General features: G+C 68.4%; 115 protein-coding genes and 1 riboswitch (2 of these 116 running past the window's edge). Of the genes, 55 read left to right on the plus strand and 60 right to left on the minus strand.

Annotated elements, in window-relative coordinates; all coding sequences use genetic code 11:
- Positions 1-427, plus strand: the 3' portion of a protein-coding gene (locus ACIBG5_RS11355; protein ID WP_396391434.1) for a TAXI family TRAP transporter solute-binding subunit. 608 nt of this gene lie to the left of the window's left edge; the window shows 427 of its 1,035 coding nt (coding positions 609-1,035); its start codon lies beyond the left edge, outside the window; it ends in the stop codon at positions 425-427.
- Between the two features lie 24 nt (positions 428-451).
- On the opposite strand, the gene ACIBG5_RS11360 is transcribed toward ACIBG5_RS11355, so the two are convergent.
- Positions 452-1,792 carry a sensor histidine kinase gene (locus ACIBG5_RS11360; protein ID WP_396391435.1) on the minus strand — a complete coding sequence of 447 codons (1,341 nt, stop codon included), beginning with the start codon at positions 1,790-1,792 and terminating at the stop codon, positions 452-454.
- 36 nt (positions 1,793-1,828) lie between these two features.
- Positions 1,829-2,494 (minus strand): response regulator transcription factor, encoded by a 666-nt coding sequence (locus tag ACIBG5_RS11365; RefSeq protein ID WP_012918592.1) that lies wholly within the window; start codon positions 2,492-2,494, stop codon positions 1,829-1,831.
- Between the two features lie 118 nt (positions 2,495-2,612).
- Here ACIBG5_RS11365 and ACIBG5_RS11370 point away from each other — a divergent pair, with 118 nt between their 5' ends.
- Both ACIBG5_RS11370 and ACIBG5_RS11375 read left to right on the plus strand, forming a co-directional pair.
- The gene (locus ACIBG5_RS11370; protein WP_396391436.1) at positions 2,613-4,643 is read left to right on the plus strand and encodes a TRAP transporter permease; all 2,031 of its coding nucleotides are present in this window, start codon (positions 2,613-2,615) and stop codon (positions 4,641-4,643) included.
- A complete protein-coding gene (locus ACIBG5_RS11375; RefSeq protein WP_396391437.1) occupies positions 4,640-5,617 on the plus strand; it encodes a TAXI family TRAP transporter solute-binding subunit in 978 nt (325 codons plus the stop codon). The genes ACIBG5_RS11370 and ACIBG5_RS11375 overlap by 4 nt, the downstream gene beginning before the upstream one ends.
- Positions 5,618-5,798: 181 nt before the next feature.
- On the opposite strand, the gene ACIBG5_RS11380 is transcribed toward ACIBG5_RS11375, so the two are convergent.
- The 3 genes from ACIBG5_RS11380 to ACIBG5_RS11390 form a co-directional block, all read right to left on the minus strand.
- Complete coding sequence (locus tag ACIBG5_RS11380) at positions 5,799-6,455, minus strand: hypothetical protein (protein WP_396391438.1); 657 nt, start codon at positions 6,453-6,455, stop codon at positions 5,799-5,801.
- A gap of 93 nt (positions 6,456-6,548) precedes the next feature.
- Positions 6,549-7,583, minus strand: coding sequence for an L-glyceraldehyde 3-phosphate reductase (mgrA, locus tag ACIBG5_RS11385; protein WP_396391439.1), 1,035 nt, complete (start codon positions 7,581-7,583; stop codon positions 6,549-6,551).
- Between the two features lie 93 nt (positions 7,584-7,676).
- Positions 7,677-8,621: a phosphotransferase family protein gene (locus ACIBG5_RS11390; RefSeq protein WP_396391440.1), complete on the minus strand. Its 945-nt coding sequence runs from the start codon at positions 8,619-8,621 to the stop codon at positions 7,677-7,679.
- A 21-nt stretch (positions 8,622-8,642) separates the two neighbouring features.
- Here ACIBG5_RS11390 and ACIBG5_RS11395 point away from each other — a divergent pair, with 21 nt between their 5' ends.
- A complete protein-coding gene (locus tag ACIBG5_RS11395; RefSeq protein ID WP_396391441.1) occupies positions 8,643-9,266 on the plus strand; it encodes a flavin reductase family protein in 624 nt (207 codons plus the stop codon).
- Positions 9,267-9,282: 16 nt separating this feature from the next.
- Here ACIBG5_RS11395 and ACIBG5_RS11400 read toward each other — a convergent pair whose 3' ends face one another.
- Entirely contained in the window at positions 9,283-9,900 is a 618-nt protein-coding gene (locus tag ACIBG5_RS11400; protein ID WP_396391442.1) for a hypothetical protein, read from the minus strand.
- 48 nt (positions 9,901-9,948) lie between these two features.
- Positions 9,949-10,905 (minus strand): hypothetical protein, encoded by a 957-nt coding sequence (locus tag ACIBG5_RS11405; protein ID WP_396391443.1) that lies wholly within the window; start codon positions 10,903-10,905, stop codon positions 9,949-9,951.
- 133 nt (positions 10,906-11,038) lie between these two features.
- Between ACIBG5_RS11405 and ACIBG5_RS11410 the strand changes: the two genes are divergently transcribed.
- A complete protein-coding gene (locus ACIBG5_RS11410; RefSeq protein ID WP_396391444.1) occupies positions 11,039-11,557 on the plus strand; it encodes an acyl-CoA thioesterase in 519 nt (172 codons plus the stop codon).
- Positions 11,554-12,216, plus strand: coding sequence for a potassium channel family protein (locus ACIBG5_RS11415; RefSeq protein ID WP_396391445.1), 663 nt, complete (start codon positions 11,554-11,556; stop codon positions 12,214-12,216). Before ACIBG5_RS11410 ends, ACIBG5_RS11415 begins: the two co-directional genes overlap by 4 nt.
- Here the strand turns inward: ACIBG5_RS11415 and ACIBG5_RS11420 are convergent.
- A complete protein-coding gene (locus ACIBG5_RS11420; protein WP_396391446.1) occupies positions 12,213-12,833 on the minus strand; it encodes a TetR/AcrR family transcriptional regulator in 621 nt (206 codons plus the stop codon). The genes ACIBG5_RS11415 and ACIBG5_RS11420 overlap by 4 nt on opposite strands.
- A gap of 38 nt (positions 12,834-12,871) precedes the next feature.
- Between ACIBG5_RS11420 and ACIBG5_RS11425 the strand changes: the two genes are divergently transcribed.
- The 7 genes from ACIBG5_RS11425 (at position 12,872) to ACIBG5_RS11455 (ending at position 17,937) form a co-directional block, all read left to right on the plus strand.
- Entirely contained in the window at positions 12,872-13,810 is a 939-nt protein-coding gene (locus ACIBG5_RS11425; protein ID WP_396391447.1) for a DMT family transporter, read from the plus strand.
- The gene (locus ACIBG5_RS11430) at positions 13,789-14,274 is read left to right on the plus strand and encodes a MarR family winged helix-turn-helix transcriptional regulator (protein ID WP_131353177.1); all 486 of its coding nucleotides are present in this window, start codon (positions 13,789-13,791) and stop codon (positions 14,272-14,274) included. Before ACIBG5_RS11425 ends, ACIBG5_RS11430 begins: the two co-directional genes overlap by 22 nt.
- Before the next feature lie 2 nt (positions 14,275-14,276).
- Complete coding sequence (locus tag ACIBG5_RS11435) at positions 14,277-15,518, plus strand: glycoside hydrolase family 3 N-terminal domain-containing protein (RefSeq protein WP_396391449.1); 1,242 nt, start codon at positions 14,277-14,279, stop codon at positions 15,516-15,518.
- Positions 15,515-15,859 carry a YidH family protein gene (locus tag ACIBG5_RS11440; RefSeq protein ID WP_396391450.1) on the plus strand — a complete coding sequence of 115 codons (345 nt, stop codon included), beginning with the start codon at positions 15,515-15,517 and terminating at the stop codon, positions 15,857-15,859. Before ACIBG5_RS11435 ends, ACIBG5_RS11440 begins: the two co-directional genes overlap by 4 nt.
- Entirely contained in the window at positions 15,856-16,164 is a 309-nt protein-coding gene (locus ACIBG5_RS11445) for a DUF202 domain-containing protein (protein ID WP_165554306.1), read from the plus strand. The genes ACIBG5_RS11440 and ACIBG5_RS11445 overlap by 4 nt, the downstream gene beginning before the upstream one ends.
- A 139-nt stretch (positions 16,165-16,303) precedes the next feature.
- A complete protein-coding gene (locus ACIBG5_RS11450) occupies positions 16,304-16,936 on the plus strand; it encodes a DUF47 domain-containing protein (RefSeq protein ID WP_396391451.1) in 633 nt (210 codons plus the stop codon).
- Positions 16,937-16,938: 2 nt separating this feature from the next.
- Positions 16,939-17,937, plus strand: coding sequence for an anion permease (locus tag ACIBG5_RS11455; RefSeq protein ID WP_396391452.1), 999 nt, complete (start codon positions 16,939-16,941; stop codon positions 17,935-17,937).
- Between the two features lie 211 nt (positions 17,938-18,148).
- Here the strand turns inward: ACIBG5_RS11455 and ACIBG5_RS11460 are convergent, their stop codons facing one another.
- Positions 18,149-18,673: a hypothetical protein gene (locus ACIBG5_RS11460; protein ID WP_396391453.1), complete on the minus strand. Its 525-nt coding sequence runs from the start codon at positions 18,671-18,673 to the stop codon at positions 18,149-18,151.
- Between the two features lie 145 nt (positions 18,674-18,818).
- Positions 18,819-19,565 carry a lysophospholipid acyltransferase family protein gene (locus tag ACIBG5_RS11465; protein WP_396391454.1) on the minus strand — a complete coding sequence of 249 codons (747 nt, stop codon included), beginning with the start codon at positions 19,563-19,565 and terminating at the stop codon, positions 18,819-18,821.
- Positions 19,566-19,616: 51 nt separating this feature from the next.
- Positions 19,617-19,739: riboswitch (TPP riboswitch) on the plus strand.
- Between ACIBG5_RS11465 and thiC the strand changes: the two genes are divergently transcribed.
- The 3 genes from thiC (at position 19,730) to ACIBG5_RS11480 (ending at position 22,704) form a co-directional block, all read left to right on the plus strand.
- Complete coding sequence (gene thiC, locus ACIBG5_RS11470; protein ID WP_396391455.1) at positions 19,730-21,349, plus strand: phosphomethylpyrimidine synthase ThiC; 1,620 nt, start codon at positions 19,730-19,732, stop codon at positions 21,347-21,349. It overlaps the preceding riboswitch by 10 nt.
- A 246-nt stretch (positions 21,350-21,595) precedes the next feature.
- A complete protein-coding gene (locus ACIBG5_RS11475) occupies positions 21,596-22,153 on the plus strand; it encodes a transposase (RefSeq protein WP_396391456.1) in 558 nt (185 codons plus the stop codon).
- Positions 22,150-22,704, plus strand: a complete 555-nt coding sequence (locus ACIBG5_RS11480) for a hypothetical protein (RefSeq protein ID WP_396391457.1) — start codon at positions 22,150-22,152, stop codon at positions 22,702-22,704. The genes ACIBG5_RS11475 and ACIBG5_RS11480 overlap by 4 nt, the downstream gene beginning before the upstream one ends.
- Before the next feature lie 3 nt (positions 22,705-22,707).
- Here ACIBG5_RS11480 and ACIBG5_RS11485 read toward each other — a convergent pair whose 3' ends face one another.
- Complete coding sequence (locus ACIBG5_RS11485) at positions 22,708-23,322, minus strand: RDD family protein (RefSeq protein ID WP_396391458.1); 615 nt, start codon at positions 23,320-23,322, stop codon at positions 22,708-22,710.
- A gap of 82 nt (positions 23,323-23,404) precedes the next feature.
- Positions 23,405-24,109, minus strand: a complete 705-nt coding sequence (locus tag ACIBG5_RS11490; RefSeq protein ID WP_396391459.1) for an RDD family protein — start codon at positions 24,107-24,109, stop codon at positions 23,405-23,407.
- 105 nt (positions 24,110-24,214) lie between these two features.
- On the opposite strand from ACIBG5_RS11490, the gene ACIBG5_RS11495 reads away from it, so the two are divergent.
- Positions 24,215-24,655: a DUF2752 domain-containing protein gene (locus ACIBG5_RS11495; protein ID WP_396391460.1), complete on the plus strand. Its 441-nt coding sequence runs from the start codon at positions 24,215-24,217 to the stop codon at positions 24,653-24,655.
- Positions 24,656-24,696: 41 nt separating this feature from the next.
- Here ACIBG5_RS11495 and ACIBG5_RS11500 read toward each other — a convergent pair whose 3' ends face one another.
- Positions 24,697-25,305: a DUF4190 domain-containing protein gene (locus ACIBG5_RS11500; RefSeq protein WP_396391461.1), complete on the minus strand. Its 609-nt coding sequence runs from the start codon at positions 25,303-25,305 to the stop codon at positions 24,697-24,699.
- A 101-nt stretch (positions 25,306-25,406) separates the two neighbouring features.
- Between ACIBG5_RS11500 and ACIBG5_RS11505 the strand changes: the two genes are divergently transcribed.
- Positions 25,407-25,820 carry a hypothetical protein gene (locus tag ACIBG5_RS11505; protein WP_396391462.1) on the plus strand — a complete coding sequence of 138 codons (414 nt, stop codon included), beginning with the start codon at positions 25,407-25,409 and terminating at the stop codon, positions 25,818-25,820.
- Positions 25,821-25,880: 60 nt separating this feature from the next.
- Here ACIBG5_RS11505 and pstB read toward each other — a convergent pair whose 3' ends face one another.
- The 7 genes from pstB to ACIBG5_RS11540 form a co-directional block, all read right to left on the minus strand.
- Complete coding sequence (gene pstB / locus ACIBG5_RS11510) at positions 25,881-26,657, minus strand: phosphate ABC transporter ATP-binding protein PstB (RefSeq protein WP_360443397.1); 777 nt, start codon at positions 26,655-26,657, stop codon at positions 25,881-25,883.
- A 22-nt stretch (positions 26,658-26,679) separates the two neighbouring features.
- Positions 26,680-27,600 carry a phosphate ABC transporter permease PstA gene (gene pstA, locus ACIBG5_RS11515; protein ID WP_360443400.1) on the minus strand — a complete coding sequence of 307 codons (921 nt, stop codon included), beginning with the start codon at positions 27,598-27,600 and terminating at the stop codon, positions 26,680-26,682.
- Entirely contained in the window at positions 27,597-28,682 is a 1,086-nt protein-coding gene (pstC, locus tag ACIBG5_RS11520) for a phosphate ABC transporter permease subunit PstC (protein WP_396391463.1), read from the minus strand. The genes pstA and pstC overlap by 4 nt, the downstream gene beginning before the upstream one ends.
- 162 nt (positions 28,683-28,844) lie before the next feature.
- On the minus strand, positions 28,845-29,957 hold the full coding sequence (gene pstS / locus ACIBG5_RS11525; protein WP_396391464.1) for a phosphate ABC transporter substrate-binding protein PstS: 1,113 nt from the start codon (positions 29,955-29,957) through the stop codon (positions 28,845-28,847).
- A 255-nt stretch (positions 29,958-30,212) separates the two neighbouring features.
- Positions 30,213-30,677 (minus strand): bifunctional nuclease family protein, encoded by a 465-nt coding sequence (locus ACIBG5_RS11530; protein WP_165555556.1) that lies wholly within the window; start codon positions 30,675-30,677, stop codon positions 30,213-30,215.
- A 160-nt stretch (positions 30,678-30,837) separates the two neighbouring features.
- Positions 30,838-31,716, minus strand: coding sequence for an NUDIX domain-containing protein (locus tag ACIBG5_RS11535; protein WP_396391465.1), 879 nt, complete (start codon positions 31,714-31,716; stop codon positions 30,838-30,840).
- A 9-nt stretch (positions 31,717-31,725) separates the two neighbouring features.
- A complete protein-coding gene (locus ACIBG5_RS11540) occupies positions 31,726-33,885 on the minus strand; it encodes an RNA degradosome polyphosphate kinase (RefSeq protein WP_396391466.1) in 2,160 nt (719 codons plus the stop codon).
- A 93-nt stretch (positions 33,886-33,978) separates the two neighbouring features.
- Between ACIBG5_RS11540 and ACIBG5_RS11545 the strand changes: the two genes are divergently transcribed.
- Positions 33,979-35,034, plus strand: a complete 1,056-nt coding sequence (locus ACIBG5_RS11545) for an alpha/beta hydrolase (RefSeq protein WP_396391467.1) — start codon at positions 33,979-33,981, stop codon at positions 35,032-35,034.
- A 128-nt stretch (positions 35,035-35,162) separates the two neighbouring features.
- Here the strand turns inward: ACIBG5_RS11545 and mshD are convergent, their stop codons facing one another.
- Positions 35,163-36,080, minus strand: a complete 918-nt coding sequence (gene mshD / locus ACIBG5_RS11550; protein ID WP_396391468.1) for a mycothiol synthase — start codon at positions 36,078-36,080, stop codon at positions 35,163-35,165.
- 117 nt (positions 36,081-36,197) lie between these two features.
- On the opposite strand from mshD, the gene ACIBG5_RS11555 reads away from it, so the two are divergent.
- Complete coding sequence (locus ACIBG5_RS11555; protein WP_396391469.1) at positions 36,198-37,982, plus strand: bifunctional metallophosphatase/5'-nucleotidase; 1,785 nt, start codon at positions 36,198-36,200, stop codon at positions 37,980-37,982.
- Between the two features lie 2 nt (positions 37,983-37,984).
- On the opposite strand, the gene ACIBG5_RS11560 is transcribed toward ACIBG5_RS11555, so the two are convergent.
- Together ACIBG5_RS11560 and ACIBG5_RS11565 are read right to left on the minus strand one after the other, a co-directional pair.
- The gene (locus ACIBG5_RS11560; protein ID WP_396391470.1) at positions 37,985-38,293 is read right to left on the minus strand and encodes a hypothetical protein; all 309 of its coding nucleotides are present in this window, start codon (positions 38,291-38,293) and stop codon (positions 37,985-37,987) included.
- Between the two features lie 743 nt (positions 38,294-39,036).
- Positions 39,037-39,276 carry a MoaD/ThiS family protein gene (locus ACIBG5_RS11565; protein WP_396391471.1) on the minus strand — a complete coding sequence of 80 codons (240 nt, stop codon included), beginning with the start codon at positions 39,274-39,276 and terminating at the stop codon, positions 39,037-39,039.
- Positions 39,277-39,403: 127 nt separating this feature from the next.
- Here ACIBG5_RS11565 and ACIBG5_RS11570 point away from each other — a divergent pair, with 127 nt between their 5' ends.
- Positions 39,404-40,114: a winged helix-turn-helix domain-containing protein gene (locus ACIBG5_RS11570; RefSeq protein ID WP_396391472.1), complete on the plus strand. Its 711-nt coding sequence runs from the start codon at positions 39,404-39,406 to the stop codon at positions 40,112-40,114.
- 14 nt (positions 40,115-40,128) lie between these two features.
- On the opposite strand, the gene arfB is transcribed toward ACIBG5_RS11570, so the two are convergent.
- Complete coding sequence (gene arfB, locus ACIBG5_RS11575; RefSeq protein WP_396391473.1) at positions 40,129-40,554, minus strand: alternative ribosome rescue aminoacyl-tRNA hydrolase ArfB; 426 nt, start codon at positions 40,552-40,554, stop codon at positions 40,129-40,131.
- 72 nt (positions 40,555-40,626) lie between these two features.
- On the opposite strand from arfB, the gene ACIBG5_RS11580 reads away from it, so the two are divergent.
- From ACIBG5_RS11580 to ACIBG5_RS11605, 6 genes are all read left to right on the plus strand, one after another.
- Positions 40,627-41,067, plus strand: coding sequence for a TlpA family protein disulfide reductase (locus tag ACIBG5_RS11580; protein WP_396391474.1), 441 nt, complete (start codon positions 40,627-40,629; stop codon positions 41,065-41,067).
- Between the two features lie 62 nt (positions 41,068-41,129).
- On the plus strand, positions 41,130-42,056 hold the full coding sequence (locus ACIBG5_RS11585) for an RDD family protein (RefSeq protein ID WP_396391475.1): 927 nt from the start codon (positions 41,130-41,132) through the stop codon (positions 42,054-42,056).
- 275 nt (positions 42,057-42,331) lie between these two features.
- Positions 42,332-42,808: a DUF4395 domain-containing protein gene (locus tag ACIBG5_RS11590; RefSeq protein WP_396391476.1), complete on the plus strand. Its 477-nt coding sequence runs from the start codon at positions 42,332-42,334 to the stop codon at positions 42,806-42,808.
- Positions 42,809-42,823: 15 nt separating this feature from the next.
- The gene (locus ACIBG5_RS11595; RefSeq protein WP_396391477.1) at positions 42,824-43,672 is read left to right on the plus strand and encodes a sulfurtransferase; all 849 of its coding nucleotides are present in this window, start codon (positions 42,824-42,826) and stop codon (positions 43,670-43,672) included.
- A 3-nt stretch (positions 43,673-43,675) separates the two neighbouring features.
- A complete protein-coding gene (locus ACIBG5_RS11600; protein ID WP_131518391.1) occupies positions 43,676-43,972 on the plus strand; it encodes a DUF1416 domain-containing protein in 297 nt (98 codons plus the stop codon).
- A gap of 301 nt (positions 43,973-44,273) precedes the next feature.
- Positions 44,274-45,500 (plus strand): choice-of-anchor P family protein, encoded by a 1,227-nt coding sequence (locus ACIBG5_RS11605; protein WP_396391478.1) that lies wholly within the window; start codon positions 44,274-44,276, stop codon positions 45,498-45,500.
- A gap of 99 nt (positions 45,501-45,599) precedes the next feature.
- Here ACIBG5_RS11605 and ACIBG5_RS11610 read toward each other — a convergent pair whose 3' ends face one another.
- Together ACIBG5_RS11610 and dtd are read right to left on the minus strand one after the other, a co-directional pair.
- Positions 45,600-46,505, minus strand: coding sequence for a GIY-YIG nuclease family protein (locus ACIBG5_RS11610; protein ID WP_396391479.1), 906 nt, complete (start codon positions 46,503-46,505; stop codon positions 45,600-45,602).
- 5 nt (positions 46,506-46,510) lie between these two features.
- On the minus strand, positions 46,511-46,936 hold the full coding sequence (gene dtd / locus ACIBG5_RS11615; protein ID WP_396391480.1) for a D-aminoacyl-tRNA deacylase: 426 nt from the start codon (positions 46,934-46,936) through the stop codon (positions 46,511-46,513).
- A 34-nt stretch (positions 46,937-46,970) separates the two neighbouring features.
- Here dtd and ACIBG5_RS11620 point away from each other — a divergent pair, with 34 nt between their 5' ends.
- Complete coding sequence (locus tag ACIBG5_RS11620) at positions 46,971-47,801, plus strand: 3-keto-5-aminohexanoate cleavage protein (RefSeq protein WP_396391481.1); 831 nt, start codon at positions 46,971-46,973, stop codon at positions 47,799-47,801.
- Here the strand turns inward: ACIBG5_RS11620 and ACIBG5_RS11625 are convergent.
- From ACIBG5_RS11625 to ACIBG5_RS11635, 3 genes are all read right to left on the minus strand, one after another.
- The gene (locus ACIBG5_RS11625; RefSeq protein WP_396391482.1) at positions 47,738-48,193 is read right to left on the minus strand and encodes a hypothetical protein; all 456 of its coding nucleotides are present in this window, start codon (positions 48,191-48,193) and stop codon (positions 47,738-47,740) included. The two genes, ACIBG5_RS11620 and ACIBG5_RS11625, sit on opposite strands and share 64 nt — an antisense overlap.
- Entirely contained in the window at positions 48,190-49,341 is a 1,152-nt protein-coding gene (locus ACIBG5_RS11630) for a molybdopterin-dependent oxidoreductase (protein ID WP_396391483.1), read from the minus strand. The genes ACIBG5_RS11625 and ACIBG5_RS11630 overlap by 4 nt, the downstream gene beginning before the upstream one ends.
- Before the next feature lie 71 nt (positions 49,342-49,412).
- Entirely contained in the window at positions 49,413-49,775 is a 363-nt protein-coding gene (locus ACIBG5_RS11635) for a DsrE family protein (RefSeq protein WP_360443465.1), read from the minus strand.
- A 167-nt stretch (positions 49,776-49,942) separates the two neighbouring features.
- Here ACIBG5_RS11635 and ACIBG5_RS11640 point away from each other — a divergent pair, with 167 nt between their 5' ends.
- Positions 49,943-50,437, plus strand: coding sequence for an FABP family protein (locus tag ACIBG5_RS11640; protein WP_360443467.1), 495 nt, complete (start codon positions 49,943-49,945; stop codon positions 50,435-50,437).
- Between the two features lie 174 nt (positions 50,438-50,611).
- Here the strand turns inward: ACIBG5_RS11640 and ACIBG5_RS11645 are convergent, their stop codons facing one another.
- Together ACIBG5_RS11645 and ACIBG5_RS11650 are read right to left on the minus strand one after the other, a co-directional pair.
- Positions 50,612-51,289 (minus strand): response regulator, encoded by a 678-nt coding sequence (locus ACIBG5_RS11645; RefSeq protein ID WP_396391484.1) that lies wholly within the window; start codon positions 51,287-51,289, stop codon positions 50,612-50,614.
- Positions 51,282-52,538 carry a sensor histidine kinase gene (locus tag ACIBG5_RS11650; RefSeq protein ID WP_396391485.1) on the minus strand — a complete coding sequence of 419 codons (1,257 nt, stop codon included), beginning with the start codon at positions 52,536-52,538 and terminating at the stop codon, positions 51,282-51,284. Before ACIBG5_RS11650 ends, ACIBG5_RS11645 begins: the two co-directional genes overlap by 8 nt.
- Before the next feature lie 126 nt (positions 52,539-52,664).
- On the opposite strand from ACIBG5_RS11650, the gene ACIBG5_RS11655 reads away from it, so the two are divergent.
- A complete protein-coding gene (locus tag ACIBG5_RS11655) occupies positions 52,665-54,047 on the plus strand; it encodes a cation:dicarboxylate symporter family transporter (protein WP_396391486.1) in 1,383 nt (460 codons plus the stop codon).
- A 65-nt stretch (positions 54,048-54,112) separates the two neighbouring features.
- Here ACIBG5_RS11655 and ACIBG5_RS11660 read toward each other — a convergent pair whose 3' ends face one another.
- Positions 54,113-54,934, minus strand: a complete 822-nt coding sequence (locus ACIBG5_RS11660) for an LLM class flavin-dependent oxidoreductase (protein ID WP_396391487.1) — start codon at positions 54,932-54,934, stop codon at positions 54,113-54,115.
- 111 nt (positions 54,935-55,045) lie between these two features.
- Here ACIBG5_RS11660 and ACIBG5_RS11665 point away from each other — a divergent pair, with 111 nt between their 5' ends.
- Together ACIBG5_RS11665 and ACIBG5_RS11670 are read left to right on the plus strand one after the other, a co-directional pair.
- Entirely contained in the window at positions 55,046-56,041 is a 996-nt protein-coding gene (locus ACIBG5_RS11665; protein ID WP_396391488.1) for a YgfZ/GcvT domain-containing protein, read from the plus strand.
- Positions 56,042-56,087: 46 nt separating this feature from the next.
- Positions 56,088-57,044, plus strand: coding sequence for an asparaginase (locus ACIBG5_RS11670; protein WP_396391490.1), 957 nt, complete (start codon positions 56,088-56,090; stop codon positions 57,042-57,044).
- On the opposite strand, the gene ACIBG5_RS11675 is transcribed toward ACIBG5_RS11670, so the two are convergent.
- Complete coding sequence (locus ACIBG5_RS11675; protein ID WP_396391491.1) at positions 57,037-58,308, minus strand: erythromycin esterase family protein; 1,272 nt, start codon at positions 58,306-58,308, stop codon at positions 57,037-57,039. The two genes, ACIBG5_RS11670 and ACIBG5_RS11675, sit on opposite strands and share 8 nt — an antisense overlap.
- 96 nt (positions 58,309-58,404) lie before the next feature.
- Complete coding sequence (locus ACIBG5_RS11680) at positions 58,405-59,040, minus strand: TetR/AcrR family transcriptional regulator (protein WP_396391492.1); 636 nt, start codon at positions 59,038-59,040, stop codon at positions 58,405-58,407.
- Positions 59,041-59,325: 285 nt separating this feature from the next.
- Here ACIBG5_RS11680 and typA point away from each other — a divergent pair, with 285 nt between their 5' ends.
- Both typA and ACIBG5_RS11690 read left to right on the plus strand, forming a co-directional pair.
- Positions 59,326-61,191, plus strand: a complete 1,866-nt coding sequence (gene typA / locus ACIBG5_RS11685; RefSeq protein ID WP_396391493.1) for a translational GTPase TypA — start codon at positions 59,326-59,328, stop codon at positions 61,189-61,191.
- 138 nt (positions 61,192-61,329) lie between these two features.
- Positions 61,330-61,893, plus strand: coding sequence for a L,D-transpeptidase (locus tag ACIBG5_RS11690; RefSeq protein WP_396391494.1), 564 nt, complete (start codon positions 61,330-61,332; stop codon positions 61,891-61,893).
- On the opposite strand, the gene ACIBG5_RS11695 is transcribed toward ACIBG5_RS11690, so the two are convergent.
- Positions 61,881-62,390, minus strand: a complete 510-nt coding sequence (locus tag ACIBG5_RS11695; RefSeq protein WP_396391495.1) for a macro domain-containing protein — start codon at positions 62,388-62,390, stop codon at positions 61,881-61,883. The two genes, ACIBG5_RS11690 and ACIBG5_RS11695, sit on opposite strands and share 13 nt — an antisense overlap.
- Positions 62,391-62,522: 132 nt before the next feature.
- Between ACIBG5_RS11695 and ACIBG5_RS11700 the strand changes: the two genes are divergently transcribed.
- Complete coding sequence (locus ACIBG5_RS11700; RefSeq protein ID WP_396391496.1) at positions 62,523-63,323, plus strand: L,D-transpeptidase family protein; 801 nt, start codon at positions 62,523-62,525, stop codon at positions 63,321-63,323.
- Positions 63,324-63,327: 4 nt separating this feature from the next.
- Here ACIBG5_RS11700 and ACIBG5_RS11705 read toward each other — a convergent pair whose 3' ends face one another.
- The 4 genes from ACIBG5_RS11705 to ACIBG5_RS11720 all read right to left on the minus strand — a co-directional run bounded on the left by ACIBG5_RS11705 (position 63,328) and on the right by ACIBG5_RS11720 (position 65,593).
- Positions 63,328-63,678, minus strand: coding sequence for a DUF2516 family protein (locus ACIBG5_RS11705; RefSeq protein WP_131353121.1), 351 nt, complete (start codon positions 63,676-63,678; stop codon positions 63,328-63,330).
- Positions 63,679-63,759: 81 nt separating this feature from the next.
- On the minus strand, positions 63,760-64,281 hold the full coding sequence (locus ACIBG5_RS11710; protein WP_396391498.1) for a hypothetical protein: 522 nt from the start codon (positions 64,279-64,281) through the stop codon (positions 63,760-63,762).
- A gap of 34 nt (positions 64,282-64,315) precedes the next feature.
- A complete protein-coding gene (locus tag ACIBG5_RS11715) occupies positions 64,316-64,759 on the minus strand; it encodes a helix-turn-helix domain-containing protein (protein WP_396391499.1) in 444 nt (147 codons plus the stop codon).
- A gap of 81 nt (positions 64,760-64,840) precedes the next feature.
- A complete protein-coding gene (locus tag ACIBG5_RS11720) occupies positions 64,841-65,593 on the minus strand; it encodes an SDR family NAD(P)-dependent oxidoreductase (protein WP_396391500.1) in 753 nt (250 codons plus the stop codon).
- Between the two features lie 83 nt (positions 65,594-65,676).
- On the opposite strand from ACIBG5_RS11720, the gene mshA reads away from it, so the two are divergent.
- From mshA to ACIBG5_RS11735, 3 genes are read left to right on the plus strand one after another with little or no spacing between them, the layout of a single operon-like run.
- The gene (gene mshA / locus ACIBG5_RS11725) at positions 65,677-66,927 is read left to right on the plus strand and encodes a D-inositol-3-phosphate glycosyltransferase (RefSeq protein WP_396392036.1); all 1,251 of its coding nucleotides are present in this window, start codon (positions 65,677-65,679) and stop codon (positions 66,925-66,927) included.
- Complete coding sequence (locus tag ACIBG5_RS11730) at positions 66,924-67,412, plus strand: YbjN domain-containing protein (RefSeq protein WP_131353116.1); 489 nt, start codon at positions 66,924-66,926, stop codon at positions 67,410-67,412. Before mshA ends, ACIBG5_RS11730 begins: the two co-directional genes overlap by 4 nt.
- A 10-nt stretch (positions 67,413-67,422) precedes the next feature.
- The gene (locus ACIBG5_RS11735; protein WP_360458520.1) at positions 67,423-68,169 is read left to right on the plus strand and encodes a phosphoglyceromutase; all 747 of its coding nucleotides are present in this window, start codon (positions 67,423-67,425) and stop codon (positions 68,167-68,169) included.
- Here the strand turns inward: ACIBG5_RS11735 and ACIBG5_RS11740 are convergent.
- Both ACIBG5_RS11740 and phoU read right to left on the minus strand, forming a co-directional pair.
- Entirely contained in the window at positions 68,150-68,371 is a 222-nt protein-coding gene (locus ACIBG5_RS11740; protein ID WP_396391501.1) for a hypothetical protein, read from the minus strand. The genes ACIBG5_RS11735 and ACIBG5_RS11740 overlap by 20 nt on opposite strands.
- 84 nt (positions 68,372-68,455) lie before the next feature.
- On the minus strand, positions 68,456-69,166 hold the full coding sequence (gene phoU, locus ACIBG5_RS11745; protein WP_396391502.1) for a phosphate signaling complex protein PhoU: 711 nt from the start codon (positions 69,164-69,166) through the stop codon (positions 68,456-68,458).
- A 209-nt stretch (positions 69,167-69,375) separates the two neighbouring features.
- Between phoU and ACIBG5_RS11750 the strand changes: the two genes are divergently transcribed.
- From ACIBG5_RS11750 to ACIBG5_RS11760, 3 genes are all read left to right on the plus strand, one after another.
- Positions 69,376-70,590, plus strand: a complete 1,215-nt coding sequence (locus ACIBG5_RS11750; protein ID WP_360458512.1) for an ATP-binding protein — start codon at positions 69,376-69,378, stop codon at positions 70,588-70,590.
- Positions 70,587-71,264 (plus strand): response regulator transcription factor, encoded by a 678-nt coding sequence (locus ACIBG5_RS11755; RefSeq protein WP_131353111.1) that lies wholly within the window; start codon positions 70,587-70,589, stop codon positions 71,262-71,264. The genes ACIBG5_RS11750 and ACIBG5_RS11755 overlap by 4 nt, the downstream gene beginning before the upstream one ends.
- Before the next feature lie 83 nt (positions 71,265-71,347).
- Positions 71,348-72,364, plus strand: a complete 1,017-nt coding sequence (locus ACIBG5_RS11760; protein ID WP_396391503.1) for an iron-siderophore ABC transporter substrate-binding protein — start codon at positions 71,348-71,350, stop codon at positions 72,362-72,364.
- 35 nt (positions 72,365-72,399) lie between these two features.
- On the opposite strand, the gene ACIBG5_RS11765 is transcribed toward ACIBG5_RS11760, so the two are convergent.
- Positions 72,400-73,008: a hypothetical protein gene (locus ACIBG5_RS11765; RefSeq protein WP_396391504.1), complete on the minus strand. Its 609-nt coding sequence runs from the start codon at positions 73,006-73,008 to the stop codon at positions 72,400-72,402.
- Positions 73,009-73,272: 264 nt separating this feature from the next.
- Here ACIBG5_RS11765 and ACIBG5_RS11770 point away from each other — a divergent pair, with 264 nt between their 5' ends.
- From ACIBG5_RS11770 to ispF, 3 genes are read left to right on the plus strand one after another with little or no spacing between them, the layout of a single operon-like run.
- Positions 73,273-73,758 (plus strand): CarD family transcriptional regulator, encoded by a 486-nt coding sequence (locus ACIBG5_RS11770; RefSeq protein ID WP_012918679.1) that lies wholly within the window; start codon positions 73,273-73,275, stop codon positions 73,756-73,758.
- Positions 73,759-73,778: 20 nt separating this feature from the next.
- The gene (gene ispD, locus ACIBG5_RS11775; RefSeq protein ID WP_396391505.1) at positions 73,779-74,474 is read left to right on the plus strand and encodes a 2-C-methyl-D-erythritol 4-phosphate cytidylyltransferase; all 696 of its coding nucleotides are present in this window, start codon (positions 73,779-73,781) and stop codon (positions 74,472-74,474) included.
- Between the two features lie 56 nt (positions 74,475-74,530).
- The gene (gene ispF, locus ACIBG5_RS11780; RefSeq protein ID WP_396392037.1) at positions 74,531-74,941 is read left to right on the plus strand and encodes a 2-C-methyl-D-erythritol 2,4-cyclodiphosphate synthase; all 411 of its coding nucleotides are present in this window, start codon (positions 74,531-74,533) and stop codon (positions 74,939-74,941) included.
- Here ispF and ACIBG5_RS11785 read toward each other — a convergent pair.
- On the minus strand, positions 74,931-75,950 hold the full coding sequence (locus ACIBG5_RS11785; protein WP_396391506.1) for a nitrilase family protein: 1,020 nt from the start codon (positions 75,948-75,950) through the stop codon (positions 74,931-74,933). The genes ispF and ACIBG5_RS11785 overlap by 11 nt on opposite strands.
- A 16-nt stretch (positions 75,951-75,966) precedes the next feature.
- Here ACIBG5_RS11785 and ACIBG5_RS11790 point away from each other — a divergent pair, with 16 nt between their 5' ends.
- Positions 75,967-76,830, plus strand: coding sequence for a LysR substrate-binding domain-containing protein (locus ACIBG5_RS11790; protein WP_396391507.1), 864 nt, complete (start codon positions 75,967-75,969; stop codon positions 76,828-76,830).
- A gap of 18 nt (positions 76,831-76,848) precedes the next feature.
- Here ACIBG5_RS11790 and ACIBG5_RS11795 read toward each other — a convergent pair whose 3' ends face one another.
- From ACIBG5_RS11795 to ACIBG5_RS11805, 3 genes are all read right to left on the minus strand, one after another.
- Positions 76,849-78,183: a M1 family metallopeptidase gene (locus ACIBG5_RS11795; protein ID WP_396391508.1), complete on the minus strand. Its 1,335-nt coding sequence runs from the start codon at positions 78,181-78,183 to the stop codon at positions 76,849-76,851.
- Complete coding sequence (locus tag ACIBG5_RS11800; RefSeq protein ID WP_396391510.1) at positions 78,183-82,118, minus strand: Pls/PosA family non-ribosomal peptide synthetase; 3,936 nt, start codon at positions 82,116-82,118, stop codon at positions 78,183-78,185. Before ACIBG5_RS11800 ends, ACIBG5_RS11795 begins: the two co-directional genes overlap by 1 nt.
- Before the next feature lie 158 nt (positions 82,119-82,276).
- Entirely contained in the window at positions 82,277-84,109 is a 1,833-nt protein-coding gene (locus tag ACIBG5_RS11805; RefSeq protein WP_396391511.1) for a DUF222 domain-containing protein, read from the minus strand.
- 142 nt (positions 84,110-84,251) lie between these two features.
- Here ACIBG5_RS11805 and ACIBG5_RS11810 point away from each other — a divergent pair, with 142 nt between their 5' ends.
- The gene (locus ACIBG5_RS11810) at positions 84,252-84,800 is read left to right on the plus strand and encodes an NUDIX hydrolase (protein WP_396391512.1); all 549 of its coding nucleotides are present in this window, start codon (positions 84,252-84,254) and stop codon (positions 84,798-84,800) included.
- Between the two features lie 9 nt (positions 84,801-84,809).
- On the plus strand, positions 84,810-85,826 hold the full coding sequence (locus tag ACIBG5_RS11815; RefSeq protein WP_396391514.1) for a serine hydrolase domain-containing protein: 1,017 nt from the start codon (positions 84,810-84,812) through the stop codon (positions 85,824-85,826).
- 182 nt (positions 85,827-86,008) lie between these two features.
- Here the strand turns inward: ACIBG5_RS11815 and ACIBG5_RS11820 are convergent, their stop codons facing one another.
- From ACIBG5_RS11820 to ACIBG5_RS11830, 3 genes are all read right to left on the minus strand, one after another.
- The gene (locus tag ACIBG5_RS11820) at positions 86,009-86,293 is read right to left on the minus strand and encodes a hypothetical protein (protein ID WP_396391515.1); all 285 of its coding nucleotides are present in this window, start codon (positions 86,291-86,293) and stop codon (positions 86,009-86,011) included.
- Between the two features lie 209 nt (positions 86,294-86,502).
- Positions 86,503-88,431: a protein kinase gene (locus ACIBG5_RS11825; protein ID WP_396391516.1), complete on the minus strand. Its 1,929-nt coding sequence runs from the start codon at positions 88,429-88,431 to the stop codon at positions 86,503-86,505.
- Entirely contained in the window at positions 88,428-89,516 is a 1,089-nt protein-coding gene (locus tag ACIBG5_RS11830; RefSeq protein WP_396391518.1) for a neutral zinc metallopeptidase, read from the minus strand. The genes ACIBG5_RS11825 and ACIBG5_RS11830 overlap by 4 nt, the downstream gene beginning before the upstream one ends.
- Positions 89,517-89,573: 57 nt before the next feature.
- Here ACIBG5_RS11830 and ACIBG5_RS11835 point away from each other — a divergent pair, with 57 nt between their 5' ends.
- Entirely contained in the window at positions 89,574-91,259 is a 1,686-nt protein-coding gene (locus ACIBG5_RS11835; RefSeq protein ID WP_396391519.1) for a DUF2207 domain-containing protein, read from the plus strand.
- Here the strand turns inward: ACIBG5_RS11835 and ACIBG5_RS11840 are convergent.
- Positions 91,256-92,269: a neutral zinc metallopeptidase gene (locus ACIBG5_RS11840; RefSeq protein WP_396391520.1), complete on the minus strand. Its 1,014-nt coding sequence runs from the start codon at positions 92,267-92,269 to the stop codon at positions 91,256-91,258. The two genes, ACIBG5_RS11835 and ACIBG5_RS11840, sit on opposite strands and share 4 nt — an antisense overlap.
- A gap of 183 nt (positions 92,270-92,452) precedes the next feature.
- Between ACIBG5_RS11840 and ACIBG5_RS11845 the strand changes: the two genes are divergently transcribed.
- Positions 92,453-92,710 carry a pentapeptide repeat-containing protein gene (locus ACIBG5_RS11845; RefSeq protein ID WP_396391522.1) on the plus strand — a complete coding sequence of 86 codons (258 nt, stop codon included), beginning with the start codon at positions 92,453-92,455 and terminating at the stop codon, positions 92,708-92,710.
- A 688-nt stretch (positions 92,711-93,398) separates the two neighbouring features.
- Here ACIBG5_RS11845 and ACIBG5_RS11850 read toward each other — a convergent pair.
- Positions 93,399-94,418, minus strand: coding sequence for a neutral zinc metallopeptidase (locus ACIBG5_RS11850; RefSeq protein ID WP_396391523.1), 1,020 nt, complete (start codon positions 94,416-94,418; stop codon positions 93,399-93,401).
- A gap of 158 nt (positions 94,419-94,576) precedes the next feature.
- Positions 94,577-95,644 carry a neutral zinc metallopeptidase gene (locus ACIBG5_RS11855; RefSeq protein WP_396391524.1) on the minus strand — a complete coding sequence of 356 codons (1,068 nt, stop codon included), beginning with the start codon at positions 95,642-95,644 and terminating at the stop codon, positions 94,577-94,579.
- 102 nt (positions 95,645-95,746) lie between these two features.
- On the opposite strand from ACIBG5_RS11855, the gene ACIBG5_RS11860 reads away from it, so the two are divergent.
- A complete protein-coding gene (locus ACIBG5_RS11860; RefSeq protein WP_396391525.1) occupies positions 95,747-97,426 on the plus strand; it encodes a DUF2207 domain-containing protein in 1,680 nt (559 codons plus the stop codon).
- A 3-nt stretch (positions 97,427-97,429) separates the two neighbouring features.
- On the opposite strand, the gene ACIBG5_RS11865 is transcribed toward ACIBG5_RS11860, so the two are convergent.
- The 4 genes from ACIBG5_RS11865 to ACIBG5_RS11880 form a co-directional block, all read right to left on the minus strand.
- On the minus strand, positions 97,430-98,719 hold the full coding sequence (locus ACIBG5_RS11865) for a peptidase C39 family protein (protein ID WP_396391526.1): 1,290 nt from the start codon (positions 98,717-98,719) through the stop codon (positions 97,430-97,432).
- Positions 98,720-98,782: 63 nt separating this feature from the next.
- Complete coding sequence (locus ACIBG5_RS11870) at positions 98,783-99,340, minus strand: GNAT family N-acetyltransferase (protein ID WP_396391527.1); 558 nt, start codon at positions 99,338-99,340, stop codon at positions 98,783-98,785.
- 41 nt (positions 99,341-99,381) lie between these two features.
- The gene (locus tag ACIBG5_RS11875) at positions 99,382-100,218 is read right to left on the minus strand and encodes a lysozyme (protein ID WP_396391528.1); all 837 of its coding nucleotides are present in this window, start codon (positions 100,216-100,218) and stop codon (positions 99,382-99,384) included.
- A gap of 113 nt (positions 100,219-100,331) precedes the next feature.
- On the minus strand, positions 100,332-101,507 hold the full coding sequence (locus ACIBG5_RS11880; protein ID WP_396391529.1) for a neutral zinc metallopeptidase: 1,176 nt from the start codon (positions 101,505-101,507) through the stop codon (positions 100,332-100,334).
- A gap of 73 nt (positions 101,508-101,580) precedes the next feature.
- On the opposite strand from ACIBG5_RS11880, the gene cysS reads away from it, so the two are divergent.
- The 4 genes from cysS to ACIBG5_RS11900 are packed head-to-tail and all read left to right on the plus strand — an operon-like array spanning position 101,581 to position 104,692.
- Positions 101,581-103,017 (plus strand): cysteine--tRNA ligase, encoded by a 1,437-nt coding sequence (cysS, locus tag ACIBG5_RS11885; RefSeq protein WP_396391530.1) that lies wholly within the window; start codon positions 101,581-101,583, stop codon positions 103,015-103,017.
- 1 nt (position 103,018) lies between these two features.
- Entirely contained in the window at positions 103,019-103,978 is a 960-nt protein-coding gene (gene rlmB / locus ACIBG5_RS11890) for a 23S rRNA (guanosine(2251)-2'-O)-methyltransferase RlmB (RefSeq protein ID WP_396391531.1), read from the plus strand.
- 31 nt (positions 103,979-104,009) lie between these two features.
- Entirely contained in the window at positions 104,010-104,291 is a 282-nt protein-coding gene (locus tag ACIBG5_RS11895; RefSeq protein ID WP_396391532.1) for a type II toxin-antitoxin system Phd/YefM family antitoxin, read from the plus strand.
- Entirely contained in the window at positions 104,288-104,692 is a 405-nt protein-coding gene (locus ACIBG5_RS11900) for a type II toxin-antitoxin system VapC family toxin (protein ID WP_396391533.1), read from the plus strand. Before ACIBG5_RS11895 ends, ACIBG5_RS11900 begins: the two co-directional genes overlap by 4 nt.
- Before the next feature lie 51 nt (positions 104,693-104,743).
- Here the strand turns inward: ACIBG5_RS11900 and ACIBG5_RS11905 are convergent, their stop codons facing one another.
- The 4 genes from ACIBG5_RS11905 to ACIBG5_RS11920 form a co-directional block, all read right to left on the minus strand.
- A complete protein-coding gene (locus tag ACIBG5_RS11905) occupies positions 104,744-105,628 on the minus strand; it encodes a S1 family peptidase (RefSeq protein ID WP_396391534.1) in 885 nt (294 codons plus the stop codon).
- Between the two features lie 129 nt (positions 105,629-105,757).
- On the minus strand, positions 105,758-106,639 hold the full coding sequence (locus ACIBG5_RS11910) for a S1 family peptidase (protein ID WP_396391535.1): 882 nt from the start codon (positions 106,637-106,639) through the stop codon (positions 105,758-105,760).
- Between the two features lie 43 nt (positions 106,640-106,682).
- A complete protein-coding gene (locus tag ACIBG5_RS11915; protein WP_396391536.1) occupies positions 106,683-108,338 on the minus strand; it encodes an alkaline phosphatase D family protein in 1,656 nt (551 codons plus the stop codon).
- Positions 108,339-108,355: 17 nt separating this feature from the next.
- Entirely contained in the window at positions 108,356-108,940 is a 585-nt protein-coding gene (locus ACIBG5_RS11920; RefSeq protein ID WP_360452677.1) for a TetR/AcrR family transcriptional regulator, read from the minus strand.
- Between the two features lie 85 nt (positions 108,941-109,025).
- On the opposite strand from ACIBG5_RS11920, the gene ACIBG5_RS11925 reads away from it, so the two are divergent.
- Positions 109,026-109,729: the 5' portion of an acyl-CoA dehydrogenase family protein gene (locus ACIBG5_RS11925; RefSeq protein ID WP_396391537.1), read on the plus strand. Its footprint extends 448 nt past the window's final position; 704 of the gene's 1,152 nt are visible here — the first part of the coding sequence; it begins with the start codon at positions 109,026-109,028; its stop codon lies beyond the right edge, outside the window.

The following is a 109,729-nucleotide window of genomic DNA, read 5'->3' on the forward strand; positions in this document are numbered from 1 at the left end:
GGCCAAGGCCAACAACCCCAAGGCGAGGGGCGGCATCGACGCGCTGATCTGGAGCGGCGGCGTGCCGACCGAGCCGATCGGCAAGCTGCAGGACTCGATCGGCTTCCGCCTGCTCGACATCGGCAACGTCGCCCAGACGATCGCGCTCAAGGAGTTCGGCGGCTACGTGGTGTCCGCGATCCCGCCGTCGGCGTACAAGCTGGCCAGCTCGGTTCCGACGCTGGCGATCCCGAACTACATCGTGGCCAAGCCGAACCTGTCGGACTCGTGGGCCTGGTGGACGGTGAACACCTTGTTCCGCCGCCAGAACGACCTGATGGCGGCACATCCGGAGGCCGGCGCACTCGACCCGCGCTCGGCGATCGCGACGATGCCGATCCCGCTGCACCCGGCCGCCGAGCGCTGGTACCGCGAGAACCACATCTGAGCAGGGCGTACGCCGTACGACCTCTTAGGCGTCGTAGTCGTCGATCAGCGGGACGCGTACCTCGATCACCAGACCGCCGCCGATCGGCGGACGGGCGACGACGCGGCCGCCGACCCGGGCCGCTTCGGAGCGGACGATCGCCAGCCCCAGGCCGGTGCCCGGCATCTCCCGGTGGTGCGCACTGCGCCAGAACCGCTCGCCGACCTTCTTCAGGTCCCGCGAACCGAGGCCGAGCCCGTGGTCGCGGACCGACAGCACCACTTCGGTGCCGTCCCGCGTCACCGACACCTCGACCGGCGGAGCGCCGTACTTGGAGGCGTTGTCGAGCAGTACGTCGAGGATGTCGTCGACCTCGAGCTCCGGGCCCACACCGCCCGGCACCATCTCGCCGATGATCAGTTCCATGTCGTCGGCGGCGTACACGGCCTTCCAGCCGACCAGCCGCTCCTTCACCGACTGGGCCAGGTCCAGCGGCTCTTCGTTGCCCTCGGCATCGGCTCCGGGGCGGTCCGAGCCGGCCAGCCGGGACAGCCGCTGGACGATCCGGCCGAGCCGGTCGATGTCGCTGAGCGCGAACCGCGCGGTCGGCGACAGCCGGGACAGGCCCTCGATGTGGATCCGCGCCGAGGTCAGCGGCGTCCGGAGCTGGTGCGAGGCGTCGGCGACGAACTCTCGCTCACGCTGGCGGGCCTGGTGCAGGCTGAGCGCCATCGAGTTGAAGCTGTCGCCGAGGCGGCGCAGCTCCGGTGCGCGTCCGTCGGTGGACACCCGGGTGTCCAGGGCGCCGCGGGTGATCTGGTGGGTGGCGTTGTCCAGGTCGCCGAGCGGCCGCAGCACCCAGCGGGTGATCGGCCGGACGATGCCGATGATGATCGCGCCGATGCTGATCAGCAGCCCGCCGAGGAGCAGCAGCAGACCGCGCTGCACCTGGTCGCGGGCCTCCTCGGTCGGGACCCGCAGGACCGCTGCGCCGAGCACGCTGCCGTTGTTGACGACCGGACGGGCCACCACCATCTCGCCGGACCGCCACGGCCACAGGGCCGGAGGCTCGGGTGGCAGGCGGCCGGCCAGGGTGCTGTGCAGAGCGGCCTCGAGGTCAGGCTCGTCCACGTCGACGCCGGACACCGAGGTCGCCACGACGCGTGAGTCGACGTCGACGACGAACACCGGGGTGTTGTAGAGCTCCTGGTAGCGGACCGCCATCTCACGCAGGTTGGCGATGTCCCCGGACTGCAGCGGCGCCTCGGCCATGGCGGCGAACCAGTCCGCGTCGTTGCTCCGGGACAGGAAGAGAGTGCGCGACGTACTCGTGGCGATGTAGTTGGCCAGCGGTACGACGGCGACGATCGCCAGTGCGACGACCATCGGAACGAGGGACTGCAGCAGTCGACGGCGCAACGGTCAGTCCGAACCCAGGCGGTAGCCGACGCCGCGGATGGTCTGCACGAGCTCGGGCCGGCCGAGCTTGGCGCGCAGGCTCGCCACGTGCACGTCCATCGTGCGCGACGAGGCCTCGAAGACGGACTGCCACGCGTACAGGGCGACCTGTTCGCGCGGCACCACCCGGCCGTGGTGGGCGGCCAGCACAGCTAGCACGTCGAACTCCTTGCGGGTCAGGCTGATCGGCTTGTCCGCGACCTGCACCGTCCGGGCCTCGATGTCCACGGTCAGGTCGCCGACGGTCACCCGGGGGCGGGGCTGCAAAAGGCCGGTACGACGAAGTACAGCATCGATGCGGGCCAGCAGCTCGGATATCGCGAACGGTTTGACCACATAGTCGTCCGCGCCGCTGCGCAAGCCGCGAACGCGGTCGGCCGCCTCACCGCGCGCGGTGACCGCGATCACCGGTACGTCGGACACCGTCCGGATCTGCCGGCACACGTTGATGCCGTCCCCGTCGGGCAACCCGAGGTCCAGCAGGACCAGGTCGCCGGGGTCCGCCGCGAGGGCGTCCGCGGCCGTCCGGACGTGCGTCACCATCAGGCCGTAACGCCGCAACGCGGGTATCAGGGCATTGGCGATATCGAGATCGTCCTCGACCAGCAGAATCCGTACCGCGCCACTCATGCGGTGATCGTAGGCCAGGAGACGCTCATATGTGTCAGATCTTGGTAAAGACGTAATCACGCGACTGCGTGCTGTGTTCGGCAACATTAGCCTTCCGAACACAGGAGGAAACCGGTAGATGACTGTCGGTATCGGTACGGGGGCCGGCTTGACCGCGCCCTCCGACGAAGAACTGGCCGAGTACGAGCAGGAACGCCCGGCTCGGCGGCTCAGATCTGCCCTCGACCTGGTGATTTCGGTCTGGTGCGCGATCGTCAGCGTCGGCGTGCTCTGGCAGGTGTTCTTCCCCTTACCACAGGGAACGCAGTTTTACCTGGTGATCTTTCTCGCAGCCGTTCTGCCGATCACGCTGCTCTGCTACCGGGGCTGGAAGGTCCCGGCGTTCCTCAACCCGTTCAGGAACCGGGCCACCGACGACCCCGGGATCACCGACTGGATCCTGGCGGTGGTCGCGCTGGTGGTCTGCGTCTACCCGCTCATCGACTTCGACGGTTATCTGGAACGGCGTCAGGCTCCGACGACTCTCGACATCCTGGCCGGCACCGTACTGCTCGTCCTGTTGCTCGAGGCCTGCCGTCGTACCACCGGTTGGGTGCTGCCGGTGTTCAGCCTGGTCTTCATCGCCTATGCGTACTACGGCGGCTACCTGCCGTACACGTGGTCGCTGGCGCACCAGGGCTTCAACTTCGACGCGATCATCGCGCAGTTCACGATGGGCACGGCCGGGTTCTACGGCACACCGTTGGGCGTCGCGGCCAGCTACATCGTGCTGTTCACCATCTACGGCGCGGTGCTCGACTACTCCGGGGCCGGCAAGTTCTTCATCGACTTGTCCTTCGCCGCCTTCAAGCGCAGCCGGACCGCGCCTGGCCGCACGGTCACCTTGGCCGGCTTCCTGCTGGGCAGTGTGTCCGGCTCCGGTACCGCGACCGCGGTGTCGCTCGGCACGGTGTCCTGGCCGATCCTGCGTCGGGCCGGCTACCCGCCCGAACCGGCAGGTGGAATGCTCGCCGCTGCCGGCATCGGCGCGATCCTGTCGCCGCCGACCCTGGGCGCGGCCGCGTTCATCATCGCCGAGTTCCTGCGGGTCTCCTACCTGACCGTGCTCGGGTACGCCGTCATCCCCACGATCCTGTACTACCTGGGCATCCTGCTCGCGATCGAGATCGACGCCCGCCGGCACGGCACCACGTCGGCCGAGATCTCGCAGCAGTCGGCGCTGCGGCTGCTGCTGCGGTTCGGGTACCACTTCCTCTCGCTGTTCGTGATCATCGGCTTCATGGCGGTCGACGTACCGCCGTTCAAGGCCGTGGTCTACGCCGTGATCATCCAGTTCGGGTTGTCGTTCCTGGACCGCGAGCACCGGCTGACGGCCGGGCCTTTCGTCAAAGCGCTTGCCCAGGGCACCCGTTCGGTGCTGCCGGTGGCGGCGACCTGTGCGACCGCCGGCATCATCGTCGCGGTCACCACGCAGACCGGACTCGGGCTGAACCTGGCCGAGATCATCGTCAGCGCGGCGCACGGCCTGACCGAGAACCACACCGTCGTACTGTCCCTCACCGTGCTGCTGTCGGCGATCGCCGTGCTGATCCTGGGCCTGGCGGTGCCGGTGACGGCGTCGTTCATCATCGCCGCGGTGATCATCGCGCCGGCGTTGACGCAGCTCGGGGTGACGCAGCCCGAGGCGTACATGTTCATCTTCTACTACGCCGTACTGTCCGAGGTGTCGCCGCCGACCGCACTGGCCGCGGTCGCGACGTCCGCCATCACCGGCGGCAGGGTGATCCCGACGATGTGGCAGGCGTGGAAGTACACGCTGCCGGCCTTCCTGGTGCCGTTCGCGTTCGTGCTGACCGACAACGGCGCACACCTGCTCGGTCAGGGATCGTTCGTCGGCATGCTGTGGACGCTGGCCGTGTCGATGCTCGCCGTCGCCGCGCTCGCGGTGGTGACCGGTGGCTGGATCGTGGTGGCCACGAGTTGGGCCGAGCGGTTGCTGTGTGTTCCGGCGGCCGTGCTGCTGCTTTACCTCGCGCCCGTAACCATCACGGCCGGAATCGGTTTGCTACTTGTTGCCGTCGTCATCAATCTGGTCCGGCGGCAACGCCAGGCCGCCGCCGCCCCGAAGGAAGGACCCGTCCCCTCATGAGACTCCGTCGACTGCCCACCGCCGCGGTGGCGTTCGCTGCTGTCGTCTCGCTGGTTGCCTGTGGCGGGCAGCGTGAACCGACCGGCTCCGGTACGGCGGCCGGAGGCCGGCTGACGATCGCCACCGGCAACACGACCGGCGTGTACTACCAGTTGGGCGGCGCGCTGGCCTCGGTGATCTCGCAGAAGATGTCCGGCTACCGGGCGACCGCCAGTGAGACCGGCGCCTCGGTGCAGAACGTGCAGGGCCTGGTGGCCGGCAACTACGACATCGCGTTCTCGCTCGGCGACACCGCGGCTGACGCGGTGAAGGGCGAGAACAGCTTCAAGTCCAAGCAGGACGTGGTCGCCCTGACCCGGCTCTACAACAACTACACGCAGGTCGCGGTCCGTACGTCGGCCGGGATCAACTCGATCGCGGACCTGAAGGGCAAGCGGGTCTCCACCGGTTCGCCGAACTCCGGCACCGAGGTGATCGCCCGCCGGCTGCTCGAGGCGGCCGGCCTGGACCCGGCCAAGGACGTCACCGCGCAACGGCTCGGCTTGCCGGAGTCGGTGGACGCGATGAAGTCCGGCACGATCGACGCACTGGTCTGGTCCGGTGGCCTGCCGACCGGCGGTATCACCGACCTGACCACGAGCATGGGCAAGGGCGTGAAGCTGATCCCGATCGTCGACCTGCTGCCGAAGATGCAGGACAAGTACGGTCCGGTCTACAGTCAGGCGCCGATCCCGGCGGCGACGTACAAGCAGCCGGCCGACGTGGCGACGATCATCGTGCCGAACGTGCTGCTGGTCCGCACAGACATGAAGGACGAGCTGGCCGAGCAGGTGACCAAGGTGCTGTACGACAACAAGGACGCCCTGGTCGCGGTGAACGCGGCGGCCAAGGACATCACGCTCGACAACGCCGAGAAGACCGACCCGGTGCCGCTGCACCCCGGCGCGAAGAAGGCGATCGACGGACTGAAGTAATCCCCTGACCGCCCTCCCCCGCACACCAGGCGCAGCGGGGGAGGGTGTTGGGACCCATCTCCACACACCAGGCGCAGTGGAGGCGGGACCCGCCGGCTCCCACCACCAGGCGCAGTGAGAGCAGGCAGACCGGGCCCGGCCCTCGGAGGCATCCGAGGGCCCGGGCCCGGTCACTTTGCTTCTAGTGCTGCTCTTCCCGGTCCTCCGGCATCGCGGTGCCGTAGAGGTAGTGGGACAGGGCGGAATCGCGTTTCGGATGCACGTGGTACTTGGTCGGGACGACGCGTCCTTCGGCGCTGTCCCAGGCGTTGTCGGCCAATCGCCACATGCGGTGCACCATCCGGCCCGCCATGCCGGTGTGCGGCGAGTACGGATGCGCCCGCGTCGGCGCGACCTCCTCGGCTTCCAGGAGCTCTTCGGTCAGCGTGTTCACGTGCGAGTCGTCCAGTTGCTCACTGATCTGCTGGGTGCACGACGTCTCCAGCCGCTCGTGTTCGGCGAGCAGCCGGTCGACGGCCGTCCACACCTCCAGGTCGGTCAGGTTCTGCACCCGGCTGTCGCCGTACTGGCGTCCTTTCAGGAAGCGCAGTGACCGCTCCAGCTCCTTCGCGTTGCCGACGTACCTGGTGACCAGGCTGCTCCCGTCGGGGAGTCGGCGTACGTGCGGGAGGAGGACGTCTTCGGCGGCGGCCAGGTGCTGCGCGGCAATGGCGTAGAACCAGTCGGTCTGATGTCTGCGCTCGGGGTGCGCGGCGGCCGGGTGGTGAGCCTGCTGAGCCAGCTCACGGATCCGGGCATGTTCGTAGGTCAGGGCCAGTTCGAGCGTCGAAGCGGTCATGACAACCACCTCCAGGAGGGTTCTCCTCCAGCCTGTGCCCAACCCCGGGCCGCCGCAACCACCCGACCCCGTTCCGTAACCTCCCGGCGGGGCTTAGCTGTCCGAGCTCTTCTTCCACAGGTTGATGCCAGCCTCGACGGCGTCGGCGTCGATGGCCTCGAGCTCCTCCGGGCTGAACTTCAGATTCCGGACGGTCGCCAGGTTGTCCTCGAGCTGGGCGACGCTGGAGGCGCCGATCAGCGCGCTGGTGACGCGGTCGTCGCGCAGCGTCCAGGCCAACGCCAGCTGGGCGACGGACTGGCCGCGCTCCTTGGCGATCTCGTTCAGCGCGCGGACGTGCTTCAGGGTGTCCTCGGTGAGCGAGTCCGGGTTCAGCGACTTGCCCTGCGCGGCGCGGGAGTCGGCCGGGACGCCGTCCAGGTAGCGGTCGGTGAGCACGCCCTGCGCCAGCGGCGAGAACGCGATCACGCCGACGCCCAGCTCACCGACGGCGTCGAGCAGGTCCTCCTCGATCCAGCGGTTCAGCATCGAGTACGACGGCTGGTGGATCAGCAGCGGCGTGCCCAGCTCCTGCAGGATCCGCGCCGCCTCCCGGGTCCGGTCCGCCGAGTACGACGAGATGCCGGCGTACAGCGCCTTGCCCGAACGCACCGCGGCGTCCAGCGCACCCATCGTCTCCTCGAGCGGGGTGTCCGGGTCGAACCGGTGCGAGTAGAAGATGTCGACGTAGTCCACGCCCATCCGGGCCAGCGACTGGTCCAGCGAGGCGAGCAGGTACTTCCGCGAGCCGCCACCCTGACCGTAAGGACCCGGCCACATGTCGTAACCGGCCTTGGTCGACAGGATCAGCTCGTCGCGGTACTTGGCGAAGTCCCGGGCGAAGTGCGTACCGAAGTTGGTCTCGGCCGAGCCGTAGGGCGGGCCGTAGTTGTTCGCCAGGTCGAAGTGCGTGACGCCGAGGTCGAACGCCCGGCGCAGGATGTCACGCTGGGTGGTGAACGGCTTGTCGTCGCCGAAGTTGTGCCACAGCCCCAGCGAGATCGCGGGCAGCTGTAAGCCGCTGCGTCCCGTCCGGCGGTAGGCCATCTGGTCGTCGTACCGGTCCTGGGCGGCTACGTAGTCAGTCACGAGAACCCAGTCTGCCGCATGTCGTGACAAGTGCAAACCCCTTGTTTTACAGCAGAAACCCCAGCACTGAGAGCCAGAACCCCGCCTTCTTGATCAGGTCAGGTCACGCCACGGCCCGGGCGGTCCGGCGGCGAAGAACCTCAGCAGCCCGAGCACCCGGCTGCCGGGCGGAGCGGTCCAGTGCCGCTGCCCGGGCCACGGGTCGGCGGTCAGCTTCCCCAGCCCCCAGTCCAGGTGAAACCACAGCGCAGCCGCAGCCACCTCCTCCTCCCGTACGTCGGACCGCGTGTGGCGGACGTACTCCGGCAGGATCGCGGCGACCTGCTCGAGCGGCAGCTTGGCGAAGTCCATGCCACGCGGGGCCCGGGCGGCATCACCCCAGTCGATCAGCGCCCGCAGCTCACCGTCCGGACCGGCCAGAAGGTTGTGTGAGGCAACATCTCCGTGGATCAGCACCTTGGTCTCGTTCCGGTCGAACCGGCCGGACAACCGGGTGAACCAGTCGCTCAGCCACTTCGCCGTCCCGAGGTCGATGGTCCCGCGCTCCGACAGCCGGTCGACCGTCTGCCACGGATCGTCCCGGTCGTCCTGCGGCAGCCCGGGGATCTCGGTCTGCTCGTGCTCGTGCAGCCGGGCCAACTGCTCCGCCAATCCAGCCGGCGGTCCATTGGTCGGCTCGACTCCGTGCACCCGCTGCATCACGACGTACGGCGCATCGACGACCGACCGGCTCTCGTCGTACTCGACGATCGCCGGCGTCAACACGCCCGCAGCCCGGGCGACCGGCACGACCGCGGCCTCCTTGCGCAGATCGCCCTCGAACCCCGGCCGCGACATCCGCAGGAACAACTCCTCGCCGAGCACGAACCCGCGGTTGGCCACCCCGCCCGCGACCTCGACGATCTGCCCCGGGGCAATCCCGTGCCGTCGCCCGACCTCGGCGATCCCAGGCTCATCGTGGTGATCTCCCACACGTACCTCCGTCGTGGTCTGGCGTCCGTCGTCTCGATCCTTCAGCCGGTGCGCCACGGCGTCCACCGGATTTGATGTACTGCGAGCGTGCGAGTCGACCTGGATCCGGAAACCGTCGGACGGCGTGAGTTCTACGCGATGCTGAACTCGATCGTCGTACCGCGCCCGATCGCCTGGGTCTCGACCAGGTCCGCCGACGGTGTCCTCAACCTGGCGCCGCACTCGTTCTTCACCGTGGCGTGTGTGCAGCCGCCAATGGTCCAGTTCACCTCGGTCGGCCGCAAGGACAGCCTGAACAACGTCGAGGCGACCCGCGAGTTCGTGGTCAACTTCGCTGCCGAACCCCTGTTCGAGCAGGTCAACGCCACCGGCACCAACTTCCCGCCGGAGATCAACGAGTTCGAAGCCGTCGGCCTGACCACCGAACCCGCCCGCACAGTCGCTGTCCCCCGCGTCGCGGAGTCACCGGTCGCCATCGAGTGCACGCTGCACACCACCCTCGAACTGGGTGACTCCACCGTGGTGATCGGTCAGGTCCGCCATCTCGCCATCGACGAGGCCGTGATGGTCGACGACCGCCCCGACATCCACCTCCTTCGTCCGTTGGCCCGCCTCGGCAAGGACGAATGGTCAACCCTCGGCGAGGTCCGCTCCATCACCCGCATCCGCCACTCCGACTGGCCCGGCCACTTCAAGTCCCCCACTGCCTGATAACGGGGTGGAAGTGCTATCGGGGTGGCGGTGTGATCGGGGTAATGGGGCGCTTGAGCGGAGTGGCCGGGACGGTCATCGGGGCCACGATGACCGGTTGGCCCTGGGTCACGAGGATGGCATCGGTTCGGTAGTGGGCTCTCAGCTTCTTCTGGTCCGATGAGTTGCCCGACGTCGTCATCACCTCGACGCCTGAGCCGTCCGGTTTCGGCCCCGCACTGTTGACCGACACGCCACGCTCGCCCCAGTAGCCGATGTCACCGATCACCCGATCCCTCAGGTCCGCCATCTCGCGCTGGCTCATCCGTGCATCGCGCAGTTCCACGGTGACGCCCTTCACCTTCTCGCGCACCCGGACGTCGAGAGCGGCATCAGGCTTCCGGTACACGATCACGACGCGCTTGTCGTGATCGAGCACCAGGCCGGCGAACGATGCGGCGAAGTCCTGGAGCAGCAACGGATTCAGCAGATCCGCGGCAGCCGTCACGGCAGGGTCGTTACCGGACGGCACCGGCGACCCATACGGAATCCCCGGCAAGCCGCCTGCAGCCTCATCCCCGCAGCCGGCCACGACGCCGGCACCAACGACAGCCGCAACGACCACGGCGACCGATCCCAGCCGAACACTGCGCATCCACCTCACCTCACCCTGAGGACGCCCGGACCGGTCCCGGCGTGGCAGTTAGGGCGGAGGTTCTCGAGTGGCCAGAAGCTGCGTGAGCGACTGGAGCTGCGACGAGAGCCGGAGAGGGGTGTGGTCGGGGGAGGGAGCGGTGGCGGGATGCCAGGTCCACGGGGTGCCGGTGGTCCGGGTGACCAAATGGACGTCGGGCGACAGCGGGCCCGGGTCGTGGCTGTGGGAGCGGGCGGTCAGGTTCAGCATCAGGCCCAGGGCGGGGATGACCGAGAGGTCATCGATGACATGGATCAGCAGGAGGTCCCGCGAGGGGAGCGCGGCCAGTACGCCGTAGGAAGGGGTCTCGGTGTGGAGGGATTCTCGGAGCACCGTGTCGAGGACCAGGGCCCGGGAGGCGGCGTACGGGGAACCGGTGACGGCGGCGATCCGGAGGTCGTCCTGGGTCAGGTACTCGACGTGGTCGGTGATGCGACGCAGGTTGGTCAGGCCGTGTCGTTCGGCCTCGGACCAGGTGAGACCGAAGTCGGTGGGGTCCAGGTACATGGTGACCACGCCGTCCTCCGTGGTCGACGGAACGGACAGCACCCCGGGAAGGAAGTCGGGGCGTCCGGAGGTCCATTCGGTGGGCAGTGCGTCGCGGGGGACGAGACGCTGGATCAGATCCCGCTGGGGATCGGTCGGTGGGAGTGGCGGGCCTTCGCGGAGCCGCTCCTGGAGTTGGACGAAGTGCTCCTCGACCAGGGCCGGCCAGCGGTCCTCGTCGTACCGGGCGATGATGCGGGCCAGGTTGCTCAGGCCGAGAACCGGGCTGGATGCGGACGGCTCGACCGGTACGAGGGCGGCGCCGCCCTCGTGCGCGACGTCGAGACCGAGTCGGGCCGCGGTGGACAGGCCGAGGCTGATCAGCCGCGCGGCCTGGCCGCGGGTCAGGGGAGTCAGGACCGGATCCGGCCGGTCGGAGTGGTTGCCTTGGGCATGGTCGGTACACGTGTCGATGGTCATCGGGACCACCTCCTCGCCCAGAGAAAGTACGAGGATCGGCGCCCGTCGCGGCCGGTGATTTCGAACCTGTGGACAACCCGCCCGGGATAGTCTGCGCAGACCCGCCAGAAGGACCCACCCAGAAGGAGTCGGCATGTCCAGCACCCCGTCGTCCCGGCCGACGTCGGTGACGCGGTTGTCGTTGTCGCACATCACGGCGCAGAACGACACCAACCTGCTGGGGACAGTGCACGGTGGCGTGATCATGACCCTGGTCGACTCGGTCGCCGGCGTGGTCGCGGCCCGGCACTCCGGCGGCCCCGCGGTCACCGCGTCGATGGACGAGATGGTGTTCCTGGTCCCGGTCCGGGTCGGTGACGTCATCCACCTGAGCGGCCAGGTCAACTGGACCGGCCGGAGCTCGATGGAGGTCGGCGTCCGGATCACCGCGGACCGGTGGGACGCCGTCGGACCGGAGGTGCACGTCGCCTCGGCGTACCTGGTGTTCGTCGCGGTCGACGAGCACGGGAAGCCTCGCGAGGTCCCACAGGTGATCGCCGAGACCGACGAGGAGCGGCGGCGGCTCCGGGAGGCGGAGATCCGGCGGCACCACCGGCTGGCGCGCCGCGCGGCGATCATCGAGTCCCGCAAGGTGGGGGAGACCGGGACATGACCGTGGTCGGGAGTGCCCGGCGGCACCCGTCCGCCGTTCTGCTCGTGGTGCAGTTGCTCGGCGTGCTGGTCTACCCGGCGATGGAGGGATCCCGGGGCGGACGGGTCGCGTTCGAGATCCTCGGGATCGTCGTACTGGCACTGGCGGTGTTCTCGGTGCGGGCCACGCCGGGGCTGACCTGGGTCAGCATCTGTCTGGGCATCCCAGCCGTCGCCCTGTCACTGGTCGACGCAGCCAATCCGACCGAGCCGGTGATCGCGATCTCCGGCGTACTGCACGCCGCCTTCTACTTCTACGCGGCGTACAGCCTGCTCCGCTACATGCTGTCCGACCATGACGTGAGCGCCGACGAGCTGTACGCCACCGGTGCCACGTTCACCTTGGTGGCTTGGGGTTTCGCCTACCTGTACGTGTTCGTGCAGGCTCTCGTGCCCGGTAGCTTCACCGCAGCCGTTGACCCGGCCAGTGATCGCACCTGGATGGAGCTGCTGTTCCTCAGCTTCACCACCCTGTCCAGCACCGGGCTGAGCGACATCCTCCCGATCACGTCCTGGGGCAGGTCGGTGGTGATGCTCGAGCAGCTCGCCGGACTCGGGTACGTCGCCATGGTGGTGTCCCGCCTGGTCGGTCTGACCATCATGAGACGCGGCAACAACTAGATCCGCGACCAGGTGGCCAGCATGTCGGCGGCCGCGCGGCTCGCCACCTCGGTCGCGTTGTCCATCGCCGCCACCCGGTAGCTCACCAGCGCGCCCTCGTGCAGCAGGAGCAGACGATCCGCGAGCTCACCCGCGTCCGCAAGCCCTGCCAGCTCCGCCTGTGCCTTGAACTCGGACCGCATCCACTGCTTCTGCCCGACGATCACCGGCATCGCGGGATGGTCCGGCGCGGCCAGCTCGACGCTCGCGTTGATGAACCCGCACCCGTTCCGCGACCCCGCCACCCAGTCGGTCAGAGCCCCGAACAGCGCCAGGATGACCTCCTCCGGCGTACCGGGCTCGCGCGCTTCCAGCTGCTCGTCGAGGAACGCGTGCCAGACCCGGTTCCGTCGGTCCAGGTACGCCGCGATCAGCCGATCCTTCGACCCGAACCGGTCGTACAACGTCTTCTTGGTCACGTCGGCGGCCGCGGCGATCGTGTCCACGCCGACCGTCCGGATCCCCTGCTCGTAGAACAGCGTCGACGCCGCGGCCAGGATCCGCTCCCCGGCCGGCGTCAGCCGGGCCTCCTCGGACAGCCCGCGATCCACCCGCAGTCTCATCTGCTGAGCTAGCACACTGACAGTATACCGACCTGTATGTTTACCGTGTCCCCATGACCACACAGGCCCTTCCGGTACGGCGTCTGCCCGCGGTGACTGTGATCGCGGGTGCCGGGTTCGTCGTGTTCTGGAGTTCGGGGTTCATCGGCGCCCGGTGGGGGACGCAGTACACGACCGCCTTCGACCTGCTTGCCTGGCGCTACGTGGTCGCGGGCGCGTTGGCTGTGGTGATCCTCGCCGTCCGCCGCCCGCGAGTGACCAAGCGGGACCTGGTGACCCAGGTGTGGATGGCTGTACTCACCCAGTTCGTCTATCTGGGCCTCATCTTCACCGGGATCGACCATGGCCTCAGTGCGGGCGTCACTGCCCTCATCGGGTCGCTGCAACCGATCCTGATCGCCACAGTCGCCGGACCGTTGCTGAGCGAACCCGTCAATCGACGTCAGTGGATCGGTCTGGCCCTCGGCCTCGCCGGAGTGGCTCTCGTCGTCGCGGATGACCTCCACGCCGGCCACCTCTCACCGCTGCTCTTCCTGGTGCCACTCGGGGGCGTGTTCGGCATGGTTGTCGGCACGTGTCTGGAACGCCGCCGCAAGCCCAGCACCAGTTCACTCGACGCACTGTGCATCCAGAGCCTCGTTTCCACCGTGCTGTTCGTCGCGCTGGCCGCGACCACCGACCAGCTGACGGTGCCGACCGAGCCGGGCTTCTACGGTGCCGTCTTCTGGTTGGTGCTGCTGGCAACGGGTGGCGGCTGGGGTCTGTACCTGGTGAACCTGAAGCTGTCCGGTGCCACTCGTATCAGCAGTCTGCTGTACCTCGTGCCGCCGACCACGATGGTGTTCGCCTTCCTGATGTTCGACGAGACGATCGGTGCGCTGGCGGTGATCGGCATGCTGGTCTGTACGGCCGCCGTACTGCTGATCAGGCTGAACGAGCGTGAGGGAGCCGTACTGGCTACGCTGCGGGGATGGCGGAACCCCGGTGGCTGAACCAGACAGAGCAGCAGGCATGGCGAGCGTTCATCGCGGCCCAGCGCGTGGTGAACACCCGGATCGAGCAGCAACTGCAACGCGATGCCGGAATCCCGCACACCTACTACGAGATCCTGGTCCGGTTGTCCGACGCACCTGACGGCCGGTTGCGGATGAGTGAGCTCGCGGTCGCCACCCTTGGTTCACGCAGCCGCCTGTCTCATGCGGTCAACCGGCTGGAGCAGACCGGATGGGTACGGCGGGAGGCGATCGAGTCCGACCGTCGCGGTCAGGTGGCGATCATCACCGACCTCGGCCGGCAGAAGCTGGTCGAGACGGCACCCGGTCATGTGGAGGAAGTCCGCAAGTCGATCTTCGACGCGCTCAGCGAGGAGCAGGTCGAGCACCTCTACGACCTCTGCGCGACGCTCGCCCGGCACTCCGGCGACACGGTCGACCGCGCCGCCTGGGAGCGACGCTGACAATGAGGCATCCAGCCGCTCTGGTCCTGCTGACGGCTCTCCTGCTCGCAGGCTGCGGCGACACGGACTCTCCACCCACGGCGGGTCCGAGTACGGCGCCCTCGTCCTCGGTGCCGCTGCCGACAACGCAGCCGACGACCACCGAGTCACCCACCACGCCGACGCCGTCAGCAGCCCCGACCCCCACGCCGACCGCAACACCGACTAGTTGCGTCGACCAGAAGCTCAAAGCCCTCACGCTCAGCGAGAAGGCGGCCCAGCTGATCCTCACCGGCATCAGCGCCAACGGCATGACCTCGAGCCAGCGCTCCATCGTCCAGCAGGAGAAGCCCGGCGGCGTACTCCTGCTCGGTACCGGTGGCAGCCTCTCCCACACCCGTACGGCGATGGCTGCCGTCAGGACAGCCGCCACGGTCAAGGGCGTCCGGCCGCTGATCGCTGCGGACCAGGAGGGTGGACAGATCCAGCGCCTCAAGGGCCCCGGCTTCGACCGCATCCCGTCGGCAACCGTGCAGGGCACCTGGTCCAGCTCCAAGCTCACCAGCAACGCGGACCACTGGGGCGACCAGCTCAAGCAGGCCGGTGTGAACCTCAACCTCGCACCGGTGGCAGACGTCGTACCGAGCTCTCTCAAGAGTCAGAACGCGCCGATCGGCAGTCTGGACCGTGAGTACGGCAGCACCCCGGCCGAGGTCGGGCCGCCGGTCCAGGCGTTCGTACGCGGCATGGGGTCGGCCGGGGTGATGACGTCGGTCAAACACTTCCCGGGACTCGGCCGGGTGCGCGGCAACACGGACTTCTCGTCCGGAGTGGTCGACAACGTGACCGTCCGCGGGGACGCCGACCTCAAGCCGTTCGCGGACGGCGTCCGGGCGGGGAGCGACATGGTGATGATCGCCACCGTCACCTACGCCAAGATCGATCCGGAGAACCGTGCTGTGTTCTCGAGGACCGTGATCCAGGGGATGGTGCGCGGGGACCTCGGGTTCGGCGGAGTGGTGATCACCGACGACGTCGGAGCGGCCGCCGAGGTCAAGTCGGTGCCGGTGGGGCAGCGCGCCACGCGGTTCGTGGCGGCCGGCGGGGACATCGTGATCAACGCCACGGCGTCGCAGACCGCCACCATGGTGAACGCGCTGGTCACCAAGGCCGAGCAGGACAAGGCCTTCGCCGCGCAGGTGAGCAGTAGCGTGAGGCGTGTGCTGACACTGAAGCAGAAGTACGGCCTGGTGACCTGCGGATGACGGAGGAGTACGAAGACCGCGAACCCGACTACCGCTTCACCCTGGCGAACGAACGCACATATCTGGCCTACCTGCGGACCTCATTGGCCTGCTACGCCGGCGGTCTGTCCGCGGTGCAGTTCCTCGACCTCGGTCCGGATCGCTGGCCCGCCCGCATCATCGGTGTCGTTCTGGTCACTGTCGGTATCATCACCACGGCCGGCGCCTTCCGCCGCTGGCAGCAGAACCTGGCTGCGATCCGCCGCGGTGGGCCGCTCCCGTTGACCCGCCTGCCGCTGATGCTGGGGGCAACGATCGCCGTGGTCGGCCTGATCGCCCTGATCTTCTCGCTGTGGCGATGAGCACACCCGACCCCGGGCTGCAGCCCGAGCGCACCCTCCTCGCCTGGCGCCGGACCGCCCTCGGCCTGATCGCGAACGGCGTCCTGTTGCTTGCTTCCGGCCACGGTACGTCGGACGTCCGCACTGGCCTCGGCATCGTCGTACTGGTGCTGTCCCTGTCCTGCTGGGCAGCGGTGAGCGCCGTCTACCGGCGGACCGGAGGTGCTGCGGTCCATGCCCTCGGCCACGATCGGGTGCTCCGGATCGCGGCCGGACTGGTGCTCGTGGTGGGTCTCTTCGACCTGTACGCCGTGATCACTCGTTGAAACGATTCGGTTACTCTCCGGTCAGGTCCCCTTGGGGCAGTTCATTCCGACGCGCTACCTTGACCGGGCGGATGCCGCGTCAACCGCAGGTTCCCCCTAGCATGTTCACGGTTTGTCCCTCGTTCATCCGGAGCTTGAAGTGCCGTTACGTCTGCGTCCGAACGACCCGACGTTCTACGACCTTTTCACCGAGTCCGCCAACCACCTCGTGGACGGATCCCGGATCCTGGCCGAATTGCTCGGCAGCACCGCCGGAACCGGGCTGTCGTCGAGCCACCAGATCGCCGCCCAGATGAAGGACGCCGAGCACGCGGCCGACGAGACCACGCACTCGATCATCCGCCGGGTGAACTCGACCTTCGTCACCCCGTTCGACCGCGAGGACATCTACCGGCTGGCCTCCGATCTCGACGACGTGATGGATTTCATGGAGGAGGCCGTCGACTCGGTCCACCTGTTCAACCTGGACAAGTTGCCGGAGGAGGTCGCCGAGCAGATCGAGGTACTCCAGCGGATGGCGCAGCTGACCGCCGAGACGATGCCCCGGCTGCGGACGATGAAGGACCTGGCCGAGTACTGGATCGAGATCAACCGGCTGGAGAACACCGGTGACGCGGTGCACCGCCGGATCATCGCCAAACTGTTCAGCGGCGAGTACGACGCGCTGACCGTGATGAAGTTCAAGACCGTGGTGGACTTGCTGGAGGCCGGGATCGACGCCTTCGAACACGTCGCCAACACCGTCGAGCAGATCGCCGTCAAGGAGAGCTGAGCGTGGAGCTCACGCTCGTCATCATCCTCGTCGTCATCGCGCTGGCCTTCGACTACACCAACGGCTTCCACGACGCCTCCAACGCGATCGCGACCTCGGTCTCCACCCGCGCGCTCACCCCGCGGGTGGCGCTGGCGATGGCCGCGGCGTGCAACTTCCTCGGCGCGCTGGCCGGCACCGAGGTGGCCGAGACGATCGGCAAGGGCATCATCAGCACGCCGAGCGGCACACACGGCCTGGTGGTCGTCATCGCCGCACTCATCGGCGCCATCATCTGGAACCTGATCACCTGGTACTTCGGCCTGCCGAGTTCCTCGTCGCACGCGCTGATCGGCGGACTGATCGGCGCCGGGGTCGCCTCGTCGAGCATCGTGCTGTGGACGGGCATCCTCGACAAGGTCGTCATTCCGATGGTGCTGTCGCCCGGGATCGGCTTCTTCGGCGCGTTCGCGCTGATGACGGCGATCCTCTGGATATTCCGGCACAGCAATCCCGGCAAGGTCACCCGGGGCTTCCGGATGTCGCAGTCGCTGTCGGCAGCGGCGGTGGCGCTCGGACACGGCCTGCAGGACGCGCAGAAGACGATGGGCGTCATCTTCCTGGCCCTGCTCACCACCGGTCACGTCAACGAGAACGACGGCATCCCGCTGTGGGTCAAGATCTCCGCCGCGACGGCGATCTCGCTCGGTACCTACTCCGGTGGCTGGCGGATCATGCGCACTCTGGGCCGCCGGATCATCCACCTGGATCCGGCCCGCGGCTTCGCCGCCGAGTCGGTCGCCGCGACCGTGCTGTACGTGATGGCGATCGGCCTGCACGCGCCGGTCTCCACCACGCACACGATCACGTCGGCGGTGATCGGCGCCGGTGCGACCAAGCGGCTGTCAGCGGTCCGCTGGGGAGTCGCGCAGAACATCGTCACAGCGTGGGTGCTGACCATTCCCGCGGCCGGCATCATCGCGGCGCTCTGTTACGGGTTGGCCCATCTGATCTTGGAGTAAGTACTCCGGCTGTCCGGCTGTCCGGCTGTCCGGCTGTCCGGCCGGGTGGCCGACTCCGGCCACCACGGCCGCGGCGGGCTGAGAGGAGTACGGCGATGCACATCGACTGGAGTGCTCTCGGTGAGGTGGCCCTGGTCAGCCTGATCTTCGGGGTCGGGGTGGCGGCCGTGTTCTACGGGCTGTACCTGATCATCCCGCAGTTCCACTGACGTCAGCGGTTCCAGCGCCGTACCGACTTCGCCACGTCCTTCGAGCGGATCGAGCCGAGGTTGTACTCCCACGCGGCGGCCAGCCGGTCGCCGAGCAGCGCTGCGTCCAGGTAGGTCTGCGGGCGGACCGCGACGGCCCAGGTCGCCGCGGCCGCGTGACCCTGCTGGTAGAGCAGGTGGTTCACGGTCGCCTCGATCCGGCTCTGGTCGTCGCCGGTGAGCCCGTCGGTCGACCACTCCTGCAGGATCGTCGTGTCGTCGGCCGTCATCCGGGCCAGGTAGGTGAGCGGACCACGCCAGTACCCGCGGCTGCCGATGCTGTCCAGGCTCTCCAGCGGGAACCAGCCGTTCTGGCAGCGCCTGCCGTTCACCGCGGACTCGACCTCGCGGGCGCGGTCCGCCGGCAGGTCCTGGATAGCCCAGTCGACGAAGTAGACGCCGGCGTCCGGGATGTGCTCTGCGACATGCGGCGCCACCGCGAGCATCCCCGGTTCGAAGAGATGCAGCTCTTCCGGTGAATCGAACACAACCCTTCCCCGCCTACCCGAGTACCGCCGCCGACCGGCCGGCGTCACAGGGACCCCCCAGGTTTCCTGCACTGTCAACAAGAGCCTTTCGTACCCTCGGGGTCACCCGGGGGTCAAGGTCTTGTCCGCGTTACTGACGGTGTGCTTACTTGCGGCGGGCCGCCCGCCGGGCGAGCTCCTCCTGGTCCAGGCGTTCCGCTTCCGCGGGCGAGGGCGCACCACCGCCGTACGACGCGGGCAGCCACCAGGCGCCGGCCGGCTGCTCCGGGTAGTCGCGGATGGTCCGGTCCAGCATCCCGGCCATCGTCGTCCGCAGGTGCGCCGTCGCCTCGGCCGCGTCGTCGTCGGTGCCGACCGTCATCGGCTCGCCGACGGTGATCGCGATCGCGCGATGCCGGGAGAAGTCGCGCGGATGGTCCTTCGTCAGCATCCGCTGCGTCCCCCACAGGATCAGCGGGACGACCGGTACGCCGGCCTCCGCGGCCATCCGGACCGTGCCGGACTTGAACTCCTTCAGCTCGAAGGACCGGCTGATCGTTGCCTCGGGGAACACCCCGACGATCTCGCCGTCGGTCAGATAGCGGATCGCCTCCCGGTACGACGCCGTACCTGCCGACCGGTCCACCGCGATGTGGTGCATGCCGCGCATCAACGGACCGGAGTACCGGTTGCGGAACAGCACGTCCTTGGCCATGAAGCGGACCAGCCGCTTGCTCGGCACCGCGCCGAACCCGCCCAGGATGAAGTCGACATAGCTGATGTGATTCAGCGCGATCACCGCGCCGCCGGTTCGCGGCACGTTCTCTGTCCCGGTCAGCCGGATCTTCAGATCGAGCACCTTGAACGCGGTCTTCGCGAAGCCGATCACGGGCGGGTACACGAGGTCTCGCATCCCCCGACGCTACCGGCCCGGTCAAGACGAGAGGTTAGAGTGACCGTGACAATTGGAGATCGCGGGAGCTCGCACCGTAGCGGGCTGAGAGGGCGGCTGGACACATGTCCGGCGCCGCCGACCGCCGAACCTGTCCGGGTAATTCCGGCGTAGGGAGCAGCACAGTGACTGTCAGCACGATTCGGCCCACTGTCACCACCGGCCCCATCTCGGGCTCGGAGAAGATCTATCGCGGCGAGCTGGAGGTCCCGGCCCGCCGCGTCCACCTCACGAACGGCGAACACCTCGACCTGTACGACACCTCCGGTCCGTACACGGACGCGTCGGCGCGGATCGACGTACAAGCCGGTCTGCCCGCGCTGCGGCGGGACTGGATCGCCGGGCGCGCGCCACTGACCCAGCTGGCGCACGCGCGAGCCGGCACCGTCACCGAGGAGATGAGGTACGTCGCCCTGCGGGAGGGCATGGACCCGGAGTTCGTCCGGTCCGAGGTCGCGCGCGGCCGGGCCGTGATCCCGGCGAACCGGCGGCACCCGGAGAGCGAGCCGATGATCATCGGGAAGAAGTTCCTGGTGAAGGTGAACGCGAACATCGGCAACTCGGCGGTGACCAGCTCGGTCGAGGAGGAAGTGGAGAAGCTGGTCTGGGCCACCCGGTGGGGTGCGGACACGGTGATGGACCTGTCCACCGGCAAGAACATCCACGAGACGCGGGAGTGGATCCTGCGCAACTCGCCGGTGCCGATCGGGACCGTGCCGCTGTACCAGGCGCTGGAGAAGGTGAAGGGCGATCCGGCCGAGCTGTCGTGGGAGGTGTACCGCGACACAGTGATCGAGCAGTGCGAGCAGGGCGTCGACTACATGACCGTGCACGCCGGCGTCCTGCTGCGGTACGTCCCGCTGACCGCGCGCCGGATCACCGGGATCGTGTCGCGAGGTGGGTCGATCATGGCAGCCTGGTGCCTCGCGCATCACCAGGAGTCCTTCCTGTACACGCATTTCGCCGAGCTGTGCGAGATCCTGCGCGAGTACGACGTGACGTTCTCACTCGGCGACGGCCTGCGACCGGGATGTATCGCCGACGCCAACGACGCGGCCCAGTTCGCCGAGCTGCGGACCCTGGGCGAGCTCACCAAGATCGCCTGGGAGCACGACGTCCAGGTGATGATCGAGGGGCCGGGGCACGTGCCGATGGACAAGATCGCCGAGAACGTCCGGCTCGAGGAGGAGCTGTGCGGCGAGGCGCCGTTCTACACATTGGGGCCGTTGGCAACTGATGTCGCACCGGCGTACGACCACATCACCAGCGCGATCGGTGCGGCCCAGATCGGCTGGCTGGGTACGGCGATGCTCTGCTACGTCACGCCGAAGGAACACCTCGGCCTGCCGGATCGCGACGACGTGAAGACCGGTGTGATCACGTACAAGATCGCTGCCCACGCGGCGGATCTGGCCAAGGGGCACCCGGGTGCGCAGGCCTGGGACGACACGTTGTCGAAGGCAAGGTTCGAGTTCCGCTGGGAGGACCAGTTCAACCTCTCGCTGGATCCTGACACCGCGCGGTCCTTCCACGACGAGACCCTGCCGGCCGAGCCTGCCAAGACCGCGCACTTCTGCTCGATGTGCGGCCCGAAGTTCTGCTCGATGCGGATCACCGCCGACATCCGCGCGTACGCCGAGGAACACGGCCTGACCTCCACCGAGGCGATCGAGGCCGGCTTCGCCGAAATGTCGGAGACCTTCAAAGCCCACGACAAGCAGCTGTACCTGCCGCTGGCGGAGTGAGGGTCCTGGTTCCTGCTGACGCTCGGTGAGATCCGGGGGGCGAGTCGAGATGCCTCGCCCCCCGGATCCAGCGGAGAATTAGGGGATCGTCGGTTCCGCGGGGCGATCACGAGGAGTGATCGGATGAACCGATTCAGGTTTTTTCCTTCACTCTACGTGAATAAGACTGTAGCCTTAACGGCGTCGGGAAGGAGGTGCAGCACAGTGGTCTTCGTTCTCACGGTAGATCAGCGGGGCAGCCGAAGCATGACCGATCTCGTACCCGAGCTACTGAACATCCTGAACCGCCGGCCGAGGCGGACCGGTTTGCTCCGCAAGTTCGAGCGGACGGCCGGCGACGAGGTGCAGGGCGTGCTGTCCGAGGCGCGCGCCACGATCGACGTGATCGTCGAGCTGCTGCGCGCCGACACCTGGTACGTCGGGCTCGGAGCCGGTGAGGTCACGCAGCCGCTGCCGCGCAGCACGCGGGCCGGCAGCGGGGACGCGTTCGTGTTCGCGCGGGAGGCGGTGAACCGGGCCAAGTCGAGCCCGCACCACGTCAACGTGGTCGGCTCCGACGCGCGCTGCGCCGAGCAGGTCGAGACGGTGTTGTGGCTGATGGCGTCGGTGCTGCGGCGGCGAAGCGACCGCGGGTGGGCTGTCGCCGACCTGCTGGCCGAAGGGCTCACCCGGCGCGAGATCGGCGTGAAGCTCGGCATCAGTCAGTCCGCGGTGACCCAGCGGGCCCAGGCCGCCGGAGTCGCCGAGGAACAACGTGGACGAGTGCTGGCGGCCGAGCTACTCGACGCTGGGGCCACCGCGTGACGGCACTTATCCTGTCGTTCACCGCCGCCGGCCTGATCCTCGCCGTTCTGGCGTGGGTTCCCAAGGCCGGGTCGACCCTGGAGATCGTGCTCAGTGGCGTGATGCTGGCCTGCCTGATCACCGTCGGCGTCCTGCTGCTGGCCGGCGACGGTGTCGAGGGCTGGCGTGAGCGCTGGTGGAACGTGCTGCTCCTGCTGGCCGGCGGGCTGGCAGTGACCGGTGGCGGCCCACTGACGACATCTGTGCTGGCTCTCGTCGACCGGGGCAACACGAGAGCGCAGTCGACGCAGAAGGCCGGTGAGGTGCTGCGCGGCGGCGCTCTGATCGGTTCGCTCGAGCGCCTGGCCATCTACGCGGCGCTGGTTGCCGGCTGGCCCGAGGGACTGGCGATCGTGTTGGCCATCAAGGGCCTGGCTCGCTATCCGGAGCTGCGCAGTCCCGATCAGCCGGCGTCGGTCACGCCCCAGGCTGTCGCCGAGCGGTTCATCATCGGCAGCTTCACCAGTGTGCTGTGGGCAGTGACCTGCGCCGGCTTCCTGCTGTCGCGCTGACCCTCAGTCCTTGAGGACGTACGTCGACATGACCTTGTCGTGCCAGGTCTGCTTCTGGTCGTCCCACAGCGGCCACAGCAGGTTCAGGAAGCAGGCGTTGTTGAACAGCCCGCTGAGGAACTCGCGCAGGAACGACTTGCCGGCGCCCACCGGCTGGAAGTACGCAGAGTCGACCAGCCGCAGGTTCAGCGCGCTCTTGCCGACGCTGCGCCCGGTTCTGCCCTGGCGGAAGACCCGGTTCCACAGGGTCAGACCGATGCTCGCGACGATCCCGAGCACGAAGAGGATGATCGCGTAGGCCTGCGGGCCGTCATCGGGGTAGGTGTTGTTCTCGCGGGTCGCGATGTTCGCGATGAGCACGCCGTACCCGATCAGGATCGGCACCGAGCTGATCAGGGAGTCGATGAGGAAGGCGCCGGCCCGCGACCCCCAGTCGGCCAGCGGGACCTGAGGTCCGTAGCCGTAGCCGTACTGCGGCTGCCCGTACGGCGGTGGCATCTGCCCATACCCGTAGGGCGGCGGCTGGCCGTACGGCTGCTGACCGTACGGCCCGTAGCCCTGCTGATGGTGACCACCCTGGTGGGCCTGCCCGTACGGCGGTGGCATCGGTGTACTCACCGCGGCATCGTATTGCCCGGCGCCGGGAACGCCGAACGCCGCGGCCTGAGCAGGCCACGGCGTCCGGATGACCGCTACGACGTCAGAGCTTGATGACGTAGGTGTTGTTGATCTTGTCCGCGAACGTCTGCCGCTTCTCGTCCCACAGCGGCCACAGGTAGCCGATGTAGCAGGCCATGCCGTCCAGGATGTGGGTGATCTGGCGCAGGAACGCCTTGCCCGGCCCGACCGGCTGGCCGCTGATCCCGTCGATCAGCTTGAGGCCCAGCGCCGACTTGCCGAGGGTCTGTCCGGTGGTGCCCTGGCGGAACACGATGTTCCAGATCCCGACGCCGATGCCGACCAGGTAGAACAGCAGCGCCAGGATGGCCATCGCCGAGCTGTTGCCGCTCGCAAGCGCCGCCCCGATGCCGTACGGCACCCCGATGATCAGGACGTCGACCAGCCAGCCGCCGACCCGGTTCGGCCAGGCCGCCAGGTTGCTGGGTACGCCGTACGCGCCCGGCTGACCGTACTGCTGTGGGTAGCCCGGCTGACCGCCGTACTGCGGGTACCCCGGCTGCTGCCCGTACTGCTGGGGCTGCTGCTGCCCATACTGGCCAGGCTGCTGACCGTACTGGCCGGGCTGTTGCCCGTAGCCCGGCTGCTGGCCGCCATAGCTGGGCTGTTGCTGCCCGTACTGGCCCGGCTGCTGCCCGGGCTGCCCGTACTGGCCTGGCTGGCCGTACTGACCCGGCTGCTGGGGGTCCTGCGGGCCGTAACCCGGCGGTGGCGTCGGATTGCTCACGACGATCCCTTCTAGTGAATACAGATGAGGAGTGAGTTGCAGGCTAACGGTCCGACGGCTCAGCTCCGGCTACGGATCCCACGAGATGAGAGTTACCGTTGTCCGGTGAGTCTTTCGCTGAGCGTCGTACTCCGGCCGACCGGTCCGGTCCGCCCGCTGGACCGCCGAGTGCTCGGCGCGGCGGCCGTCGGAGTGGGTGGATTCGCGCTCGCGGCCGTGTACCAGTTGTCCGGCCAGCAGATCGGCATACCCTGCATCCTGCATGCGACCACGGGGCTGAACTGCCCGTTCTGCGGCGCGACCCGGATGGCAGCCGCCTTGCTGCGTGGGGATCTGGACGCGGCCTGGCACTTCAACCCGGTGGTGCTGGTGATCGGCCCGCTCATCGGCGTTGCCATCGGCTACCAAATGCTTGCCTGGGCACTCGAATCGCTGCGGCTGATCCGCTTGCCCCGGCTGACGGTCAGCCCGCGCACACTCGGCTGGCTGACCAAGGCGCTGGCCGTGATCCTGATCGTGTACGGCGTCGCCCGCAACCTCAACTGAGACGTCGCGGGCGGACCACCGCCGCCGCCCGCGACGAGCCGTCAGCTGTACTGCGTGATGGTGTAGATCGTCGAGAGCACGATCGAGACGATGCCGCCGATCCAGGCGACCTTCGCCAGCGTGTCCGGCTTGCCCTGCTCACGGAATTTGCCCTGGGCAACCAGACCGAGGACGACCGAGGCGATACCACAGCAGAACCAGCAGACGATGCCGATGATCGAGAGCACCTGCGGGGTGTTGTTCTGCGGCGCGGCCGGAGCGCCGTAGCCGTAGGCCCCGCCCGGGTACTGCCCGTACTGGCCCGGCTGGCCGGGCTGCCCGTACTGGCCAGGCTGCTGCTGTCCGTATTGGCCTGGCTGTTGGCCGTACTGGCCCGGCTGCTGTTGCCCGTATTGACCAGGTTGCTGGCCGTACGGCCCGGGCTGGCCGGGCGGTCCGTATTGGCCTGGCTGTTGGCCGAACTGCCCCGGCTGCTGCTGTCCGTATTGACCAGGTTGCTGGCCGTACGGCCCGGGCTGGCCGGGCTGCCCGTACTGGCCCGGCTGTTGGCCGTACTGCCCAGGCTCGTCGGTCCCGCTCTCGTCGGGGGTGTCCTGCGGCCTGTTCTGGTCGTTCTGATCATCGCCGGGGGGAGGCGTCGGAGTACTCACCGCAGTCCCTTCTGAGACGTCTAGGAATCCTCGCAGGCTATCTTTTCCACAGGTTCCCGGTCACGCCCCCGCGCCGCTCCCCGGCCCCCTACGCTGAGTGGGTGACCGAGAGCCCGATGCCATTCCCACTGCCTGTCCCGAATCAGCAGTCCTGGCAGCGGCTGCCCGGCGGACCGGTCCTCGTGACCATCGGCGACATCTCCGTCGAGCAGTTCCGGATCGTCAGCCCGGCTGGGGTGTTGCGCACGCACGGGGCGAACTGGTGGGCGATGGACATGTCGCGGACGGAGGAGCGGATCCCGGGCTGGGCGATCGCGTTGGCGATCGTCTTCGCGTTGGCCTGTCTGCTCGGGCTGTTGTTCCTGTTGTGCAAGGAGCGTAGGACGACCGGGTTCGTGCAGGTCAGCGTGCAGAGTGGCGGCCGCACGCACACGACCCACGTCCGGGTGAGCTCTGCGCACCAGGCCGCCGATGTGCTTGCTCGCGTGAACTACGCGCGGACCGTCTGCCTGTGAGACGGCGAACGGCCGTCGCGAGGAAACCCTCGCCACGGCCGTGCCATCGGGTCGAACGGATCAGCCGAAGCGGCCGGTGATGTAGTCCTCGGTGGCCTTCTCGGTCGGGTTGGAGAAGATCTGCTTGGTCGCGCCCATCTCGATCAGCCGGCCGGGCTTGCCGGTCGCGGCCAGGTTGAAGAACGCGGTCTGGTCCGAGACCCGGGCCGCCTGCTGCATGTTGTGCGTGACGATGACCACGGTGTACCGGTCCTTCAGCTGCTCGATCAGGTCCTCGATCGCGAGCGTGGAGATCGGGTCGAGCGCCGAGCACGGCTCGTCCATCAGGATCACTTCGGGCTCGACCGCGATCGCCCGGGCGATGCACAGCCGCTGCTGCTGGCCACCGGACAGACCCGCGCCCGGCTTGTCCAGGCGGTCCTTGACCTCGTTCCACAGGTTCGCGCCGTGCAATGACTTCTCCACCGTCTCGGTGAGCCGCTTGCGGTCCTTGACGCCGTTCAGCTTCAGCCCGGACGCGACGTTGTCGAAGATCGACATGGTCGGGAACGGGTTCGGCCGCTGGAACACCATGCCGACCACCCGGCGGACGGCGACGGGGTCGATGCCGGAGCCGTACAGGTCCTGCTGGTCCAGCAGCACCTTGCCCTCGACCCGGGCGCCGGGGATCACCTCGTGCATCCGGTTCAGGGTCCGCAGGTAGGTGGACTTGCCGCAGCCCGACGGGCCGATGAACGCGGTGACCGAGCGGGGCTCGATCGTCATCGACACGTCCTCGACGGCCTTGAAATCGCCGTAGTAGACGTTGAGGCCACTGACCTCGATGCGCTTGGCCATATCGACTCAGAACCTCTCGTGACTATTTCGACTTGACGGCGCTGAACCGGGCAACCAGCCGGGCCAGCAGATTGAGTGCCAGGACAAGGAGGATCAGTGTGAGCGCCGCCGCCCAGACCCGGTCCGCGGCCGGCTGCAACGCCAGCTCGGTCCGGTCCTGGTTGATCATCGTCGGCAGCGCGCCCATGAACCCGTTGAACGGGTTCAGGTTGATGTTCTTGGAGTAGCCGACCAGGATCAGCAGCGGAGCGGTCTCACCCATCACCCGGGCCAGGCCGAGCATGACGCCGGTGATGATGCCGCCGAACGCGGTCGGCACGACGACCTTGAGGATGGTTTTCCACTTCGGCACGCCGAGTGCGTACGACGCCTCCCGTAACTCGTCCGGGACGAGTTTCAGCATCTCCTCGGTCGAACGCAGTACGACGGGCAACATCAGCAGCACCAGCGACAGCGACACCGCGAAACCGACCCGGTTGAAGCCGAAGATCGTGATCCAGACCGCGTAGACGAACAGCGCGGCGACGATCGACGGGACACCGGTGAGGATGTCGATCATGAAGCTGACCGCCCGGGCCAGCCGGGTGCCCTTGCCGTACTCGACCAGGTAGATCGCGCCGAGGATGGCGATCGGGACCGCGATCAGGGCCGTGATCAGGCCCATGATCAGAGTGCCCATGATCGCGTGGTAGGCGCCGCCTCCCTCGCGCCGGACGGTGATCCCGCGCTGCGACTCGCTCCACCAGCTGGCGTCGAACAGCAGGTGGTAGCCCTTGCTGATGACGGTCCACAGAATCCACACCAGCGGGATCATGGCGAGCACGAAGGCGAGCGTGATCAGCACGGTGGCGAGAGTGTTCTTGAAGGCCCGCGCGCCCGACTTCCCGGTCAGGTCCAGAGCCTGCCCGTCGTACGCCGGTTTGTTGGCAGCAATCGTGGTCACGCTACGGCTCCTTCCTTCGCGGCGGTTCCGCCGGCGCTCTTGTTGCGCCGTGTCCGCTTCCCGCCCGGTCCGCTGCGGGCGACGATGATCCGGGCCGCGGAGTTGACCAGGAAGGTCACCACGAACAGCACCAGGCCGGCCGCGATGTAGGCACCGGTCTTCTCCGGCGAGTCGAACTCGGCGGCGTTGTTGGCGATCTTCGACGCGAACGTCTCGCCGCCGGCGAAGATCGAGGGGTCCCACGGGTCGTTGCCGTTCGGCACCGACAGGATGATCAGTACGGCGACGGTCTCACCGAGCGCCCGGCCGAGGCCGAGCATCGAGGCACTCACCACGCCGGACCGGCCGTAGGGCAGCACGGCCATCCGGATCATCTCCCACTTGGTCGCGCCGAGGGCGAGTGCGCCCTCGCGGTGCGCCACCGGTGTCTGGATGAAGATCTCCCGGCTGATCGCGGTGACGACCGGCAGGATCATGATGGCCAGCACGACGGACGCGGTGAACACCACGCCGACGTTGTCGCCCGGGGGTTTCTCGAACAGCGGCAGCCAGCCGAGCGCGGTGGCCAGGCCGTCGATCACCGGCCGCAGGATCGGCGCGAAGAACAGGATGCCCCACAGGCCGTAGATGATCGACGGGACGGCGGCGAGCAGATCGACCGCGTGCGCGACCGGCGTGGCCAGCCGCTTCGGCGCGTAGTACGTGACGAACAGCGCGACGCCGACCGCGATCGGGACCGCGATGATCATCGCGATGATCGAGCTGATCACGGTGGTGTAGAACATCGCCGCGATGCCGAACCGGGGCTGGTCGCCGCCGGGCTCCCAGATCCGGGAGAAGAGGAAGCTGCTCTGGTCGTCGGCCAAGGCCGGGATCGCCAGCGCCAGCAGGAAGATGCCGACGAACGAGACGATGGCGATCACCAGGCCACCGGAGCCGTGCGCCAGGCCGCTGAACAGCCGGTCGCCGAGGTGGCCGACCGGGCCGAGGTCCAGCTTCGGTCCCGCCTGGTCGTCGGTTGCTGCCACGGCGGCGGGTTCCGCCGGCCGGTCGGGCGGTTCCGTGCCGTCTGGACTACTCATCGATGGTGCTCCAAGCGCCTTGGTCGTGGGGTCAGGTCCGGACTGAGGATCACGCCGTACCCGCTCTGCCGGGTCCGACGAGGCGAAGCCCCGGCCGCTTCCGATGACTCGGACCGGCCGGGGCTCGCATCAGTGCTGCTCGTCGTCAGCTGATCGACCGACTCAGCTGATCGACTGGATCGCCGCGTCGACCTTGGTCCGGATCTCCTCCGGCAGCGGCGCGTAGTTCAGGTCGGTCAGCGACGCCTGGCCGTCCTTGCTCGCGAAGTAGGTCAGGAAGCTCTTCACCAGCGCGGTCTTCTCGGCCGGCAGACCCTTGGTGCAGGCGATCTCGTAGGTCACCAGGATGATCGGGTAGGCGCCCGCCTCCTTGGTCGCGTAGTCCAGCTTCAGCGCCAGGTCGGAGCCGGTACCGGCCGGCTTCGCGGCGGCCAGCGCCTTGCCCGCGGACTCGGCCGACAGTTCGATCGGGGTGCCCGAGCCGTTGTCGATCTGGGCGATGCCGAGCTTGTTGTCGACGGCGTACGACCACTCGACGTAGGTGATCGAGTTCTTGGTGCTCTTCACACCCTCGGCGACACCCGCGGACTTCTCCTTGCCGGCACCCGTGCCGGTCCACTTCTTGGCCGGTTCACCGGTCCAGGCACCGGCGCCGGAGGCGGCCAGGTACTTGGCGAAGTTCTCGGTGGTGCCGGACTCGTCGGAGCGGAAGAACACCGAGATCGGGGCCGACGGCAGGGTGACGCCGGAGTTCAGCTTGGCGATCGCCGGGTCGTTCCAGGTCTTGATGGTGCCCTGGAAGATCTTGGCGGCGGTCGGGCCGTCCAGGACCAGCTTGTCCACGCCCTCGACGTTGTAGGCGATCGCGACCGGGCCGATGACCATCGGCAGGTCGACGGCCGCGTTGTTCGCGCAGCGCTTCGTGGCCGCGGTCATCTCGTCGGGCTTGAGGGCCGAGTCGGAGCCGGCGAAGTCGACCTGCGACGCGTTGAACTGCTTGATGCCCGCACCGGAACCGGTCGGGTTGTAGTTCACCGTGACGTCGGCGCACTTCTCGTTGTACTTGCTGATGACCTCGTCGATGGCGTTCTTCTGCGCCGAGGAACCCTCGGCGTTCAGGGTGCCCTGCGGGCAGTCGGCGGCGGCCGAGGAATCCGAGCTGCTCGGGTTCGAGGAGCCGGACGGCTCCGGGTCACTGCCACAGGCGCTCAGAGCGAGCACACCGAGGGATGCCACGGCGACGGAGCCGACGCGGAGCAGGCGATTGACGGACACGAGAGTGTTGCCCTTCTGCGGGAATCAGACTTCTGAACTTCCACAGACGGTAGGGAGACCAGATGACCGACCGGTCCGTCGCCGGTGAACGACCGGTGAACGATTCCCATAGCGTGTGCGACGGTTGGCATGCCGTCAGGCGGCCAGCAGGTGAACTGCGTTAAGAGCCGTGACTCTGTGTAGATCCGAACGCTGTGCGGCGCACACTTCGGTGACGCTGAGCACATTCTCTTCGGTGAACAACCGGCGTCGGATTCAGCTCGAGAAATCCTCCGGGGCCACGCCGTCGAGGAACTGTCGGAAGCGTTCGAGCTCGGCCTGCTCCTCCTCGGGCGTCGCCACGCCGGCCTCGCGGAGCACCTGTTCGGTACAACGGATCGGCGTACCGAGCCGGACCGCGAGGGCGACCGAGTCGCTCGGCCGCGCGGACACCCGGGCACCGTTGCCGAGGACAAGTTCGGCGTAGAAGACCGCGTCGCGCAACTCGACGATCTCGACCGCCTCGATGTGGACGCCGAAGGCCTCGATCAGGTCGCGCATCAGGTCGTGGGTGAGCGGACGCGACGGGCGCAGGCCCTGCTCCTCGTAGGCGATCGCGGTCGCCTCGACCGAGCCGATCGAGATCGGCAGGTAGCGGTAGCCCTCGGTCTCGCGCAGCATCATCACCGGGGCCCGGTTGGGCGATTCCATCCGGATCCCGATCAGTGTCAGTTCTCGCATCATCGTCATGGTGCGCCCGAACCTCTCCTCAGGCCGGCACCCGGTGGGGCGCCGGTTCCTCGGTAGGAACATACCCGTCACTACCAGTGTCACCCCGGTGCCCCAGCGGCTGTGCCTGGATCGTCACCGAGCCGTGCCCGGGGTGTGTCAACGATCACCTTCAGGGGGCGCTGAAGCGTTCGTGCACCAGCCGCCCGTCGGCCAGCTGGTGCGCCACCACGAAGGCGCCGGGGGAGAACTTGCCCACCCTCAGCCCCAGCTCCCGGGCCAACGCCGGCAGCACCGGCCGGTGCGAACAGATGGCGGTCACCTTGCCCTCTCTCCAGGCCCGATCGGCCAATCCGCGGATCGCTCCCGGGTCGGCGTCGTACCCACGCTCGGAGATCTCCGGCCACAGGTGCATGTGCCGGTCGATCGAGGCGGCGTACGGCGTGAGGGTCGCGGCGCACCGCTCCGCGTCGCTGCTGATCACCCGGTCCACTCCCACGGCAGCCAGTACGTCGACCAGTCGCTCGGCAACCGCCGTACCGGTGTCGTTGAGCGGTCTGTTGGTGTCCTTGCCGTCCCATTCCTTGCGCTTCACCGCAGAGGCGTGGCGCACCAGGACGACGGTGGCGACGACCGGGATCACCCGGTCGAGGTTGTCCAGGATGTCCACGTCCCGCGGGTAGCTGAGCTTGGTGCGGGCCTTGTCCACCGGGAGCCAGGCGATCTCGTCCACCTCGTCGTTGGGGCGGAAGTCGCCGTCGTCGACGGGTGTGGCGGACCAGTAGTGCACCAGCTTCGGCACGGTCCCGCCGTTCTTGCGGACCGGGTAGCGCTGCACGCCGACCGGTGGGCCCAGCACGACCCGGAGTCCGGTCTCCTCCTCGATCTCGCGGCGGGCCGCACTCAGTACGTGCTCGTGCTCGTTCAGTTTTCCCTTGGGCAGGGACCAGTCGTCGTACCGGGGACGGTGCACCAGCAGCACCTGCCGGGTGTCGCGGCGCTCACGCCACACGACACCACCCGCGGCGATGACGGTCGCCGGGTTGCTCATGATTCCAGCCTAGGTAATCGGGTCAGCGGTTCTGCGTCGGCCACGCGTGGCGATGAGTCTTTCCTGCAGGTCGCGCAACGGTTCTCCGTCCGGTCCGGTCAGTTTCGCCTGCCAGGTGTCGTCGGCCTGCAGCCACCACGACTGGGTGCCCTCGTCGAGCGCGAGGTCGAAGAGCTCGTCGAGCTCGGTGATGTGGTCCGGCTGCTTCAGCTGGACCAGCACCTCGACCCGTCGATCCAGGTTTCGGTGCATCAGGTCGGCCGAGCCGATCCACACCTCCGGTTCACCACCGTTCTCGAAGTAGAAGACCCGGCTGTGCTCGAGGAACCGGCCCAGGATGCTGCGCACCTGGATGTTCTCGGACAGGCCGGGGATGCCGGGCCTGAGTGTGCAGATGCCACGGATCCACAACTCCACGGGTACGCCGGCCTGCGACGCCCGGTACAGCGCGTCGCAGAGAGCTTCGTCGACCAGGCTGTTCACCTTGATCCGGACCTTCGCCGGCCGCCCGGCCAGGTGGTGCTGCACCTCTCGCTCGATCCGCTCCATCAGGCCCCGCCGCACCGATTGGGGTGCGACCAGGATCCGCCGGTAGCCCGAGCTGCGGCCGAAGCCGGACAGGTGGTTGAACAGGTGGGCGATGTCCTCGGTGACCACCCGGTCGCTGGTGAGCAGGCCGAGGTCCTCGTACAGCCTGGCGGTCTTGGGGTGGTAGTTGCCCGTGCCGATGTGCGCGTAGCGGCGCAGGCCGTCCGGCTCGTCGCGCACCACCATCGACAGCTTGCAGTGGGTCTTGAGGCCGATCACGCCGTACACCACGTGGCAGCCGGCATGCTCGAGCTGGCGGGCCCATTTGATGTTGGCCTGCTCGTCGAAGCGGGCCTGGATCTCCACCAGCACCAGCACCTGCTTGCCCGCCTCGGCCGCGTCGATCAGCGCGTCCACGATCGGGGAGTCACCCGACGTCCGGTAGAGCGTTTGCTTGATCGCCAGCACGTGCGGATCGGTGGCGGCCTGCTCGATGAACCGCTGGACGCTGGTCGAGAACGAGTCGTACGGGTGGTGCACCAGTACGTCGCGCTGCTTCAGGGCAGCGAACATGTCCGCGGGATTGGACGTCTCCACCTCCGCCAGGTGCGGGTGGGTGGACGGTACGAAGCCGGGGTACTTCAGCTCGGCCCGGTCCAGACCGGCGATGTTGAACAGGCCACGCAGGTCCAGCGGGCCGGGCAGTTCGAACACCTCGGCAGCGGTGACGCCGAGCTCCGACAGCAGCAGCGCCTTCACCTGCGGATCGATCGACTCCTCCACCTCGAGCCGGACCGGCGGCCCGAACCGGCGGCGCAGCAGCTCCTTCTCGAGCGCGGCCAGCAGGTTCTCGGCGTCGTCCTCCTCGACCTCCAGGTCCTCGTTGCGGGTGACCCGGAAGGTGTGGTGCTGGGTGACCTCCATCCCCGGGAACAGCTGCCCCAGGTGGGTCGCGATGATGTCCTCGAGCGGGACGAACCGGCCCTCGGCGACCTGCACGAACCGTGGCAGCAGCGGCGGCACCTTGACCCGGGCGAAGTGGTCGCCGCCGGTGTCGGGGTTGCGGACCACGACCGCCAGGTTCAGCGACAGGCCGGAGATGTACGGGAACGGGTGCGACGGGTCGACCGCCAGCGGCGTCAGCACGGGGAAGACGCGGTCCCGGAAGAACCGGGTCATCTCCTCCCGCTCGCTGTGCTCGAGCTCGTCCCAGCGGAGGATGTCGATGCCCTGCTCGGTCAGCGCCGGCTGGACCGCCTTCTGCCAGGTCTCCGCGTGCCGGTCCATCAGCTCGCGGCTGCGGGCCAGGCTGCGGTCGAGCACCTCGCGCGGGAGCAGGCCGCTGGCCGCACGGACCGCGACACCGGCGGCGATGCGGCGCTTCAGACCGGCGATCCGGACCATGTAGAACTCGTCCAGGTTGTTGGCGAAGATGGCCAGGAACTTGGCCCGCTCGAGCAGCGGGATCCGGTCGTTCTCGGCCAGCTCGAGAACGCGCTGGTTGAACGCGAGCCAGCTCAGCTCGCGATCGGAAAAGCGGTCCTCCGGGAGGTCGCCGGCCGCCGTGATGTCGTACGGCGGCTCGACGTCGTACTCCCGGTTGTGGGACGCCAGCAAGTCTCCTGCCACGTTGTCCAGCATCCCACCCTTTGGTGAACGGGAGGTAGCCATGGGCATGTTCGATTCCCAGCCGGTACCGCCGCGGACCGGCTGCTGTTGCTAGCGTCTCGCCTTGTGAACCCACGACTGGACTCGCTGCTCGGCAACGCGGTGTCCGCCGTTCAGGCGAACGCGGTGAAACCGCTGTACGCGCTGCCCACGGCTGTCCGGAGGCGGCTGGCCGGTGCGCCGATCCAGATCGACGGCAACATCCTCGACCCCGAGGTGCAGCTGCTCCTGCGCGCCGACAGCTTGTTGCCAAGCACAACGAAATCGAACGTGGCCACGGCGCGTGCGCATCTGCGCACGGCGTGCAAGCTGGTCGCCGGGAATCCGCGAGAACTACACCGTGTGACCGAACTCACCGTCCGCGGTGCCGACGGCCAGCTCGGCGCCCGCCTGTACGTGCCCCGGGACGCCGGTCGTGGGCTACTCGTGTTCCTCCACGGTGGCGGCTGGGTCGTCGGCGACCTCGACACCCACGACTGCCTGTGCCGGGCGCTGGCCGACGACGCCGGTATCCGGATCCTCTCGGTCGACTACCGGCTGGCGCCGGAGGCGCCCGCGCCCACGGCCGCCGAGGACGCCATCGCGGCCTTCACCTGGGCGGTCGACCACGCCGAGGATCTCGGGGTCGATCCCGCTCTGGTCGCTGTCGGCGGCGACAGCGCCGGCGGCAACCTGGCCGCAGTGGTCGCCCAGCAGTGCGTCAGCCGCGACCTCTCGCGTCCGGCGCTCCAGGTCCTCCTGTATCCAGGGCTCGACCTCGTCCATCGTCGCCCCAGCCGGGACCTGTTCCCGGAGGGCTTCATCATCACCGAGCACGACATCATCTGGTACCGGGACCACTACACCCCTGACCCCGGGGTCAGACCCGACCCACTGGTCTCGCCCATCCTGGCCCCCGACCTCACCGGACTGGCCCCCACCTACATCGCCACCGGCGGCTTCGATCCCCTCCGTGACGACGGCAACGAGTACGCCGACGCCCTGAAGGCCGCCGGCGTCGCGGTCACCCACATCTGCCACACGTCGCTGACCCATGGCTTCTTGAATCTTCTCGCCGTCCCCGGCGCGGTCCAGGAGGCGCGCGCTCACCTCACCGATCACCTCAGAGCCACGCTCCGCTGATCGGTGTTGGGGGCCAGGAGCCGCCCGGCTGGGGGGTAAGAGGCACGGACGGCTCCTGGTTGATGGTGTGACGTGTCCGGCCGCGGTTCATGACGCGAAGTGAGCTGGTGGCTTCGCTGTGACGTCATTCACAGGGTGGCGGACGGTGCGTACTGGACGTCCAGCGCGGCAGTGGTGAAGCCCAGGGACGTGTAGAGCCGACGGGCTGCCGTGTTGGTGCCGTCGACGTATAGGACGACCGCATCGAGGCCGCGGTCCTCCTGGAGATGGTGGAGACCCTGGAGCGTCAGCGCCTTACCCAAGCCTCCGCCCTGGTAGTCGGGGGAGACGCCGACCACGTAGACCTCTCCGACCCCGCCCTCGACCTTCGTCCAGTGGAAACCGGCCAGATCGCCGCTCTTCGCATCCACCGCCAGGAAGAACCCGGCCGCATCGAACCACGGCTGCTGCAGCCGCTCGGCCAGATCCTCTGCCGTCCAGCTGCCCTGCTCCGGGTGGTCCGCGAACGCCCGCGCGTTCACCTGCAGCCAGGCCGCGTCGTCCTGTCCCTCCACAAACGTCCGTACGTCGATGCCCTCGGCCCACACTGGGTCGGGCAGTGCCGCCCGGGTACGCCGGAGGAAGTAGAGCTCCCGGGTGACCTCCAGACCCAGCCGGGTGGCGAGCTCGTCGGAGCCGGGCAGCCGTCCGTGGGCCCAGACCCGGATCCGGTCGCCACCGTGGTCGAGCAGCATCCGGAGCAGCGCCGTACCAGTGCCTCGGCGTCGTGCCGATGGGGTGACGACCAGCTCGGCGGATCCGTCGGCGGCCAAGGCGCCGTACCCGATGAGGTTCCGGGCGCTCTGCAGGCCGGAGACCTCGATGGTGCCGGGTTCGCCCTCGTACGCGAGGACGTGGACGTCGCCGGAGTGCTCGCCGTCGAGATGGAGCAGCGTGCGCTCCGACAACGGATTCACTCCGTCGCTCTGTGCCGCCGCATGGGCGAGCTCTGTGACGGCGGCGGCAGTGGCCGGGGGCAACGGTGAGGGTACGGCTTCGAGAGTCACCCGAATACCGTAAAAGGTCCGGACGAGTTCATGCTCAAGTCCTTTCAGAGGCCCGGCGAGTCGGGTAATTTCGCGGCACCGCGCATCAAAGGTGATCGCAACGACGACGGAGAAGACATGGCCTTGACAGGACGAGACAAGACGTGGCCGAGGAAGCGATGGGCCCTCGGGCTGGTCGCCGCCGGGACGGCCGCTGTGCTCGGCTTGGCCACGGGGGGAACCGTGACCCAGGCGGCGACGGCGAAACCGGAGCCGACGCACACCCAGATCCAGCTGCTCGCCATCAACGACTTCCACGGCAACCTGGAGCCGGCGACCGGCTCGAGCGGCAACATCAACGGCACGCCGGCCGGCGGGGCGGCGTACCTCGCCACGCACCTGAAGCAGATGCGCGCGGCCGCGGAGGCCAAGGGCCAGGATTCGGTCACGGTCGCCGCGGGTGACCTGATCGGTGCCTCGCCGCTGTTGTCGGCCGCGTTCCACGACGAGCCCACGATCGAGGCTCTGAGCGGGATGGGCCTGGAGGCGGCCTCGGTCGGCAACCACGAGTTCGACGAGGGCTGGCACGAGCTGCTCCGGATGCAGACCGGCGGCTGCCTGCCGGACGGCGACGGGCAGAACAACCAGAACTCCTGCCCGGACCCCAAGCACCCGTTCAAGGGCGCGAAGTTCAAGTACCTGTCGGCGAACGTGTTCTTCGAGAACACGCAGAAGACGCTGTTCGCGCCGTACACGATCAAGAGCTTCGAGGACGGCCGCAAGGTCGGGTTCATCGGCATGACGCTGGAGAACACACCGAACATCGTCACCAAGTCCGGTGTCGAGGGCCTGACCTTCAAGGACGAGATCGAGACGGCGAACGCGCTGGTCCCGGTGCTGAAGAAGCAAGGCGTCGAGTCGATCGTCGTGCTGCTGCACGAGGGCGGCTTCCCGGCCGACCCGCGGGCCTACAACAGCTGCCCGGGCATCTCCGGCCCCGTCGTCGACATCAACGCCGGACTGGACCCGGAGATCGACGCGATCATCTCCGGCCACACCCACCAGGCGTACAACTGCACGCTGATGGACAGCGCCCCGAAGCCGCAGCCGCGGCTCGTCACCAGCGCCTCGTCGTTCGGTCGGCTCGTGACCGAGGTCCGGCTGAGCATCGACAACAAGACCGGTGACGTCGACCGGCTGAACACGATGGCCAACAACCAGATCGTCACCCAGGACGTCCCGCAGGACCGCAAGACCAGCGAGCTGATCGCGAAGTACAAGACGCTCGTCGACCCGATCGCGAACAAGGTGATCGGCCACCTCACCACCCCGTCGGTGGTGCGCACGAACGACGACTCGCTCGAATCACCGCTAGGCAACCTGATCGCGGACGCGCAGCTGGCCGATCCGTCGGTGGTGACCGACGGGAAGACGCCGGTGGTGGCGTTCATGAACCCGGGCGGCATCCGGGCCGACCTGGCCTCGACCGGTGGTCAGGTCACCTTCGGACAGGCGTTCACGGTGCAGCCGTTCAACAACTTCCTGGTGTCGATGGACATGACGGGCGCCCAGATCAAGGCCCTGCTGGAGCAGCAGTTCTCCGGGGTCAACGGTCCGGAGCCGGCCAAGTTCAAGGTGCTCCAGGTCGCCGGCATCACCTACACCTGGAACCCGGCCGCCGCGGCGGGCTCGAAGGTGGTGGCCGGATCGATCCAGATCGCCGGTCAGCCGCTGGTGGACGCGACGTCGTACCGGATCGTCACGAACAACTTCCTCTCCGACGGCGGTGACGGCTTCCCGGCCTTCACCACCGCGACGAGCAAGTTCTTCGGCGGCCTCGACATCGACGCCTTCGCGAACTACCTGACCGCGCACGACCCGTACACGCCGGTGGCGACGGACCGGATCTCGATCGGTTCCTGACGTCAGACGAAGAACTTCACCAACACGATGGCCAGGGAGGCGGCGGTGGTCAACGCCGCCTTCCCTGAGCCGAAGCCGCGCTTGAACGCGGTGCCGAACACGGCGACCGTCAGCGGCACCAGCATGACCAGCAGCGTGATCCCGGCCGCATGCACTCCGACATGCGACCGCCCGGTCAGCACCAGGCCAACGACGAATGCGAACGTCAGCCCGAGCCAGGTCGTGATCTGGATCGGGCCGTCGTCACTGCGATGCCCGCGATGCGACGCTCGGGTCGCACGGCGATGCGAAGTCGGAGCAACGTGCGCCATCGGTCACCTTCCGAAAAGAACCGAGTACGCAAGGTAGCAGCATCTTCCCCAGAAGGTAAAAGCCCCAGCCACCCGCGAACAGTTCCCGGCCACCGCCGAATGAAGGAGCCTCGCGGCTACGACCGGGCGTGCGGCACCAACGCTCGGGACCGCAGACACCATCTGGGGTCTGAGGACAGGATCTGGGGACCTCGGACACGTTATGACCTGTCCGAGCCCCCCGGTTCTTGTCCGACGTCCCCGGTTCTTGTCGAGGTCTGCGGTTCCTGTCCGCGGTCCCCGGTTCTTGTCCGCGGTCCTCGGTTCCTGTTCGCCCTCGTCCATGGGCGCGGGCTGGCGTCAGCCCGTTGTGCGGCATCAACGCTCGGGCCGCGGACACCATCTGGGGTCTGCGGACAGGATCTGGGGGCCTCGGACACGTTATGACCTGTCCGAGGCCCCCGGTTCCTGTCCGAGGTCCCTGGTTCCTGTTCGCCCTCGTCCACGGCGCGGGCTGACGCCAGCCCGTTGTCCGGCGCCAACGCTCGGGACCGCGGACAGGATCTGGGGACCTCGGACACGTTCTGACCTGTCCCAAGTCCCCGGTTCGTGTCCGCGGTTCCAGTCCAAGGTCCGCCGTTCCTGTCCGAGGTCCTCGGTTTCCGGTTCGTGTCCGCGGGTTCGGGTGCCTGGGGTTGGCGAGGAGTGCCGGCGGGGGCGGGCTCAGCTGTCTGCGAAAGGGTGCTCAGCCCGGCGGGCGGTGGTCAGCCGCCGGCGAAGGGTGGGAGGGCATCGACCTGGGCGCCGGCGTGCAGTGGCGTGCCGGGGTCGGCGCGCTGGCCGTCCAGTAGGAACGTGCAGATGCCGAGCACCCGGGCCAGCTCGGGCCGGTCGGTGGAGACGGTGCCGATCAGGTCGCGGATCGAGGTGGCGTCGGCCGTCGCGGAGGACTCGCCGGCGGCGCTGCGTGCGGCGGCGAAGTACCTGATGGTCACTTCCGGCATCTGGGAGTACGCCTCACTGGTCGATAGCTCTTCCGCTATTATGTCAGCTTGCTGTTGCTACCCAGTGTGTCTCAGGTCCGCGGCAACGACGCCGCCGGGGCCTGACGACCGGGCACAAGGAGACAGCGTGAGTACGTTGCTTCTGCTGACGAACGCACTGCAGGCCTCCACGGAGGTGCTGCCGTCGCTCGCGCTGCTTCCGCATCAGATCCGGATCCTCCCCGCCGAGGTCGCCGCGCTGGTCGATGCTCCCGACGCGGATGCCGTCCTGCTCGACGCCCGCCGTGACCTGGTCGCGGTCCGGGGCGTCTCCCGCCTGATCCGGACCACCGGGATCGAGGTGCCGCTGATCCTCGTCGTCACCGAGGGCGGTCTGACCGCGGTGAACGCCGACTGGGGCGCGGACGACGTACTGCTCGACACTGCCGGTCCCGCCGAGATCGAGGCGCGGCTGCGGCTGGTGATCGGCCGCCTCGCCGCGGCCCGCGACGAGGACCCCGACTCCAGCCTCATCCGTACTGGCGATGTCGTGATCGACGAGGCGTCGTACACGGCGAAGCTGAACGGGCGGGCGCTCGACCTCACCTACAAGGAGTTCGAGCTGTTCAAGTTCCTCGCGCAGCACCCGGGCCGGGTGTTCACCCGCGAGCAACTGCTGCAGGAGGTCTGGGGCTACGACTACTTCGGTGGCACCCGGACGGTCGATGTGCACGTACGACGGTTGCGCGCGAAGCTCGGCCCGGAGCACGAGTCCCTGATCGGCACCGTGCGCAACGTCGGCTACCGCTTCGTCGTCCCACCGGTCAGTACCCGCGAAACGGCTGACGCGTCGGCCTGAACCAGGCGGCCGTCTCAGTCCTCCGGGCGGCCGCGGAGGCGCTTGGTCTGGCCTCGCCGTTTCTTGTCGTCGAGCCTGCGCCGGACGGATCCCTTGCTCGGCTTGGTCGGCCGCCGCTTTCTCGGCGGTGGCGCGATGGCCTCCCGGATCAGCGCCACGAGCCGCTCGCGAGCCGCCTCCCGGTTCCGCCACTGCGACTTGTACTCCGACGCCGCGATCGTCACCACACCGTCGACCAGACGCGACCCTAGCCGTTCCAGCGCACGCGCCTTCAGTACGTCGCTCAGTGCCGTGGTCGCCGCTACGTTGAAGCTCAGCTCCACCCGGCTGTCCGTCGTGTTCACCGACTGCCCACCCGGCCCACTGGACCGCGAGAACCTCCACCCCAACTCGCTGTCCGGAATGACCACCCCCGCCCGCACCACCAGTCCGTTCTCCACCCGCCCATTGTCCAGTCCGAGGAGTGAAACGGCTGGTTGAAGCGTAAACACTGCGACGTACTGTGGATTGCTATGAGCCTGGGGACGTGGGTACTGGTAGCGGCGGTAGCCGCTGGTGTCCTGTTCAGCCTGGCCAAGGTGTGGTGGGACGGGCGGTTCCGGAAGGTCGTGACGCGGGAAGTGGACGGCGTGGAGCGGGTTTCCGCGGCAGAGGTCGGTGCGGAACTGGGAGAGCGGGCGACGCTGTTGCAGTTCTCGTCGGCGTTCTGTGCACCGTGCCGGGCGACCCGGCGGACGCTGGCCGAGGTCGAGGGCATGGTCGACGGCGTGCGCCATGTCGAGCTCGACGCGGAGTCGCACCTGGACCTGGTCCGGCGGCTCGACATCCTGCGGACCCCGACGACGCTGGTGCTCGACCGCAGCGGAGTGGTCGTCAAGCGCGCCAGTGGTGCGCCGCGCAAACCCGACGTGATCGCAGCGCTGGCGACCGCGCTCGACCGCCAGCCGCACTAGACGGCGTCCGTTAGCTGCCAACCCGATGGCGGATGCACCGCCTCTTAGGGAATGCTGTGCCCGTGAGCTACCCAGCCGGTTGGTACGACGACCCACAGGACCCGACCCAGCAGCGCTACTGGGACGGCAACGCCTGGACTGATCAGCGCCGTGGCCAGCAGGGTCCCGGTCCGTACCAAGGTCAGCAGTACGGGCAGCCCGCCCAGCACGGCCAGGTGTACGGCGGAGGGCAGTCCGGCCCGCCGACCCAACCGCAGTACGGCCAACCCGCGCAGTACGGCCAGCCCGCGCAATACGGACAGCCCCAGCAGTACGGGCAGCCGCAGCAGTACGGGCAGCCGCAGTACGGGCAACCCCAGCAGTACGGGCAGCCGCATCAACAAGGGCAGGGCTACCCCGCGTACCCGCAGCAGCAGGGCGGCTACGGCTACCCCGGACTCCGGGTGGCCTCGACTCCGGACGGTCAGCCGCTGTCCGGCTGGTGGCGCCGCGTCTGGGCCCGTGTCCTCGACTCGATCATCGTCGGGATCATCGGTTTGCCGCTGACCGGCTACTTCTACTACCAGTACTTCCAGGTGATCTGGGACTACCTCGAAGACACCATGGACGCCGCGGCCGCGGGGAGCACCCAGCCGAGCACCGCTCTGCCGGCCGAGGCGTACAAGTGGATGATCCCGGCTGTGCTGATCGGCGTGGTTGTTGCCTTCGCCTACGAGTACTTCTTCCTGACCAAGAAGGGCGCGACGCCGGGCAAGATGGCGCTGGGTATCTCGGTCCGGCTGCGCGACGTCGCGGGCCTGCCGCCGGGTCAGGCGGTGGCGAAGCGCTACGGCTTCATCATCGGTCTCAGCTTGCTCGGCGCCATCCCGCTGATCGGCACCCTGTTCGGCTTCATCGCGCTGATCAACTACCTCTGGCCGCTCTGGGACGACAAGAAGCAGGCCCTGCACGACAAGGTCGCCGCCACGAACGTGGTCCGGACCAGCTAGGCCTGTCCGAAATCTGATCAGTTGTCTCACTCAATGGGACCAGGGTCGGACAGTCACCCGGGTTTCCGTAGTCTCGATCCGTGGCATACACGACATGGCTGACCAAGCGCCGGGCAGTGGACAACTGCCGGGTGCGCTCGTCGCTGTGTCGTCGCCGCTGACCAGGCGGCGTCCCGAGCGCTGCGGAACCGGTCGCTGAGCACGGTTCCGCGTACGTCGTCTCCCCGCAGACCCGGGCGGGTCCGGCTCGAACCACTCCTTCTCCGGGAGTCGTCATGTCCGATCGGACGGCGCAACAGCACACGGTGAAACACTCCCAGGTCGACCCGCGGGGACTCCGGTTCGCGGCCGGCGTCACCACGGTGCTCCTGGCTCTGACGCTCGTACTGAACAGCGCCTGGCCGCTCGCGGTGCAGACCGTGGTGTTCGCGATCTCGGTCGCGTTCGGCGTCCAGGCATCGCCGTACGGGCAACTGTTCAAGCGGCTGATCCGGCCACGGCTCGGTCCGCCCAAGGAGTTGGAGGATGCCGCTCCGCCGCGGTTCGCGCAGTTGGTCGGCCTCGTCTTCGCAGTCGTCGGTCTGGTCGGGTATCTGACCGGTGCGACGGTGCTGGGCGTCGTCGCCACCGGATTCGCCCTGGTCGCCGCATTCGTGAACGCGGCCGTCGGGCTCTGCCTCGGTTGCGAGGCCTATCTGCTGATCCACCGCATTCGTACGCCATCGCGTGACACCAACGCCGCTACCAACTGAGAAGAGGCAGCACACATGAGCAGGGAATCCGCGCTCGTCTCGGCCGACTGGGTCGAGGAGCACAAGAACGACGCCGGGGTCGTCTTGATCGAGGTCGACGAAGACGTCTCGGCGTACGACGCCGGCCACATCGCCGGCGCGATCAAGCTGGACTGGAAGGACGACCTGCAGGACCCGGTCCGCCGGGACTTCGTCAGCCAGGAGCAGTTCGAGGCGCTGCTGTCCGACCGCGGCGTGAAGAACGACGACACGGTCGTGCTGTACGGCGGCAACAACAACTGGTTCGCGGCGTACGCGTACTGGTACTTCAAGCTGTACGGGCACGGCGACGCCCGGCTGCTCGACGGCGGGCGCAAGCGCTGGGAGCTGGACAGCCGCGAGCTGACCGACGAGGTCGTCAAGCGCGAGGCCACCGAGTACAACGCGAAGGCGCAGGACCTGAACATCCGCGCCTTCCGCGACGAGGTGAAGGACGCCATCGGCGTGAAGAACCTGGTCGACGTCCGCAGCCCCGACGAGTACGCCGGCCGGCTGCTGGCTCCGGCCCACCTGCCGCAGGAGCAGGCGCAGCGCGCCGGGCACATCCCGACCGCGGCGAGCATCCCGTGGAGCAAGGCGGCCAACGACGACGGCACCTTCCGCTCCGACGACGAACTGCAGAAGCTGTACGCCGACGCGGGCGTCGACTTCGGCAAGGACACCATCGCGTACTGCCGGATCGGCGAGCGCTCGGCGCACACCTGGTTCGTGCTGCACGAGATCCTCGGCCAGGCGAACGTGAAGAACTACGACGGTTCCTGGACCGAGTGGGGTTCGCTGGTCGGCGTACCCGTTGCCCTGGGCGACGAGCCCGGAAAGGCCTGACACATGTGCGGAGCGAAGAAGGGCGGCCTCGACCTCAAGGGTGTCGACGTCGACAAGGAAGCCGTCATCCAGGGCCAGGTCCTGCGCGGCGAGGAGCCGGTCGGTGGCGCGTACGTGCGGCTGCTGGACTCCTCCGGCGAGTTCACCGCCGAGGTGCCGACGTCGGCGACCGGGCACTTCCGGTTCTTCGCGGCGCCGGGCAGCTGGACGCTGCGCACGCTGGCGCCGAAGGCCGACCCGGTCGACCGTCAGGTGGTCGCCCAGTACGGCGCGGTCGCGGAGGTGTCCGTCACCGTCTGAGTCGTCGATCGTTACTGATGGTGCCACCTCCACCTGACGGTGGCCCACCCTGAAGTAAGCCCCGAAGGGCCCGGACCTTGCGCGTTCGGGCCCTTCGGCATGTCCGGATCCGCCGCCGTACAGGGCTTTGCGGTCATCGTGCCCGAGTTACGGGTACGGCGGGAAATCTCGGCTGCCGGGCGGCCAGGTAACGGTTTGGTCTCGGAGCGGGGTCAGCTCGTCACCTACCGCAATCGGCTGAGTTGTGTCTGTGTCCTGACCCGCACTTCGGGTCACGTCATCACTCAGGGAGGAGGGGTCAATGCGACCCCGCATCGGATACAAGAAGCTCGCCGCCGTCGGAGTTGCGGCGGTTGTCGGCGTGGCTTCTACGATCGCGCTGACTTCGGGTTCTGCGTCCGCCTCGCCGGTTTTCGGATACAGCGGCTACTCGTACGGGACCGACGTTGAATCCGGGCTGGCGAACAGCGGCCCGCAGGTGGTCAGCAAGTTCGGTTGCACCACGGACGCCACGAAGGCCGACAAGAACGACATCGCCACGGCCAACGTGAACAACCAGGCGATCGCCCGCAGCGTGCGGACCGACACGCACGCGTTCAACGACAACAGCGGGACCGGCGTCACCAGCAACGCGACCGCCGTCGACATCAAGGTCGGCAACCTGCTCACGCTGACGGGTGTGAAGACCACCACCACGGCGAAGTACTCCAAGGGCCAGCTGTCCTACACCGGCAACACGACGTTCGCCGGCGTGAAGATCGGCGCCCTCTCGGTGCCGTCGCTGATCAAGCCGAAGTGGAACACCAAGGTCGCCGTTCCGGGCCTGGGCTACATCGTGCTGAACCGTGTCGGTGGCGTGAAGACCAGCTCCGGCATCTACTCGTACGCGCAGGCGGTCGTGCTGCACGCGACGGTGAAGAACCAGTACATCCCGGAGGGTGTCGACGTCGCGGTGCTGAAGACCCGCGCGGAGATCTCCAAGCCGGCCACCGCGCTGGTGATCGGTGACGCGTACGGCACCAAGGCCAACGCCGACAAGCTGGCCGTCTCCGGCCCGACGTCGCTTCAGACCACCTGCCAGGGTACTGAGGGCAAGACGGTGAAGGTGGCCGTCGGCGAGCTGAACATCCCGAAGGTCGCCTACGTGGGTGCGGTCTACACCACGAAGAACGGCGCCATCGGCGAGAACAAGTCCTACATCAACTTCACCTCGCACGTCGGTGGAGTGAAGGTCGGCAACCTGTCGATCGGCGCCATCGAGTCCTCGGCGTCGGCGTGGAAGACCAAGGACGGCAAGGGCGGCGTGAGCTCGTCCTCGAGCATCGCCTCGATCAAGGTCGGCAACAAGACCTACCCGGTCGCGACCGGCGAGAACAAGACGCTGGAGATCCCGGGTGTCGCCCGGCTGACCTTCAACCAGGTCCTGCGGCAGCAGCGGTACATCTCCGTGAACGCCCTGGTGATCGACGTCTACAGCCTGAACACCAAGGTCGTCGTCGGCCACTCGGCCGCCGGCGTCGTCAGCTGATCCAGCTCGACGCACCTTTCTGAGTCGAACCTCACCGACCCAGAACAGCACCCACCCGGCCCCGGGCCCGGATCTCACGATCCAGGTCCGGGGCTGGTGCTATTCCCGCCGCAACCGCGCCGCGAGGTCCGCGTTGCGTTGCGCGAACGTTCGCCAGGCAACCGGCGTAGCCTCCACCCGGTCGCGGGCGGTCGTCTCCGTCACCGCCTGCTGCGTCCAGGTCTGCATCCGCCCACCGAGCATCCGGAACCGCACCAGCACACCGTCCGACCAGCCGTGGACGTCGACATCCTGCGGCTCGAGCCGGGACACCTTCTGCTCCGCGACGATCCACTCGAACGCCGCGAGCTCGTCCTGCAGTTTGGCCGCGAACTCGAACCGGAGCCCGGCCGCGGCCCGATCCCGGCGACGGACGAGCTCGGCGCGCAACGCTGTCACCGCGGCCGGATCACGCTCGAGTACGGCGCACGCCGTCCGGGCCAGTGCCTCGCGGTCATCCGGCCCGATGCCGAACAACTCAGCGAACTCACGGACCGATCCGTTGGAGTCCGCCGTGTACTGCAACGGCAGTACCCGCTGAAGCGCCGAGATCGCCTGCCGTACGCGCAATCCGCCCAGGTACGGACCGAAGTGCGGCGCCGCCGGGCTGACGGTGTGCGTGAACCGCAGCCCCGGCCGCTGGGGTCCGTCGTCGAAGCGGATGTAGCCGACGACCTCGGCCCCGCCCTCCGTGCGGTTCCAGCGCGGCTTGGAGTGCTCCAGCAGGTTGCGCTCCAGCCAGGCCGCCTCGTGCGCCGAGTCGCACCACACGCTCTCGATCCGCGCGATCCGGTTGACCATCCGGGCCAGCCGCGGCCGGTCGCCGAGGTGGGTCCAGTACGACTGCACCCGGCGGCGGAGGTTGACCGCGCGGCCGATGTACAGAACCTTGCCGGCGTCGTCGCGGAAGCGGTACACGCCCGGCTCCTGCGGGAGCCGCCGAGCAACGGCGCGTGGGGCGGTCACGGGTGTCAGACGTCGAGGATGAGGGTGACGGGGCCGTCGTTGACGAGGGCGACGTCCATGTGGGCGCCGAACCTGCCGCGTTCGACCTTGGCTCCGAGTGACTCCAGGGCCGCGCAGAAGGCGTCGTACAGGGGTTCGGAGACCGGGCCTGGGGCGGCGGCGCTCCACGACGGGCGGCGGCCCTTGCGGGTGTCGGCGTACAGGGTGAACTGGCTGATCGCGAGGATCGGTGCCTGCTCGTCGGACGCGGACCGCTCGTCGCGGAGGATGCGCAGGGTCCAGATCTTGGTGGCGAGTGCCTTCGCCTTCTCCTCGGTGTCGTCATGTGTGACGCCGAGCAGGACCACAAGCCCCGGGCCCTCGATCGCTCCGATTACTTCGCCGTCGACGGTCACCGACGCCTGGCTCACCCGCTGTACTACAGCTCTCATGGAACCATCCTGCCCTGCGGGATATGGTCCGGTCATGGCGTCCACTCTGATCACCGTTGCCCCGACCGGTGCCGAGACCGCGAAGGCGGACTGCCCGGCCCTGCCGACCACGCTCGACGAACTGGTGGAGACGGCGAAGCGGTGTGAAGCCGCCGGGGCGGCGATGATCCACCTGCACATCCGCGACGGTGAGCACCGGCCGACGCTCGAGCTCGGCCGCCTGACCGACGCGGTCGCCGCGATCCGGGCGAACACCGGGCTGATCGTGCAGCTGTCGACCGGCGGCGCGGTGACGGATCCGTACGACCACCGGCTCCGGGTGCTCGACGCCGGCCCCGACTCCTGCTCGCTGACGATGGGCACCGTCAACTTCGGTGACGACGTGTTCATGAATCCGTGGCCGTTCGTGACCGAGCTCTACCAGCTGAGCCAGGAGCGCGAGGTGGTGCCGGAGTTCGAGCTGTTCGACCTCGGGCATGTGGCCGCGCTGCACCGGCTGCTGGACAAGTTCGGCCTGCCGTACGGCGGCCGCGTGCACTGCGACCTGGTGATGGGAGTCCCGGGCGGCATGCCCGGTACGACGGATGCCCTCGTGGCGGCCGTCAACGCGCTCCCCGCCGCCGTCACGTCCTGGTCAGCGACAGGCATCGGGCGTACGTCGCTCAACGTCGCGCTGGCCGCCTTGTCGAAGGGCGGTCACCTCCGGGTCGGTATGGAGGACACGCTGACGCTGGCGAAGGGCCAGCCGGTCACGCACAACGCCGAACTGGTCGAGCGCGCCGCTGCCCTCGCGACGATGGCTCAGCGCCCGCCGATGTCGCCGGACGAGGCACGCGACCTCTTGAGCGTGAAGCGCGACCGCTGAACCACGAACCACACCGCGCCGGCCACGATGATCGTTGCCTCCAGCAATAGCCAGTCGCGGAGGTAGTTGCGCGGCAGCACGGTCGGGTTGACGCCCTTGCCCTGCCGCAGCAGCAGCGGGAGCGCGATCAGTGTGGTCAGACCGACGTACAGCAAGGTGGTTCGGACCGTGCTGATGGTGCGGTGATGGTCCGGACCGGCGGACCATCGGGTCACCAGCCAGCCGGTTCCGATCGTGAGCGGGACAAGGAAGAAGTCGTCGGCCAGCACCGCGCCGGCAAGCCAGAGCGGCAGCCGGATGAGTGCTTGGACCTGCACTGCGTCCAGCAGGAGCCACAGTCCCCAGAGGCCGACGCCGATACCGGCAGCTGCGAGGGATGCTCGGAGTTTCATGCGATGACCTCCAGGCGGTGGACCCACTTGGTCTGCAGTACGCCGGGGCGGTTCGGGGCGATGATGCGGGCCGGGTAGCCGTGGTCGAGGGCCAGCTCACCGCCGTTCAGGCGCAACGCGAGCAGCGTGAGCGGATCGCCGGCGAACTCGGGTGGGAGCTCACTGGTCGCGTAGAAGCCGCCCTTCTCCATCGAAATCACCCGGACCCGCGAGCCCTCCGGTGCACCGCACAGCTGCAGGAGATCGCGGATCGGGATGCCCTCCCACCGGGCGCCCTGGCTCCAGCCTTCGACGCATGCGATCGGCAGATCGGACCGGCTCTGCGGCAGCTGCCGCAACTCGTCGAGTGTGTACGACAGCTCCTGCGGTCCCTTGATAGTGAAGCGCCAGTCCGGTCCGATCCCGGTGACACCCGCGTCGTGCGCCGTACGGTTGACCGGAAGGCCCTGCGGACCGACGTTCGGCTTGCGAGGCGCCAGCACCGCGACCGGGCCGAGGGTCGGCACGGATTGCCCGACCGACGTGATGCCGGCCAGCGCAGCCGCCCCGGCGACGGTCCGGAACAGGCCGCGACGGGTCAGTCCGGTGATTGCTGGCGGCAACGAGTCGGTCACCTCGTCCGTCGTACGCCGCCAGTGCGCGACGATCAGCGGGAACTTGACCGCGAGGTGGACAAGTAGTGCCCCGATGATGATCCAGGCCAGCGCGTAATGCGTTTGTTTGAAGGGAAACGGCCACGGATACCACTGCAGCGTGTTGACGAATCCTATGAACAACTCGAGTGCCATCGCGGACACCAGGACCAGGATCGACAGCCGCTCGAGGACGCTCGCGAGTGCCTGTCGGCTAGGCGGCCAAGGGAGCTTGGCGAACAGCTTGGGGTAGACGGTCCACAACTTTGCCAGCAGCAACGGTACGGCGATCGTGCCACTGAGGACATGCAGCCCCTGCGTCACGCGGTACAGGGAGGCCGGCCGGCTCGGGATGTGAAGCCAACCAGGGGTGTCCTGCTGGAAGTGGCTGAACAGCCCGGTGAGGAAGCAGATCGTCACCGCGATCCCGAGCCAGCGTCCGATCACCGTCGCGACCCGCGGATGGTGCAGCGGGGAGGGGAACGACTTTTCCGTCGGGGGCGCCGGAAGCTTCATGCTTCCACTACAACGCAGATCGCCCGCCTCGAACGCCGTTCACCGGTTACTGCTTGCGAACGGCCGGACCGTCAGTAGACGATCGCCTGCGTCCCGTCGGTGAGGATCTCCTCGGTGAACGCCGGGGCGCCGGCGATCCGGGTGCCGGGGAGCAGGTCGGCCTCGGTGAGGTCGCGGCGCTTCGCGCACTGGGTGCAGACCGTGAGTTGCCCGCCCTCCAGAACCGCGCCGACCAGGTCCGCCAGCGGCGCCGCGTGCGGAAGTTCGAAGGTCTCGGCGCGCCCGGGGACGGCGAACCAGACGGCGTCGCCGGTCAGCCATAGGGAGACGGTGGCTCCGGCGGCCACGGCGGTGGCGGCGACGGTGAACGCCTGGTTCGCGCGTTCGGCCTCTTCGGCGCCTGCGGTCAGCTTGATCACCAGGGTGCGAGACATCACGCCACGGTAACCGAAGCTTCCGGGCCGGTATCCCCTAGACTGGCCGACGTGTTGCACGTCATCTTCACCACGCTGCTGGTCCTGGTCGTTGTGTTCATGGGCTGGTTCTCGGCCTTCGTCGTCTACCGGCTGTACCGCGGCCGCAGCGCGAACTGAGTGATCTGATGGCGTTCGAGATCCCGCAGGACCTGCACCCCGACCTGATCCCACTCGCGTGGCTGCTCGGTCGCTGGGAAGGCCGCGGCCACGGCGACTACCCGACGATCGAGAAGTTCGAGTTCGGGCAGCAGATCGACTTCAGCCACAACGGCAAGCCGTACCTGCACTACGTCAGCCAGACCTACGTGGTCGGCGAGGACGGCACGAAGGAGCGCCCGCTGGCGGTCGAGACCGGCTTCTGGCGGCCGCAGCCGGACAACAAGGTCGAGGTCATCCTGGCCCACCCGACCGGCTTCGCCGAGATCTGGTACGGCGACATCGACGGCGCGAAGATCGAATTGCAGACCGACGTCATCGCCCGGACCGTGAGCGCCAAGGAAGTCACCGCCGGCCACCGCCTCTACGGCCTGGTCAAGGGCGAGCTGCTCTGGGCCTACGACATGGCCGCCGAGGGCCAGGCCCTCCAGCCCCACCTCTGGGCCACGCTGGTCCGCTCCTAACCCGCACACCTCCGCAGCCGCCCCGCGCCGCTCCCCGGACCTTTCTGCGCCGTGGTCTGGTGGGTTGACCCACGAGACTGCGGGTTGGCCCATCGCGTGCGGTTGGCCAACCCACACGCGGATGGGTCAGCCCACCAGAGCGGGCGGAGGGGCGGGGTGCGGGGCACACTGGGGTCAGCTCTCGGCGACCCAGGAGTACTCGACCTTCGGGCGTCCGCTGCGGCCGTCGTACCGCTGGGTGCGGAGCGCCTGTCCCTGGTCGGCGAGGTGCTCGAGGTAGCGGCGTGCGGTGATCCGGGAGGTGCCGAGCGACGTCGCGACCTCCTCGGCCGTCCATCCCTCCCGGTTGCCGAGCAGTTGTACGACGCGATCCAGCACCGAACCGGCCAGACCCTTCGGCACCGACGAGACGGTTGCTGGGTGCAACAACCGGTCGACCTCGTCCTGATCTGCGACCACCTGCCCGGCCTCGGCCGCTCGCCGCTGCCGTGCGTACGCCGTCAGCCGGTCCCGCAGAGTCTCGTAGGCAAAGGGTTTCAGCACATATTGCACGACGCCGATCCGTGCCGCGGCCTGTACCGCAGCGACTTCGCGCGCCGACGTCACCGCGACCACGTCGATCTGGTTGCCCAGGGCCCGCAGTCGGCGGACCACGTCGAGTCCATGCCCGTCGGGCAGGTTCATGTCCAGCAGCACCAGGTCGATCTCGCCACGGGCCAGGACCTGCAGCGCACGAGCCGCCGTACCGGCGACGCCGATGCAGGTGAAGCCCTCCAGGCGATCGACGTACGTCCGATGGGCCTCCGCGGCGACCGGGTCGTCCTCGACGACGAGGACACGCAGGTCAGGCACTGGCGCTCATCGCCCGCGGCAGCCGGACCCGGACAGTCAGCGCCGGTACGTCGTCCAGCTCGGAGTCCGGGTCGACCATCAGCGTGCCCTGCCAGCGCTCGACCGTGCTGCGCACCAGCACGAGGCCGAGTCCGTGTCCCGGCTCCGCCTTCGTCGTCCAGCCCCGGTCGAACATGTGCGCCAGCTCGGTCGCACCCAGCTCCGCACCGGTGTTCGTGACGATCAGGTCGATCGCGTCGCGCGTCGTACCGGCCCGCAGCTCGACCCGGCGTGGAGCGGGACCACCCCGCGCGGCCTCGATCGCGTTGTCCAGCAGGTTTCCGACGACCGTGACCACATCCTGCGCGGGCAACCGCGTGTTCAGCGGCTCCTGGCCGAGCTCCAGCGTCAGCACCACACCGCGTTCCTGCGCCTGTGCGAGCTTGGCGAGCAGCAGCGACGCGAGCACAGGATCGCCGACCGTACCGACCACCCGATCCGTCATCGCCTGTGCGAACTGCAGCTCGGACACCGCGAACTCGCGGGCTCGCTCCGGCCTGCCGATCTCGATCAGGCTGACCACGGTGTGCAGCCGGTTGGACGCCTCGTGGTTCTGCGCCTGCAGGGATTCGGCCAGACTTCTCACCGCATCCAGCTCACCGAGCAGCCGCTGCAGCTCGGTGTGGTCTCGCAGCGTCACGATGCGGCCCGAGCGTGACGGTTGCTGGTTCACGACCACCACGCCCTGCACTCCGAGGTGGAGTTCGTCGTACGCCGTTCTACCCGCGCGCAGCAACTCCGCGAGCGTGGAGGGCAGATGCAGGTCCTCGATCGGCGTACCCGGGATGACCTCGCTCAGGCCGAGTAGCTCCAGGGCTTCGTCATTGGCGAGCTGGACGCGGCCGTCGGCGTCCAGCAGGATCAGGCCTTCGCGGGCGGCGTGCAGCACGCCTTCGTAGAAGTCGAGCATCCGGGCCAGCGACTGGGTGCCCATGCCGCGGGTGGCCCGGCGGACCCGCCAGGTGACGAGCGCGTTGCCGGCGATCGCGACCCCGAGCATGAGGCTGGCGACGCCGAGCATCGAGCGCAGGTCGAGCCGGATCAGCTCCCACCAGCCGGGTGGCGCGACGCCTGCAGCCGCCGCATCCCGCTCGGCCTGGGCGCGGGAGCGGCTGACCATGGTGATCGCCACCATCAGGATCAGGATCGCGACCGTGACCGTCTGCAGCCAGAGAACCTGGCGGCGCAGTTCCCACGGCCGGCGACGCATGCGGACAGTCTGCACCGAGAACGATATGAACGAAACGCGCACTTCTCCTGTGCGTCACGTCACAGTTACCCAAGCAGCATCCGGCCCCTCCTCCATTGCCCGCCGGCCGATACAGGGAGTCCCACCATGTCGAGCCCGACCGAACCGCGACCGACCCCGGTCCGCAACGACCGGACCCATTTCCTCTACATCGCCGTCATCGTCGCCGTCCTGCTCGGCATCGGTGTCGGCTTCCTCTTCCCGGACTTCGCGGTCGAGCTGAAACCGCTCGGCACCGGGTTCGTGAACCTGATCAAGATGCTCATCAGCCCGATCATCTTCTGCACGCTGGTACTCGGCATCGGCTCGGTCCGGCAGGCCGCCAGCGTCGGCAAGGTCGGCGGTCTCGCGCTCCTCTACTTCCTGGTGATGTCGACGGTCGCGCTCGGTATCGGCCTGGTGGTCGGCAACATCGTCCAGCCGGGTTCCGGTCTGAACCTGACCGACAAGCTCCGCGAGACCGGCCAGAAGCAGGCCGCCGGCGCGCACGAGAGCACGACCGACTTCATCCTCGGCATCATCCCGAAGTCGCTGCTGTCCTCGCTGACCGAGGGTGAGGTGCTGCAGACCGTGCTGGTCGCCCTGCTGGTCGGCTTCGCGCTGCAGGCGATGGCCGCCAAGGGTGAGCCGATCCTGACCGCCATCGGGCACATCCAGCGGCTGGTGTTCAAGATCCTGTCGATGATCATGTGGACCGCGCCGATCGGTGCGTTCGGCGCGATCGCGGCCGTCGTCGGCGCCACCGGCTGGGACGCGCTGGTCAGCCTGGGCAAGATCATGCTGGCCTTCTACATCACCTGTCTGCTCTTCGTGATCGTTGTCCTGGGCACCGTTCTTCGCGTGGTCACCGGGATGTCGATCTTCCAGCTGCTGCGCTATCTGGGCCGGGAGTTCCTGCTGATCGTGTCGAGCTCGTCGTCGGAGACCGCGCTGCCGAGGCTGATCGGCAAGATGGAGCATCTCGGTGTCGGCAAGCAGGTCGTCGGTATCACCGTCCCGACCGGCTACTCGTTCAACCTGGACGGCACCGCGATCTACCTGACCATGGCGTCGCTGTTCATCGCCGAGGCGATGGACACGCCGTTCTCTATCGGCCAGCAGATCTCCCTGCTGCTGTTCATGATCGTGGCGTCGAAGGGTGCTGCCGGTGTCACCGGTGCTGGCCTTGCCACGCTGGCCGGCGGTCTGCAGTCGCACCGGCCGGAGCTGGTCGACGGCGTCGGCTTGATCGTCGGCATCGACCGGTTCATGTCCGAGGCCCGGGCACTGACGAACTTCGCCGGCAACGCGGTCGCGACCGTCCTGGTCGGGCACTGGGTCGGGGCGTTCGACAAGGAGCAGGCCAAGCAGGTCTTCGCCGGTGACGATCCGTTCGACGAGGCCGCGTTCGCGGCCGGAGACACCCACGCGGGCGACGTTCCCCTCGAGGACAGTCGCAGTACCGAGCCCAGCCGCAGTATCGACCACTGAGCCACCTGTCCCACCCCTCCGGCACTGCCCGTCAGCTCCCCCCCGCTGACGGGCAGTGCCGTCTTTCAGCTCCCTGTGAGCTTCTGGACCACCGGGGCCAGGTCGTCGAGGTACGTCGAGTTGACCGTGATGTACGTCGTACCGAAGGTGTCCCGCCGGCGCTCCAGCTCGTCCGCCATCTGCTGAGGCGTACCGCGCAGCATCATCAGCGAGTCGCTCGCCTCCAGTTCCTCCGGCTCGACGCCGGAGGCCTGCTTCGTCCACGGCGGGAGCTCGCGCGTCCCGGCGGCGAAGAGGTTCATCGCCAGCTCGATCTCGTCCGCCCGCGGTCCGGCCAGTTCCCGCAGGTCCTGGACGAGTCGCAGGATCTCCGCACGCGGCGTCATCGCGTCCTTGGCGATCGACACGATGTCGGCCCGGGCCGCGGCCAGAGCCAGTGCCCGCGGTCCACCGGCGGCGAGCATGATCGGCGTACGCCGTTCGCCGTCGAGGTCCGCCAGCAGGTCGAGGGTCTCGCGGACCTGGTCGCGGCGCTCCTTGCCCGATCCGAACGGCAGGCCGATCTCGGCCGCCTGCTGCTCGACACCCGGGCGACCGGTTCCGATGCCGAAGTCGAAGCGGCCGTCGGTGAGCACGGTCAGCGTATGTGCGTCCCACGCGGCCTGCCGAGGCGTCCGCAGCGGGGCCGCGGCCACGAAGGTCCCGACCCGGATGTCGGCCAGCGTCGCGGCCATCGCGAGCGAGGCGAACGGTGACGGCAGCTGCAGGCCGTCGGGCATCAGCACGCTGGTGTAGCCGAGCTCTGCGGCCCGTCGCACCGTCGTGGTCCACTGCTCCGCGGTAGTCGGGCTGCCCACGACGCCGAAGCGAAATCGCTTGTCACTCATCGCCTTGCTCCCTTCACTGGATCCGATGCCTCCAGCCTGCCGCTGGGCCGGGTTGTCCACATCCCACGACGGGAGGCGTTCGCCGTACGCCGGCCGACGTACTCTGGTGACATGTCACGGATGCGCAGCCCCCTGCTCGACCGCCCCGGCGCGGTCGAGGCCGACGGACTCGACGCCGGGGTCGCGGCCCACTACGGCTCGGATCTGCGGGAGCAACGCGCCCTGGTCGCGGGGAAGGCGTTCGTCGACCTGTCACACCGTGAGGTCGTCACGATCACCGGTCCCGACAGGTTGACCTGGCTGCACGCGCTGACGACGCAGTACTTCGAGGGGCTCACGCCCGGTACGTCGACAACCGCGCTGCTGCTGTCGCCGACCGGCCATGTCGAGCACGTGATGTACGGCGTCGACGACGGCGAGACGTTCTGGCTGCACACCGAGCCCGGCGCGGCCGCGGCCCTGGTCGAGTGGCTGCAGAAGATGGTGTTCATGTCCCGGGTGGAGATCGCGGATGTGACCGACGACTACGCGATCGTCTGGCGGCCCGGACCGGCTCCCGCGGACGGCCCACTGACCCGCAGCGGTGCGGACTCGCTCGGCGGTCACGAGGTGTTCCTGCCGCGCGCCGAGTTGGCGGGTCTGGAGGGTCCGGCGGCTGGAGTCTGGGCGTACGAGGCGCTCCGGATCGAGGCAGGCAACCCACGGTTCGGCCTGGACATGGACGAGCGCGCGATTCCGAACGAGCTGGGCTGGCTCGGCGTCGGCGTACACCTGGACAAGGGCTGCTACCGCGGCCAGGAGACGGTCGCCCGGGTGAACAACCTCGGCCGCCCGCCACGCCGGCTGGTGCGACTGCACCTGGACGGTTCGGTCGACCACCTGCCCGCGCACGGGTACGCCGTACGCGCCGGAGACAAACAGGTCGGGTTCATCGGGTCTGCGGCGCGGCATCACGAGCTGGGCCCGATCGCACTGGCGCTGGTGAAGCGGAACGTGGACCCCGAGGTCGTGATCGAGGTGGTCGCCGAGGACCAGCCGACGGTGACCGCGACCCAGGAGGTCCTGGTCGACCCCGAGGTGGGGCTGCACGTGCGCTCGCGGCTGTGAGCCGGATCATTCGCAACACTGCTTTTTGCACCTGTACAGTTCAGCCGTGACCGAACCTGTGATCCTGGCCGACGTCGTCCGCAGCGGCTTCGTGGAGGGCCACCACCGCGGCTCCGTCGTGGTGACGAACCCCGACGGCTCCGTCGCGTGGGCGGCCGGCGTGGTGGACCAGCCGATGTTCCCGCGCTCGTCGAACAAGCCGATGCAGGCGCTCGGCATGCTCCGCAACGGGCTCACCCTCGACGGCAAGCTGCTGGCCCTGGCCGGCGCCTCCCACTCGGGCGAGCAGATCCACCTCGACGGCGTTCGCGAGATCCTCGCGATGGCCGGCACGGACGAGACCGCGCTGCGGACCCCGGAGGCGTACCCGCTGGCCGACGCGGCCCGGGACGCCTGGGTGCGCGCGGGACACGGACCGGAGCGGATCACGATGAACTGCTCGGGCAAGCACGCGGCGATGCTCCTGACCTGCCAGGTCAACGGGTGGGCGTTCGACGACTACCGTGCCCCGGATCACCCACTGCAGAAGGTGATCCGGACCGCGATCGAGGACTCGGCGGGGGAGAAGGCCTCGTACGTCGCGGTCGACGGGTGCGGCGCGCCGATCTTCGGTCTCAGCCTCGCCGGCCTGGCTCGCTCCTTCGGCCATTTCGCGGCCGCTGCTCCCGGCACGCTCGAGGCGCGGGTGAGGGATGCCTACCGGTCCTACCCGGAGTACGCCAGCGGGACCACGCGGGACGAGGCCGAGTTGATGCACGGCGTCGACGGCCTGTTCTGCAAGGCCGGAGCGGAGGGCGTGTACGCCGTAGGTCTGGCCGACGGCCGCGGCATCGCCCTCAAGATCGAGGACGGCGCCGCCCGGCCCCGCAAGGTCGTGATGGCCGCCGTCCTCCAGCGCCTCGGCTTCACCGACGACGTCGTCGAGAGCCACCTCCGCTTCCCGCTGTACGGCGGTGGCGTCGACGTCGGCGCCGTACAGCCACACCTTCCGACGTTCAGCTGACGAGCGGGTGCGTCGGGGTCACCTCCGGCGTGTGGATCACGACGTCGAACCAGTCGGAGAGGCTGTTGCCGGTCATATACGACGCGGGGCCGTACTCCGGGAGGCCGCGCGTCCGGGCGGTGCCGTGCAGCCAGGCGCGGACCGCGTCAGGTTGCGGGCGGCTGTGGAGTTCGAGGACGAACTGACCCTTCCGGGCAGTCGTGAGTTGGTGCTCGAACCAGTCGGACGGTGCCGGCGGCAGCGTGACCGGGCCGAGCGTCGTGCCGTGGTCGACTGTGCAGCCGACGGAGCGGTAGCGGTCGCCGTACCAGTCACGAAGGTACGAACCGGCGTTGCGGAAGACGACGTCCGGGTCCGGTGGGACGGTGACGCGCAGGCCGGGCGCGTTCGCCGTGTGCGCGTTCGCGGCCCAGTAGATGACCTTGTTCCGGCTGAAGCCATGCCACCAGCGCACGTTCTCCGCTGCTCGGGCGTCGCGATAACTCCAGATCTCGGCCTCTGGCAGGCTGAACGCCGTGTAGAACGACAGGATCTGCCGGGCGTGGTGCTCGGTGAGCGCGTAGTCCCGGTCGTTCGGCCGATGGGGCAGCTTCCGGACCATGGCGTGCACCGCCTGCGCCTTTGCGACGTACGGCGCCTTGTCCTTGACTTCCTTCCAGTACCACTGGACATACGCACCGATGTCCTCGAGATGCGGCCGGATGGGCGTCAGGCTGCGGCGCAGTTCGGCCAGCCGGTGCGGTGCGCGGCGGGCGACGTACTCGTCGATGGCGTCGTACGCGAGCTGCCGGGTGGCGAAGTACTCGGCGCCGGCGAACCGCACCTTGTCCCGGTGCGTGGCGTTGTACCCGCGCAGGTAGTCGAACAGTTCGGCGATCTCGTGGGTCCGGCTCTCGGTGCTCAGTTGGCCGACGAGTGCGTTGAGATCACCGCGTCCGGTCAGCACGTACTCGTTCAGCTGGGTGCCCAGCGACCAGTCGTCCTCGAACGCGATCGCCCGGAAGCCGAGCCGCTCCACGAGGTAGCGGACCACCCGCAGCTTCAGGTGCGTGAGCTCGGCCGTCGCATGGACGGCCTCCCCGAGCCCGACGATCTGTGCGCCACCGATGGACCGGCGCAGGTGGTCGAGATCTCCCAACGGCTCGGCATTGCGGGCGATCCAGCTCGTGATCGGGTCGCCGGAGGCCTGCGCCGGCGCCAGTCCGGTCGCGGTCGCCACACCTACCGCCGAGCCGGCCAGGAAAGTTCTTCGTGTGATGGTCATGCCACACCACTCTGGCCGGGCGAGGCGTCCCCGGCATCCGCCGCTGGAGGGCTTCACAGATACGCCGTCCGTCGTACGCACGGAGTCCGCCGCAGGTCATTTGGCGCGGAGGCGGTCCACCCGGGGTGAGTTGATCGGGAGCGGGGCGGCCGGGGTGGGCAGACCGTAACCGGCGTACAGGCGGCGGCGAATGTCTTCCACGGGGAAAGTCTCGCTGTAGATCGCGAGCTTCACCGTGACGCCCTCCAAGGTTGCTCTGAGCAACATTTCCTCGACGGCCGGGTCGGCGGCACCGCGGGCGGCGAAGACGGAGCGAATGGCGTCCTCGACCTGGCTGACCCGGGCCGACTTGTCGGCCTCGACGCGCGCGAAGACGTCGTGGGTGGTGGGCTGCATCATCAGCGTGATCGCGAGCCGCTGGATCGGGAGCGTCATGGCGGCCGCCATCAGGGCGCCGTCGATGATGCCGGCCAGGCGCTCGTCCGGGCTGCCCTCGATCGTCAGAATCCCGGCGATGCCGTCCAGCCAGCGGTCCAGCAGCTCGGCGGCCAGCTCTTCCTTGGCGGCGAAGTAGTACGAGACCAGGCCACGGGACACCCCGGCGGCCTCGGTGATCTCGGAGATCGATGCGGCCTCGTAGCCCTTGGCGGCGAAGACCTCCAGAGCTGCGGCCAGGATGCGCTCCCGGGAGCGCTCTCGCAGCTCCTGGTTCACGGTGGCCGAGCGCGGCACGGTTCCTTCCCCTGCTGGTCGTTACCCCGGAGGCCGAGCTACCCCCCATTCAGGTGCTCGGCGCTCCCGGGCTCGGACCCCCCGTTGTTTCAGGCCCCTCCCCAGGCGCCTTCTATAGACTGGACGTCCAGTCAACAAATGTCAAAGGCCTTCCCGTTTCGTGGACACGTGCCGTCACCGGTAAGATGAAAGGGCTGCGCCCTGCGTCGAGTGGCCATCTCGTGCGACACAACACGCCGTAGCCGCCGCCTGACACCCAGTCCCCATTGCTTGGAGCGCTTCCCCATGCCTGTCCGTAACGACCTGCGCAACGTCGCGATCGTGGCCCACGTCGACCACGGCAAGACCACCCTGGTCGACGCGATGCTGTGGCAGTCCGGCGCCTTCGGCGCGCATCAGCACGTGGACGAGCGGGCGATGGACTCCGGTGACCTGGAGCGTGAGAAGGGCATCACGATCCTGGCCAAGAACACCGCCGTCCGGCACAAGATGGCCAACGGCGAGCAGATGACGCTGAACATCATCGACACCCCCGGCCACGCCGACTTCGGCGGTGAGGTCGAGCGGGGCCTGTCGATGGTGGACGCGATCGTGCTGCTGGTGGACGCCTCCGAGGGCCCGCTGCCGCAGACCCGGTTCGTCCTGCGCAAGGCACTGGCGCGGCAGATGCCGGTGATCCTGGTGGTGAACAAGGTGGACCGCCCGGACGCCCGGATCGCCGAGGTCGTCGACGAGACGTACGAACTGTTCCTCGACCTGCTCGACCACGACGCGGACCAGAGCGCCCTCGACTTCCCCGTCGTCTACGCCTCCGCGCGGGCCGGCCGGGCCTCGCTGACCCAGCCCGCCGACGGCGGCATGCCGGACTCGGAGGACCTCGAGCCGCTGTTCGAGACGATCCTGGCCAACGTGCCGGCCCCGGAGTACACCGAGGGAGCGCCGCTGCAGGCGCACGTGACCAACCTGGACGCCTCGCCGTTCCTCGGCCGGCTCGCGCTGGTCCGGGTGCACGAAGGCACGCTGAAGAAGGGCGCCCAGGTTGCCTGGTGCCGTCATGACGGCTCGATCCAGCGGGTCAAGATCACCGAACTGCTGGTCACCGAGGCGCTCGAGCGGGTGCCCGGCGACTCGGCCGGTCCGGGCGACATCGTCGCGATCGCGGGCATCCCGGAGATCATGATCGGCGACACCCTGACCGACCCGGACAACCCCAAGCCGCTCCCGTTGATCACCGTGGACGAGCCGGCCATCTCGATGACGATCGGCACCAACACCTCGCCGCTGGCCGGCCGGGCGAAGGGCACCAAGGTGACCGCGCGGCTGGTCAAGGACCGGCTCGACCGCGAACTGGTCGGCAACGTGTCGCTCAAGGTCCTGCCGACCGAGCGGCCGGACGCCTGGGAGGTGCAGGGCCGCGGTGAGCTGGCGCTGGCCATCCTGGTCGAGCAGATGCGCCGCGAAGGCTACGAGCTGACCGTCGGCAAGCCGCAGGTGGTCACCCGCGAGATCGACGGCAAGCGGCACGAGCCGGTCGAGCGGCTGACGATCGACTGCCCGGAGGAGTACCTCGGCACGGTCACCCAGCTCCTCGCGGTCCGCAAGGGCCGGATGGAGCAGATGACCAACCACGGCACCGGCTGGGTCCGGATGGAGTTCCTGGTCCCCGCCCGCGGGCTGATCGGGTTCCGCACCGAGTTCCTGACCGACACCCGCGGTACCGGCATCGCGCACCACGTGTTCGAGGGGTACGAGCCGTGGTTCGGCGAGCTGCGGACGCGCCCGAGCGGTTCGCTGGTGTCGGACCGGTCCGGCGCCGCGACGTCGTACGCGATGATCAACCTGCAGGAGCGCGGCACCATGTTCGTGGAGCCGACCACCGAGGTGTACGAGGGCATGATCGTCGGTGAGAACTCGCGCAGTGACGACATGGACGTGAACATCACCAAGGAAAAGAAGATGACCAACGTCCGGTCGTCGACCGCGGACGAGTTCGAGAAGCTCGTCCCGGCCCGCAAGCTGTCGCTCGAGCAGTCGCTGGAGTTCTGCCGCGAGGACGAGTGCGTCGAGGTCACCCCGGACGCCATCCGCATGCGCAAGGTCGCCCTCACCCAGGTGGAGCGCTCGAAACTCGGTCGCAAGAACAAGGCCTGATCCACCGCAGAATCCCACTGGTGTGATACACCATTCCTCGGTCGGTCCGGGGGGACAAAGTTCCGGATCGTTACAACCAGACGTGACCCGCTGACGTCTGTCATGTGCAAGCAACTCTTTGGGGGAAGGAAGCAGGACATGGGAATTCTGCGTAAGCTCGGCGCCACCGTCACGGCAGCCGCGTTCGTGGGGGTGGGCGCACTGACCGCGACCACGACGGCCGAGGCCGCCGTAGTGGCACCGATGGTTGCGCCCCAGGCCGTGGTCGCGCCACAGAAGGCGACCGCGGCGGCGTCGTCGACCACACTCGTGCGGGGCAAGCTGCGGATCGACAAGCGGTGTATGACGAAGGGCCGGGTGCTGTGCATCAACAAGCGCACCCGGAAGTTGGTGTACATGGTGAACGGCAAGCCGATCCAGATCGCCGACGCACGGTTCGGCGGCCGTAAGACGCCGACCCGGCAGGGCGTCTTCAAGGTCCAGCGCAAGTCGAAGAACCACGTGTCGTCGCTGTACCACTCGCCGATGCCGTACGCGATGTTCTTCAGTGGTGGCCAGGCGGTGCACTACTCGGCGGACTTCAAGGCCCGCGGGTACAACGGTGCCTCGCACGGCTGCGTGAACATCCGCGACAAGAAGAAGATCGCCTGGATCTTCGCCCGGGTGAAGGTCGGCGACAAGGTCGTCGTCTACAACGCCTGACGAGACCGCAGCGCGGTCTGGAAGGCCTTGTAGAGCCGGGGTTCGACCAGGCAGAACGTGGCTTTGCCGACGGAGGTCGTCGTACGGAGAAGTGTCCGTACGGCGACCTCCGCCGCTGACTGGGCCGGCCAGCCGTAGATCCCCGCGGACACCGCGGGGAGACTGAGAGTCTTGGCCCCGAGCTCGTCCGCGATCCGCAACGCGTTGCGGTAACAGGACTCGAGCAACGCCGGATCCCGTTGGCCCGCGGTGTAATTCGGCCCGACCACGTGGATCACGTACGACGCCGGCAGGGCTCCCGCAGTCGTCCAAGCAGCCTCGCCGGTCGCGGCTCCGTTCGGGTACCGCTCGACCAGCTCCGCGAGGATCTCCGGCCCGCCGGCGCGGTGGATCGCGCCGTCCACGCCGCCTCCGCCGCGCAGTGCGTGATGGGCTGCGTTGACGATCGCATCGGCTGGAATCGTGGTGATGTCCGCCGTACTCAGGACGATCTCCATCGGCTCCTCCGATCACGACTTGCTCACAAAAGCTGCACAATCCGCAGTTCTCAACCTACGCTGGACCGCCAACCAAAAGACCGGTGAGGACGTCCTATGTAGGTAGGACGGGGTCTACCAAAGGGGTTTCCGATGCGCGCGCTGATCATTCTCAACGTGCTGGCCGGCGTCGTCTCCGGTGCCGTGATTGCGGCACTTGCTGGTCTCGGGATGAACGCAACCGCGGCGCCGACCGCCACGACGGACCTGAAGACGGTGCCGTTCGAGGTCAGCGGCGAGCTGCCGATCTACCCGAAGGCGCTGTGGAAGAACGGCTCCTCCGGTGCCACCGTCCGCAAGGTCGAGGCCCGGCTGGTCCAGCTGAAGCTGCTGGAGAAGCGCTACCAGGACAACGACTTCGGCACGATGACCCGGTCCGCGGTGAAGAAGTTCCAGAAGTCCAAGGGCATCCCCCAGATCGGGTACGTCGACCAGAACACCTGGAACAAGCTGTCCGCGGCCACCCGCGAGCCGACCCAGGCCGAGCTCTTCCCGCCGGCGCCGGTGGTCAACGGCAAGAAGCTGGACGCACGCTGCGCGACGGGGGTGGCGCTCTGCATCGACAAGACCACCCGCAAGCTGCGGTACGTCGTCGACGGTGTGGTCAAGATGCAGCTGGACGTCCGGTTCGGCGCGGTGAAGACGGCGACCCGCGAGGGCAGCTTCACGGTCGGCTGGAAGAGCCGGAACCACGTCTCGAAGCTGTACGACTCGAAGATGCCGTACGCGATGTTCTTCAGTGGCGGCCAGGCGGTGCACTACTCGTCGGACTTCGCGGCCCGCGGCTACAACGGTGCCTCGCACGGCTGCGTGAACGTCCGGGACCTGGGCAAGATCAAGGTCCTGTTCGACGAGGTCAACGTCGGCGACAAGGTCATCGTCTACCGCTCGTAAGGCTTTACAGGGGGCGCGGTCCCCGGCGGCGCCGGATGCCCCAGCCGCCCCGGCCACGGCCGGAGGCGGCGCGCAGGGCCGGTCGGGCGTCGACCAGGTAGACACCGGCGGCGACGATGCCGATCAGGCCGAAGAAGCTGAGCCAGCCCTGGAAGATCTGACTGAGCGTGAACACGATCAGGATCAGCATCCAGCCGGGTTTGGTCAGCTTGTCCGCGGCGACGAACACCGCCCGAGGCCGGAACGCCGCGTCCAGCAGCGCGACCAGCTTGAGTCCGAGCAGCACCCACCAGATGATCTCGAGCGGACCTGCGAACCCGGGAAAGAGGTTCGGGAACGTGGCGAGTGGGAGCATGCACACGAGCCTAACCGAAAGACCGGGCGGCCCACCTCTGCTCGGTCGCAGATCGGGGCCGCCCGGTGCGGAAAACTACCGTCAGTCGCCGACCTTGTCGGCAGCGTCCGTTGCCGCCTTGGAGGCGGTCTTCGCGGTCCTGCGGGCGCTCGTCGCGGTCGCCTTCACGTTGCGGGTCGCGGTCTGCGCGGTCTTCTTCGCGGTGGTGCGGGTCGCCTTCGCCTTGCTCACCGTGGTCTTGGCCTGGGTGACCAGGTCCTCGGTGGCCTTCTGGCTGCGGATCCGCTCGACCAGGTCCTTGCCGCGGCCGGCCAGGTCCTCGTAGGTCTCCTCGGCCTGGCCGAGCACGGTGGTGAAACCGGCCTGCGCGACGGCGGGCAGCTCACGCAGCTTGGCCGGGGCGGTCTTCGCGTCGGCCACGAAGGCGTCGAAGCGCTTGGTGACCTCGGACTGCGCCTTGGTCAGCTCGGTCTGCAGGGTCTTCTGGTCCAGCTTGGCGAACCGGGCGGTGACGTCCTCGCTGACCGCGCGGAACTTCTCCACCGCGAGGTCGCCGGCGCCGGCGATCGCGTAGAACGGGGTGACAGGCGTACGGGTAGCCATGGGCTTCTCCTCGGATGGTTGCAGCAGGATGCGATTACTTGGTGGTGCGTTTGCTTGCCGGGGACTTCTTGGCCGTCGGCCTGGCCGCGGCCGGCTCGTCGGAGGGCGTGTTCTCGCGGACGAAGGACGCGTAGACGTCCAGCAGGACACGCTTCTGCCGCTCGTTCAGGACGGGATCGAGCAGCACCGCGTCGACCACACCGGAAGCGCTCCGGCTGTCGGAACCGTCGTCCGGATCGAGGATGCCGGCCCGCACGTACAGAGTCTCCGCGGAGATCCGCAGCGCCTTCGCGAGCTGTTGCAGCACATCGGCCGACGGTTTCCGCAGGCCGCGCTCGATCTGGCTGAGGTACGGGTTCGACACACCGGCCAGGTCGGACAACTGCCGCAACGACAGCTGCGCGCTCCGCCGCTGCTCGGCGAGGTACTCCCCGACGGAGCCCACCGAACCCGCGACACGATCACTCAACCTGGCCATGCGTCCAGTGTGCTAGCAGGGTGCTTGCAATTGCAAGCAGGCAGGCCGTGAGGCCGCTCACGTCAGGGAGGTACGGCGCTTCTACTGCACCCGGTGAACCTTGTGCTGCGCGGCCTGGGCGCGCGGGCGGACCGTGATCCGGTCGATGTTCACGTGCGACGGGCGGGTCGCGATCCAGGCGACGATGTCGGCGATGTCTTCGGAGGTGAGCGGTTCGGCCACTCCGGCGTACACGGCGTCGGCCTTGGCCTGGTCGCCGCTGAAGCGGGTCAGCGCGAAGCCCTCGCTGCGGACCATGCCCGGGGCGATCTCGCAGACCCGAACCGGCTGGTCGAACAGTTCCAGGCGCAGGGTGTCGACGACCGCCGTGGCCGCGTGCTTCGCGGCGACGTACCCGCCGCCGCCCTCGTAGGCGACCTGACCGGCGGTCGATCCCATCACGATGATCGTGCCCTTCCCGGCGACGAGGGCCGGGAGCAACGACTTGGTGACCGCCGCGACGCCGATCACGTTCACCTCGTACATCTGCCGCCAGGCCTCGAGATCCGCGTCCGCGACCGGCTCGAACCCGAACGCGCCGCCGGCGTTGTTCACCAGCACCTGCAGCTGCTCACCGACCGCCTCGGTCAGCGCCGCCACGTCCTCGGCGGAGGTGACGTCGCACTGCACCGCGCGTCCGTCGATCTCCTTCGCCAGCGCCTCGATCCGGTCCAGCCTGCGGGCCGCACACACCACCTCGAACCCCGCACGGGCCAGGTACCGCGCCGACGCGGCCCCGATCCCACTGCTCGCTCCGGTCACCACGGCAAGAGGACGGCTGTTGCTGGAAGTCATACCCCGATTCTCCCAAACCGCGGCGGAGTTACCCTGACCAGGTGACCGTACCGTCCGCTGACCGTCCCGTTCGGCGGGTTGCGATGATCAGCCTGCACACGTCGCCGCTGGATCAGCCGGGTACCGGTGATGCCGGTGGGATGAACGTCTACGTGGTGGAGTTGTCCAAACGGCTTGCCGGGCTGGGGATCGAGATCGACGTCTTCACCCGGGCGACCTCGTCGGCGCTGCCCGCCAGGGTCGAGCTGATGCCGGGCGTGATGGTCCGCAACGTCGCCGCCGGGCCGTACGAGGGCCTGAGCAAGAACGAGCTCCCCGCCCAGCTGTGCACGTTCGCGCGGGCCGTACTGCGGGCCGAGGCGATCCACGAGCCGGGCTGGTACGACGTGATCCACTCGCACTACTGGCTCTCCGGCCAGGTCGGGCTGCTGGCCCGCGACCGCTGGGCCGTGCCGCTCGTCCACACCATGCACACGATGGCGAAGGTGAAGAACGCCAGCCTGGCGGAGGACGACGTACCCGAGCCACCGGCGCGACTCCTGGGTGAGGAGCAGGTGGTCGAGGCCGCGGACCGGCTGCTGGCCAACACCGACGACGAGGCCAACGAGCTCATCACCCTGTACGGCGCTCAGCCCGCGAAGGTCGGTGTGGTCAACCCAGGCGTGGATCTGGACATGTTCAGCCCCGGCGACCAGGCCGCGGCCCGGCGGGAGCTCGGCGTACCCCAGGACGCCGTCGTACTGGCGTTCGTCGGGCGGATCCAGCCGTTGAAGGCGCCCGATCTGCTGATCCGGGCCGCCGCGCACATGCTCGAGCAGGAGCCGTCGCTGCGCAGCCGGCTGGTCGTGGCGATCATCGGCGGCCCGTCCGGCAACGGGATGGAGCACCCGGAATCGCATGCGGAGCTGGCCCGGGCGCTCGGCGTCGACGACGTGACCCGGTTCGTGAAGCCGATGGAGCGGCCCGGCCTGGCCCAGTGGTACCGGGCCGCATCGGTTGTCTGCGTTCCGTCGTACTCGGAATCCTTCGGGCTGGTCGCGCTGGAGGCACAGGCCTGCGGCACGCCGGTGGTCGCGGCGGCTGTCGGCGGGCTGACGACCGCGGTCGTGGATCGGCGGACCGGGCTGCTGGTGCGGGGCCATGGGGTCGGTGAGTTCGCCGACGCGCTGGCCCGGATCGCGACGGATCCGCACACCCGCGAGACGATGAGCCGGGCGGCGGTCAAGCATGCGCAGGCCTTCGGCTGGGAACTGACCGCCAAGAAGACGCTGGCCGCGTACCGCACGGCCACGGACACGATGGCGGCCGAGCTGGCCGCGGAGGTGGCTGGGTGAGAGTTTCGGCGGCGGACGTGATCCGCCAGGTGCTGACCGAGAACGAGCTCGAGTTCACCGAGACGAGTCCGGGGGAGTTCAGCGCCGACCTGCCGGGCGAGCGGAAGCTGAAGACCACCGTCTCGCTGATCGTCGGGGCGCAGGCGGTCCAGGTGCACGCGTTCGTGGCCCGGCACCCGGACGAGAACCACGAAGCCGTCTACCGCTGGCTGCTGGAGCGGAACCTCAAGATGTACGGCGTCGCGTTCGCGGTCGACCACCTGGGTGACATCCACCTGGACGGGAAGGTTCCGCTGCACGCGATCACCCCGACCGAGGTGGACCGGCTGCTCGGCGCGGTGCTCGAGTACGCCGACTCGTCGTTCAACACGATCCTCGAACTCGGCTTCGCGTCGTCGATCCGCAAGGAGTACGAGTGGCGCGTCTCCCGCGGCGAATCCACCCGCAACCTGGACGCTTTCAAGGGCTGGCTGGAGCCCAAGTAGTCTGAGAGCCATGACCTATCGCCTCATCCTGCTCCGCCACGGCCACAGCGACTGGAACGCCAAGAACCTCTTCACCGGCTGGGTCGACGTCGACCTGAACGCCCAGGGCGTCGAGGAGGCGCAGCGCGGTGGCGAGTTGCTGCGTGACCGCGACCTGCTGCCCGACGTACTGCACACCTCGGTGCTGCGCCGGGCGATCCGTACCGCGACCATCGCCCTCGAGGTCGCCGACCGCCAGTGGATCGACGTCCGCCGGTCCTGGCGGCTGAACGAGCGGCACTACGGCGGCCTGCAGGGCAAGGACAAGAAGCAGACCCTGGAGGAGCTCGGCGAGGAGCAGTTCATGCTGTTCCGCCGTTCCTACGACACCCCGCCGCCGCCGATCGAGCGCGGCTCGGAGTACGACCAGGCCGGCGACCCGCGGTACGCCGGGCTCCCGTCAGACATCATGCCCACGACCGAGTGCCTGAAGGACGTCGTCGAGCGGATGCTGCCCTACTGGTACGACGCGATCGTGCCGGACCTGCGCGCCGGCAAGACCGTCCTGGTCGCCGCCCACGGCAACTCGCTCCGCGCCCTGGTCAAGCACCTGGACAACCTGGACGAGAAGACGGTCGTCGGCCTGAACATCCCGACCGGTATCCCGCTGTACTACGAACTGGACGAGGACTTCCACCCGATCACTCCGGGCGGCGAGTACCTCGACCCGATCGCCGCCAAGGAAGCCATCGAAGCCGTCAAGAACCAGGGCCGCTGACCTCCGCCCGAAGCTGCTCGAGCAGGGCCTGCAGCTCAGGACTCCGAGCCACCAGCTGAGGATTGTCCTCCAGGAGAGCGAGCTTGCTCTTCTGGAGGTTTCTCAGCTGCTGCTCCACCGCGTCGAGGTGCGCGAGCATCTCGGCGCCGTCCATGGCTGACACGTCGGTGTTGACCAGCCGCTCGGTCACAGATTCGTCCATGCCGAGCAAGCTATCGGAAACCTCGCCGCCGCACGTAAAAGGCGCCCCCGGCAACTATCTGCCGGGGGCGCTGTTGTGTCCGGGTCAGTTGGTGCCGTTGGGGTTCGGCGTGGAGGCGCCGGCGCCGGAGCCTGCCGCCGTACCGCCGATGGCGACCGGGAGCTCGCCGGTGACCAGGTAGACGACCCGCCGGGCCATCGACACCGCGTGGTCGGAGATGCGCTCGTAGTACCGGCCGAGCAGGGCGATGTCGACCGCGACCTCGACGCCGTGCGGCCAGGCGTCGTCCATCATCAGCCGGAACTGGTTGGTGCGCAGCTTGTCCATCTGGTCGTCGGTCGACTCCAGCTTGCTCGCCGCCTCGACGTCGCGGCTCTTGATCACGTCGCCGGCGGCGTCGACCATCTTGCCGGCCACTGTGCCCATCTCCTGGATCACGTCGTGCAGCTCGTCCGGGATGGCCGGCGACGGGTAGCGCAGCCGCGCGATCTTGGACACGTGCGCGGCCAGGTCGCCCATCCGCTCCAGGTCGGCGACCATCCGCAGGGCGGCGACCAGCATCCGCAGTTCGTTGGCGACCGGCGACTGCCGCGCCATCAGCTCGAAGACCTTCTCCTCGACGCCCTCGCCGGCCGCGTCCAGCTGGATGTCCGAGGCGATGACCTCTTCGGCCATCCGGATGTCGGCTTCCAGCAGGGCCGAGGTCGAGCGGCGTACGGCGGTGGACACCGTGCGGGTCATCCGTTCCAGCTCGGCGAGGATGTCGTCGAGCTGCTCGTGGTAGGTGTCACGCATTGTGTTCGTTTCCGATCTCTGGTGTCCGGTTGCCGCGAGGGGCTGAGCGGGCCAGTGCCGGCCCGATACTCGCCCAACGGTGACCGTATGCCGTCGAGGTTGCCGGATGGCGACGAGTGGTGAACGCCTGATGAACAGTTAGGTCGCGTCCCGGTCATCCCGTGATCATTCGGTCTTTCCCTGCTGGTTGCCCGCGTAGCATCGTTGCCGTGGACCCCACGCTGGCTGCGGTGCTGGGCGGCGTCATCGGCGCGGCCCTGGCTCTGCTTTCACTCGGTGCGATGATGCTCAGTGAGCGGGCCCAGCGCAAGATCCCGGAGTCCCCGGACCCGATCGTCCCGACCGGCGTCGCCACGGTTCTGTCGGTACTGCGTTCGTCCGCCGTCGTGATGGGTCCGGAGGACCAGGTCCTGCAGGCGAGTGCGCCGGCCCACGTGCTCGGCATCGTCCGCGGCGAACGCCTGGTGGTCGACGACATCCTGACCATGGTCCGCGCGGTCCGCCGCGACGGTGAGATCCGGCAGCAGGACCTGGAGATCGTCCGCGGCCGGCTGGGTGCGACGCAGTACGTCAGCGCCCGGGTGGCCCCGCTGGGCAGCCAACTCGTGCTGGTCCTGGTCGAGGACCGGACCCGGGAGCGCCGCCTGGAAGCGATCCGGCGCGACTTCACCGTCAACGTAAGCCACGAGCTGAAGACGCCGATCGGCGCGCTGATCCTGCTGGCCGAAGCGGTCTCGGAGGCCTCCGACGACCCGGAGGCGGTGCAGCGGTTCTCCAGCCGGATGCAGGTCGAGGCGGCCCGGCTGAGCCGGCTGGTCAAAGAGATCATCGAGCTGTCCCGGCTACAGGGCGACGACCCGCTGGAGAACCCAGGCCCGGTCGACATCAACGCCGTGATCGAGGCCGCGGTGGACCGCTGCCGGGTCGACGCCGAGGACCGCGACATCAAGATCGTGGTGAAGACCGAGCCCGAGCTGGAGGTGATGGGCAGCGAGGACCAGCTGTCCATTGCCATCGGCAACTTGGTGGAGAACGCCGTCAACTACAGCCCGGACGGCACCCGGGTCGCGGTCGCCGCGCACCCGATCGGGGACCTGGTCGAGGTGACCGTCAGCGACCAGGGCGTCGGCATTCCGACCGGCGACCTGGAGCGCATCTTCGAACGCTTCTACCGGGTCGACCGGGCCCGCAGCCGGGAGACCGGCGGCACCGGTCTCGGCCTCTCGATCGTCAAGCACATCGCCTCCATCCACGGCGGCGACGTACGGGTCTGGAGTGTCGAGGGCCAGGGCTCCACCTTCACCGTGAGACTCCCGCTGCGGCTCGAACCCGCGGCGGGTCAGACCGACTCCTCCAGCCAGGACGAGCCGGCCCTTTATCTGACGCCTACCCCGTCGGAAAGAACCAAGGAGGCAGCTTCGTGACCCGAGTGCTGGTCGTTGAAGACGAAGAGAGCTACAGCGACGCGTTGTCGTACGTCCTGCGCAAGGAAGGGTTCGAGGTCGCCGTCGCGGAGACCGGCCCGGACGCGCTGGACGAGTACGACCGGGCCGGTGCGGACATCGTCCTGCTCGACCTGATGCTGCCGGGTCTGTCCGGCACGGAGGTGTGCCGGGCCCTGCGCAGCCGGGGCAACGTCCCGGTGATCATCGTCAGCGCCAAGGACACCGAGGTGGACAAGGTGGTCGGCCTGGAGCTGGGTGCCGACGACTACGTCACCAAGCCCTACAGTCCGCGCGAGCTGCTGGCCCGGATCCGTGCGGTGCTGCGCCGCGGCCAGGATGTCGAGCTGCTGCCCGACACGCTGGAGGCCGGGCCGGTCCGGATGGACGTCGAGCGGCACGTGGTGACCGTGTCCGGGACCGAGATCCGGCTCCCGCTCAAGGAGTTCGAGTTGCTCGAGATGCTGCTGCGCAACACCGGCCGGGTGCTGACCCGCGGGCAGCTGATCGACCGGATCTGGGGCGCCGACTACGTGGGCGACACCAAGACCCTGGACGTGCACGTGAAGCGGCTCCGCTCGAAGCTCGAGAAGGACCCGTCGAACCCGCAACACCTGGTCACGGTGCGTGGTCTGGGCTACAAGTTCGAGTCCTGACTCACATCGCCGCAGGTCGCCAGGGCCATCGGGGTTAGCTTAGGCTCTCCTTAGTTGAGGCAATCAGTCTAAGGAGAGTCACCATGTCCTGGTCCCGTTCCCGGGTGGTCAGCGCGGTCGCCGCCGTGGTGGTCGCGACCACCACGCTGGCCGCGTGCGGCAACGACGCCAACGAGCAGGCCGGCGGCTCTGCCAGTACGGCGGCCGCCGGGTTCCCGGTCACGTTGAAGAACACCTTCGGTGACACCACCATCACCAAGAAGCCGGAGCGGATCGTCACGCTCGGCTGGAACGCGCAGGACGTGGTCTACGCGCTCGGCGAGACGCCGGTCGGGATGCCCAAGGTGACCTACGGCCCGACCGCGGCCGGCGTCACCGCGTGGGACGCCGGCAAGTTCGACCCCGCGAAGACCCAGTTGCTCGACACCGGTGACAAGTACCCGTTCGAGAAGATCGCGGCGCTGAGGCCGGACGTGATCCTGGCGCCGTACGAGGGGTTCGACGAGGCGACGTACAAGACCCTGTCGGGGATCGCGCCGACGGTCGCGTACCCGGGCGCGCCGTGGCAGACCACCTGGCAGGACCAGACCCTGCTGGTCGGTGAGGCGCTCGGCAAGAAGGCCGACGCGGAGAAGCTGATCAGTGACATCCAGGACAAGATCAAGCAGGTCGCGACCGATCACCCCGAGTTCAAGGGCAAGACGATCACGGTCGGCTCGTTCGGTGCCGAGAACTACGTGTACATGCCGGGCGACCCGCGGGTGCAGATCCTGAACGAGATGGGCTTCAAGAACGCGCCGGGGGTCGAGGCGCTGGAGAAGACGAACACCAAGGAGGAGTTCTCGCTGGCCATCAGTAAGGAGAAGGTGGCCGACGTGGACGCGGACGTGTTGGTCGCGTACGTCGACGGACTCGGTGCGCAGAAGTTCCTGGCCGACCCGGTCTACTCCTCGCTCGGCGCGGTGAAGCGGGGCAGCGCGTACGCGATGGAGGACCAGCAGGTCATCTCCGGGATGAGCGCGGTCAGCGTGCTGAGCGTCCCGTGGGTGCTGGACAAGACCATCCCGAACCTGGCCAAGGCTGCCGAGGCGGCCGGCTGACGCAGGCCCGCCCTCCACTGACTTACTGGGGGCTACTACTCGGCCGGCGGCGGCGTCGGCGAGTAGTGGTTCTCGGTCAGCACCGGGATGTAGGTGGTGATCGGGCCGGCCTGGCCGAACGTGATCACCACGTTGATCATCTGGCCCGGCTTGCCCCCGGTGACGGAGATGCCCTTGCTGGAGTCTCCGCCCGGCGTCTCGGTCGGGTCCGCCGACGGCGTCTCCGTGGGGGTCGCGCTCGCCGTCGCTTCGCCTGCCGCCGGCGGCAGCATGGTCGACGTACCGGCCTTCAGGTCGATGGGCGCGAACTTGCTGAACGTGACCTGGCCCGGCTGGTCGCCGCCGGCCTGGCCGTCCTGCGTGCCGGGCGGGGCCTGCTCGATCTTGACCAGGGTGTCGTCGGTGCTGCCGTCGTTGACGATCGCGCTGTGCAGCTGGCCCTTGCCGTCCGCAGTGGCCAGCACCAGCATGTTGCGGACCTTGATCGAGCCGGAGTCGGCGTTGGTGCCCTCGGCGGCCTGGTACGGCTTCGCGGTCTGGGCGCCGAAGTTCGCGCCGCACGCCGCCAGCGCGATACTGAGAGTGGCGGCGGCACCGGCCAGCGCGGTACGCCGGACAAACCGCGAGGACAACGTGATCGGCACTGGAATCCCTCTTCTGCAAGCTGTTCGACGCCGTCAGGCAGCAGCCTCCGGCGCAGGAAAGCGTAGCCGGGGGCTGCTCCGGCCCCGACGGCGGGATGCCCGTCACGGGGTGTGGCGACGGTGTCCCCGGCAACCATTCACGCGCGCACGAGGCACGGCGGACAGCGTTTGTCAAGGCACGAATAGGCCTCTGACCAGCGCAAACGCCGAAACCGGACCACCCAGCACGTGGTAAGATGGATCTCGGAAAGGGGCACGTGACATATGACTTTCACAGTCGGCGAGACGGTTGTTTACCCCAATCACGGAGCGGCCGTCATCGAGGACATCGAGACCCGTCAGATCAAAGGTGAGGACAAGACCTATCTGGTCTTGAGGATCGTCGCTCAGAACGACCTGGTCGTCCGGGTCCCCGCGTGCAACCTCGATCTCGTCGGCGTGCGTGACGTCGTGGATCAGGCTGGCCTGGAGCGCGTCTTCGACGTGCTGCGCGCACCGCACACGGAGGAGCCGACCAACTGGTCGCGTCGCTACAAGGCGAACCTGGAGAAGCTGCACTCCGGTGACGTGATGAAGGTGGCAGAGGTCGTCCGCGATCTGTGGCGCCGTGAGCGTGACCGCGGTCTCTCCGCCGGTGAGAAGCGGATGCTGGCGAAGGCACGTCAGATTCTGGTCTCCGAGCTGGCCCTGGCCGAGCACACCAATGAGGACAAGGCGGAAGCTATCCTCGATGAGGTTCTCGCTTCCTGACTTCGGTCAGATCGCGTCGCATGAGCACTGCGGCCATCATCCCGGCGGCCGGACTGGGACTGCGACTCGGTGGTGAGAACTACAAAGCATTTCGAGAGGTCGGTGGCGACTCGCTGCTGGTCCACGCCGTTCGTGGACTGAAGGCAGCGACCGCCGCCGACCTCGTCTGTTTTGTCGTCGCCGTTCCGCCGGGGTTCGAGGAATCGGTGGCCAAGGAACTCGAGCCGTACGCCGGTGACGTCCGGCTGCTCGTGGTCCCGGGCGGCGCGGAACGCCCCGACTCGGTCCGGGCGGCCCTGGACGTGGTCCCGACCGAGGGCATCGACTGCATCCTGGTCCATGACGCTGCGCGCGCATTCGTCCCGGCCGACGTGGTCGAGCGGGTGGTCGCGGCGGTTCGTGGCGGCGCACCGGCCGTCGTACCGGCGGTGCCGGTGACGGACACGATCAAGCGGGTGTCGCCGACGGGCGAGGTGGTCGACACGCCCGACCGCTCGACTTTGGTCGCCGTGCAGACTCCGCAGGGCTTCGAGCCCGGCGTACTACGTCGCGCGCATGCCGCCGGCATCGATAGGGTGACCGACGACGCGATGATGTGTGAGCGGCTCGGGGTGCCGGTGATGACGGTCGAGGGCTCGCAGGACGCATTCAAGGTGACACGGCCGCAGGACCTGTTGCTGGCCGAGGCGCTGCTGGCGGAGAGGCGGCTCGGGTGAGGATCCCACGGGTCGGGAACGGCATCGACGTACATCCGCTGGAGGAAGGCCGCCCGATGTGGCTGGCCGGCCTGCACTGGCCGGAGGAGACAGCTGGGCTCGAGGGTCACTCCGACGGCGACGCGGCCGCGCACGCGATCTGCACCGCCTTGCTCAGTGCGGCCCGGCTGGGTGACCTGGGGTCGAACTTCGGTACGGCCGAGCCCGAGTGGGCCGGCGCGTCCGGGATCGCCCTGCTGACCGAGGCGGCGCGGCGGGTGCGAGCCGCCGGGTTCGAGATCGGCAACGTGTCGGTCCAGATCGTCTGCAACCGGCCCCGCATCGGACCCCGCCGCGAGGAGGCGGAGAAGGTGTTGAGCGCCGGCTGCGATGCCGAGGTGTCCGTGAGCGCGGCAACCACCGACGGCCTTGGGTTCACCGGCCGCGGCGAAGGCATCACGGCGTTCGCTACCGCCCTTATCTACTGACCGGCTCGGTCGAGAACCGGGCTGCCCGCGGATCGAGTTCGTCGCCCATCACCTGCGTCAGCAGGCCGTACAGCTCCGGTCGGCGACCGCGCATCCACCGTTGCCCGGTTGCCAACGGCACCAGATCCAGGTCGAGGTCCGCGGTCACCACGGCCTCGTCCGGTACCGGGGTCTCGGCAACGATCCGGCCGTACGGATCCAGGATCATCGCGTTGCCGGTCCGCAGTTCGTCGTCGTCCCGCCCGACACCGTTGCTGAACAGCAAGAACAGCCCGTTGTCGTGCGCCCGCGCCGGCAGCCAGCGCATCAGCCACTCCCGGCCGCTCGGCCCGTTGAACGCGGCCTCGACAGCCGCCGGATTCTGTTTCCTGTTCTCCCACACCTCCACCGGGATCGGCTTCATTCCATACGGGCTGCGCGAGTTGGTCCCGCCGGTCTGGTGTGGCGCGATCAGGACGGTTGCCCCGAGCAACGCGGTGATCCGGACGTTCTCGACCAGGTTGTTGTCCCAGCAGATCAGCACCCCCGCCCGGAAGCCCCACGGTGTGTCGAACACCGTGTACGACGATCCGCTCGCGATCTCCTCGTGCTCGAACGCGTGCAGCTTCCGGTGTACGTGGATGTCTCCGTTGGGGAGGCAGACGGCGTACGAGTTGAACAGCTTGCCGTCGGCAGTTTCCAGGAAGCCGACGCCGAGGCCGGCCTCCAACTCCTGAGCCAGGGCAGCGATCCGGCTGACCAGCGGTCCGTCGGCGGGCTCGGCCAGCTCGTGCAGCCGCTCGGCGGAATGGTTGCGGAGGTGCCAGTAGCCGAGCAGGCACATCTCCGGGAGTACGACGAGCTGGGCGCCGTCCGCGACGGCCGCCCGGGCCAGGCGCTCGACGGTGGCGAGGTTGGCCGCGGGCTGGTCCGGGACCGGCTCGAACTGGACGACGGCGCTGCGGAAGAGGGTCATGCGCCCATCGAAACGCCGATCGATCCATGACGTCCAATAGCGATTGGTCGACATTCCATATCCTGGGGTTATGGACCTCCGATTGCTCCGGACCTTTGTCACGGTGGCGCGGCTGCGGAACTTCGGGGCCGCGGCCGACGAATTGGCGACCAGTCAGCCGGCACTCACCAAGCAGATCCAGGTCCTCGAACGAAGAGTCGGATCCGTCCTGTTCACTCGCGGTAGGCACGGTGCCCGGCTGACGCCGGCCGGGGAGTTGTTGTTACCCGACGCACTCGAACTGCTCGAACGATCCGAGGCCTTCGACCGGCGCGCCGTACAGGTCGCAGCGGGTGACGAGGGATCGCTGGCGATCGGGTTCGGGCTCTCCGCGATCGACCTCGCGCCACGAGCCGTCGCCTTGTTCCGCAGTCGATGGCCGGGAGTGTCGATCTCCCTCGACGACATGTCCTCGGCGGTGCAATGCGAACGCCTGCTCGCCGGCAGCCTCCAGATCGGCTTCGTCCGGTTGCCGGTCCCGGCCGGCCTCGAACGCCTCCGGCTCCGCAGGGACCGGCTCGCCCTGGCCCTCCCAGTCGGTCAGGACGTACCACGCGACGTCGGCCGCTGGCTCGACGACCGTCCGCTGGTCCGCCTCACGCCGTCGCGGGGTCCCGGCCTGACCGCCCAGATCAACGGTCTGTACGCCGAACTCGGTTGCCATCCGCAAGTGCTTCAGGAGGCCGCCGACCTGCAGACGGTGCTCGCTCTCACGGCCGCCGGTGCCGGGCCCTCCGTCGTACCGCAGTCCGCCGAACGGATCGCCCCACCAGAGCTCCGCCTGACCCCGCTCCCCGGCCGGGCCGCGTCGTGGTGGATCGGCGCCGCTTGGTCCACTCGAACCCCGCTCACAGAACGCTTCCTGAAGGCCGCGGCGGAGGTCGCTCGCACCTAGCTCGCACCTAGCTCCTGGCTAGCGCCGCCGTGGAAGTTCGTAGGTGTCCAGCCAGGCGGCGAACAGTTCCAGGAGCGCTGGCTCGTTGGGGCTGAACGTCGCGGCCAGGCTGATGAAGTCGTCGGTGGTCACCGAGCCGTGGCGGTACGTCCTGGTCCAGGTCCGGAGCAGGTTGAAGAACGCGTCGTCGCCGAGATGCTTGCGCAGGGCATGCAAGGTCATCGCACCGCGCTTGTAGAGCCGGTCGTCGAACATCATCTCCGGCCCGGGATCCGACAGCATCAGGTCCGCCGACAGGCCCCTCATCCGGGTGTACGCCTTGGACACCTGCTGGTCGGCGGTCAGGCCGCCGGACGCCTCCGACCACAGCCACTCGGCGTAACAGGCGAAGCCCTCGTTGAGCCAGATGTGCTGCCAGGTCGACGGAGTCAGGCTGTTACCGAACCACTGGTGGGCGAGTTCGTGCGCGACCAGCCGCTCGGAAGTCCGCCGGCCGTCCACATGATTGCTGCCGAAGACCGAGATCCCCTGTGCCTCCAGCGGAATCTCCAGGTCGTCGTCCGTGACCACGACCGTGTAGCCCTCGAACGGGTACGGCCCGAACTGCCGGCAGAACAGCTTCATCATCTCCTGCTGCCGGCCGAAGTCCGTCCTGAACTGCCGCAGGTGCGCGGCCGGCAGCACCGCCCGGATCGGCACCGGTGACGCGGCCAGGTCGAGGACGTCGTACCGGCCGATCTGGACCGTCGCCAGGTACGTCGCCATCGGCGCGGCCTGGTCGAACACCCAGGTGGTGCGGCTCGCCTTCACCCGGCGCGACACGAGCCGGCCGTTCGCGACCACCTGGTACGGCGAGTCGGTGGTCACCGTGATCCGGTAGTGGGCCTTGTCGCCGGGGTGGTCGTTGCACGGGAACCAGGTGGCCGCGCCACTCGGCTGGCTGGCCACGATCACGCCCTCGGTGAGTTCTTCCCAGCCGAGTTCACCCCAGGGGCTGTCCTCCGGCTTGGGGTTGCCGGCGTACTGTACGTCGACGACGAACTCGGCGCCGTCCATGATCGCGGCCTGCGGCGTCACATGCAGCTTGCCGGCGCGGTGGACGTAGCGGGCGGCGCGGCGGCCGTTGACCGACACCTTCGCGACCCGCAGACCGGAGAGGTCGAACGTCAACCGGGACAGCGCCTGGTTGGCGACCGCGGTGATCGTCGCCTTGCCACTCAGCCGGTTGCTGTTGACCCGGTAGTCCAGGTCCAGCTCGTACGACTCCACGTGGTAGCCGCCGTTGCCGTGGGAGGGCACGTAGGGATCGCCTGCGGTCGACGCTCCGGGCTGCCCTGTCGTGCGGGCAACCATCAGCCCTGCCAGGGGGCGATCGGGTTCCCGGCCCAGCGCGTCCCGGCCGGCACACCTTCACCACGCATCACCAAAGACACCGGACCGATGGTAGCTCCCGCGCCCACCGTGGCGGCCGGCAGGACGATGCCGTGCGGCCCGAGGGTGGCGCCTGGTCCGAAGGTGACTGTGCTCATGGAGAGAACTCGATCATGAAAAAGGTGCGTCTGCAGCACGCAGCCGCGATTCACCGTGGCGCCGTCGCCCAGGGTGACCAGATCCGCCTCCGGCAGCCAGTACGTCTCGCACCAGACGCCCTTGCCGATCTTGGCCCCGAGGGACCGCAGCCAGAGCGCGAGGACCGGCGTACCCGCGGCCGCGTTCGCGAACCAGGGTGCCGCGACCAGCTCGACGAAGCTGTCCACGACCTCGTTGCGCCAGACGAACGAGCTCCACAGCGGGTACTCCACCGCGCGGGTCCGGCCGACGATCAGCCACTTGGCGACCGTCGCCATCCCGCCCGCGACCGCGCCGGCGGCGAGGATCACCGCGCCGGACAGCAGCAACGTCGCCCACGGGCCGATCCACAGATCCATCGCCTGCAGCCCGAACAGCACACCGAGTGCGATCAGCACCGTGCACATCATCGGCACGAACCGGCACAGCTCGACCAGCGCCCGGGCGACCTTCAACCGCGTCGGCGGATTGAAGGTGCGGCTCTGGTCGCCCTCGACGGCCTGCCGGCGTAGCTTCACCGGCGGCGAACCGAGCCACGACGTACCCGCCTTGGACTTCTTCGGCGCCGCCGACAGGACCGCGACCAGGCCGTTCTTCGGCACCGAGCGGCCCGGCGCGGTCATCCCGGAGTTCCCGAGGAACGCACGCTTGCCGACCTTCGCGCCGGCCACGTGCAGCCAGCCGCCGCCCAGCTCGTACGACGCGATCATCGTGTCGTCGGCCAGGAACGCACCCTCGCCTACCGTCGTCATCTTCGGCAGCAGCAGCACGGTCGACGCCTCGACGTCTCGGCCGATCTTGGCGCCGAGCGCGCGCAACCACCACGGCGTGAGGAGGCTCGCGTACAGCGGGAAGAGAAGGGTCCGTGCCGAGTCCAGCAGCCGCTCGGTCGCCCACACCTGCCACCCGATCCGGCTGCGTACTGGGTAATGGCCCGGCTTGATGCCGATGCCGAGCAGCCGTACGCCGATCAGTGTCAGCAGGGCCAGCGTGACGAATCCGACCAGCGTCATCAGCGGGATGGCGGACAGGGCCTTGAGCGCTGCCGCTTGCAGTGTCTCGGTTCCTCTGAGGGCGCGACCCAGTACGACGATCGCCGCGGCGGCAGCGGCCACCGGGATCAACGACATCACCGCGGACTGAGCGCCGTACGCGAGAACCCACCACGGCGCGCGGGCGGGACGGTGGTCCGGCCAGGGATGCCGGGCGCGGCCGACGCGGGTGGCGGGCGAGCCGGACCAGCGCTCGTTCGGGGGGACTTTGCGGGAGACGGCCGATCCGGCGGCGATCTCGGCGTTCCGGCCGATCTCGGCCCCGGGGAGGAGCGTGCTGCGCGAGCCGACGACCGCCTCGGCGCCGATGCTGATCGCGCCGACGTGGAGTTGGTCGCCGTCGGTCCAGTAGCCGGCCAGGTCCACCTCGGGCTCGACCGATGCGCCGCGGCCCATCGTGAGCATGCCGGTGACCGGTGGGAGCGTGTGCAGGTCGACGCCGCGGCCGATCTTCGCGCCGAGTGCGCGGGCGTAGTACGCGATCCAGGGTGCGCCGGCGAGGTTGGCCGCGCCGGCGGCGTCGGAGAGGTTCTCGGCCGCCCAGAGCCGGACATGGACGCTGCCGCCACGTGGGTAGGTGCCGGGTTTCACGCCGCGCAGGAGCAGGCGGGCGCCGACGACGGCGATGCTCATCCGCCCGGCCGGGGTGATCAGGATCAGCCAGCCGGCCAGGATCCACCACCACGAGACCGTCCGGAGCCAAGGAAGCGGGCCGACCAACTCGGCGAGCAGGTTGTTCAGCGTGAAGAGGTAGACCAGCCAGCGGACGCCGACGACGGTCTGGAGCACCAGGGTCAGCGCGGTCTGGAGTAGTTGCGTGGACTTCGGCGTAGGCCTGATCTCGCGGACCTCGACTGGGCCGGTGATCAGGACGGTCGACTCGTCGAGCCGATCGGCCAGGGCGCCTAGTCGCGGGTACTCGTAGATGTCGGCGACGGTCACATCGGGGTAGCGCTCGCGCAGCGCCGACACGAGCTGCGCTGCGGCGAGACTGCCGCCGCCGTGCAGGAAGAAGTCGTTGTCCGGGCCGGTGACCTTGGCGCCGAGGACCTTCGTCCAGCGCTCGGCCAGCCAGCCTGCCGTGCCGTCGAGCAGGGCTGCGGGGCCGTCGGAGTCCATGCCGGGCAGCGGCCAGGGGAGCGCGTTGCGGTCGACCTTGCCCGACGTTCTGGTGGGAAGTGTGTCGACGATCGCCAGCAGCGGTACGAGCGCCGCGGGGAGAGCTTCGCGGAGCCGCTCGGTTGCCTTGGCCTGGTCGAACGTGTCCGGGTCCTCGGGTACGACGTACCCGACGAGCAACTGGTTACCGGCGGCACTTGCGCGGACCGCGGCTGCGGCGCCGGTGACCTGGGGCAGGGCTTGGAGCGCGGCGTCGACCTCGCCGAGCTCGATCCGGCGGCCGCCTAGCTTGATCTGCTCGTCGGCGCGCCCCTGGAAGAGGAGGCCCTCGGGTTCGTAGCGGACGAGGTCGCCGCTGCGGTACGCGCGATCCCAGCCGAGGGTCGGCATCGGGGCGAACTTCTCGGCATCCTTGGCCGGGTCCAGGTACCGGGCCAGGCCGACGCCGCCGATCATCAGCTCGCCGATGCCGCCCTCCGGTACTTCGTTGCCGTCGGCATCTACGACGGCGAGATCCCAGCCGTCCAGAGGAAGACCGATTCGGACCGGGCCCTCGCCGGTCAGCTGTGCGCCGCAGGCGACAACGGTTGCTTCGGTCGGGCCGTACGTGTTCCAGACCTCCCGGCCGTCGACGGCGAGCCGCTCCGCGAGCTCTGGCGGGCAGGCCTCACCGCCGAAGATCAGTAGCCGGACCTGGTCCAGCGCGTCGGCCGGCCAGAGCGCTGCCAGGGTCGGCACGGTCGAGACGATAGTGATGCCTTGGGCAACCAACCATGGGCCGAGGTCCATGCCGCTGCGGACCAGCGACCGCGGCGCCGGGACCAGGCACGCACCGTGACGCCAGGCCAGCCACATCTCCTCGCAGGACGCGTCGAACGCGACCGACAGGCCGGCGAGTACGCGGTCGTCGGGGCCGATCGGCTCCTTCTGGAGGAACAGCCGTGCCTCCGCATCCACGAACGCGGCCGCCGAACGGTGCGTGACCGCGACACCCTTCGGTACGCCGGTCGAACCCGACGTGAAGATGATCCACGCGTCGTCCTCCGGTCGCGGACCGTCGTGATGCGGTCGCCGGGCGTCCGCCGTACTGGAGGAATCCATCCGGGCGCTGTAGGGGTAGTCGAAGTAGCCGTCGGCGTTCTCGTTGTCCGGGATGGGGCCTGGCTGCGGGCGTAGGACGGTCAGCTCGAGATCGTCGGCGACAGTCGCGGCGACCGCGGCCTCGCCGAAGACCAGCTCCGCGCGTTCGTCCGGGTCGTCTGCGTCGACCGGGACGTACGCCGCGCCCGCCTGCAGGGTGCCGAGGATGGCGACGTACAGGTCGTTGTGGCCGGACGAGATTCGTACGCCGACGCGATCGCCCGGGCCGATGCCTGCCGCGGTCAGGCGTCCGGCGAACTTGGTGACCTGGGCCAGCAGTTCGCGATAGCTCAGGCTCACGCTGCCGTCATCAAGCGCCGGCTCATCGGCGTACTTGTCGGCCGTGTCCTGCAGCACCCCCACCAACGTTCGCGCGGGCGCCGCCAGCTCCCCGCGTCGCAACGTCACGGCCGGATAATACGCTGCAAAGTTAACAATCCCCGCATTCCAACCAACCACCAGACACCCACTCCGCAACCACACATCCCTTCGTGAAACCCCTACGCCCACAAGCCATCCGATGTAACCAAGTACCCGCGGGCTGCTGCAGTTGTGGTGACAGGTGATCACCCCTCGGCCTCGGGTGTGGCTACTCGGTGGGTGCCTGTGGGGGTCACGTGGAAGGTGAAGCCGTTGGGGGTGGTCCATTCCACGGTGGATTGGTCGAGGCGGCGTACGTTCCAGTTGCTGTGGGTTTTGATCCGGTGGTGGCGGCGGCCGAGTGGAGCGAGGTTGTCGGTGCTGGTTTGGCCGGGTGGGCCGGCGGGGTTGTAGGGCTGGATGTGGTCGAGGTCGATGGTGTGGCTGGTTTCGCGGGCGCCATATGGGAAGAGCTCGATGGGGTGGGTGAGCTTGACGCGTTCGCGGATGCGGGTGGGGATCTCGTAGGCGTCGACGCTGATGCTGTCGTTGAGGTCGATGACGGGCTTGACGGTGTACGGGGCGTGGCCGATGAGTTCGGTGAGCTGGTCGGCGAGCATCGGGCCGAGGTTTTCGACGCGGAGGATGCCGGTGCCTGTGGCGAGGGTGTGGTCGGTGAGGTGGATGTAGACCTGGGTGTGTGCGGGGCGTAGCCGGGTGCGGGCAGGGTTGAGTGCGGCACCGGTTCGTGTGGCTGTGTCGGTGCCTCGTCTCGTGTGGGCGGTCTGTCTGATGTGGGCTAGGCGGGCATCGAGCGCGCGCTGAGCGTCGGCGTCGAGGGGCTCGCCGGGGTCTGTGGTGGTTGGGGTGGGCCAAGTGGGGTCGAGCGGCGGGCGCCGGGGCGGAGTGTCGAGGGGGTCGGGGAGGTTGCCGGAGCTGGGGTGGGGTGCGTCGCGGTCGGCCTCGTCGTCGGTGCCGGGTTCGTCCGGGCCAGGGTCGTTCAGCGCACGCTCGCCCAGGTCGAGTCGGTCGCGAACTGGTTCGTGCCGGCGTGAACCATCCCGCCCGCGTCCATGGCCGGCGCTGGGTCCGGCCAGGCGAAGGTCGCCGGGGCGAGGTTCGGCGGGGCCGGGTTCGGCAGGGGCCGCGTTGGTGTGCGGGCCAACAGGGGTGTCCGGCGTGTTCGTCCTGGGCCTGTTGTTGGCGCCGGGTTCTTCGCCGGCCTTTGGTTCGGTCGGGTCGGCGGTGGGTGGGGTGGGCGTGCATTCGCGGGCTTGGAGGAGGAGTTCGGCGGTGTAGTGAGGGTCGGCGATGATGCCGATGGCCTTGGCGCGGCGGCTAGCGAGGGTGGTGGTGTCGCCGAGGATGTGGAGGGCGTCGGCGATGCTCGTGATGGTGGCGTCGAAGCGGATGATGTCGCCAGTGGCGGCGCGTACGTAGAGGATTTTGGTGCCGTGGTCGTCGGAGTCGCCGACGTACACGCCGCGTTCGCGGGCCTTCTCTTCGGCGGCGGCGCGAGCGGCGGCGGGGTCGGCGTGCCACTGGGCGGCCTTGATGATCTTGTCCAGCCGGTAGGGGGTGACGGTGTCGACGATCGGGGCGAGCCGCCGGTCGACCATCGCGGCGGTCTCGAGCGAGAGGTCCTCGCACGCGGTGGAGATCTTGGCGGCGCGCCAGGGAGTGGCGTCGCCGGATTGGACGCGCGCCCAGATGAACGGGAACCGATGCCGCAGCGCGAGGGCCTGCCCGATGTAGCCGGCGGCGGCGCCGGTCGACATCCCCAGGACGGCGCCGAACTCGGCGGGGGCGAACTCGGTGATCTCGGGGCAGCCGTCGCCGCCGAGCACGATGCTGCGTTCGCGGCCTTCCCAGTCATGGAGCCGGGGGCGAGGTGGGCTGGTGGTGGGGTGATGCTGGTCGGCGAATTGCTGGGCGTGTTCGAGGAGGCGGGCTTCGAGACGGTTGATCTCGGCGCGGTGCTGCGCGGCCGACTCCAGCAGGTCGGCCGTCGGCAGCGCGGACAGATCATCGTCGAACATGCGTTCTAGTTTAGATCATATGCAAGCCTCGATCAGACGCTGGAATCCCTTATCCACAAGGGGAAACCTCACACCCAGGAAGCACGCATGAACGGATATACACCGGCGGACAGCAGCCAAACAGGTCGGATACTGTCGCGATGTGACAGGTCAGGATGGGTCGACGGTCTGGAAGGTTCTCGGCGAGCGGGTTGTCGACGACACGCGTCGACTGCGGTTGAGTATCGCGTCGGTTGAGCTACCGGACGGACTGCGGTTCGAGCAGTACGTGTTGCGGATGCCCAAGGCGGCGATCGTGGTCGTTCTCGATGACGCCCGCGAGCGCGTCCTGATGATGTGGCGGCACCGCTTCGTCATCGATCGCTGGGTCTGGGAGTTGCCGGGCGGGTACGTCGACCCGGACGAGGATCCAGCCGTCACGGCCGCCCGTGAGGTCGAGGAAGAGACCGGTTGGCGGCCGCGCAACGTCGTATCCCTGGTGTCGCTGCAACCATCTGTCGGTACGACGGACGCCGAGCATCTGCTGTTCGTGTCGCAGGGTGCCGAGTACATCGGCGAGCCCGAGGACATCAACGAGGCGGAGCGTGTCGAGTGGATCCGAATCGACTCACTCCGCGAACGCATCGCCGCCGGCGAGATCGTCGGCGCAGCCTCCCTGGTCGGTCTGCTGCATGTGATCGCCTTCGTGTAGTAGTGGGGGATGCAGCTTCGGGAGCAACGTCTGCAGGGAGTCCTCGACTCGCTGGTCGACGCGGGCGCAGCTGGGGTGCTGATGCAGTACTGCGACGCCGACGGACTCTGGAGTGATGCGAGCGGGGTGGCAGAACTCGGCACTCGGGATCCGGTGGACCCGGCGGGATCGTTTCGCATCGGCAGCGTCACCAAGACCTTCACCGCGACCGTCGTACTGCAGCTGATCGGCGAGGGCGTGCTGAGCCTGAACGATAAGGTCGACCGCTGGCTGCCCGGCCTAGTGCCTGCAGGCGACGGGATCACGCTCCGCCAGCTCCTCAACCACACGAGCGGCCTCTACAACTACACCGACGACCTGCCTGAGGCCGCGGGAATTGTCCGGGACCGATTCCTGCACTGGGAACCACTGCGCGCAGTCAACATGGCGACCGGACACGAGCCCTTGTTCGAGCCGGGCGCGAAGCGGTCGTACTCCAACACCAACTACATCCTGCTGGCGCTGGTCATCGAGGCTGCCACCAGCAAGTCGTACGCGACAGAGCTCCAGGACCGCATCCTGGACCCACTCGATCTGCGGCAGACCTTGATCCCCGGTGACGCCCCCAAGCTGCCGGAGCCGCATGCCCACGGCTACATGTCAGCCGACGGCGAGCTCGTAGACATGGCAGAGCTCAACGCTTCACAGGCGTGGTCCGCCGGCGGGATCGTCTCCACGGCGACGGACCTCAACCACTTCTACGCAGCCCTGCTGAACGGCGAGCTGCTCCGCCCAGCTGAACTCGAAGCCATGCAGACAACCGTGCCAACAGACGCCGCCTTCCACACCGGCGGCCTAGGCATCAGCCGGTTGAGCCTGCCAGGCCTGGTCCTGTGGGGCCACAGCGGCGGAATCTTCGGCTACCGCACCTGGAGCTATCACTCGGCCGACGCTACCCGGCAGGTCACCCTGTCCATCAACACCACCGACGCGGCGCCGCCCCAGACCTACGATCTGCTTGTCAGCCTCTTCGGCTGCCAGAACTAGACCGGCGTGTTGATGGAGTTGTCTCGGTGGGCGTGCTGTACGACGACGTTGTGCGCGGGGGGACCGGCAGCAGCCGCGAGGGCCGCGATCACAGCGACGATCTGCGAGAACATGAGGACTCCTGCTTCGAGCGGGGGCTGTGCCGCGAAGCCAAGTCCGGTCGCCTGGGACCCCTCCCGAGCTCAGTCGTCCAGTATGTCGACGTCCGACGGAACGAGTGTGGTCGACAGCAGCAGTTCGGCGAACAGGTTGTCGTTCAGCGCGTTGCCGACCGGTTCGCCGACCTCCTCGCGGGTGAGCCCAGCGACGCCCTCGCGGGACAGCCGGTTGCGTACGCCGGCGACCAGATGCTCGACCCGCTTGCCCGTCCAGCCGGCGTCCGGGTGGAGTTCGGACCGTTGGTCCGCAGCAACGCGCCACGCGAGAGGGAGTGGATGACGCTCGTGCAACAGGTACCGCTGGCCCACCACGATCAGTGCGAGCTTCTCGTCGGGGCTGAGGTACCAGATGCGCGGCGGCTGCGTCGGGTCGCGGTGCCGGAGTACCGGCCGGGTCCGCTGTCGCCGGCGACGTACACCTCGAGCAGATGCTCGCGGCCACTGGAGCCCTGCACATAGAGAGGTGTGTACCCGGCCGCAAGTGGCACCGGCGCTTCGGATGGGAACAGCCGCTGCCCCTATGGGAGTCGCAGTGGCAGCCGGCCGGTCGCCGTCACCCACCACTGCCCGGACCGGTACGTGATGGATCCGTGCTGGCGGCTCACGCGCTGGTCGTCCTCGCCGACGCACACATGCGCCTCCGGAAGCTTCCAGCCGATTGGATCCACGTCACCCATTCGGAAGCTTGGCCGCGGCGGCCTCGCTGAGCTTGGTGGCCAGCCCACACAGGGAAGCCGGCTTGCCAGGCCCTGACAGGACCAGCTGCACCAATTCGATCGCGTCGTCGTGGGCATCCAAGAACGTCCGGTACACGACCCGCACGGTGCAGGTGCCCGGGGCCCGTCGTCCTCGCTCTGCACGAACGCGGACCGCCCCGCCATCCTGACCGGCTGCCCGTCCGACGCGTCCAGCGGCTGGTCCCGGCCGAACCGCAGGGCCACGGACAGGTCGCTCGTCGTACTGTCCCAGCCGCACTGCCACCCGCCGAACGAGTGCTCCGGATGCGTCGCGTCGACGCCGGGGATCAGCTCCAGCGCCTTGTTGTCGAGCAGCGCACACGCGTCCAGACGTGCCAGCGACGTGTCCGGCAGTGGCTGGGTACGACGAGGTATCGGCCCCGCTCCTAGTATGCCGATCGCCTTCTGCGTCACGGCTTCCGCCATCCCGCACACGTCCATCCCGGACCCGTGGTTGTGCCTGGCCTCGACCCGCACGTTCTTGTGATCGGCCAGCACGAGTACCCGATTGCACTCGTCGTCCTCGGCCTTCTCCCGCACCACGGCGAGCAGGTTGCCAGCGTGCTTCTCGACCTCACCAGACGGCATCTCATCCGAGTCCGGCAGTTCGAAATCGGTGCGTACGTCGACCTCCTGGTCACCTTTGCCGGTCACCACTACGTCGCACCGGTCGAAGTTGCCATAGCTCGGCTCCAGCGTGGTCTCGCCGAATGAGCTCAACGACGCCTCGTCGATCAGCCCGCACGGGTCGACCGTCAACGGGTCACCCACCGGGTCACGCGTCGCGCGAACGGCCGATCCCTCGGGCGCCGTCGTGTCGCGCAACGCGTTGACGAGCACCAACGCCAACACCACTGCTACCACGACCGCACCGGCCGCGGTGGGGATCAGCCACCGCCGCTTCCTGGGAGGCGGCGGCAGAGGGGTGCCGCCAAGTTGATCGATCACCTGTACGACGCTCGGCCTCGCGGCAGGGTCGACCGCGAGCATCTGCGTGATCAGTGGCGCGAGTGGACCGGCCCGGCGAACAGGTTCGATCTCACCGTGTGCGGCCCTGCGCAGGACCGCAAGGGGATTGGGATCCGTGCCGAACGGCGAATGCCCTTCGAGTGCGGTGTAGAGCACGGCGCCCAGCGAGAAGACGTCCGACGCCGCTGTCGATTCATTGCCGTTGGCAACTTCCGGGGCGAGGTGGGCCGGCGTACCGACGGTTGAGCTGTCGGTCAGTGTCGCCTCGGCCCACAGCCGGCGGGAGATCCCGAAGTCGGCCAGCTTCGCCGTACCGTCCGTCGTGACCAGGACGTTGCCGGGCTTGAGGTCGCGGTGGATCACTCCGGCCGCGTGCACGGCCTGCAACGCCGACGCGAGCTGCAGGCCGATCCGTGCGACCTGGTCCGGCGGCAGCGTGCCGCGGTCCGCGATCAGCTCGTCCAGACTGCGGGACGGCAGGTACTCCAGCACCAGCCAGTGCTCGTCGCCGTCGCTCACCACGTCGAAGATCGTCACCACGTGCGAATCGTGGATCCGGGCACCGGTCCGCGCCTCGCGGCGCAGCCTCCGGCCGTGCGGGTCGTCCACACCGGGGTGCGCACGCTTCAGGGCGACCACACGGTCCAGCTGCTGGTCGTGCGCACGCCAGACCGATCCCATGCCGCCCGTGCCGAGCGGCTCCCCCAGTAAGTAGCGGCCCCCAATCAGCCGATCGGTCACTTCACCAGGTCCGCCGATACCGCGAAGGTGTTGCAGGCCTTGTTCTCACCGATGTTGAAACCGTTCTGGATCCAGAAGCCCTGACTGGTCGCCAGGCCGTGGGTCCGCTCGTCCTCCGGGGTGTCCGACGACTCGCCGAAACTGCTGCTGGACTGCCGCTTGAACTCGGCCAGCCGGCCGGTCAGCGGATACGACTCCTCGACCGCCTTGCTGAACACGCCGGCGAAGCAGGACGCCTGCAACTCGTTGCGGCGTGACGACTCGAGCTTCTGGTCCGGGTGGTCCTGCAGGTAGACCGCTCGCGCGTAGAACAGCCCGCTGACACCCTGCACGTGATGACCGTATTCGTGCGCGATGGTCATCAGGTACGCCAGGTCCTCGGTCGGGCCGAACGCCTTGTTCATCTGCGCGACGTCGGTGTACATCACCTGGTTGCCGTAGCAGTAGAACGCCAGTACCCGGCCGGACAGCGGTTCGAACCGGCCGCACGGGGTGGTCACCGGCTTGTCGAACACCACCAGGCCCGGGTCCGGCTTGTCCTGCCCGATCTCCTTGAAGATCGGCCGCCAGGCCTCGTTCAGGCAGCCGAACAGCTTCTCGTAGTAGACCTTCTGCGCGGCAAGACTTCCGTCACCGAGGTCGGCGGCCTTGCAGCTCTGCTCCGGCAGCGCGCCGGTGTCGTAGATGTCGGCGTGGAGCAGGAAGTCCTCGGCGCTGCCTTGCTGTGGGTGGCTGGTCGCGGTCGGCACGATCGACGGCCCGGTCACCCCGGGGCCGGCGGTGTTGTCGTCGCTGTTGCCGCCGGACATGATCATGCTGATCACGGTCAGCGAGACACCGAGGACCACCACGACAAAGACGCCGAACAGGATCAGCCGGAGTGCGCCGGACCGGCGGGGCGGTGGGTGGAACCCGTTGAACTGGCCCGGACCGCCGCCGTAGTACGGCTGCTGCTGACCCCACTGGCCCTGGTACGGCGGTTGCTGCTGGAACTGTGGCGCCGCTTGTGGAGGTGGCAGAACGCCGGGCGGCGGACCCACCGGCCGGTCCTGTGGACGACCGCCGTAGCCGTACTGGCTGCTCACGGATCCTGCCCTCCTGCCCCTGCATTGGACGAACCGGCACGAGACTACCCTCGACCCATGTCACTGAAGCGCCGCCTCCTGCCGGCTGCCCTGCTGCTGTCTCTGGCCGCCCCGATCGTTGCCCTGAGCACATTGCCTGCGCAGGCCGCGGACGACCGGATCACGGCGTACTCGGCCGAGGCGACGCTGACGAAGGACGGCAAGCTGCAGGTCAAGGAGACGGTCGACCTGGCCGCCGGTGGCAGCACGTTCAGCCGGACGCTGGCCACGCGGGTCCGCGCGGACGCCGAGCGGGACCGCACGTACGGCCTCAGCGACGTGTCGGCGACCGTGAACGGCCAGCCGGCCCAGGGCTTCCAGAACGACGGCACCGATGACGGCCGCCGGCTCACCGTGAACGTGTCCGGCCAGTCGAAGGTCGTCTACAGCTACACCGTGGACAACGTGGTGGCCGACTCCACCGAGGGCCGCGAGGTGAGCTGGCCGGTCCTGCAGGGCTTCGGTACGGCGGTCCCGAAGGCGAGCGTCACCGTCAATGTGCCGTTCGCGACCTGGGTGACCTGCATCGCCGGACGCGTCGGATCGAGCATGCCGTGTACGTCGTCGCAGCTGGCCGAGTCAGCCGCCTTGCAGATCGAGCAGAACGGCGTACCGGCCGGTGGACGGCTGACCTTCCTGACCGGACTGAGCGACCAGGCAACGGTGCAGCCGAACGCGGAGTTCAAGACCCGCTGGACGCTCGGCCACGCGTTCACCGCCGACTCCAGCACCATCGGCCTCGCAGTGATCGTGCTGGGCATCGGACTGCTCGGTGCAGCTGCACTCTGGTTCCTCCGCGGGCGTGACGCCGGCAAGGTCGCCGGAGGCGCGCCGGAGCGGCCGGTGCTGGACGGCCCCGACGGTCCGCAGTTCGCGGCGCCGGACGGGATCCGTCCGGGGCAGGTCGGCACGGTGGTGGACGAGACAGCCGACGTCGTCGACATCACCGCGACGCTGCTGGACCTTGCTGTCCGCAACTACCTCACCATCGTCGAGCTGCCGCGGGAGACGCACTTCGGCAAGCTGGACTGGGAGCTGCGCCGTCTCAACCAGGGCGGTCCCGAACTGCTGCCGTACGAGAAGGCCCTGCTCGACGCGGTGTTCGCCGACGGCACCACCGCGGTCGTCTCCGCGCTCGGCCCGTCGCTGCGGCCGCGGCTGAACCTCGTACGCGAGCAGCTGTACGCCGATGTCGTCACCCAGGGCTGGTTCAGCAGCCGGCCGGACGCCGTCCGGAACCGTTGGACCACCGCGGGTCTGGTGCTGCTGGGTGCGGGCGTCGTACTGACCATAGTCCTCGCCATCGTCAGCAAGTTCGGTCTGGTCGGCTTCGCGGTGATGCTGGCCGGACTGGCGCTCGCACTCGTCGGCCAGGTCGCACCGGCCCGCACTGCCCGCGGCGCCGCCGTACTCGGCCGGGTGGCAGGCCTGCAGCAGTACCTGGCCAACGAGACGTCGGCAGACCTGCCGCAGAGCCATCGGCTCGAGTTCGCCTCCCGATGCCTCCCGTACGCCGCTGTCCTCGGGCTGACCGAGAAGTGGGCACTGGAGATCGCAGCGACAGACGACGACGCCGAGGCGGACGCAGGCATCGGCTGGTACTCCGGTCCGGAGAACTGGAACCTGTCCGACATCGGCGAATCGCTCAGCAACTTCGTGATGGCGTTCGGCGGTTCGCTGACCGCCGGACGCCGTCTGTTCTAAGCCACCCGGGCGGGGGCAGCGGTGTACGTGTTGCAGTAGTTGGGCGACTTGCGGTTGTACCCGACGACGAGCCATCGGTAGTTGCTCACCCGGTTGCCGTGGCTGTGCACCCGCGGCCGCGAGTAGTCGTCACCGGTGTGGGCGATCAGGAACTTAAAGTTCACCAGCAGTGGACCGTTCATCGGGATGACCACGGCGTTCGCCCCCAGGTACGCACCGCCGAGGCAGGTCGCCTGGAGCTCGCGCCGCCGGCTCTCGAGCAGCTTCTGGGCCGGGGTCATCTTCTGGGCCCGGGCCATCGACGCGACCAGGATGCCGGTCAGGTACTGCACGTGGTGGCCGTACTCGTGCGCGAACGTGTTCAGCCGCAGCGCGCGGGAGTAGACGGCGTTGGACTTGAAGTTCTTGTTGTCCACGGCGTACGGGATGTAGATGGTCAGGTTCGACGCGCAGTACGCCGCCCGGACGCTGCGCTGAACGCCACACGGGCTGGCGACCTGGCCGGCGTAGACGACCGCCTTCGGCGGGACGAACCGGATGCCGGCCTTCTTCATCGCCAGCGACCAGGTGCGGTTCAGGCAAGGCAGCAGGCGGTTGTAGTAGGCCCGCGCGGCGGTGAAGTTGACCGGCGCGAACGGCGGCTCGGCGCAGCTCGCGGTGGCGATCGGACCGATCTTGTACAGCTTGTTCGCGGTGACGAGCTGGTCGTCGCGCGACGGGACCTGCTTTGTCGGCGTGGGGCTCGGGGACGGCGACTCTGAAGGGGACTCTGAAGGGGACTCCGACATTGCCGTCGACGGGGTGTTGGTCGCCTGTGGCGTGTCGTCGCCGGCGTTGCGGACCAGGAGGGTGATGCCGGAGCCGACGACTAGTACGGCGAGGACGACCAGGCCGATCAGAAGAGTGCGGGAGCTCCGCTTCGCCCGATGACCGCGGCCGGAGCCGGGTGGCTGGGGGATCGGGACCGGCGGGTACTGCCAGGTCGGCGGCTGCTGGACGGGCTGACCCATCGGGCCGGTCTGGCCGCCTGGTGTAGAGGCGTGGCGGGCACCGCCGGAGCGGGCGCCTTGCTGCGCGCTCGGTGGTGTTGGGCTCCAGGCTGAGGAGCCCTCCTGCTGCGGCTTGCCGAGCTCGGGCGGCCCCCACAGATAAGACCCCTGCGAGTACGGTCCCCCCTGCTGCGGCGGCTGACCTTGGCCAGGGCCGGACGGTCCGGACTGCGCTGGACGGGACTGTGCCGGACCAGGCTGCGAGGGACCGGACTGGGCAGGACGGTACTGCGTGGGACCACCTTGAGTGGGACCACCTTGCGCGAGACCGGACTGCGCGGGACCGGTCTGTCCTGGACCACCCTGTGCCGGAGCGGACTGCGTGGGACCGGACTGACGGGGACCGCTTGGAGCGGGACCGGCCTGTCCTGGACCGGGGCGTGCGGGACCGGGCTGGCCTGATCCTGACTGCCCCGGACCCTGCTGACCAGGAGCGGACTGCCTCGGACCACCCTGCACGGGACCCGACTGCCTCGGACCACCCTGCACAGGACCGGACTGCGCAGGACCGGACTGACGAGGACCGGACTGCCTCGGACCACCTTGCGCTGGACCACCCTGCGCGGGACCGGATTGCCGAGGACCGGACTGGGGTGGGCGTTGCTGGGCGGGCCTCGACTGGTCCGGGTTGGTTTGCCAGGTGGAGGGCTGGTCGGGGTCTACCGGGCGGCGGTTGGCCCAGCCTTCGCCGAACCACTTGTTCTGCGGGCGTTCGCCGCCTGACGGGTCCTGGAACTCGCGCTTGGCCTCGATGTCCTCTTCGGTCCACCACTGGCCTGGCCGACCGTCCCGGGCCGGCCGCTCCGGCGGACCGGTCGGCTGATCGCCCTCAGCCGGCTCGCGGTCTGCCGGGTCGTGTCCCGGGGGTGGGTTCCAGTTGTCCGACATCGATACTCCTCACGACCTTGCTGGGTGTTGCCGTCAACGTGATGCATCCGGCGCTGTTTCGGGGTGCCGAAGCCGCGCCCGGTCGGTTCCCCCCGGACAACGATGCACATCCCGGACATACTTTGCGTGATCCGGGCTCACCCAGGCTAGTCACCCCGGGCTCTCACCGCGCATCAGACCGGTGTCGGGCGGGCATTCCGGTCTACCGAACCTTCCCGGCCGAGGCGGCGAACGTGTTGCAGACGTTCGGGTTGCGGCTGTTGAAGCCGCGGGTGGCCCAGTACTGGTGGTTCACTCCGTCGCCGTGGTCGTTGTTGTAGTCCGTCCAGTGCAGGATCAACCACTTCCACTGGAACAGCGACTCGCCGGTGACCGGGTAGGTACGCCGGTTGGACCCGATGAAGATGTCGCCGAAGCAGGACGCCTGCAGCTCCAGCCGCCGGCTGCCCTCGAGTTCGGCTGCCTGGGTCGGCGCCTCGTACCGGATCCGGCTGTTGGCCGCGAGGATGCCGGTCATGTTCTGCACGTGGTGCCCGTACTCGTGGGCGAACTGGTGCAGCATCCACATCCGCGCCCACACCTTCTGATAGGCCTCCGGGTGGCGGTTGTAGTTGCCGATGTCCTCGCTGAGGTTCATGTAGATGGTCTCGGTGCTGCCGCAGTAGAACGGCGGACCGGTGTCGCTGTAGCTCCCGCACGGCGTTTGGATGGTGCCACTGAACGACAGCACGTGCGGTGACCGGAACCGGCCACCGGCCTTCGCGACGATCGACGGCCAGGCCTTGTTCAGGCACTTGAGCAGAGCGGAGTAGTTCGCCCGCGCACCGGACGCAGTGGACGGACGCGACCGGCTCTCCTTGCAGCTCACCGACTTCATGCCCCCGGACTTGTACAGCTTGTTGCGCAGCACCAGGTCGGCGTCGGTCGGTCCGGGCTTGGGCTTCGGCGTACTGGTCGTCCGCGGCGCGGTCGGCCGCGTGGTCGTCGGCTTGGCCGTGGTCCGGGTCGCTGTCGGCCGGCTGGTGGCCGGCGCCGGCGAAGGCTCCTCGGACGGCTCGTACGTCGGGCTGTCGGTCGAGGCCGGAATCGACGGACTGCTGTAGGGAGAGTCGTTGTGCTTCAGGGCGTTCGACACACCTGCCAGACCGATCCCACCGAGTACGACGACACCCAGGATCGCGAGCAGCACCTTCGCACCGCTGCCCTTCTTCCGCGGCGGCATCGGCCCACCAGGTGGTGCGCCCCACCCGAACTGTTGTGGCGGCGGACCGCCGTACCCAGCGAACTGTCCGGGCGGAGGAGGAGGGGGCGGATACTGCCCGGGCGGCGGTGGGCCCCACTGGTTGCCAGACACCCGCCCGACGCTATCCGAGCCCCGGCTCAACTCACTCTGGCCGCCGACGCCGTGTAGGTGTTGCACTTGCTGAGGTTCCGGCTGGTGAACGCCGACCGGCTCCAGGCGCCGTGGTTCTTTCGGCTCCCGTGGTCGCGGGGTAGCGAGGTGTTGTCACCGCTGTTGTTCACGATGTAGAGCCACTGCCGGTAGAGCCCGCCCGAGATCGGGTAGCTGCCCCGGTTGGCGCCGAGGAACGTGTTGCCCAGGCAGGACGCCTGCAACTCCATCCGCCGATTGACCTCGAGCTGTGCCGCCTGGTTCGGCATCTGGTAGCGGACCTTGTAGTACGCCGGAAGGATGCCGGTCATCTGCTGGACGGCGTGCGAGTACTCGTGGGCCACTGTGTGCATGGCCAGCGCCCGGGTGAACTGCTGGTTCTGCCGCCAGTACTGGATGTCGTCGGCAACATCCATGTAGATCGTGTGGTTCGACGAGCAGTAGAACGACAGACTCCGGTCGGAGTTGCCGCACGGGGAGTTCGCGCTGCCCACCCAGGAGATCAGTCCGGGCGTCCTGAACCGGCTGCCGGACGCCTGGACCTGCCGCGGCCACGCGCGGTCCAGGCAGGCCTTGACCGCGCGGTAGTAAGCCGTTGCCTTCGACCCGTTACCGAGCCCGGAGCGGGACTCCTTGCAGTTCACCGACCGCTGCATACCGGTCTTGTAGAGCCGATGGGTGGCGATGAAGTGCAGCGGGCTGACCTCCTTCGGCGCAGTGGTCGTCCGCGTCGGCTGAGGCGTCGGCGGCCGAGTGGTGGGTGGCGGCGGCAACGAGGTGGTCGTTGCCACCGGCACCGAAGGGGTCGGGTACGTCGGAGCGCTCGTGGCAACCGGCCGTGTCACGGCCACATCGTCGTCACCCTGGGCGATCTTGAGCGCGATGATGACCGCGGCCGCCCCCGCGGCAGCGAGCAGGCCGAGGACCAGGACGGCCACGCCGCGCGACTTCTTCGGTGGCTGCGGCGGCATCGGTCCCCAGCCGTACTGCGGGCCGGTCGGCGGCGGACCGTAGTACCCGGGCTGGCGTGGAGGTCCCCATTGGTTGCCTGACACGCGGCAGACGGTAGCGGAGCCCAGGCTCAACCACCGTTGAACGTGCGTCACGATATGGTGCCCAGGTCAACACTGACCCCTCCGATACGGTGTGATTGAGCAATGCGTCTTCGTCTGCTCGGGCTCTCCCTGTGTGCCCTTGGTCTTACCGCCCTCACCGGCCTCCCCGCCGGTGCGACCGGTTCAAGCGGTGCGGCCGACCCGGTCGTGACCAACTTCGACAGCCAGATCCGGGTCGAACGTGACGGCCTGCTACGGGTTTCCGAGACCTGGAAGCTCAGCAACGTGACCGGGACGTTCACCCGGTTCGTCGTCACCCGTGACCATCTGCCGGACGACGTCGACCACGTGCAGGAGATCCAGGACCTGCAGGTCAAGTCCGGCGGCGAGGACAAGCAGGCCGAGCTGAGCACGGACGGTGACGTCACCTCGGTGGCGGTCGCGGACATCAGCGGCGACACCCAGCTGGACTTCACCTACACGGTCAAGGGCGCGGTCGCCCAGACGCTGAACGGCACCGAGGTGCGGTTCGCCCCGCTGACCGGGATCAACCTGACCGTCCAGCAGGCCAACATCGTCTTCAGTACTCCGGAGGTCTCGCACGTCTCGTGCTTCGCCGGGGCGATCGACAGCAACACGCCGTGCACGCTGGCGCAGATCGGTGAGACGTCAGGGCCGACGTTCCAGCAGCAGAGCCTGCCGCCGGGCAACACGGTCCGGATGACGATCGGTTTCCCCGAGGGCGAGATCGCCGCGAACTCGATCGTCGAGTACCGCAAGACGCTGAAGCGCGCGTTCTCCACCGACACCGCGCAGCTGATCACCGCGCTTGCTGTGCTGTTGCTCGGCCTGATCGGACTGTTGCTGCTCTACCGGGTCCGCGGCCGCGACCAGGTCGACCCGCGCCGCGTCGTACCGGCCTCGTTGTTCAGCCTCGGCAACGACACCCGGATCGACTTCACCCCGCCGTCCGACCTGCGGCCGGGCGAGGTGGGCACGCTGATCGACGAGCGGATCGACCCGGTCGACGTCACCGCGACGATTATCGACCTGGCCGTCCGCGGGCACATCACGATCATCGAGCTGGAGCACGAGACCGAGTACGCGCGACCGGACTGGGAGCTGCGCCGGGTCGCGAACGCGCCGTCGGAGGAGCTGCAGCGCTACGAGAACGTCCTGATCCGCGCGATCTTCGGCGACGGGGACTCGGTGCTCGTCTCGGAGCTCGGCCGCCAGGTGCGGGAGAACCTCAGCCAGGTCCAGGACGCGCTGTACGACGGTGTGGTCAAGCGCGGCTGGTTCAACGAGCGTCCGGACCGGACCCGGTCGCTGTGGGCGACGATCGGTATCGCCACCACAGTGGTCGGCGTGATCGCGACTGTCCTCCTCGCACTGTTCTCGACCTGGGGCCTGCTAGGCCTGGCGCTCACCGCCATCGGCGTCGGCCTGATCGTGGTCGGCCGCTACATGCCGGCCAAGGCGCCGGCGGCCGGGCGGGTGCTCGGCCAGGTGGCTGCGATCCGCGGCGAGCTGCTCGAGATGGACGTCAGCGAACTGCCCACCGACCAGCACGCCGAGCTCTGCTCGCGCGCACTGCCGTACGCCGTCGTCCTCGGCGGATCGGAGCGCTGGATCGACGCGCTGGTCGCGACCGACGAGGACGCCGACGAGGACCAGGGCTTCCCGTGGTACCGCGGTCCGCGCGGCTGGCACCTGCAGTACCTGCCGGACTCGCTGCGCAACCTCACCACGAACCTGACGGGCGCGCTCTTCGCCCGCTGATCTCTACCAGTTGGCCTGTGGCCCCTGTGGTGGGAGCTGCAGGCTGCTCGGGTGGATGACGTACACGAGCCCGCCCGAGTGCGGCACCCACGCGTTCTCGAAGGCAGTCCGGTCGTACGTCGTCCGCACCTCGCTGTTGCTCGGGATCAGGTGCGAGGCGGGATCGTTGACGACCACGTTGCCGTCCTGATCGAACCCGACGATCACCATCAGGTGCCCGTTGGTCCCGTAACCCGCGCCGGGCAGGTCGCCCTTCTTGAACGACAGCGACGCGACCAGCGGGATGCCGGCCTTGATGAACTGCTCCGCCTCGGTCAGCGACCGCAGCCGGGTGATGAACCCGTCCACTCCGCGGGATCCGGCGTACGCCGTGTTGAACGGCCAGTTCCCCGCACCGTCGTAGGCGTAGTCGAAGACAGACCGGGCCGAGTGGTCCACCTGCGGATCCGCGTCGGCGGGGTCGACCCAGGACGTCTCGCCGGCGGTCGGCCCGGCACCGTAGTAGTCGAGCACCATCGCCGTCGACGTCGCCGAGCACCACGCCTCGCCGCCGCCGTCCCACTGCGGATAGTGCCCGAGGTGCGTCTCCTGCGAGTACGTCGGTACGTCGAGAACGATGCCCTCCGCACCGCCAAGGGGGCTCGCGGCAACCTTCTTCTCGTCGGGCAGCCGGGACGCCATCGCCCCGACCGACCGGACCACCGGGCTCTGCGTCGTACCGGTCAGCCGGTACAGGGTCACCTTCAGCTGCCAACGATCCAGCCAGCGGCCGGAGGCCGCGGTGAAGGTGTCGACGGCAACGGATCCGTCCGCGTCACCCTGACTCGGTACCGAGGTCCGGTGGATGTCACCGGCCGCGGTGTCGTCCCCGCCGGACCAGCGGCCGAGCACGTACCACTTGGTCGTGGTGCCGGCGTTCGTCTGGCCCGCCATCGAGACCTCGATCCAGGTACCGGGCGGCGTGGTCGCGTTCCAGGACGCGACCAGCTCGGTCAGCCCGAAGCCGGTGCTCACCTGCGGCGAGACCCAACTGGTCTGGTCGTAGCTCTTCGCGGTGCCGTCACCGAAGGGATCGACGTACGACGTGGAGCCGGTCGAGGTGCCGAAGGTCAGGGCGCCGTCGGTGACGGTGGTGCCGTTCTGGGCACCGGCGAGGAAGTCGGTGGTCGACGTCCACGTGTGGTAGGCGATCTGACGCGGCGGGGCGACCTTGGCGGCCTCGCTCGGTAGCGAGCCGGCGGTCAGCACGACCACACCGGCGATCAGGGCGGTGAGGGAACGGGCGGCGGTCATGCTTCGACGGTAGACCCGAGCCGGTGAACGCGTGCCACGATCGCGTGTCGCCCAGTCAGATAATTACGAGCGTTTGTCCCACTCCTCGGCGAGCATCGCGAACACGGCCTCGTCGGTCCATCGGCCCTTGAGGAACTCGTTCTTCACGAACGTCGCCTCGTGGCGCATGCCGAGCCGCTTGAGCAGGTTCGCCGAGCCGGTGTTGGTGGCGTCCAGCCGGCCGATGATCCGATGCATGCCGAGTTCCTCGAAGCCGATGCGCAGCAGCTCGACCGACGCCTCGGCCGCGAACCCGCGACCGTGGAACTCGGGATGGAAGACGAAACCGATCTCGCCGCCGCGGTGCTCCGCGTTCCGCACGAACAACGACACCTCGCCGACATGCCGGCCGGTCTCCCGCAGGATCACAGCGACGGTGAGCGCTTGACCGTCGGTGTCCATCGGTACGTCGGCCAGCCGGCCGGCGAGGGACTCCTTGACCTGCTCCGGCGTCTTCGGGTCGTACAGCAGAAACCGGGTGACGTCGGGGTTGGACTGCAGCTTCAGCAGGTCGTCGTAGTCGGTGTCGCGGTAGCGGCGAAGGGTCAGGCGGTCAGTCTCGATCGGCAGCGAGTAGGTCACCGATCGAGACTATGAGACCGCCGCAACCCGATTTCCCCGGGTCAGCCGTTGGCGAGGGCCACCAGCCGGGACTGGTCGCCGTTGAAACGGTCCTGGTCGATCGGGCTCGAGCTGTACTGCCAGATGGTGTGGAAAGGCCAGCCGCCCGGCAGGGTCCCGGGCGCCGAGGCGTAGCGGGCCACCCAGAGCGGATTGGTCGCGTTGAAGGCGGTGCTGTTCCCGGTGCAGCGGCTCCACCAGTCGAGGTTGGTGTAGATGACCGGGTCGCGGCCGGTGCGGGCCTTGTAGGTGTTCAGGAAGTCGCGGATCCAGCTGACCATCGCGGCCGCGCTCAGTCCGTAGCAGGTCGCGCCGTACGGGTTGTACTCGATGTCGAGCGCGCCGGGCAGGGTCTTGCCGTCCCGGGACCAGCCGCCGCCGTGGGCCAGGAAGTAGGTGGCCTGGTTGGCGCCGCTGGAGTCGTTCGGGGTGGCGAAGTGGTAGGCGCCGCGGATCATCCCGACGTTGTAGGACCCGTTGTACTGCTGGGCGAAGTACGGGTTCGTGTAGTAGTTGCCTTCGGTCGCCTTCACGTAGGCGAACCGTTTGCCGGCCGACCACTGCGAGGCCCAGTTGACGTTGCCCTGGTGGCTGGAGACGTCGATGCCTTCGACCGAGGCGGCCGGGGCCATCACCGCCGGAGCGGCGCTGGTCGTGGTGTTCTGCAGCCAGCCCATGTAGGCGTCGCCGGCCTTGTCGATGCCGTGCTGGCGGGCCTGCGGGGTGGGCTGGTGGGACGCGGTCGACGCGTCGGTGTTCGACGTACTGGCTTGGGCGGAGCCGATCGAGGCCAGGAGCAGGCCAAGAGTGACGGCGGCACCCGTGAGGACGGACTTCACGGTGAACCTCCACAGAGCGATGAGGGGCGGACAGAGCGCTCGCGGAGGTTCTACCCGGCCTCGGAAAGAATCAAACCTCCAGTGTGTAGCCGACGTGATTATTTACCGACTGGCTACTTCACGTACTTCGCGGCAGCGACATAGGTATTGCAGGACCCCGGGCTCCGGGTGGTGAAACCGGCCTTGGCCCAGCGCGGGATGACCGTCCGGCTGCCATGGTCCCGGACCGTCCCGTACTCGTCGCCCTGGTGCGAGTGCAGGAAGTCCAGTTCCCTCTTGAGCGAGCCGGTGAGCCGGTAGCTGCTCTTGTTCGCGCCCATGAAGACGTTGCCGAAGCAGGTCGCCTGGATCTCCGTGCGCCGGCTCATCTCCAGCGACTTGTCGCCGCTGAGCTCGTACTCGAGGTTGCTCTCGGCCTCCAGGATGCCGGTCATGGCCTGGATGTGGTGGCCGAACTCGTGTGCCACCGTGTCCGTCATATCGGCCCGCAGCCAGGTGGTGGCCACCGAGTCGTTGCTGTGCCCGCGGTACCAGGTCACGTCACTGCCCGCGTCCATGTAGATGGTCCGGTTCGACCTGCAGTAGAACGAACTCGGCGCGTTCCCGCTGCAGGGGGTGGACACGCTGCCGGTGAAGGCGATCAGATGCGGAGCGACGAAGTGAGCCCCGCCCGTGTTCACCTGCCTCGGCCACGCGCGGATCAGGCAGTTGAGCACATTCGTGTAGTACTTGCGTGCGTTCGCCATGCTGTTGGCCCGGGACTTGGACTCCTTGCAGCTCACCGTGTTCTGCACACCGGTCCGGTAGAACCGGTTCTTCGTGACGATGTCGGAGTCCGACGGCGGCGGTGGCGTTGTCCTGGTCTGGGTCGGCTTGGCCTGGGTCGGCTTCGTCGTCGGGACCTTGGTGGTGGTCGGGATGTACGTCGGCGCTGAAGTCGGCTCGTACGTCGACGACGTCGGCTCCGGCTGGGTGTAGTCGTCACTGTTCTGCTTCAGCAGGCTGCTGAGCACCGAGAACCCGACGACGGCGAGCGCCACGATGGCGATCGGCAGCACGATCCAGCCCGCCTTGCTCTTCTTCCTGGGCGGCGGTGGGAAACCGTTCGACCCCCAGCCGAATCCCGGCCCCGGCGGCGGGCCCATCGGCGGACGGCCGTGCGGTGGACCCTGCGGTGGTCCCCAGTACTGCGCTGGCGGACCCGGTGGCGGTCCGTACTGCGGGGGTGGCGGGCCCTGGTACGGCCCCGGCTGTTGCGGCGGCGGGCCGTACGGCGGCTGGTTCGGCAACGGATTCCTCCTGACAAGTGCTCCTGCCGGTATTTTGTCAAGAGGGAGTGCCACTTCCCGTTACCCTTGACCGGTGACACTTCGCTTGTACGACACCATGACGGCAGCAGTGCGGGATTTCGAGCCGGTCCATCCGGGCCAGGTCGGGATCTACCACTGTGGGCTGACGGTGCAGGGTGCGCCGCACGTCGGGCACATCTACAAGGAAGTCGTCTTCGACGTTCTGCGGCGCTGGCTGGAGCGGTCCGGGTACGAGGTCACCGTCATCGCGAACGTGACCGACATCGAGGACAAGATCCTGGCCAAGTCGGCCGAGCGCGGTGTGCCGTGGTGGGCGCACGCGTACGAGTTCGAGCGCGAACTGCACTGGTCGTACGACGTGCTCGGCTGCCGCCCGCCGACGTACGAGCCGCGCGCCACCGGTCACATCCCCGAGATGCTCGAGCTGATCGACGAGCTGATCGAGCGCGGCCACGCGTACGTCGCCCCGGACGGATCCGGCGACGTCTACTTCGACATCAGGTCCTGGCCGTCGTACGGCGAGCTGTCGCACCAGAAGATCGACGACATGGAGGCCGCCGAGGACGCGGACCCGCGCGGCAAGCGCGACCCCCGCGACTTCGCGCTCTGGAAGGGGTACACCGAGGACACCCCGCGGACGGCCTCCTGGCCGGCGCCGTACGGCCGCGGCCGCCCGGGCTGGCATCTCGAGTGCTCGGCGATGGCGGGCAAGTACCTCGGCGACGAGTTCGACATCCACGGCGGCGGGCTGGACCTGCGGTTCCCGCACCACGAGAACGAGCTGGCCCAGTCGACCGCGGTCGGGCGGAAGTTCGCGCGGTTCTGGATGCACAACGCGCTCGTCACCACCGCCGGCGAGAAGATGTCGAAGTCGATGGGCAACGGCGCGATCGTGCGCAACGTGGTCCAGCGGGTGCGGCCGATCGAACTGCGGTACTACCTGGTGCAGTCGCACTACCGCTCGGTGGTGGAGTTCTCGTTCGAGGCGCTGGACGAGGCCGCGAAGGGTTTCCAGCGGGTCGAGGGCTTCGTCACCCGGGCTACCGAGGTGACCGGCGGGGTCGAGCCGGCCGCCGAGTTGCCGCCCGACTTCGGCGCCGCGATGGACGACGACCTGGGGACGCCGGCGGCGTTCGCCGTTCTGCACAACACCGTCCGGGACGGGAACAAGCTGCTCGCGGACGGCGATTCGCCTGCGTTGCGGGAGAGCCTCGCGGCCGTGCGCGGGATGCTCGACGTCCTCGGGCTGGACCCGCTGGCCGACCCGTGGGCGTCGCGGTCCGACGTCGGCAGCGAGCTGACCGAGGTGGTGGACGGGCTGGTCAAGGCGCTGCTCGAGCAGCGGCAGGCCGCCCGCGAACGCAAGGACTACGCCGCGTCGGACGCGATCCGCGACCGACTGAAGGCGCTCGGCGTCGTCGTCGAGGACACGCCGCAGGGACCACGCTGGTCGCTGGCGGCACCGACTACAACCGACGAAGGAAGCTGACGTGCCCGGAAGTAGCCAGCGCAAGGGTGCCATCCGCAAGAAGCCGCGAGGCAACCCGACCGCCGGATCCGGTGGCCGGGTCCGCCGCGGTCTGGAGGGCAAGGGCCCGACGCCGAAGGCGGTGGACCGGACCAAGCACCCGGCGCACAAGCGGGCCAAGGCGAAGGAGCGTGCCAACGAGCGCGAGCGCAACCGCCGCCCGGCCCGCAAGGACAGCGACTCCACCGTCGAGTGGGTCTACGGGCGCAACCCGGTGGTCGAGGCGCTGCGGGCCGGCGTACCGGCCGCGGCGCTACATGTTGCCGAAGGCACCGAACGGGACGCTCGGCTGCGCGAGGCACTGCTGCTCGCGGTCGAGCACGGCGTGTCGGTGCTCGAGGTGCCGCGGGCCGAGCTCGACCGGGTCACCGCCGGCGGCGCCCACCAGGGTGTCGCGCTGCAGATCCCGCCGTACGAGTACGCGCATCCCGACGACCTGCTCGACCGGGCGTACGCCGCCGGCGAGGTGCCGCTCGTGGTCGCGCTGGACGGGGTGACCGATCCCCGCAACCTGGGCGCGATCACCCGATCCGCGGCGGCCTTCGGTGCCCACGGCGTACTGGTCCCGGAGCGTCGGGCGGCGTCCGTGTCGGCGTCGGCGTGGAAGACCTCGGCCGGTGCCGCGGCGCGGATCCCGGTCGCGCGGGCGACCAACCTCAACCGCGCGCTGAAGTCGTACAAGGACGCCGGCCTGATGGTCGTCGGCCTCGACATGGGTGGCGCCGTCGAGCTCCCCGACCTGGACGTCGCGACCGAGCCGCTGGTCCTGGTCGTCGGCTCCGAAGGCAAGGGCCTGGCCCGGCTGGTCCGCGAGAACTGCGACCTGATCGTCTCGATCCCGATGACGTCGGCCACCGAGTCCCTCAACGCCGGCATCGCCACCGGCGTCGCCCTCTACGAAATCTCCCGCCGCCGCGCTTGATGTAACTACATGAGGTAGGTACATTGAAGTCATGGAGACCATCGGGTTGCGCGAGCTGAACCAGAATCCGTCGAAGGCGGTGGCTCGGGTGCGCGCGGGAGAGACGATCGTGGTGACCGACCGCGGACGCCCGGTGCTGCGCCTGGTGCCGGAGAAGGAACGGCCGGGCACTCTGCAGCACATGATCGACTCAGGTGAGGTGACGCCGCCGACCGAGCTCGGCATGCCGGATCTGATGCTGGAGCTGGCCCCCGAACTCGACAGCCTCTCCGACCTACTGATCGCCGATCGCGACAAGGAGCGGCGCAGGTGATCTACCTGGATGCCTGCGCACTGCTGAAGTTCATCAAGCCGGAGGCTGAATCGGCAGCGCTGCGCGCATGGCGTGAGGCGCTGCCGGCGGAGACCGAGCTCGTGACCAGCGAACTGGCAAGCCTCGAGATCACCCGGACCCTCCTGTGCGCCGGAGTGAACCATCAGCAAGTCCCGTACTTCGCCGGCCAGGCAGTGCGTGGTGTCTACCTGGTCGATCTCACCTCGACGGTGCTCGGGCGCGCGATGGCCTACCGGACCACCCGGCTCGGCTCGCTCGATGCGATCCACCTGGCCAGCGCGGAGCCGTTTCGCACGGAGCTCTCGGAGTTCGTGACCTATGACAAGGAACTGAGCAGTGCGGCTGAGGAGCACGGTTTTCCCGTGCTCGCACCCGCGTGAACGGCAGCGCCCCGGACCGAGTGGTCCGGGGCGCTGTTGTTGTTGCAGGGGTCAGTAGACGCTCACGCCGTAGCGGGAGAGCGCTTCGGTGACGGGCTGGAAGTACGTCGTCCCGCCGCTGCTGCAGTTGCCGGAGCCGCCGGAGGTGAGGCCGAGGGCCTTGGAACCGGCGAACAGCGCGCCGCCGGAGTCGCCGCCCTCAGCGCACACGTTGGTGCGGATGAGGCCGCTGACGGTGCCTTCGGCGTAGTTCACCGTGGCGTTCGTGCCGGTGACCGAGCCGCTGTGCACACCGGTGGTGCTACCGCTGCGCTTGACGGCCTGGCCGACGGACGCGTTGCCCGCGGTCGTGATGTCCTGGCTCGTGCCGTTGTACAGATCCACCGTTCCCGGGTGGTTCGTGTACGACGTGCTGTACTTGACGATCGCGTAGTCGTTACCGGGGAAGCTCGACCCGAAGGTGGTTCCGAGCAGCGTGGTGTGGCTCGAGTTCGAGTACCAACTGGATGCGATGTTGCCGCAGTGACCGGCGGTCAGGAAGTAGTACGTGCTGCCACTGCGGACGTTGAAGCCGAGCGAACAGCGGTACTGCCCGCCGTAGATCGCGTCACCGCCGGCGATGTACTTGGTCAGCTTGCCGGAGATCTTCTCCAGCGTGACCCGGTCGCCGAACTGCTTGGTGACCCCGGTGAGCGAGGACAGCTTGGCGCCGGTGACCGTGTCGTCGTACGAGACGATGATCCGGCCGTCCGGGTTGGTCTGCCAGGCCGTGCCCGGGATGGACGCGTCCTTGCTCAGCGTGGCGGTGATGGCGGTCGCCGACAGTGCCGACGGGTTGATCGGGGCGGCGTTGGCCTGGGTGGCCAGCAGCCCGGCGGCGGCGAGCCCGGCGGCGGCCAGGATCGCGGTGGTACGGCGAATCGGAGAGAAATTCACGGTTTCAGCCTCCTCACGATGAGGACGCGCTCGGGGCGGGTGCGTCCTTGACGTAAAACCGTGAGCAGTAGTACCCAGATCTGTCCGTGGGTATTCGCCCGAACCCGGAGCGTGAGGGTAATCCTCCGTTCAGTACACGGCCACGCCGTACCGGGTGAGGGCCTCGACGACCGGCTGGAAGTAGCTGACGCCGCCCGAACTGCAGTCGCCGCTGCCGCCGGACAGCAGTCCGTAGGCGTACTGCCGGTAGAACAGTGGACCGCCCGAGTCGCCCGGCTCCGAGCAGACGCTGGACCGGATCATGCCGGTCACCCGGCCCTCGGGGTAGTTCACCGTGACGTTGAGCCCGGTGACCGTGCCGTGCTGCAGACCGGTGGTGCCGCCGGCGCGGTAGACGTACTTGCCGAGGTTCGGGTTGACCGCCCGGCTGATGTCCTGCGACCGGCCGTTGTACAGGTTCACGCTGCCGCCGGGCCGCGAGATGTCGGTCCGGTAGACGATCAGCGAGTAATCGTTGCCCGGGAAGCTGAAGTGGTGCCGCTGGCCGAGCCGGGAGGTCTTGGCCGAGTTGTTGTACCAGGTCGCGGCCTCGGCGCCGCAGTGACCGGCGGTGAGCAGGTAGTAGACGCCCCGCCGGGAGACGTTGAAACCGGCCGAGCACTTCACGTTCCCGCCGTAGATCGCACTCCCGCCGCTGATCCGCGTGGTCAGCTTGCCGGGCAGCTTCGTCAGTACGACGCCCTCCCCGAGCTTCTTGGTCACGCCCGTCAGCGAGGTCAGCTTGGAACCGGTGACGGTCGAGTCGTAGGACACCTCGACGGTGCCGTCCGGCCGGGTCATCCAGGTGGTGCCCGGGATCGCGACGTCCTCGTTCAGGGCAGAGGTGATCGCCGCGGCGGACAGTCGCGGTGGCTTGACCGGATCGGCCTTGGCAGGGAGTGCAGTCAGGGTCAGAGCGGTTACGGCGAGCGCAGCGGCTGCGCGCCGGACAGTGGAGGGTCGCATGGTCATCAGCCTTCCGTGGCGTGCGGTTCTGATGAGTTCGATCGCAGCTTCAAAACGTCAAACGCTTGGATGAGTCTAGGCCGCTGCAGGTCACCGTGCGCCGCAACACCTGCAGATCACCACGCAACACCGCGTGGTCGACGTCGACCGCCCACTCCGCGCCGGACAGCGTCACCGTCATCGCCCCGTTCTCGAACCACGGCCCGTGCGACAGCCGCCAGTTCGCCGCCACATCCCGTACGCCGGCCGACCGCGCGAGCCGGTGCAGCAGCGCGGTCATCCACCGGGTGCCGAGGATGTGGTTCGCCCATCTGATGTGCTGCGGCACCGGGTTCCGGAACGGCGACATGGTGAGCTGGCGGATCGCCGTACCCGGATGCTCGACGGTCGTCAGCCGGGCCTCGGCCAGGTAGCTGCAGTGCACGTCGCCGGACAGCATCAGGATCGACGCCGGCGGATCCTCGCCACCGACCACCTCGGTCAGCAGCGTGGTCACGTCGTCGAGCGACTTCCGGAACGACGCCCAGTGCTCCAGATCCATGCCCTGCCGAATCCTCTCGCCGACCCGGGCACCGCGTTGTCCCCAGGCGCCGGACGAGATCGCCTCGTCCCATCCCTCCAGGTGATGCAGTCCCGGCGCGAGCAGGAACGGCAGCGTGGAGGCCAGCAGCAGATGCCGGATCGGACGTGTCGCCCCGACCGTGTGGCGTCGTACCCACTCCCACTCATGGGCGTCGACCATCGCTCGCTCGTCCGGATCCAGGTGCCGGGAGCACCGTGAGTCGATCGCGAGCAGCCGGACGTCGCCGAAGTCGCGGTAGAAGCTCCATCGGCACGACGCCGGGTCCTCGTCCGCGGTCCACGCGAAGCTGTCCAGGTACGCCGTACGTTCGTCGTCGTCCTCGATCGTGAGCATCGCGCGGTACGTCGCGTCCTGGTCGAGCTGCTCGGGCGAGAGATTGCCGAGGTGCTGATAGACCCAGTACGACGCGTAGGCGCCGACGACCCGGTCGTGCCACCACGGCTGCGCGGTCACCCAGCGACGCCAGGTCAGCGAAGTGTTCCAGTCGTCGCGCAGGTCGTGGTCGTCGAGCAGCATGCACAGGGGAATCGTGGAGAACAGCCACCGCACGGCCGGCGTGGTCCAGGAGTCGTCGTACAGCCAGGTGTACTCCTCGAAGTTCCCGATCTCGTCGGCGACCTCGGACCCTGGCCGCCCACCATGGGCCTCGTGCAGTCGGCGCAGTACGGCGTCGGACGGGTCGTCGGCGTACACCTGGTCACCGAGGAGCAGGACCGCGTCCGGTTGATCACCGTCACCGGCTGCGACCGACTCGGCCAGTGCGACCAACGCGTCCGGGCCGAACTCCTTGAACCCCGTCTCGTCGAACGGCGCGGACCGGCGGCACGACCCGAACGTCAGCCGGAAGGTCCCGTCCGCAAGTGGCGTCCGGATCACGCTCGGGCCGTACGGGCTGTACGGAAGCGGCCACACCGTCCTGCCGTCGAGCTTCACGTCGTACGGCGTCGTGGAGTCCGGCGCGAGGCCCTCGATCCGGACCAGCGCGTAGTGGTGGCCGTGGACCGACCAGGTCCGGGCCTTGTGGCCGAGCACCTCGACCTCGGCCGGACCGCTGGTCTCCACCCAGACGGTGGCGCGGGTCTCGTCGACGTACCGCAGCAGCGGGCCCAGCCTGAGTTCCATCCGGAAAAGCTACAAGGTCAGTCCAGGCGCAGCGAGTGCAGAACGAACGACGCGAGCTCGCGGTAGGCCTCGGCGTCGTTGAGACCGGTCCGGCGGGCGATGTCGCCGCGCTGGATGGCCTGCATGGTGTGCGCGACCATCTCGGCCGCGAACGCGATGTCGACCTGCCGGAACGACTTGTTGTTGATCCCGTCCTCGATCAGCGACCGGACCCGGTCGGCCGCGATCCGGGTGTTCCGCTCGTACACCGACCGGGCCGGCGCGAACGTCGCGACGTCGTCCAGGAAGGTCCGGCTGGCCGGCCGGAGCGCGTCCGCGACCGCGTTCAGGTACGCGGCGATCCGCCGGTCGTGCCGGGTCTGCCGGGCGACCGCGGATTCGACCTGGGCGGTGGCATTCTTGAAGTAGTGCTTCACCACCTCGACGGCGAGCTGCTCCTTGCTCGGCGCGAGCGCGTACAGGGTTGTCTTGCTGCAGCGCAGCTCGGCGGCCAGGTCGTCCAGGGTGAACCGGCTGAAGCCCTGCTCGAGGAACAGGGTCAGGAGCCGGTCGAGCAGTTCGGACTGCCTGCGGGTACGGCGCCCCGGAACGACTGTTGTCATATCGAGACAGCATAGAACGATACGGAACTATGTGCTTCAGTATCGTTACGAGTATCATTTCGTCAGCCGTTGAGAGGGGTACCTGATGGCTGTCGATCGTCTCCTGCCGACCGAGGAATCCACCGATCTGCTCGCGCTGGTCCGTGACCTGTGCGCGCACGAACTCGCGCCGCACGCCGCTCAGGCCGAGGAGAGCGAGACCTTCCCGCGGGATGCGTTCCGCACACTCGGCAAGGCCGGCCTGCTCGGCCTGCCCTACCCGGAGCAGTACGGCGGCGCCGAGCAGCCGTACGAGGTGTACCTGCAGATGCTCGAGGAGATCGCCGCTGCCTGGATGTCGGTCGGCGTCGGGGTCTCCGTGCACACAATGACCAGCTACGGGCTGGCCACCTTCGGGACCGAGGAGCAGCGGGCCCGGTTGCTGCCGGACATGATCGGCGGCGAGCTGCTCGGGGCGTACGCGCTGTCCGAGCTGCAGGCCGGCTCCGACATCAGCGGGATGACCACGCGCGCGGTCCGCGACGGCGACTCCTACGTCCTGACCGGCACCAAGGCGTGGATCAGCCACGGCTCGCACGCCGACTTCTACACCACCTTCGCCCGTACGTCGCAAGACCCGAAGCGCGGCATCTCCGCCTTCCACGTGCCGGCGTCCGCCGAGGGCCTCAGTTTCGGCGCGCCCGAGCGCAAGATGGGCCTGACCGGGTCGACCACCACGCTGGTCAACTACGACCAGGTCCGGATCCCGGCTGCCAACCTGATCGGAGCCGAGGGTGAGGGGATGCGGAT

The organism is Kribbella sp. NPDC050241, from assembly GCF_044459685.1.
In the GTDB taxonomy this organism is placed as follows: domain Bacteria; phylum Actinomycetota; class Actinomycetes; order Propionibacteriales; family Kribbellaceae; genus Kribbella.

Excerpts from the sequence above, each read along its gene's own strand:
- ACIBG5_RS11360 (WP_396391435.1), bottom strand. The coding sequence starts at position 1,792 with ATGGTCGTCGCACTGGCGATCGTCGCCGTCGTACCGCTGGCCAACTAC.
- ACIBG5_RS11365 (WP_012918592.1), bottom strand. The coding sequence starts at position 2,494 with ATGAGTGGCGCGGTACGGATTCTGCTGGTCGAGGACGATCTCGATATC.
- ACIBG5_RS11370 (WP_396391436.1), top strand. The coding sequence starts at position 2,613 with ATGACTGTCGGTATCGGTACGGGGGCCGGCTTGACCGCGCCCTCCGAC.
- ACIBG5_RS11375 (WP_396391437.1), top strand. The coding sequence starts at position 4,640 with ATGAGACTCCGTCGACTGCCCACCGCCGCGGTGGCGTTCGCTGCTGTC.
- ACIBG5_RS11380 (WP_396391438.1), bottom strand. The coding sequence starts at position 6,455 with ATGACCGCTTCGACGCTCGAACTGGCCCTGACCTACGAACATGCCCGG.
- ACIBG5_RS11400 (WP_396391442.1), bottom strand. The coding sequence starts at position 9,900 with ATGCGCAGTGTTCGGCTGGGATCGGTCGCCGTGGTCGTTGCGGCTGTC.
- ACIBG5_RS11405 (WP_396391443.1), bottom strand. The coding sequence starts at position 10,905 with ATGACCATCGACACGTGTACCGACCATGCCCAAGGCAACCACTCCGAC.
- ACIBG5_RS11410 (WP_396391444.1), top strand. The coding sequence starts at position 11,039 with ATGTCCAGCACCCCGTCGTCCCGGCCGACGTCGGTGACGCGGTTGTCG.
- ACIBG5_RS11415 (WP_396391445.1), top strand. The coding sequence starts at position 11,554 with ATGACCGTGGTCGGGAGTGCCCGGCGGCACCCGTCCGCCGTTCTGCTC.
- ACIBG5_RS11425 (WP_396391447.1), top strand. The coding sequence starts at position 12,872 with ATGACCACACAGGCCCTTCCGGTACGGCGTCTGCCCGCGGTGACTGTG.
- ACIBG5_RS11430 (WP_131353177.1), top strand. The coding sequence starts at position 13,789 with ATGGCGGAACCCCGGTGGCTGAACCAGACAGAGCAGCAGGCATGGCGA.
- ACIBG5_RS11435 (WP_396391449.1), top strand. The coding sequence starts at position 14,277 with ATGAGGCATCCAGCCGCTCTGGTCCTGCTGACGGCTCTCCTGCTCGCA.
- ACIBG5_RS11440 (WP_396391450.1), top strand. The coding sequence starts at position 15,515 with ATGACGGAGGAGTACGAAGACCGCGAACCCGACTACCGCTTCACCCTG.
- ACIBG5_RS11445 (WP_165554306.1), top strand. The coding sequence starts at position 15,856 with ATGAGCACACCCGACCCCGGGCTGCAGCCCGAGCGCACCCTCCTCGCC.
- ACIBG5_RS11465 (WP_396391454.1), bottom strand. The coding sequence starts at position 19,565 with ATGCGAGACCTCGTGTACCCGCCCGTGATCGGCTTCGCGAAGACCGCG.
- ACIBG5_RS11475 (WP_396391456.1), top strand. The coding sequence starts at position 21,596 with ATGACCGATCTCGTACCCGAGCTACTGAACATCCTGAACCGCCGGCCG.
- pstB (WP_360443397.1), bottom strand. The coding sequence starts at position 26,657 with ATGGCCAAGCGCATCGAGGTCAGTGGCCTCAACGTCTACTACGGCGAT.
- pstC (WP_396391463.1), bottom strand. The coding sequence starts at position 28,682 with ATGAGTAGTCCAGACGGCACGGAACCGCCCGACCGGCCGGCGGAACCC.
- ACIBG5_RS11530 (WP_165555556.1), bottom strand. The coding sequence starts at position 30,677 with ATGCGAGAACTGACACTGATCGGGATCCGGATGGAATCGCCCAACCGG.
- ACIBG5_RS11535 (WP_396391465.1), bottom strand. The coding sequence starts at position 31,716 with ATGAGCAACCCGGCGACCGTCATCGCCGCGGGTGGTGTCGTGTGGCGT.
- ACIBG5_RS11540 (WP_396391466.1), bottom strand. The coding sequence starts at position 33,885 with ATGCTGGACAACGTGGCAGGAGACTTGCTGGCGTCCCACAACCGGGAG.
- ACIBG5_RS11555 (WP_396391469.1), top strand. The coding sequence starts at position 36,198 with ATGGCCTTGACAGGACGAGACAAGACGTGGCCGAGGAAGCGATGGGCC.
- ACIBG5_RS11560 (WP_396391470.1), bottom strand. The coding sequence starts at position 38,293 with ATGGCGCACGTTGCTCCGACTTCGCATCGCCGTGCGACCCGAGCGTCG.
- ACIBG5_RS11565 (WP_396391471.1), bottom strand. The coding sequence starts at position 39,276 with ATGCCGGAAGTGACCATCAGGTACTTCGCCGCCGCACGCAGCGCCGCC.
- ACIBG5_RS11580 (WP_396391474.1), top strand. The coding sequence starts at position 40,627 with ATGAGCCTGGGGACGTGGGTACTGGTAGCGGCGGTAGCCGCTGGTGTC.
- ACIBG5_RS11590 (WP_396391476.1), top strand. The coding sequence starts at position 42,332 with ATGTCCGATCGGACGGCGCAACAGCACACGGTGAAACACTCCCAGGTC.
- ACIBG5_RS11595 (WP_396391477.1), top strand. The coding sequence starts at position 42,824 with ATGAGCAGGGAATCCGCGCTCGTCTCGGCCGACTGGGTCGAGGAGCAC.
- ACIBG5_RS11600 (WP_131518391.1), top strand. The coding sequence starts at position 43,676 with ATGTGCGGAGCGAAGAAGGGCGGCCTCGACCTCAAGGGTGTCGACGTC.
- ACIBG5_RS11605 (WP_396391478.1), top strand. The coding sequence starts at position 44,274 with ATGCGACCCCGCATCGGATACAAGAAGCTCGCCGCCGTCGGAGTTGCG.
- dtd (WP_396391480.1), bottom strand. The coding sequence starts at position 46,936 with ATGAGAGCTGTAGTACAGCGGGTGAGCCAGGCGTCGGTGACCGTCGAC.
- ACIBG5_RS11620 (WP_396391481.1), top strand. The coding sequence starts at position 46,971 with ATGGCGTCCACTCTGATCACCGTTGCCCCGACCGGTGCCGAGACCGCG.
- ACIBG5_RS11625 (WP_396391482.1), bottom strand. The coding sequence starts at position 48,193 with ATGAAACTCCGAGCATCCCTCGCAGCTGCCGGTATCGGCGTCGGCCTC.
- ACIBG5_RS11630 (WP_396391483.1), bottom strand. The coding sequence starts at position 49,341 with ATGAAGCTTCCGGCGCCCCCGACGGAAAAGTCGTTCCCCTCCCCGCTG.
- ACIBG5_RS11635 (WP_360443465.1), bottom strand. The coding sequence starts at position 49,775 with ATGTCTCGCACCCTGGTGATCAAGCTGACCGCAGGCGCCGAAGAGGCC.
- ACIBG5_RS11640 (WP_360443467.1), top strand. The coding sequence starts at position 49,943 with ATGGCGTTCGAGATCCCGCAGGACCTGCACCCCGACCTGATCCCACTC.
- ACIBG5_RS11650 (WP_396391485.1), bottom strand. The coding sequence starts at position 52,538 with ATGCGTCGCCGGCCGTGGGAACTGCGCCGCCAGGTTCTCTGGCTGCAG.
- ACIBG5_RS11655 (WP_396391486.1), top strand. The coding sequence starts at position 52,665 with ATGTCGAGCCCGACCGAACCGCGACCGACCCCGGTCCGCAACGACCGG.
- ACIBG5_RS11660 (WP_396391487.1), bottom strand. The coding sequence starts at position 54,934 with ATGAGTGACAAGCGATTTCGCTTCGGCGTCGTGGGCAGCCCGACTACC.
- ACIBG5_RS11665 (WP_396391488.1), top strand. The coding sequence starts at position 55,046 with ATGTCACGGATGCGCAGCCCCCTGCTCGACCGCCCCGGCGCGGTCGAG.
- ACIBG5_RS11675 (WP_396391491.1), bottom strand. The coding sequence starts at position 58,308 with ATGACCATCACACGAAGAACTTTCCTGGCCGGCTCGGCGGTAGGTGTG.
- typA (WP_396391493.1), top strand. The coding sequence starts at position 59,326 with ATGCCTGTCCGTAACGACCTGCGCAACGTCGCGATCGTGGCCCACGTC.
- ACIBG5_RS11690 (WP_396391494.1), top strand. The coding sequence starts at position 61,330 with ATGGGAATTCTGCGTAAGCTCGGCGCCACCGTCACGGCAGCCGCGTTC.
- ACIBG5_RS11695 (WP_396391495.1), bottom strand. The coding sequence starts at position 62,390 with ATGGAGATCGTCCTGAGTACGGCGGACATCACCACGATTCCAGCCGAT.
- ACIBG5_RS11700 (WP_396391496.1), top strand. The coding sequence starts at position 62,523 with ATGCGCGCGCTGATCATTCTCAACGTGCTGGCCGGCGTCGTCTCCGGT.
- ACIBG5_RS11705 (WP_131353121.1), bottom strand. The coding sequence starts at position 63,678 with ATGCTCCCACTCGCCACGTTCCCGAACCTCTTTCCCGGGTTCGCAGGT.
- ACIBG5_RS11710 (WP_396391498.1), bottom strand. The coding sequence starts at position 64,281 with ATGGCTACCCGTACGCCTGTCACCCCGTTCTACGCGATCGCCGGCGCC.
- ACIBG5_RS11715 (WP_396391499.1), bottom strand. The coding sequence starts at position 64,759 with ATGGCCAGGTTGAGTGATCGTGTCGCGGGTTCGGTGGGCTCCGTCGGG.
- ACIBG5_RS11720 (WP_396391500.1), bottom strand. The coding sequence starts at position 65,593 with ATGACTTCCAGCAACAGCCGTCCTCTTGCCGTGGTGACCGGAGCGAGC.
- mshA (WP_396392036.1), top strand. The coding sequence starts at position 65,677 with ATGATCAGCCTGCACACGTCGCCGCTGGATCAGCCGGGTACCGGTGAT.
- ACIBG5_RS11735 (WP_360458520.1), top strand. The coding sequence starts at position 67,423 with ATGACCTATCGCCTCATCCTGCTCCGCCACGGCCACAGCGACTGGAAC.
- ACIBG5_RS11740 (WP_396391501.1), bottom strand. The coding sequence starts at position 68,371 with ATGGACGAATCTGTGACCGAGCGGCTGGTCAACACCGACGTGTCAGCC.
- phoU (WP_396391502.1), bottom strand. The coding sequence starts at position 69,166 with ATGCGTGACACCTACCACGAGCAGCTCGACGACATCCTCGCCGAGCTG.
- ACIBG5_RS11760 (WP_396391503.1), top strand. The coding sequence starts at position 71,348 with ATGTCCTGGTCCCGTTCCCGGGTGGTCAGCGCGGTCGCCGCCGTGGTG.
- ACIBG5_RS11770 (WP_012918679.1), top strand. The coding sequence starts at position 73,273 with ATGACTTTCACAGTCGGCGAGACGGTTGTTTACCCCAATCACGGAGCG.
- ispD (WP_396391505.1), top strand. The coding sequence starts at position 73,779 with ATGAGCACTGCGGCCATCATCCCGGCGGCCGGACTGGGACTGCGACTC.
- ispF (WP_396392037.1), top strand. The coding sequence starts at position 74,531 with ATGTGGCTGGCCGGCCTGCACTGGCCGGAGGAGACAGCTGGGCTCGAG.
- ACIBG5_RS11785 (WP_396391506.1), bottom strand. The coding sequence starts at position 75,950 with ATGTCGACCAATCGCTATTGGACGTCATGGATCGATCGGCGTTTCGAT.
- ACIBG5_RS11790 (WP_396391507.1), top strand. The coding sequence starts at position 75,967 with ATGGACCTCCGATTGCTCCGGACCTTTGTCACGGTGGCGCGGCTGCGG.
- ACIBG5_RS11795 (WP_396391508.1), bottom strand. The coding sequence starts at position 78,183 with ATGGTTGCCCGCACGACAGGGCAGCCCGGAGCGTCGACCGCAGGCGAT.
- ACIBG5_RS11805 (WP_396391511.1), bottom strand. The coding sequence starts at position 84,109 with ATGTTCGACGATGATCTGTCCGCGCTGCCGACGGCCGACCTGCTGGAG.
- ACIBG5_RS11815 (WP_396391514.1), top strand. The coding sequence starts at position 84,810 with ATGCAGCTTCGGGAGCAACGTCTGCAGGGAGTCCTCGACTCGCTGGTC.
- ACIBG5_RS11835 (WP_396391519.1), top strand. The coding sequence starts at position 89,574 with ATGTCACTGAAGCGCCGCCTCCTGCCGGCTGCCCTGCTGCTGTCTCTG.
- ACIBG5_RS11840 (WP_396391520.1), bottom strand. The coding sequence starts at position 92,269 with ATGGGTCAGCCCGTCCAGCAGCCGCCGACCTGGCAGTACCCGCCGGTC.
- ACIBG5_RS11850 (WP_396391523.1), bottom strand. The coding sequence starts at position 94,418 with ATGCCGCCGCGGAAGAAGGGCAGCGGTGCGAAGGTGCTGCTCGCGATC.
- ACIBG5_RS11860 (WP_396391525.1), top strand. The coding sequence starts at position 95,747 with ATGCGTCTTCGTCTGCTCGGGCTCTCCCTGTGTGCCCTTGGTCTTACC.
- ACIBG5_RS11865 (WP_396391526.1), bottom strand. The coding sequence starts at position 98,719 with ATGACCGCCGCCCGTTCCCTCACCGCCCTGATCGCCGGTGTGGTCGTG.
- ACIBG5_RS11895 (WP_396391532.1), top strand. The coding sequence starts at position 104,010 with ATGGAGACCATCGGGTTGCGCGAGCTGAACCAGAATCCGTCGAAGGCG.
- ACIBG5_RS11910 (WP_396391535.1), bottom strand. The coding sequence starts at position 106,639 with ATGACCATGCGACCCTCCACTGTCCGGCGCGCAGCCGCTGCGCTCGCC.
- ACIBG5_RS11915 (WP_396391536.1), bottom strand. The coding sequence starts at position 108,338 with ATGGAACTCAGGCTGGGCCCGCTGCTGCGGTACGTCGACGAGACCCGC.
- ACIBG5_RS11920 (WP_360452677.1), bottom strand. The coding sequence starts at position 108,940 with ATGACAACAGTCGTTCCGGGGCGCCGTACCCGCAGGCAGTCCGAACTG.